Raw genomic sequence first — 115,343 nt, 5'->3', positions numbered from 1 at the left:
TAACAGCAAAATGCACATGCCTCCCATAAACAGGCTCTGATAGTCATACTTAAACAACAGACTGGTGCCAATCAAGGGACCGATGGATATGGCGACGGTCTCGCCTACTCCGAAATACCCCATGCCTTCTCCCCGGCGATCTCTTGGAATGTTTTCTGTAGCAATCGTCGCAAAATAGGTCGTTGCCAAACCAAATCCGAATCCATGGATCACTCGAAATACGAGAATCATCCCAATACCTGACGAGAGGTAGTATGCACCTGTCATTAATGCACAGATGGTTATGCCGATAATCAACAGAACCTTTTTATCTATTCGGGTCGCTAAAACGGACGTGAAGGGTCGAATCAAAATGGCAGAAAACATAAATATGCCGGTAACAAGACCGATCTGTGAAGCTTCTCCACCCAAACTGGAAACGAACAATGGCAAGGTGGGAAGTAACATCTCAAAGGCCATAAACAATAGCGCGTTGGCTAACATGATGAAAATAAATGATCTTCCCCAGAGTTGCTGAGGTGTAGGGCTGGTAGTAGAAGTGCTCATAGGATCCTCCGTGTATATTGATCTCTGTCGGCCGACATGTTGAAATGATCTTACCTGACGATAGTCAGATTGTAAAGTGCGTTTCAATACGAAATCATGATTTTTTTGGTGCAGGGGAGAAGTATTTATTAATTTTTAACCCCTATCCCAACATTTTCCGATATAATAATCTGATAAAATGATTCAAGTGAATACTACCTCGGAGAGGTGATATGAAATGACGGTTAATGTACTTGTAAGAAATAATGTGAAAGTGCTTGGCTCGGGTAGCCAAACGATTGTATTTGCTCATGGTTTTGGATGCGATCAGGATATGTGGCGTTACATTGTTCCAGGTTTTATGGACAACTACCGTGTAGTTTTGTTCGATTATGTTGGATCGGGCGAATCGCAAATTAACTATTATGATGCTGGCAAATATAACAACCTCCAAGGATACGCCCAGGATGTGCTAGAAATTATGGAAGCGCTTGAGCTAAGGGACACCATATTTGTCGGGCATTCCGTCAGCAGTATGATTGGTATGCTGGCATCAATTCAGAACCCCCAATATTTCAAACAAATCATTATGTTGGGGCCTTCCCCACGTTACGTGAATGATCTGCCGAATTATTATGGAGGTTTTGATCGGAATGATATCGATGAATTGCTTGAAATGATGCAGATGAATTTTATTGGATGGGCGAGTTATCTGGCACCCATTGTGATGAACAATCCGGAACGGAAAGAACTGACGGAAGAGTTGGAGAAAAGCTTCTGCTCCAGAGATCCGCATATTGCGAGACAATTTGCCGAGGTGACGTTTTTATCGGACTGTCGTATTGATCTGGAGCAGGCAAGTGTGCCAACATTAATTCTTCAGTGTTCCGAGGACAGTATTGCCCCGGTTGAAGTAGGGGATTATTTACATGCTCATCTGAAAAATAGTAGGTTACAACAGATGACGGCCAAGGGACATTATCCGCATCTAAGTCAACCGGAAGAAACGATCCGAATGATTAAGAATTATTTGACTGGCGCATAAAATTCCGGAGAAAGGCTGTTATTAATGGATACTCAACTAGATTCAGCGCCCTGTGGATACTTCTCTATCTCTGATTCGGGCATTGTACAATCGATTAATCAAACTTTTCTGACGATGCTTGGATATGAACGCGATGAGCTTATAGGGCATCATATTGAGTCCACCATGTCGGTGAGCAATAAGGTATTTTTCCATACGTACTTCTATCCTTACATCCAGTTATATGGACATGTGGACGAGATGTATTTCACGTTTCGTACTCGTGATCAGCAGGCTGTTCCCGTGCTGCTTAACGGTGTTCGTCAGACGCGTAACGGGGAGAGCGTGGTAGATTGTGTTGTGGTTGTCATGCGTAAGCGAATCGAACATGAGAAGGATATTTTGCATACCAAAACCAAGCTGCAAGAGCTGTATCAAGCGACGCAAGAAGCGAACAAGGAGCTTGAACGGTTACACGAGGAATATAAGATCAAAGAGCAGGCGTTAATCAAAGTGAATGATCAGTTGGAGACACTGGCTTCCACCGACTTGCTGACAGGATTGAAGAACCGCAGGTTTTTCCAGGAAAGAATGCTTGAAAGCTTGGTATTGTTCCGTGAGAAACAACGTTATTTCTCCCTTCTGGTTGTGGACATTGATCATTTCAAAAGCATTAATGATACGTATGGGCATCCTATTGGAGATCTGGTACTCGGCAATCTGGCGGGGCTGCTGCAATCGTTGTCGCGAAGTACCGATGTGGTTGCACGTTATGGCGGAGAGGAATTTGTTATCATTCTTCCAGATTGTGAAGAGGAGCAAGCCATGGGTACTGCAGAAAGATATCGTTCACAGGTTGCTTCAGCCGACTGGGGTGAATATAACATTACCGTGAGTATCGGTGCGGCCACTGTCGTAGAGGAAGATACGGAACAGTCCTTGTTCCAAAAAGCGGACAACGCCCTGTATGCCTCCAAAACCGGAGGACGAAACCGGGTGACACATTCAGCCCAAATGGTAAAAAGTTAAGGATGGCTGAATTGCATCAAAAGAAACGAGAAGGAGCCTGTGCACAATGGGGGAAATGATCCCACATAACACAGGCTCCTTTTATTTGTGTGATAATAGGCGGGGCTAATTCCACCTGAGTAGCATCAGAATAACTTTACCGCGGAGCAAGGTAGCCATACGACTTCACGGGAGAATTCGCCTGAAGACGGAAATCTTCGCTCGGTTCATTCATAAATGCCGGATTCACATATATGGAGTGAGCATCGTTGCCAGATCCCTTCATGTAGGCGGCGATGCCGGAGTAGGCTTTATTTTTCCAAACCCACAGGGCATCTTCTTGTTCTCCCGGTGAATAATAGACATTATGGTCAAACACATTACCGCTATTGCTGGTATATTCATTGTATATCAGTACTTCCGAGCTGGCGGATACGAGAATGTTACGCATGAACGTATTGTTCTTCGTCCGTGACTGTATGAATAACTGTCCATTGCCTGCATTCAGGGTATCATTCCCTACAAGCGTATTGTACATAATCTTGCTATCCTCGGTAGCTCCTCGTTCCTCGTCATAACCTCCCATGGCAATGCCCGTCAATCGGTTGGAATAAATCAGGTTATCACGCAAGGTAATGTTGCTGGTTGACCGCCCGGCATGCTCTGAGGCTATCTCAATTCCGATGTCGCTCCGGTATACCCGGTTCTGGTCGATGATATGATCTTTCCCGCCATCAACATAGATGCCACCAGCCGAGTTGCTATCATTGGGAAGGTCTGTTCCATAGGAAGGATTGTTATTGGACGTAATATCATATACTTCGTTGCCTCGTACAATGCCGTTCCGAGCCTGATCGTATGTGTCGTCCTCGGACGTACCCTCGTACCCGATCAGATCAATACCAATATTGTCGGAATCATGGATGATATTGTTCTGTATGGCAAAGGTATCGACATTGCCGTTGACTGCAAGCGACTCGCTGGAACCAAGGGTAAGATCATACAAATTATTATCCTTGATGATGATATCGCGTAATGCTTGAGGGTGCTCTGTGCCATATATGGCAATACCGTGGGCATCCCTGCCCATCAAATCGGGACCCTCAGGAGGTGCATAACTAGCGATCGCGTGTATGGTGTTACCCAACAGTTGAATATGCTCACCTGCCCCTTGGACATAGATCCCGGTTGGAACCTGGCCCCCCAGTGTGGTCGTGAAGTTACGAATTTCGAGATTTTGAATGGTGATATAACTGGCATTATCAATTTCAATCAGTCCTTCGATGCCTCGGACAGCGAGGCCTTCACCATCAATGACGACATTCTCTTGCGGATAGCTTGAAAATAAGGTCGGATTACCGGAGGAATGGCCACTCCGGGTGATTTTGACTTTCTGATGATAGACGCCTTCACGCAAATAGATCGTGCTTCCTGGCGAAGCATGGTCGGCTGCGTGCTGCAACGTTTTCCACGGAGATTGAAGGGTTCCTTTATTCGCGTCGTTTCCTTGGGGGGATATGTAATGGATGACCTGAGGATCAGACTTTTGAACAGAAACGGGTGTCTTCATGGACTGGGTACGGTCCTGACAACCAGATGCGAATAACATTAGAATCGGAATAATCAGCAGAACTGTACGAATCAAAGTTGTTCCTCCTTTATATTTACCTACGAAGCTAGGTCGTGTCTCAAAACTCTCTGAAGTGCATCTTTTTCCGCCTTTTCGCCCCCTGCTGCGTCACTTTCCCTTGACGTGCCCCGGCACGCCTGCGGAAAACTTCCTTGCTTGGAACGAAAATTCGGCAAAATCTGCTTCCTTTTGAGTTTTCAGACACGCCCTAGATTATAGCAGATTTGAACGGGTTAATAAGCCATGATATGCTCTTATAAAATCAGCGAGGAGACTGCTCATGAATACATTAACGATAGCTGAATTAGTAGATCGGGAGAATCACGCATGGGAAGAACTCAAGGAACTCCTGGATAGCGGGCAAAATACATATGTGTATGTTCCAGCAAAACAAGAGGCTGGAGAGGATACCCTCTATCGTCTGCAAATAAGCACCAAATCCTATTTGGGGGCTGTTGCTTATGAGACAGAAGGTATTGTACTGGACCATGGCTGGATCACGCTGCTTGGTGCGGGTGGTGACAGTACATCGGGGAGTCTCACCAGTTGGAATGGTGTGAGTGAGCAACCTTGGATAGATGTACTGGAAGGTATGATGGTCGTCGCATATGATGTGGCAGGTGGTTTCTTCGGACTGGATACAGGCAAATATGGCCGCACAGGAGAGGTCTATTATTTTGCACCGGATACATTGGAATGGGAATCGACAGAACTGACATATTCAGGTTTCGTCAACTGGCTGGCGGATGGCGATCTGGGGCAGTTCTATCAGACGTTTCGCTGGAAAGGTTGGCAGGAGGATATGGCACAGCTCCAGACGGGACAAGTATTCGCGTATTATCCACCACTTTGGACGAAGGAAGGTGGCGGGGAGAGCAGTAGCAAAGCCCCAATTAGCATCATGGAGGCCTGGAAGTCAGCACTGGACGGGAAATAGTTGGCATGCTGCTTGAGCAGGATAAGGAGCGGTGGCGATTTCACGGAATGCATACTCATTTTTGAAACTGAAACCTCCTGTACCAATTCGAAAAAAGGCTTGCGCTAAGGCGCGAGCCTTTTACCTGTGGAACAATTTAACTACCGGATGCAAGATGTTCAATGCCTGAGCGTGAAGCTCTGCTATGCCAGACGGTCAGAACCAGTGAAACAATGCAGACGAGCAACAGACAAGCGTATACCACATGATAAGCTTCCTCTACTGATACTCCCGGAATGCTGTGCAACAGCAACCCGCACACGGCTACAGATACCGATCCACCGAAGAATTGAATCAGTTGTAACATGCCCATACCGGAACCGATTTGCGCTTTGGGCAGCACTCGTGACGCTTCATTATTCAGTGAAGCCATGGATGCCGAGAGTGCCGGCGAGAAAAAGAGATAACCGCTGGTAATGATCAGGGCGGATTGATCCAGTCCGAGCATGAATAGGGCAAGTACCGCTGCAAGCAGGATGTGTCCGATGATCATAAATCGCATATTGCCATAACGGTCGATCCAGCGTCCGACGAAGCGGGTGCAAAATGCTGCAACAATAGCTCCGGGAGCAATCAGCAAACCAATGGCGAGCGATGAGCGTCCATATAGATCTGCGAGCACAAGCGGCATCAAAAACAGATTACCCAGATTTACCACCAGCACGCAGAATCCGATAAGGATTAACCGGGTGTATCCTGGCGTTCGGAACACTTGTGGATTCACAAAAGGAAGACTCGCTTTCCGAATATACAGGAGGTGTGCAACAAGTGAAATAACGCCCACGGCAAACCATAACCAGGATTGCTGGGTGATCGCGACGAGAAGTGTAATGGCATTAATGACGGTTAATATGGCACCAATAATATCGAACGGCTGATCTGTTTTGACGGATTCACGGGGGAGAAAATAGAGCAATACAGGCAGAGCGAGCAGGACAAGCACGGTTATGGCAAAAAGTCCGTTCCAGCCCCAGTACTCGCTAATGAGTCCACCGACAATGGGGCCAAGTCCAAAAGCCATAGCGCTACCTGATGAGATCAGCGCGATGGCAGCTCCGCGTCGTTCCACCGGGATGTAACGACTTGCAATGACGAGACCCAGCCCGGCCATAACTCCTGCACCCGCAGATTGCAGAATGCGGGTGAGCAACAGGATCGTGAAGTTATGTGCGAACAACCCCAGCAATGAAGATAACCCCAGGATCAGGAGCCCGACCGTGAGCAGTTTGCGTACCGGGATACGGTCTGACAATCGACTGTAAATCACCGTCGACAGGGCGTAACCAATGGAATAACTTGAGATGACCCAAGACCCCAGGTCCGAGGTAATCTGCAGATCATGAATAATGACTGGCAAAGAAACATTGAACATGGTGGTGTTCATCACAACGATGAACAAGCAGCACGTCCAGAGTGGCATGACAATTTTATCTTTCACGTGACCATTCCTGTCTTATCTATGAATGTGAATTCGGATTGAGCTCTGATGAAAATGTGATGAAAAGCAATATATCATTTTACACTTCATTTTATTATATGGCAATAATGTCATACAGTATATTTCTCAGTATAAGTAAACTTTAAGTGATGTAGAGTTTTAATTTATAGACTAGTTCCCTGAAATTGGGTAAGATGATGGTTGGAATACATAACTAGATTTGATTATTTTATAAGGAGTTTACAGGATGAATCACTTATTATTGATGTCCCACAGCGTATTTCCGACGCTGGATATGAAGCGAACCGCGCAGTTTTATGAAGAAAAGATAGGCTTTCGGGTCGTTGAATATCTCGATGCCGCGGAACCTCATATCTGCCTGTATCGTGATCTTACCGAGATTATTTTAACCCAAAGTAATGGACAGAAGGTCATTCCCAACAGAGAATTATATGGTTATGGATATGATGCATATTTTATTACCAAGAATCAGGAAGAGCTTCAACAGGAATTGATCAACGCAGATGTGAAGATTGTACGTGCCCTCAATCATACAGATTATAATAACAAGGAGTTTGTGATCGAGGATATTGATGGACGATGGATCGCTTTTGGCATCAAACAGGGGTAATTAGATACAGTACAGAAAACGGACTTATTAAATGCTATTAATGCTCAAATTGATAGCTGAGTATGTGAGGGAGTTATCTACATGGTAGAAGGAATTTTGTTGTTGTTTGCCCAGATCGGTTTAATTATTGGAGTGGCGTTAATAGCATCCGGATTAACAAATGGTTCAAAAGGGAAAGAAAAGTTCAATTGGTCGGCGACCTTCCCCACGGTATCCTGGGGAATATGTATCCTGATCCTGTCCATCTGTTGGTTGGTATATAGATATCAACTTAATGCTTAGCAATTTCGAGGATTGCCTTAGAAAACATAAGCATCAGTATGGATGAGAAGTATATTCTTTGACTGTGAAAAAAAATACGGTAAACAAACAGGCGCTCCGATAACGGGCGCCTGTTTGTGCATACGTACGATATCTGCAGATCTTATGCCGCAGTAACTTGTTTGCCGCGATTGCGAACCCACTTGATAACATCCATCAGAATGACGGCAGTTAGTGCGAGTCCACCTGCAATCAAGAACTCATTCCAACCGAATGTATTCGGGATGGCGAAGACGCCGCGAACACCTGGAATCAGTGTGATTGCATAGAGACAGAGACATACCAGAATGGAACCAAGCACGAATTTATTGGTCATGAAGCCCACCTGGAAGATGGTTTGTGTATTGGAACGTGCTGCAAAAGTTTGCAGACTGCGTGCCAGAATCAAGGTTGTGAATGCCATAGCTACGCTGATTTCCTCCGAGATGCCAAGCCCGATATATTGGGATACGATAACAGCCGCACCTATAAGGACACCACGTGTAATCACAGCCTGCAGGGTTCCGCCTGCGAAGATGCCTTCGTTAATATCACGCGGTTTACGCCGCATGACATCTGGCTCGGGCTTCTCTGTGCCCAAAGCGATGGCAGGCAGGGAGTCGTTCACCAGATTAATGAACAGCAGTTGAAGGGCCGTGAACGGATTCACCCAGCCGACCACCAGAGCAAACAAAATCGCGATAATGGCACCGAGATTACCCGCGAACAGGTAAGCGATAGCTTTTTTGATATTATCAAATACCATCCGCCCAACACTGACTGCATTCACAATGGAGACAAAGTTATCATCCGTCAGAATCATGGCAGCTGCATCCTTGGCGACATCCGTTCCGCTACCCATCGCTACGCCGATGTCGGCCTGTTTCAGCGCAGGTGCGTCATTGACTCCGTCTCCGGTCATCGCTGCAACCTTGCCTTTGCGTTGCCACGCACGCACGATCCGGATTTTATTCTCAGGTGATACTCTGGCGTATACCGAGATGTGTTCAAGTTGTCGATCCAGCTCTTCATCAGACATTTTGTCCAGTTCGGCGCCGGTAATGGCGAGATCATCCGGTTCGGCAAGGCCGATATCCACACCGATGGCCTGAGCCGTCGTTTTGTGATCTCCGGTGATCATGATGGTGCGAATGCCCGCTTTTTTGGACTCTTCAATCGACCCGTATACCGCTTCACGCGGTGGGTCAATCATCGCTGTCAGGCCAACTAGTGTCAGATCATGCTCGTCATCAATAGTGACCTGGTTTTTGTCATCGAATTTTTTGTACGCATAGGCCAGCACACGGAAGGCACGTTTGGAGAATGCCTCATTTTTCTCTTCAAACTGTGTGCGAATCTCGGGTGTGAGGGGCTGAACTTCGCCATTGATAAACACATGACTACAGCGGCTGAACAGCACATCCGGTCCACCTTTAGTTAGCAAAGCCGTCTGTCCCTCAAATGTATGGACCGTACTCATGAGCTTTCGATCCGAGTCAAAAGGAAGCTCGGCTTCACGCGGGAACTGGTCACGGATTTCATTGTAATCCTTGTTCACCCGGTTGCTGAAGGCAATGAGGGCCACTTCGGTGGGGTCACCTAGTTCCTTGCCTTCCTGATTAATATTTGAATCATTGCAGAGTACTGCAATATGTAACAAACGCCGTTCCTCTTCCGACCACTGATCGGGATCATCGGGGAATTCGTCCTTGGTACCATGGGGAATGTAATAATCGACAACAGTCATCTTATTCTGAGTTAGTGTTCCTGTTTTATCCGTACAGATGATACTGGCAGAACCGAGCGCCTCCACGGCAGGCAGTCTGCGAATGATCGCATGTTGTTTGGCCATCTTATTCGTACCAAGTGACAATACGATCGTCACAATGGAGGAAAGTGCCTCAGGAATGGCAGCAACCGCAACAGCTACAGCAAACATCAGTGCATTTACGATGGATGGCCCGATATTCTCCGTACCTTCGGTCAACCATACACGACCGGCTTCAATGCCAAAGATGAGAATCGACAACCCCAAGATGAAAAAGCCTAGTTTTTTGCTGAATGATTCCAACTTGCGCTGTAACGGCGTGTTCTTGGCTTCGGCATTTTCAATCAGTTCGGCAATTTTGCCGATTTCGGTTTTGAGAGCCGTACCTGTAATGACTAGCATGCCCCGTCCATATACGACGAGTGAGCCACTGAAGGCCATATTGCGACGATCTCCAATAGGCGCTTCATCCGGAATGGTATCGGCGTGTTTCTCCGCAGCTTCGGATTCTCCGGTCAGCATACCTTCGTTGATTTTCAGACTTCCTGATTCCAGGATACGCCCGTCTGCCGGGACATAATCACCTGCATCCAGCATAACAATATCACCGGGAACGAGTTCCCTCGCTGGGATGGTTTTTTTCTGCCCGTCCCGAATAACCTTGGCTTCGGGTGCAGACATTTGTTTCAGCGCGTCAAGCGAACTCTCGGCTTTTTTGGTCTGAACTACGCTGATTATCGCGTTGAGCAATATAACCAGGAATATGATCAACGATTCAATCAGGTGTCCAAGTACCACCTGTACCGCAGCTGCAATCAGCAGCACGATGACCATCGGATCTTTGAAATTTTCGAGGAACAATTTCCAGACAGGTGTTGCGTCTTTCCCTTTTAACTCGTTATATCCTTCCGTTTCAAGTCTCTTGGCAGCCTCGGAAGTCGTGAGTCCCTTGGAGGAACTCTGTACATCCTGAAGGGTTTCCTCCGCACTGTGTCTATAATGTTGCAATTGACCAGCTCCTTGAATATTAGATTTCTCTCTGTGTATTACCCTTACGAGCAAAATCTAGAATCGTTTCATTTCCGTATTTTTTAAGATTATGGAATGAATACGTTTTTAGCTGTACACAGTATTTTTCATAATGAACCGAGATATGCCTTTTTTCGAATATTATTATTTCCAATTTGCATGATGGTCTAGAAAACCAAAATAGATTTAGATCAAAAACTGTGTGCACCATCACACTAGCGCATATCAGGGTCTGTTACGCTATTACATAACGAACGGCGTTTAATCTAAGTTTGGAGGGGAATCATATGTTTTGTTATCAATGCGAACAGACGCCGAGTGGCGGGTGTACCGTGGTAGGGGTTTGCGGCAAAAACGAAACAATCGCAAGCTTGCAGGATACGATGATCTTTGCGTTAAAAGGCATCGCTGCTTATGCGACACACGCACGCCAGTTGGGATATTCTGATCCTGAGGTGGATCGAATTACACATGAGGCATTATATATGACATTAACGAACTCGAATTTTAATGTACAGGAACATCTGGAGATGGCAATGAAAGTAGGTAATGCAGCCATCCGCATTATGGACGTGCTAGATCGTGCGCATACGGATCGCTTTGGTGTACCGCAACCGATTACGGTCAGCCAGAATCAGATCGAAGGACAGTGCATTGTGGTGACGGGACATAATCTGTATGCATTGGAGGAGCTGCTGCGTCAAACTGAAGGTAAAGGAATCAATATCTATACCCACTCGGAAATGTTACCTGCGCACGGTTATCCGGCACTGAAGAAATATACCCATCTCAAGGGCAATATCGGTAAAGCCTGGTACGATCAAAGAAGACTCTTTGAACAATTCCCGGGTGCTATTCTGGCAACGACCAACTGTGTCATGCCGATCAAAGGTACATATGCAGATCGCTTTTTCTCGTATGAAGTGGCGGGTCTGGAGGGTGTGGCCAAGATTATGGATGATGACTTCTCACCTCTGATTGAACGCGCATTGTCCCTGCCTGCGGCCGATATACAGTCCGAGCAAGTCTTGACGACAGGATACCATCATGAGACCGTGATTGGACTGGCGCCCGAAATTATTCAAGCGGTGAAAGACGGTCATATCCGTCGATTCTTCGTTATTGCAGGCTGTGATGCACCAGGCAAAGGCGGCAACTACTATCGTGAACTCGCGACATCATTGCCAAATGATACCGTAATTCTGACAACATCCTGTGGCAAGTTCCGCTTCAACGATGTGGATTATGGTACGGTTGGAGACACGGGTATACCGCGTTACATTGATCTGGGTCAATGCAATAATTCCGGTTCTACGGTGAAAATTGCCATGGCTTTGGCGGATGCTTTTGGCTGTACCGTCAACGAGTTACCTGTCAGCATTGTGCTGTCCTGGTTTGAGCAAAAAGCAGTTGCGATCCTGCTCGGCCTGTTCAGCCTCGGCATTCAGGACATCCGAATTGGACCTAAACCGCCTGAGTTCATATCGGAAGGGGTCTTGGATGTACTCGTGGATATGTTTGGCCTGAAGTTAATTACAACGGCAGAAGAAGATATGAACGCGATGTTGGCACTGTCATAAGTGGATAAACTGGAACATATGGAAGACGTGTTAGAGCCTGCGCTTGTGCAGGCTTTTTTGCTACGTAAACAATGTTATAGGTCAATATACCTTGTATAAATAAACATGCAATGTCAGGGAAATTAGTTTTTTTATCCTATTGAAGTTTTTTCGTGGAAATGTGTATATAGATAAAGGCAGATTAGATTATAACACATCACAAAACACGGGTTTACCGTAACATGAGGAGATTGTACATAATGAATGACACACAGATTGACGATTGGTTGGAACTCGCAGGTGGTAAGGAGAACATCAAGCTTGTAGAACATGATAATGGCACAACGACGCTGGTAATAAAGGACAGTACCCAATTGAACATGTCTATTCTTGCTTCCTCAGATGTTGTGGCAGATATTCGGATAACGGGTGAGCGGTGCCATCTGGCAATAAGAGACGAATCTTCACTTATTTACAATACGTTACTGGGTATGGGTGTTGCGGAATCGACAGGGGTAGTGTTGCAGGAAGCAGGACACGCGAAGAAGAACAGATTCTCGATCTTACATTTTGTATCCGATGTATTCATGCCCTTGATGCCTGCAATTCTCGGAGCCGCTGTTATTAAAATTATAGTCGCCATTATTACGTTAATGGATACGTACAGTTCTGCGGATTCTTCTGCATTGATGGACAACCAGACCTTTACGATATTCAGGATCATTGGAGACAGTGTATTTTATGTACTGCCTATATTGGTAGCAATCAGCACAGCGTATCGGCTGAAGAGCAACATCTATGTTGCTGCATCGATTGGCGGACTCATGTTTTATCCGGAGATGACCATGCTGATGTCAGGGGAAAAAGAGGTTCATTTCCTGGGTGTGCCACTGGTGTCTCAGCCTGCTTTTTACTCTACGGCCATCTGGATCATTCTCACGATCTGTGCAGCGGCCTACCTGGAAAGAATCGTTGAACGGTGGAGTCCAAAATTCGCCAAAGGCATGCTTGCCCCATTCCTGACGTTACTGATTCTTGTTCCGCTAGTATTGATGATATTTGGTCCAGTTGGAACCTGGATTGATGAATATCTGCCGGAAGCATTGGATTCACTAGTAGCTAATGCTCCAGTGATATCGGTGATGTTACTGGGGGCATTCTTCTCCTTGATGATCATTCTGGGATTGCACTACTGGATGCTTGCCATCATCATGAATGATATGCTCATGAATGGTTCTTCCATGGTGATTCCTGCGATGTTAGTGGCGATTGTTGGGCAAACGGGGGCCGCGCTCGCAACCGCTTTGCGTTCGAAAGAGTCAGCTTCCAGAAGAGTTGCTTTCTGGGCAACGGGAACAGCCCTCCTTGGAGTGGTAGAGCCTGCATTGTATGCAGTCAACATGAGAAAGAGATCCTCCTTCTATGCGGCACTGCTGGGTGGAGCTGCGGGTGGAATGTATTTTGGATTGTTATCTGTCAAGGCATTCGCTATCGTTGGGAATCCGAGCTTGCTCAGCCTCCCGCTCTTCAGCGAAGAGGGCAGCCTGAATCTGTTACACACTTGTATTGGTGTAGTTATTGCTTTCGGTGTGGCAGGTGGACTGACCGTATTGGGTGGCAGGAAGAAAACTGAAACAGGGGTAGACCTCGCCAAAAGTTAATTTTGAGTAAGACTTAGAAACGTAGTATTGAAGGAGTAGAAAGAGTAGTGTTGCCGTTGTAAGAAAGAGCTTGTACCTGATGGTACGGGCTTTTTTTGTTTTTTATCCCAATGATATATGTATAAATATATAATAGCTGTTTCATCATTTTATCATGCCATAAGTTGTTGGATATGTAGATGTCATGTATTTTGATATAGTGAAACGTAATAAATCAGGATGATTCATCCCTTAGAAAGGATAACGATATGTCTGACAACATGGAATGGATCGCTCAGTGGAAGTCAACAAAGGCATTAACCAATGCATGGATAACGAAAGGAGAACTGCATCACTTCCCCAGTCACACCTTGATATTTATTATTGATGGAAAAGCGATCTGGAATATGAATGGACACCGAGTTCACGTTTCCTTTGGAGAATTAATTGCGCTTGAAGAGAACTCCGTAATGGAGGTCATTGAAGGTGGTAACCTGGATCTGGCAGGCTGGCATGTTCAGTTCGATACATATTCGGTGCTGCATGATCGACGGGAAGCTGAAAAATTCCAATGGCGGTTACCGTCCGGAGAGGCGTATCAGAAAGTGCAGCTGTCGGGTGGAGCTCTGGCAAGTATCATTCAGCATTGGAGTGAAGTGCATACAGAGGATCAGATTGCAGGAAGGGTTGGTCATCAGCATTTGTTATATGAGTTGTTAAGTAATCTATATCGGACACAGCCGGATAACGAGTTGAAGCCAGAACACGGTATACTTCGCTCCATTGACTACATGCAGCAGCATTATGATCAGGTGATTACACGTACGCAGTTAGCTCAGATTGCAGGTATTAGTCCCTGGCATTATTCCCGCAAATTTAGTGAACGATATGGTAAGCCACCTCTGGATTATCTGGCACACTACCGGATCTATCGCGCGCAGGAAGAACTGTTATTAACTACAGCAACCTCTCAGGATATTGCCAAGAAGTCTGGATTTGATGATGCTCATTATTTCAGCCGGCGCTTCAAACAATTGACTGGCGTATCACCTAAAAATTATAGGCAGACGATGACGCAGCGAAAGATCGTGTCACTGTCTCCCATCTGTGGCGAAATCATGATTCATCTGGGTGTCATTCCCCATGCCGTTGTGGTCACACCGATCCTGTTGTCTCCACATCACCGTGAACAATTTACTGCGCATGGAGTAGAGATGCTGGAGGTAACACAGTATGAGGTGGAGATAGATCTTGTCCGACAAATTCAACCGGAGATGTTGATTGGAAACGTATTGACGGAAGAGGTCAAAAAAGAGCTGCGCACAATTGCACCGATTCTAACCGGCCTTCATCAAGATGTGGAACCCATGCTCGATCAGTTGGCAGGCTGGTTTCTCAAAGAAGAAGAGGCCCACAGACTGCATCAGCAGATGAAACACGAGGTTATTGTAGCGAAGCGACAGTTGCAACCCATCATTCAATCCGCATCCACAGTTATGCTGCTAAGGGTAGAAGCATTTGGTTATCGATATCTGGGTGGGCATTCCCACGGGGTATCACACTTGTTATATGAACAGCTTGGATTGGCACTGCCGCAAGCACTGGATTCAGGTGCAGCCTGGTTTAATCCTTGTTCGCTTGAACTGCTCACACAAGCCAATCCCGACTACCTCTTTGTGGAGAAGCGGATTATGCAACACTTCAGTGCTGAAGAGAATATGAGGAAACTATGGGATAGTCCGCAATGGAATGACCTGAAGGCTGTGAAAAATAATCGGGTATTATACGTGGATACTAACCTGTGGGTGGACGGTCACGGAATTACGGGACATACGTTGATTCTAAATCAGATCATTAGCCATCTTACGGAGTCTCATCATGAGAGAGCACAATAATCCAAATGAATACGCACGATATGCTATGGAAGCGACACTTCTTATTTGATACCATTTGATAATAATTATCATTATCAATATACATAAGGGGCGAAGTATATCATGTCACGAAGATTGAAAGGGTTAGCCATCCTGCTGTTGATGGTCTGTATGATGCTGGCCGCATGTTCCGGTGGAACTACTGAAGAGAACGCTACAGCTGGAACAGCTGGTGCTACAACTGAAGGAGCAGCAAGTACAACAGAGGATGCAGAGGATGCGAGCGGAACTAAAGTGGTTCAGGATCAGTTTGGAGAAGTTACGATTCCTGCCAATCCTCAAAATTTAATTGTGTTTGATTCGATCTATGCCGAGTATCTGATTGAGATGGGGGTTACACCCCAAATGGTTTTGTTAACTCCCGAAGTTGAAGCGGAATACCGTCCTGCTTATTTTAAAGAACATGGCGTTCAGGTCATCGAAGTGGAGCAATACCAATATAACTATGAGCAGTTGCTGGCGTTGTCACCGGATATGATTCTTACAGCTGGTGAAGGTATGGAACAGGGCGTATATGACGAGTTATCCAAAATTGCTCCAACGGTGGCACTGGATGCCAACAGTGAAATGAAACGTGCCATGCCGAAGTTGGCTGCCATATTCGATAAAACCGAAGAATCTGCCAAAATACTGGCTGAATTCGACGAGAAAGCCTCACAAGCGAAAGAGAAAATTGCGGCAGCCCTGGGAGACAAGACCGTATTGGTTCTCCGGGTGGAGCACAATCGTTACCGTTTCATGGGTCCTAAAGGAGGAAGCAGCAGTGTTTTCTTCTATGACATCCTGGGTCTGAATAGTCCTGAAGCTATTAAAGATTCTACAGATTGGTTTAGCCAGTTCTCACTGGAATTCTTGCCTGAGATGAATCCGGATTATATTTTTCTTGAAGACAGAACCCTCGTAGGTTATGACACGAAGAAATCTATGGAAGATCTAAAAGCAAGCCAGGTGTGGTCGAATCTGGAGGCTGTGAAGAATGATCATGTCTTTCCATTGAAGACAAGTCAATTCGTATCCGGTGTGGGTCCGATAGGCTCTGTAAAACTGATGGACTATGTTGTTGAAAAGTTGGTGCCATAGATGAGTACAGCAAAAATGACTACAGCGAATCAACTGGATATTTATGATATTACCATCGTTGGCGGGGGACCTGCTGGAATGTATGCCTCCTTTTATAGTGGCATGAGAGCCATGCGTACCAAGATCATTGAAGCCAAGCAGGAGCTGGGTGGATTCATGCGTACGTACCCGGAGAAGCTGATCTGGGATGTGGGCGGGGTCGATCCGATACGCTGCGAGAAGCTGATTGATTCACTGGAAAGACAAGCGAGAACGTTCGATCCAACGATTGTGTTTGGGCAGGAAATAGCCGAGCTTGAACGACATGAGGATGGTGTATTTGTACTCATTTCCAAAACAGGCGAGCGTCATTACACACGTACCATCCTGTTATGTGCGGGCAGAGGCATGACTCAGGTGCAAAAGCTGGATGTCGAGGGTGCCAATCGGTATGAGCTGACGAATCTGCACTATACCGTAACTGATCTATCCCGATTTGCCGGGAAGCGTGTTCTGATCTCGGGTGGCGGCGATTCCGCAGTCGACTGGGCGAATGAAATGGGCAAGATCGCAAGTGAAGTTACGGTAGTACACAGGCGCCATGAATTTACCGGACACGAGTCACCTGTTGCCCAGATGAAAGCTCAATCCACAGTCATGACACCATATAACATCTCTCGCTTATACGGTACAGGTGACCAAATCGAACGTGTCGAGTTGGTCCATGTCGAAACCGGTGAGATCATACCTGTTGAGGTGGATGAAGTTGTTGTAAGCCATGGGTATGATCGTGATTTTGGTAACCTCGTGCAATGGGGACTGGCAAGGGAAGACTATGGCGTATCTGTTGATCAGCGTATGCGTACCAACATTCCAGGCATATTCGGAGCAGGTGATTTCATCACCTATGGAAGCAAAGTCAGGCTAATTGCTGGTGCATTTAACGATGCGGTACTCGCGGTTAACAGTGCCAAGATGTATCTGGAGCCTGCTGCTTCCGATATGGCAGGTGTATCTTCTCACAATGCCCGGTTCTATGAAAAAAACAAAGCACTATTGTAAAATAAGAAGAACCTGTGTGAAAGGGATAAGCATAGCAAAAGCCAGTCAAACATCGAGAATATCTCGTGTTCGACTGGCTTTTTTATCTGCATTTTATATTGAAAATGGGTCTATACATTCATGTTATAGACTGGATTCATAGACCAATTTTCTCTTTATGGGCACTAAAATTTTCTAATTTATAGTTCATAGTCTATGCCCCTCGTGATGGATACACATAGTATGGGGAGAAATATCACGGAGGTGAGTTCATTGTTAAATCGTCATGGAAAACGCATTTGTAGACGTAAATTTAAACAAAGCATGCATTGTCGTGTTAAGGTTAAGGTGGTAAAGGTTAGACCTAAGGTTGTCGTTAATGCACCGCAAGGCGCTCAAGGAACTCCTGGACCAATAGGACCGATAGGTCCAAAAGGGGCAACTGGCGCTCAAGGGATACCGGGACCACAAGGACCGATAGGTCTCAGAGGAGCGACCGGTGCTCAAGGGATACCGGGACCACAAGGACTGCAAGGGATTCCAGGTATACAAGGGCCAGTCGGGCCAGCCGGCGCGCTCGGAGCAGTGGGTCCAGTAGGCCCAGTAGGTCCAGCAGGAGCAACAGGAGCAACAGGTCCGGCCGGTCCAGTTGGGGCTGGAATATCCGATTTCCTAAGTGTTTTCCGAGCAGATCCTGGCACAGGTACAGACACAGTACCTGGCAACTCACCCATAACTTTAACCGGGGTTTTGGCTAATGTTGGAGGTGCATTCACATTCGTGCCGCCGTCCTCCACGATAACAATCAATGAAACAGGAAGTTACTTGATCTCTTTTAGCATTCATAATCAGGGCGATGCAGATTTCAACCTCACAGTAAATGGAACGCCCATAACACCTGTGCCTTTCACAGGTAATGGAGGAGGACCTATATCTGCTGAAGTTATTGTTACGGTAACAACGGTTCCGACGACGATCCAGCTGGTAAATGCGAATGCAACTCCTGCACAGTTGCATAACAATCTAAATACCACTATGACCATTCTAAAACTGACTCCTTAATTCCGATTCTCAATATAGTGTATGTCAGCATAAAAATAAAAGTTTATGTGTTTTATCCAGTCAATAAGTCTATTTATTCAAAAAGATAGTCTGAACTAGTAGGCACTGGAGAGTGGCGGAACGATGAAGTGCATAGACTTCACCGCTGCTCTCTGCGTTTCCAGAGTCTTGCCTACCATTCGAACCAATCAACTATGATGCGAAAAGATCTGTACCAATAATGTGATAATCTGGTGAATTGTTTGTTGTATCAGTCCATATTGCTTTGTTCTCCATTATACTTAATAAAAACGGACGAGGAGATGGACTCCAGATGAAAAAACAAATGTGGATCATTGCAAGTGTTGCAATTGTCATTGTAATCGGAACCTACCTGTTTGCAAATAATACGGGCAAGGAAGAGGCAGGTACAGCCAATGCGCCCAATATCAGAAAATTGGTGGAAGATATCAGTACAGGAAAAAAGACACCGGAATCTGCCTCCATTAATGCCAAACAGTTAATCGTCACCGATCAAGATAAACATACGACTACATATGATTTGCCTGAAAAAGAATTTTTCCTGTCCATTGCACCCTACGTGGACCAGACCCATCCCTGTGCAATTCATAGCTTGACTGGTTGTCAGGGGGAAATGAGCAATAAGGAATTCAGCGTTACCATTCACGATTCTCAAGGCAACACGTTTATGAAAGATGAAGTGATTAAATCTGGTGCGAACGGATTTATGGACTTTTGGGTGCCACGAGACAGAACCTATCTGATTCGGATTGTTCGAGATGGAAAGGTTGCAGAAACGCAATTGTCTACATACGAAAATGATAATACGTGCATCACTACGATGCAGTTGAGTTAATGCAGACAGACAAGCAATAGAAGGGGAAGGATGGCCGTTGAGCTATCCTTTTCCTTTTTTTATTTCATAAAAGAGTTGAAATAAGGTACTTTTCATTGACAAAAATTCATTCCTACGGCATAATCCAATAGTGATAATGATAATTGTTATCATATAAATACATACAAACAGGGGAGATCAAGATATGAAAAAAGGGTTAAACGCACTGTTGATCATGCTGGCATTTGTGCTGGTTTTGGCGGGTTGTGGTAAAACCACGACTACAACAGACACAAGTCAAGGTACTAATTCGGGCAGTGCTCCCGCTGAAGAAACAGCAGGTCCTGTTACCGTGAAGCATAAACGTGGAGAGCTTAAGCTGGACAAGCCAGCAGAACGTGTCGTTACACTTGAATGGACATATACGGAAGATGTTGTTGCCCTGGGGGTTCAGCCAGTAGGTAATGCAGATAACGCTAACTATAAAGTGTGGGTAACATCCGAAGCAGCACTGGATGACAGTGTAACGGATATCGGAACACGTGGTGAGCCGAATCTGGAAGCTATTGCTGCATTGAAGCCGGATCTGATCATTGCTAACGCAGATAATAATAATGCGGTCTACGATCAGCTTAATGCTATTGCACCAACCATTGAATTCGATCCGTATGATGGCGATGGCTATAATTATGACAAAATGACAGAGATCTTTAATACCATTGCAACAGCTCTTGGTAAAGAAGACAAGGCTAAGCAAGTTCTTAGTGATCTCGATCAGCACTATGTGGAAGCCAAAGAAAAACTGGCTGCTGCGGGTAAAGAGAACTTCAACTTTGCACTGACACAAGCATTCACGTATCAAAATGCAGTCAGCCTGCGTATGTTTACGGATAATTCGGTTGTTATCGGTACATTGGACAAAATTGGTCTGGTGAACGATTGGAAGCCGGACAAACTGGAAAACTACGGCTTCTCGACAGTAGGAATTGAGTCGTTGACGGCTGTTAAGGACAGTAACTTCATTTATATCACTCAACCAGACGATGACGTTTTTGGCACAGCCATGAAAGATAACTCGGTTTGGAACGGACTGAACTTCGTGAAGGACAAACGCACCTATCAACTGGCCAGCACCACATGGACTTTTGGTGGACCGATCTCCTCCAAAGTATTGGTTGACGGTGTTGTTGAGGCGATTACCAAATGAGTTCGGTTCAAAGATCCAAGCCAACGATGAATTGGCGCACAATAAGCATATATGGGGGCGGTTTAACCGCTCTCATCGTGCTTTTTTTTGTAAGTCTAATTTATGGAGAGGCATCCATTCCTTTGCATGTCGTTTGGGACTCGCTCACAGGCAGACAGGATTCATTAGAGCATAATATGGTCTGGGATTTGCGGATGCCGCGTACGGTGATTGGTATTCTTGCAGGCGGTGCACTGGCTGTTGCAGGTGCTTTGCTTCAGACGATTACTCGTAATCCACTGGCTGCTTCGGATACGCTGGGCATTAATGCAGGAGCGTACTTTGTGGTGGTGTTGGGAGCTATCGCTTTTCCGGGTTTGTTAAGTCAGTCTCCGTTTCTTTTCGCAGCTCTTGGTGGTTTACTGGCAGCGTTTGCAGCTTATTTCATGGGCGGCGGACGAACATCAAGCCCGGTTCGACTGGCATTGTCAGGTATGATTGTATCGATGGTGCTCGGTTCATTTACAAGTGCATTACATATATTTTTCTCCATGGAGACACAAGGGTTATTTCTCTGGGGCTCTGGAACACTTGTCCAGAATGACTGGAGTGGTGTGTCTTATGCGTGGCCTTGGGTAATTGGCATCCTCCTCCTAGCGTTACTCTTGTCCAGACAGTGGGATATGCTGGAGCTGGATGAATCAACGGCTTCTTCTTTGGGGCAAAAGGTTGGTTTGGCTCGTACGGGTGGTTTAATTCTCGCCGTATTGCTGGCTGCAGTCATCGTCAGTGTGATTGGACCGATTGGCTTCGTGGGATTGGTAGCACCCCATCTGGTACGATTGAGTGGTGTACGTTCTAACCGATTACTGTTACCCGGTGTGTTTATATGGGGAGCAGCGCTCCTTGTTGGGGCAGACGTCCTTGCCAAGATGGTGCATAACTCCAGTATGGAGTTGCCAACAGGTGCTGTTATGGCGATCATTGGTGCACCATGGCTCATCTGGCTTGTGCTCGAACGAATGAAGGCTGCGAATGGATCAGGCATGTCCACATCAATGAGCACGGGAGCAACTTCACGTCGCTTTGCATTCGGCCCCGTGGCCGTCTTATTTTCGATCATTACCGTCGGACTTATCTTGCTCAGTACAATGTTTGGCGGGATGCGGATTCCACTGGCTGACCTGTTGCCGAGTCTGTTCCAGTCGGATGGACTGTTCTCCGCCTTGGTTCAGCTTCGGATTCCGCGTACCCTTGTTGCCGCTGGAGCGGGTGCAGCACTGGCCATTAGCGGTGTGCTGATTCAAATGGCGGTTCGTAACCCGCTGGCGGATGCTTCAATTGTGGGTGTCTCCTCTGGTGCAGGTCTCGGAGCGATGATGGTCATTATTTTATGGCCGGGTCTTCCGAGTTACTTGCTGCCGATTGCAGCAATCATCGGTGCCGCCATTGCCGCAGTGGTTGTGTTCTCACTTGCCTGGAAGAAAGGGCTGAACCCGTCTGCAGTGGTGTTGCTGGGGATCGCGATGTCTGCCATTGCCGGAGCAGGTATTCAAATCCTGATTGTACGAGGTGCGGTATACGGTAGCAGTGGATATATCTGGCTGACAGGCAGTACCTATGCTCGTACCTGGGATCAGGTGAAGGTTATCGGATTATTTTTGGTGATTCTGGTACCGGTAGCTTGGTGGCTGGCACGCAGATTCGAACTGCTGGTATTTGACGATAACAGTGCATCCGGACTTGGTCTGGGTGTACGCCGTACACGATTATTAGCCATGGCAGTTGGTGTTTTGCTTGCAGCAGGTGCAGTTGCTTGTGTAGGAACCGTCGGTTTTATTGGTTTGATTGCACCCCATATGGTTCGGTTACTGACAGGAAATAAGTTAAGACGATCCATGTTCCTATCCGCATTAGCGGGTGCAGTCATGCTGGTGCTCGCCGATACTATCGGCAGAACCGTCATGGCACCGACAGAGATTCCATCAGGCATACTCATTGCGATCATTGGAACACCGTATTTCCTGTATCTCATGTATCGTTCTAACTGGCGCAAGTCTGTATAAATGTTGAAACCGGAAGCCTGCTCCCCCGAGCAGGCTTTTGGCTATCACTTGGCAACATTTAGCTACCAGCTTAGAATTCCGTTGAACTGATAACTGATGTTCATCGATAATGGTTTTTCGGACCCTGGAAGGCAAGGCACAACACAAATAGCATCATCCAATGAATATCTGGTCCCGCACCAAATGACAAAATCCCCTCAGGTCTACAAGAAGCAGAGATCACGTTATCAAACGTGAAGCTCATACTCCTTGTAGACCTCGAGGGGATTGATGGTTGAGCGCATGCTAACGATGTTCCTGTTAGCTGGTTTTCAGTATCCCGCTGTGATTAACGGATTCCACAGCTTGCTGCAGTACTTCAACATCCTGAACAAGCGCGAATCGAACGTAACCTTCGCCTGAAGGACCAAAGGCACTGCCTGGGGTTGCAATGACACCCGCATGTGTGACCAGATCCATGGCAAATTGCTCCGAGCTGTCGTAGTGAGCCGGAATGCGACTCCAGACAAACATGGTTGCTTCCGGTTTGGCAATAGGCCAACCGAGTTGGCTGAAGCCATCACAGAGGATGTCTCTGCGATGTTCATATATAGCTCTGACCCGTTCAACCTCGGATTGATCTCCGGTAATGGCAGCAATTGCTGCTTTTTGGATGGGCAGAAACATCCCGTAATCCATATTGGATTTTAGCTTTTTCAGCATGGAAACCATGGTTGTATTGCCCACACAGAATCCGATTCGAGCTCCGGCCAGGCCATAGGTCTTGGATAAGGAATTGAATTCCACACCGACATCCATGGCGCCAGGGAACGCGAGGAAGCTTCCGCATGACTTTCCGTCAAATACGAGTTCACTGTACGCATTATCGTGAAGCACGATAATATCATACTTCTTGGCAAAGGCAATCAGGTCAAGATAGAACTGATCCGGTGCCATCGCGGTTGTTGGATTGTTAGGATAGGAGACCAGCATGAATTTCGCTCGATGGGCGATATCTTCCGGTATATCCTGAAGTTGAATAACATACCCGTTTTCTTCTTTTTGCGGCATATAATACAGTTCAGCACCTGCCAGTAGCGGTCCATCCGCGAAGACGGGATAGCAGGGGTCAGGGACCAGCACGAGATCACCTTCATCTACAATGGAGAGGGATATATGTGCCAACCCTTCCTGTGAACCGAGCAAGGAGCAGATCTGTGATGCCGGGTCCAGCTCGACCTGATAGCGCTGTTTGTACCAATCGCTAGCAGCTTGCAGCAACTCACTCTGATCATTCACTGCATATATATAATTAGCCGGATCGGCTGCGGCCTCGCATAGTGCGGTTATAATATGCTGTGCAGGTGGGATATTTGGCGTACCCACACTGAGATCAATAACCGGTTGTCCGTTCTCCAGTCTGCGGCGCTTGATCTCCAGCAACCGGGTAAAAATTCCTTCGTTGAAATGATCCATTCGTTTGGCAAAGTTCATGATGATGATTCAGCCTCCAATCCTCTTCGTACACATATTCATTAATAATAAATGGACAGCGACGAAAAGAGAAGAGCAGGGTAAAGCTTGTGGATCATGACTTCACTTTAAACTGGCTCAATTCGTCTTGCAGTTTGCCAGATAGCAGGTTCAACTGTTTCGACAGATCAGCTACCTGTTCAATACTATCCAGCTGCTCCTGTGTGCTGGCGCTTACTTCTTCCGTCGATGCCGAGTTCTCCTCTGTGGTGGAAGAAATAATCTCCAGTGCCTGGAATATCTCATCTTTGTGTTTGTGTACATTGGAGGTATTGTTGGTAATCTGCATCATACGCTGCTGCAGATCTTTCAGGTCTCTGTTAATGCTGAAGAATACATGCTTGGTATCTTCCACGGATTTGGCATTTTCCTCCGCAATCTTCATACCGCGCATGGTATGTTCAACCGACAGGGTTGTTTTCTCTTCAATCACATTCACTTTTTTGTTGATTTCCTCTGTTGCCTGAGCGGTCTGTTCTGCAAGTTTGCGGACCTCTTCGGCAACAACGGCAAATCCTCTTCCATGTTCGCCAGCACGTGCGGCCTCAATGGAGGCATTCAAGGCGAGCAGGTTCGTCTGAGAGGCAATCTGTTTGACCGTATCCACAAAACTGGATATTTCATTCCGGCTCAGATCAATCTCCTGAATAATAGAGGACACTGCTTGGGTGGACTGATGATTTTCCTCCGACCATTTCGATAATTGTTCCACGACCGCAAGCCCTTGGCTGCTTTGATCGGCAGATGTCTGTACGACTGATTCCATAGCCTGTGCATCGGTAGCAATTTCATCGATCTGGCTGGACAACGAGCCTGTTTTGCGTAAGATATTTTCCGTTTCGATGGACTGATAATTCGTTGCATTGGCAATCTCGTTAATCGCTGTTGATGTGTCATTCATGGTCACAGCCGTTCGTGAGGAGATGGCTTGCAGATCATTCGACGACTGGTTCAGGATTTGCGCCGAACTGCCAACCATTTGCAGCATGACCTGAATTTTCTGCACCATGGAATTCAAACCTGTGGCGATCTGTCCAATTTCATTATTGGATTTGATATCCAGTATGACGGTGAGGTCACCTTGTTCAATCTGTTTGATCTTGGCCAGCAGTTGTGGTATGGAACGTAACAGACGGCGAAGGGTAATATAACAGATAATCACTAGCAGAAGAGTGGCTGCAGCAAAACCGCCAAGCGTAATCCACGTGAACGTTTTTAATTCACCCAGTACTTCTTTCTCTGTTATCGTCAGACCAACGGACCATCCCGTATCCTTGCTGGTAGCGTAGCCGATATAACGACGTTCCCCATTGTCATTCATAAGCTGTATGCCGTTTTCACCGGCAAGCATTTTCTTGCCGATCTCCCCCATGTCCCCCGTACTGTCCAGGATGTTCTCCTTCAGCACCTTCTCTTGATCAGGATGGTACAGAATTTCCCCGCTCTTGGAGAGCAACATGGAATAGCCCGTGCTACCAAGCGAATAACTCTCCATGATGGCTGGAATATCCTTGAACGCAATATCCGCTGCAGCGAAGCCGATCATGTTATTGTTGTCGTCTTTAATGGGATAAAAGATCCCCATAAGTACGTCGCCTGCTGCAACGTCAATGTACGGATCGGAGAAATAAAGCCCGTCTGCACCGGTAACAGGCTTGTAGTATGGACGTGACTGGATATCAAAATCCGGAGCAGAGACGACACCATCATTTTGAATCCAAAAACCTTTTCCATCCAGACCCGCGACCCAAGCATCGGCAAATGAAGGCTCTGCCTTAACAATTTCAGCCAGTGTCGCCTGTGTTTCAGCAGCGTAGGTTGAACTTGCCGCATCTGCTGCAGATGCTGTTGTTTCTATGTATTGCTTAAATAATGTGTTGGTGGACATTTGTTTGACCAGCGCGCCCTTTTCTTTGAATAGCGCATCAAATTCACTAACAATAGCCTGTGTCTTGGTCTGGAGCATGGATTCCTGCTGTTTCACCAGAATGTTTCGTGTGCTTGCGAACATAAAAGTTCCCAGCACGGAAAAGACGACTACGATGATGACGAGCAGCACAATGGACAACGTATTTGCCATACTGGATGTCCGTGCTCCCTTTTTACCCCACTTATTCAACATGTTCGACATATTCCATCTCCCCAGATGAGTAATAAAAAGCTCAAAACGCCTAAGTTATATGTCGGCATATCCTATAGTTTTATGTAGATTTCTGTCGATTAATATTGAAAGCAACGGGAAGGAAAGGGACTAGAAGATGAGGAAAATGAAAGGAAGGGTTGAAAAGAGGATAGGAATAAAAAAACTGGGTTCAGTGGTGGTTCATCCAGGTCATGTTGTTTATAATGGAATGAATTGGAACTATAGAGGTATAAAAAGGGGGATTATCTGTGAGTGAAGTATGGCACGCTTCGATACAAGGGGCTCCATGGAATGCCGAAAAGATGCACCAGGCGGTGCATCTGTTGCGCCGCAGAGCAACGGTTCATTTTCGTGTTGGCGCGGATACATACGAGGACCTTGCCGAGCTAGATGCTAAAGTGTTCTTTGCCCGCCCGGATCTAATTCTACACATATCGCATGTGGACCCTAAAGGGGGATATTCATCGGGATTTTTGGGGCGACTTGCCCAATTGAAGCATGTGTCTGCCTTGCAGCTTGATCTTTTGCAGGCACAGGATTTGACGATTTTGGGTGCGATGGAGCAACTGCAGTTTCTAAGATTGAATTCACCTGCAAAGGCAACCCGGCTCAATTTTATTGAACATTACAGACAATTGACCTTTCTTGAACTGCGTGGCAAATTCAAAGATTTTGCTTCCATTGCAACATGCCTAAGTCTCAACACCATCATTCTGAACTGCTCTATTGAATCACTCGATGTGTTGGCGGAACTGCCCATGCTTCAATATCTGTCCCTGGATCAAGGTGAGTTAAAAGGGGGATTGAATGCTTTGACAGAGTCGACTATCTCGATGTTGAAGCTAAGCTCTGTTCGCAAGCTGACGAGTGTTCAGGGACTCGAACAGATGCATGGGCTGGAGTATCTGCACCTGTCCTTGCCCAGGCTGGAGCAGTTATGCGACTTTTCCCATATGTCCTCTCTCAGACAGCTCGAACTGGACTATATGAAATCGTTGAGGGATATCGAATATCTATGGACAGCCCGCATGTTGGAGGCCATTGAGCTGAAAGAGATTAATACGGCGCTCAAGGCGGATTCTTTTGCTGGACTGACCGGGCTGGAGCACTTGCGCCAAATCGATTTTCGTTTTATTGATGTTAATAAAGGACGGATTGCAGCAATGCGTGATTTGCTGAACAAGGCTGGAAAGTCTCATTTATTATATGAAAATATCCCTGAGCATGAACGCACGAATTCCATAGGTATTGCGCACTTGTCGCATGTATTAATGTAGACGGTCTTCAGTCCAGCTTATGTATACATAGCGAACCCGCACTGAACGAACCGGTTGTGCGGGCAGATGTCATCGCTATCTAAGTGTTCATATCCGTTAATGCGGGTATGTTGATCTCTTTCACACAGGCCGCTTTGGACAAGCTGATAATACATCGAACGATGGCGACCATATCCTGCAAGGGAATACGGGTCCCGTCATACTCGGCGAGTGCACGTTCCATTCCGTCTTCATAAGGAATTTCTGCCGCCAGTTCTCCCGGGTTAATACATGTCACCGCGATGCGGTCCTCTCTCGTATGCTCTCTTAGAGCTTCCGTAACACCCCGTATGGCAAATTTGGAGGCGACAAATGAAACCTGGCTGCTGCCTGCATTGCTCAGACCGGCTGTTGAACCGATCAGGATGATCTTGCCTGCCTCTGACTGGCGAAGATGAGGCAGTAAAGCCTGTATACATACAATCGTTGAGGTCACATTCACATGAATTAGCTGACTGATATCTGCGGGTTCATCCCGATCAAACGTATAGTGCGCTTCAAATCCTTCCTTCTCCCAGATCCCCACGTTATAAATAAGCACATCCAACGTCTCGCCTTGAAGCTGGCTGGCAATATGCTCCGCGGCTTGAAGCTCGGAAAGATCGGCCTGAATCCATATTCGCTGGACGCCATCCGCCACGGTCAGATTCTCCGGTTTGCTGCGGGAGACCACCCAGACTTTATCACCAGACTGTGGCACACCTCGGACGAATGCATCGCCCAATCCTTTACTTGCACCGAAGACAATTATATTTTTCACATGAAACCCTCCTTACAGATTAGAAATTAATAATATTTACATTAATCTATATCTTACTATAGAGGTGATATATGAAACATGAAGTTTACATGAGGTATGTTTCATCCTTGTCAAGATTCAGGATTTTTGAAGTTAAAAAGTGAATATTCTCATAAGAAATGTACTGAAAAGGACCTGGCTCCACACATGGTGAAGTCCAGGTCCTGATCAATAAGCGAAAAATGAATAACCGATTAAAACTACATTTATTCTACGCGGAAATAATCAAAATCTGCATATCCTCCGGTAGACTTCGTTGCATAATTGAATAGTGCAAACCGGTATCCCATAAAGTGTGGCAGGGTGTAAGACATTTGAAGTGTATTGCCAATGGTTGTCCAGTTGCTGCCATTCAGGCTATAAGCAAAGTAGGCTTTGTCGGTCTGGTTCGTAAAATCACAGATGACGCGTAGATAGATTCTGTTCTGGTTTAATGGCACAGTTGCTACTTCGGTCATGGTGCCGGAACTGGCATTAGCCATAATGATGGATTTGGTGCTGCCTGTCATTTTAACGCCGACAAAACCATATCTGGCCTGAAAAGCAGCGAGTCCGGCATAATCACCGTCCTTCATGCCTGCTGTCTCCATAGCCGTAATCCCCGTACTTTTTGGACCAAAGGTTCGTTGTGTCAGCGTGTTGCGGGCTTCTAACAGGTTTTTGCTGATTTTGCCTGCAGTTATCCGCATGAAACCCGGCCGCTGGAGCAGGGACCAGTTGGCAGCATCGGGGTTATGATTCCACTGCCAGAAAGTAGTGAGACTGGATGTACCGGAAGATGAATTGCTCGTCAGGGAGACGTCATCCACATAAAACGCCATCAGATCATTGGTCGGGTCCGGATTCGAGTTATACGGTGTTTCCACAAAAATAAAGCTTTGAGACAAGTCTGCATTCGACGGAACGGTATACGTACCTTGAATGGTACCCCACTGTCCGCGGGTTAACGTCGCACTGCCCATAATGGTAATTCCGGTATAACTTGCACCGTTCTGGATGCTAAGATTGAACGTTTTGGTTGCAGGACCAGTAGTGTATTTGATCTTTGCCGAAAAAGAATATGTTCCTCCCGGTACCAGCTTCCCTGTAACCATCTGTTTGGCACCGCCTGCTGTCTGCTGTCTGCCGCTGACGAGCAGACTTTTTGTACCGCTGAATGCTTCGGCATTTGTTACGGTGATGTTCGCCGTATTGTTGCTGCTCCACGGCTGAATGCTACTTTCCTCAAAGCCGCCGTTCACTAACAGTTGCGTTACTGAGGGTGTACCTGATGTGGTTGCATTGAACTCATCGGACCCGTAGATTTTGGCAGCAGGCTGACCTTCAACGGGCATATTCATGGTAAGGGGAACCTTGCCGTTCACTCCAAACACAGGCCAGTTATCCGACCACGTCACAGGAACGAGATAGGGGATGCGTCCAATGGCCCCGCTATCACGAAACAGCAAGCCGTACCAAGCGCCGGATGCGGTATCCACGATACCTCCTTGGGCAATGCCCGAGTCTCGTAGTACAACTTTACCTGTGTATGGCCCTGTCAATGTGTTTGCACGATAGGCAAGCTGAATGCGACCATCACCCGAAGGCCAGGCAATCAGGAATACATAGTACATGCCATTGATCTTCTGAATGTGTGCTCCTTCTGCCTTTACAATCATGTTAGAGCCAGCTATACTGCTCGCATTCGGAATCAGGACCTGATTGAGGCCGCCGGACTTGACGGACTTGGCATCAGGTGTCAGCTCAACGATACTGATGTTGTCACTGCCATGAACAAGAAAGGTTCGATTTCCGTCAAACAAAAGGGAGGGGTCATGGTAATAACTGTTCAATGTGTAAGGTGTCCATGGCCCTGTTTCAATATTGCTGGTCTGATAAATATACGTCTTGCCCGTGGAAAGTGAGCCAAAGGTCACATAATATATCCCGTTGTTGTACCGCAAGCTGCTTGCCCAGGAACCGCGTCCATACTCGTTTTGTCCGTTGTTCAGATTTTGTATATCCCCGTTTCCAAGCGTATCATACACATAGTTTACGATGCTCCAGTTGACCAGATCATAAGACTTCATCACAGGTACACCCGGATTCATATGCATCGTTGTGCTGGTCATATAGAAGGCATTGCCCACCCGGATGACATCACTGTCAGGAACATCCGCATAAATGACAGGATTGCTGAACGTTGATGCGGTAGCGGTAGGACTTGTCGTTGAAAACGATGCCACAAGTAACGGAAGAGAGAGCAGAAGTGTACAGATTTTTTTCCACATAACTTGTCCTCCCAAGTCTATCTTGACCTTTGTGTTATTGCGAGTGTTCAAGATAATCAATATAAGCATCCCACGTGCCATTATCCGTTGTTACGACTAGCTTGACTTCCTGATTGCCTGTAGCATGTGTGATGTTCGACAGGGTCTGTACGGTCGGTTGTGTACCGGTAAAGTAGAATGAACCCGCCGTTACACCCCCGATGACAAGATCGACACGGGCCGTCTCATTGTTGTTGGAAGCACCGCGGACAGAGAAATGATGGGTTGGGAAAGCATAATATTGATTGTATGCTGCATAATCGTTGTTGGCGTAGAGTGCTACTCCATTAAAAGGGGAGCTGATCACACCGGCATATTGACCGCCAAGTGTCATGCTTTCCGTTTCAATGCGAGTAACGGACGGGTTAGGATTGGGGTTGGGGTTGCCGCCCGAACCGGATGTAAACTGCCAGTAATCCAGTTTGAACAGGTTTCCATTACCTGAGCCTGTAAACACCAGATACAAACGATGTACGCCCGTAGCGTTGGTTACATTGGTCTCGATCTCGCGCCAAGTTTGCGAACCGCCGGTTGAGCTTACATTAAGTGTTCCCACCAGAGGACCTGTCGGACTGTCCAGTCGTACCTCGATGTTGCCATTTCCGGTAGAAGCGACATTAGCCTTGAATTTGGAGGCTCCGGCTGAGCCGAAATCAACATTGCCGACCGCGATCCAATCTCCATTATGAATATTAGTGACATTCTGATTGGCTACAGGTCCACCGCTCGCTTGACTCGGCTCGGTGTTAATGCCTGCTTGCCAGCCAATGGTTTCCGCTTCCACCCGGACATACGGGTTGAGGTTGGTCGTTTGGGATACACCAGTCATGTTACCCTGCACTTCCTGGATGGAGCCATCCGCGTTGTGGGTCAGCTTGTTGATGTGGGTGGAACGGTACCCTTTGCCATCCCCGAGGAATGCCTTACTTACCGTTTGTGCATGGTATGCCACATACCATTCGTTGTTGAACTGAAACACGGCATGGTGGTTATTGCCGCCTACCCCGAAGAACGTACCAGGATTTTTCAGAAAGTGTCCTTTATACGTGAAAGGGCCCATTGGGCTGTCGCTGACCATGTATCCGATCTCACCTTTTGGATATGCAGCGGGATGTGTTCCCGCGAAGTTGATACAGTAGGAGTAGTAATATTTGCCGTTATACTTATGAATACCGGAATCTTCGAACATATAAGGAGAATCTATCGTAACGGCACTGCCCACCACGCTGATCATGTCGGCACCGAGACGAATCACCCGAGCTGTTTTGGGATTGGCAATGGAAGCAGCATTGGTATCGTTCGGAATACCCCCTCCAGCATAAAGGTAGGCAGAGCCATCATCATCGACAAGTACAGCCGGATCAAAGAGCCAGGTTACACCTGACATACCTGGTGTTCCGTGCGTCAAGAGGGCACGTCCGATTGGGTCGGACCAAGGACCAATGGGGGAATCCGCTGTGAGTACCCCGATACCTCCGCCCGAGTTGGCAAAATACAGGAAAAACTTTTCTTTGCCAGCAATAGTTTTCTTCGCCATGGCAGGAGCCCAGGATTGGGTAGCCCATTTGGCAATACCTTGTCCATTATTGGCATTATTCGCACCCGCTACAGGGATGGAACCATGGTCTGTCCAGTTCACCATGTCAGCTGAAGAGATGACGTTAATTTTCCCGATGGTGCTGTACTGGTTCTCTCTGACAGAGCCGTCACTGTTGTACAGATATGCATCACCTGTCATGTAGACATAGACCCTATTGTTATGGACGAGCACATAAGGGTCGGCTCCAAGTTTGTGATCGATGAGAGGATTAGAATTTCCAGGGAGTTTGGCTACGGCTGCATTGGCTGCATGGCTCGATTCTACGGGTAGGGTGACAAAGATTAGCAGACATGCCAACAACAAAACTAGCGGTTTACGGATCATACGTTTCGCCTCCATGAGATTGGATTAGTGGTGAATCGAAATTCAGAATAGCTGAGATGATGAAATGCCGAAAAAATGAAGAGATGTCCCTCATGTCACCCCCTTTTTGAATAGTTGTTAGGTTGGATGTTAGGTTAAGTCTTCATGCTGTTATATATGGTTTAAGCCAGGCGACCTCCACACCGTGTACGTGGTCACGGTGACAAGGGAGTGGCTATAACCCGAAGTAAGCCTGCATCTGTGTGTGGGATTAGAAAAGCTATAATCCGTCAGGTTTCTTTTTGTAATCGCTTTCAATAAAATGAATTAGAACACTGGAAGTTAGCGTAGACAGAGGTTTGGTTGCATTTAAATGTAATTATTTTTCATATTTTCTTTTAAATGTTTATTAACTTGACGATATCATATCACAATTTTAAGATAATACAATCTTTTTATATTTGGTGGATGATGAAGAAGATTACTATTTAATCGCTAATCATTCAAACGGTTGGTTCAGCATCAACTGTACTATTATGGGGGATATGGAGATAAAGCTTCTTTCCAGAGCCAGAAGGAGTGAAGGGCTTAGAACGGTTCACTATTTGGAGTTGGGGTAGATGAGTTCCTGGAACTACGCCCGTCATTCTGTTCATAACTTCATGAAATAAACACGAATATAAACACGTCTTAAGCAGCGGCCGTTTCCCTGGGATCGAATGGGAGATCGGTCGTTTTTTTGCTGGAATCGAATTGGCTTTAAACGAAATACTCGCCTACTTGATGCTCAACTTTCACTAGCATAATTTCTTCTCCCTGTTGTACATATTTCATTCATTGTATAGATAAGCACGGGGCGTACAAGGTTGTTGTTTATTGATAATGGTGAAATTGCCCCCTGTGTTTTGTCCACACCGTCGGTTGAGTTTTTGAATATTACTATCAAGTGAGCTTATGCCAAATATTGCTAGAGTATGAGGTTCATAAAAAGGTGGGATGGGGAAAAATGTCTATTTTATCAACAGGACCGATAGAAAACAATCCGGTTTCCGGGGTTAGACCGACCCAACAGGTAACGATTAGATTGGTAAGTCGGGCTGAGTTGGATTCTGTAACAGTATCCATTCAGGGGTATGTGCTAAGCACAACAAGAACGTTATATGTGAGTGAAGTGATCAGTATTGCTCCTAATGAAGCAGTGACCAGAAATTATTTTGCAGATTTAGATGCTTTTGAGTTTGTTTTTGGAACAGACGTGGAAGGTGTGGAGGAAGTAGGGATATCAGTGTGGGGCAAACAAGCCTCTGGACAATTGGTTGATGCACACCGGGTGGTGGAGCACGAAAAAACAGTTAATGACATCTAGGAGATCAGAAATCCCCAAAAGAGGAGATGTAGCGATGAGCTTTTTATCAACAGGGCCGATCGAAAATAATGCTGTTAGCGGTGTAAGACCGACTCAGACAGTTACTGTCAGAATGGATAACCGCAGTGATGTGACTACCTCAACCATACAAATACAAGGGTATTACATGGAAAGTGGAATAAGAGTACTGTACGTCAGTGAGTCTTTTGACATCGTACCCAATCAAGTAATAACCAACAACTATTATGCTAATTTTGATGCCTTCGAGTTTACTTTTTCAACACCAGCGGTGGTTAATGATCCTGTTCAAGTATCCGTATGGGGTAAGAGCAGCACAGGCACTTTGGTAACAGCCCATCGTTTGGTTTCTTCCGAATTGCTGGGTGAAATCCCAAGCATCACAGGGGCCACAGGGGCCACAGGTGCAACGGGAGCAACAGGCACCGCGGGTACAACCGGAGCTACCGGAGCAACAGGCAACGCAGGTACAACCGGAGCAACAGGCAACGCAGGTACAACCGGAGCAACAGGCAACGCAGGTGTAACCGGAGTAACGGGAACGACAGGAACAGCAGGTGTAACCGGAGCTACCGGAGCAACAGGTACAGCAGGTGTAACCGGAGCTACCGGAGCAACAGGTACAGCAGGTGTAACCGGAGCTACCGGAGCAACAGGTACAGCAGGTGTAACCGGAGCTACCGGAGCAACAGGCACCGCAGGTACAACCGGAGTAACAGGAGCAACAGGTACAGCAGGTGTAACCGGAGCTACCGGAGCAACAGGTACAGCAGGTGTAACCGGAGCTACCGGAGCAACAGGTACAGCAGGTGTAACCGGAGCTACCGGAGCAACAGGAACAGCGGGTGTAACCGGAGTAACGGGAGCAACAGGTACAGCAGGTGTAACCGGAGTAACGGGAGCAACAGGAACAGCAGGTGTAACCGGAGTAACGGGAGCAACAGGCACAGCAGGTGTAACCGGAGTAACGGGAGCAACAGGAACAGCAGGTGTAACCGGGGTAACGGGAGCAACAGGTACAGCAGGTGTAACCGGAGCTACAGGAGCTACAGGTACCGCAGGTACAACCGGGGCTACGGGAACGGCAGGAGCTGGAGCAATCATACCTTACGCATCAGGACTTCCAGTTGCGTTGACTACGGTATTAGGTGGCCTTCTGAATACCTCCAGTTTAGTTGGTTTTGGCAACAGTGCTACAGGGGTAAGTGTTAATGGAGGAATTATTGATCTCACAGGCGCTGCTGGCACTTTGCTTAACTTTGCTTTCTCCGCATCGCGTACAGGAACGATTACTTCACTGGCTGCTTATTTCAGTACGACAGCAGGACTTAGTTTGATTGGTTCTACAGTAACCATAACTGCTCAATTATTCCGCTCCACTACACCGAATAACTCCTTTACAGTTGTACCCGGTGCAGTGGTAACCTTGACTCCTTCACTGACTGGCAGTTTGGCACTGGGCACAATATCCAGTGGATTGACTACAGGACTGAGCATTCCGGTAGCCGCAGGTGACCGCTTGCTTATGGTCTTCTCGGCATCAGTAACAGCCGGTCTTGATGTAGCTACAACCGTGGCCGGATATGCAAGCGGCGGTCTGACCATCACTTAACGGAAAATGAGCTGTATATCAAGTTAATATACAGGGACCCCTTACCATCATGGTGAGAGGTTCCTGTTTACTTGTGAGCACAATTCGTAGAACATAGCGCTATTGGATGAGATCGCAGGCTTCGCCGGCAAATAGGTGTGTATTCTGTCAGGACCTCTCAATGATCTAAATAAAATCGCCGAATTCTCCATGTGCAAATAATAGGGATGTCCGTTATTCTATTCTAAGTGATATTGATTCTCATTATCGAAAAATGCAAAGCGAGGAGATTCATTCAATGAAACGAAGAGGTACGTATAGTATTATCTCAGCAGCAATGATATTGCTGTTGGTCCTTATTATGGCGGGATGTGGCACACAGGCCGATAGCGGTTCTTCCACCGGAAGCCAGACAGCTTCATCATCAACGGATGCAGGAACTGCGAGTCAGGAAGAGACGGCATCCGCCAACGCTTCACCAACGAAATCTTTCACGGATCCTACCGGAACAAAAGAGATTCCCGTGAACCCGCAGCGCATTTTTTCTATCAGTGCAACAACGCAACTGTTGGCTCTGGGTATTACGCCGGTAGGCGGACTTCAATATGAAATCGATCAGGATTATTATTTGAAAAATGCTGCCAGCGAGGTTGAAATCGCCGGAGACTACCCACCAAATATGGAAGCAGTGACCGCACTTCAGCCTGATCTGATCATTGCATCCTCCTTTGTTGAATCGGATGTGATCGAACAATTGGAGAAAATCGCTCCAACGGTGATTTATCCATGGGAAGACAATCTATACGATCAACTAAGATATATTGGCGATATCGTTGGCAAAAAAGCGGAAGCGGAAGAATGGATAACGAAACACGAAGCCAAAGCAACAGAACGCAAAGCCGAGATGAGTAACCTTGTTGGAGAAGACCAGACAGTGGCGGCTGTTGAAATCTTCAAGGATTCATTCCAGGTCGCAGGCACCCGAAATATGGGGTTTGTATTGCACGATCTGCTTGGATTAAAGCGTATGCCATGGGTTCAGGAAGAGGTTGACAAAAGCGATGGATTTGTCGTGTACACGGAGCCGCAGTCACTGGAGAAATTGCCTGTGATTACCGCGGATTATTTGATCATCAAGGTCAATGATACCCAACCGGGTTCAACGGAATTTTATGAGAAAATGCAGGAATCGAGCCTATGGAAAAACCTCCCAGCGGTCAAAAACGGCAACGTCTTCATTGTGCCACATGACAAATGGTGGTCTTACACATTATTCTCCACGGATGCTTTGCTGGATGAAGCAGTGGAGTTGTTCAAACAACATAATCAATAATGAGGAACTGGCGTAAAAGCTCCCTGTACATTAGGGGGCTTTTCTGCATATCTGAATTGTCGTACAATAAGTTGTAGATGAGAATTATTTTCATTTAGAAAAGGTGAACATACGGTGGATTGGCAGACCTTCGATGTGCCCATGGATAACGTGCGATTGCGTTGGATTGGGATTGATGTATATACGTTTCATTCAGGTATAGAACAAAAGATGTTCACGACGAGCAGTTATGCACTGTGGGTCATTGATGAGGGAGAAGGTATTGCCGTTGTGGACGGACAACGCCTTCTGATTGTTCCTGGCAGTTGTATTCTTGTTCTCCCTGGAACGATCTTGGAGTGGGAACATCAACCTGGACATATCGTGCATGCCCATAAGCTGGAATTGGATGCAGACTGGGAAGGAAATTCAGAGGAACATCCCTTAATATTAATTGGGAACCGAGTGGTTGCTATTCAGCCTTTGAGTAATCTGATGGTACTACTGGATCAAATTGCTGAATTACGGACGACCGAGATGGGGATGGGCCGCTTTAGGCTGGGAATTTTACTACAGGAAGCAATCTTTCAATTTGTGGTCAAAGCCTGTGCGAATCAGCCCACGAATACCAAGGAGGCTGTATTACGGACCATTACTCAAATGGAGGGAAATTACCAGCATAATTGGAAGTTGGGGGAGTTGGCTGCTATCGCCTGCGTTGGCACGAGGCAGTATAGCCATATTTTTAGGCAGGTAACAGGTACAAGCCCCATGGATTATTTGCATCGTGTGCGAGTGGATCATGCCAAACGTATGCTACGCTCATCAAGCCGGGACATGCACTCTATTGCGACACAGGTTGGATTCAAAGATGAGTTTTATTTCAGCCGCAGGTTCAAACAGCAAGAAGGCGTGTCTCCCAGCGTCTATATTAAGAAACATGAGCCGCGTGTTATCGGTCTGCTGTTCACCTCCCATTTGCTTGCACTTGGCATGACGCCAATTGGAGCACCGGATTATCATTTGTTCCGCAACGAGTATGTTCGCCCGTATTTGCCTGAGATGAGACCGTTTGTCTGGGAGCCATTTGATCTTGAGGCCATACGCGAAATGGAGCCCGATCTCATTTTGGGATATGAACATATGACAACTGGGGAGTACGAGCAATTTTCCACGATTGCCGAAGTGGTACGCATCCCCTGGCAATCTCAGGACGTATACCAACAGTTAGACAGCGTATCAGCCATTGTTAACAAACGCGCGAGAAGCAGAGAGTGGATGGAACAACATCAGCTTAAAGTGGCCCAGACAAAGGAGCGCCTCTGTTCCATTATCGGACTGCAAGATACGTATGCGGCACTTGTGATCGATGAAACAGGTTTTCGTGTGGCAGGTGACCGGAACATGGGGCATGTGTTGTACCGCTCCCTCCAGTTGAAGCCTCATCCGCTCGTACAGCAATTCATTCATGACTATAATGGTCATAATGCCTTCTCGGAAAAGTTACCATTCGAAGAACTCCGACATTATGATGCGGATCGATTGTTCATCATGGTCAATGGGCAGAACCCGCGTGCCGAAGCTGCCTTTCGCAAGTTGTGTCGTTCGGAAGTATGGAAGAGCTTGAATGTTGTTCGTAATGGAAATGTACATAAGGTATCCTACGACAAATGGTGGATGTACACACCGCTCGCGGTTGATGGACAGTTGGACGAGATGAGCAAGTTAGTGGAGAATGGCTAATCGAAGCCAACGCACCCGACCTTCGGAAAATCGATTCAATCCAATAAACGTCCTGGTATGAAGCGCATGTTAAAAAAGCCCGCAAAGATCACGGGCTTTTCCTTTACAGTCATTCATCTACCTGTGGATCTCGCCAGCAGATTTGGCACCTTGATTCTCAAGCCACGGGATCAGTTCAACCCATCTATGTCGTTTGGCTGTGTCCAGTGGAGTCATTCCATCCCAGCTGGCTATCCAGTTCAGTTCGGCGCCTTGGTCAAGAAGGCATTCGGCTGTTTCTCTTTGACCTCCATGGCAAGCACACCAGAAGGCAACGGTTACTGCATCGGGAGGAGAAGGGGAGGTGCTTGTTCCCCAAGGATAACGTTCCGGGAGTTTGGCTCCTTTAAAATGTTCTTGTAGGGCGTGAATATCTCCAAGGGCGGCAGCATGCCAAAGGGCAAAGATTGCACCGCGTTCAACTAAGCGCCGTGCTGTATCCCATTGTGCAAAAGCAATAGCATCGTCCAGCGGCGTGCCACAGGCGATCACCGCGCCAGGCGTTTCAATGTCTGCGCCAGCATCAAGAAGGGCATCGAGCACTTGAACGTCATTGGAGCTTGCAGCCCAATGCAAAGGTGTTTCAATATTTGGACCGACAAAAGGAGCGTTCACTTCCGCACCGAACTTAGTCAATACTCGCACGGCATCCGCTCCATTAGGGAAGTGTCCCGGCCAATCCGTCACCACGTGCAGCAGCGTTCGAGAGATACTGGAGTCTGCATCTACGTTGTCAGGCTTTCTTTCCAATATTCTTATGTTTGCCAATCCCGGATTCTCTGCCAGCAGTTGCTCTAACGTTGGAATATCTCCAGTGTGAATGGCTTGAATAACGCTCACTGCAAGTTTTTCTTCTTCGTGAATAAACTCCATGCTCAAATCTCCTTCCAGGCTTATATCCATATTCAGGAAAGCATCTGAACTGCACATCTGGCATGATACTCCGCGAGACCCCTAGCGAATTGCTGATCGGGGAATTGCCTGTGAAGCAGTTTCAATCCTCCTGATATCAGGGACAAATGATGGCAAAATCGATAAAATGTCATCCGATCCGGGTCGAGATCCTTATTTTTTAAATAGTGATAAAAGTCTCCAAATCGAAACTCCAGAAAGCTATGCTCATGTTCGAGATCGAAGAATCCTGCGCCATCAATATCAATAAGGCATGGTTGCATCGCATGATCTATCCATATATGATCCGGACCTAGCTCTCCATGAATGAAACTATAGAGATCTCTGGGTTGAATGGCTGCTTCCAATTCGTAAAGTTTTTCAAGCAGCCTTTCGTCATTTTTCCTTATATCTGTCATGTGCTTGGATGCATAGGATAAGGCTGATTCGGCATCTAACCGCTGAACTTGGTAGCAAGGCCCAGCCTTTTTGCTGATATCGTTGGTGTTTCCATAAACGTTTCTTTGGATGTTATGCATATTAGACAACATATCCCTGATCCGTTGAAACAACTCATCCCTATCTTTGTGATTTTCATGCTTGAAATAGGTTTCGGCTTTCTGTCCATTCACATACTCAACAAGAGCAAAATCATAAGAGTGCTGGTCTCTATCGTTATTTAGATCATATAAGGTCGGCGTTCGGATTCCATGTTGAGCGAGAAAGCGAGTATTCAAAGAGAAAAGTTCGCTGCCATAGGAACTGTGGAAAGTGGGTTCATTCAAGATCTCTTCCTGAAAATAGTTGCTGGAAATATCCCAAACGTACAGCATACAAGTGAAACCATTCGTGCAGTCAATTTTGTAAATGACTTTTTGTGCGCCTCCATGAATTCTTGCGCTTTGCGTTATGTGGTAACCAGCACCAAATACATTGTACACATAATCCTGTAATTCTTCACGAGTAAGATGGTTGTTGGACATCATTGATATATGCTCCGTTTCATCTGTAGTTTGCCGGCCAGCAATCGAAATATATAGAACATTTTTCCAAAAATACAGACTGTTTCTTCTCGATCTGTTAAAGTGTTGATTAAGGTCTGTATATTCATATGTATATCAAAGCAAGGGGCCGGGTACTCATGTTCATGAGTAACCCGGCCCCTATTTCGCATGCAAATTGACTCTCAATCTACATCGATTAAGACACTTCGATTATGTTGTATTCCCTACTAATCGAACTTAAACCTCTTAAAATGTACAATGGATGAAAAGCACTTCATTTGGAAAGGAGACATCATTCTTTGAACTATTATTTTCTGGAATCTCAATATCCACGTAGAGGGTTTATTAGTGGCGGAACAACCTTCACTCCCCAATTAGATATGAATTATGTAGCGATAGAGAATCCGTTGCCCGAGGGAACAACGGCAGAGGTTGAGTTACTGCCTACAGTGCGGAACCTGAACGTGGATTATTTTGAGACGATCACAGGAACGAGACATGTATCAGATCGTTTTAAAACGCTGTTGGAGGAAACGAAAACAAATACACAGTTTATTCCGACAATGGTGTGTTACCACGACGGTCGTGCGGTTGAAAAAAACTATTGGACTGCACATCATCTTAATCGTTTGGATGTTTTCGATTATGAACGTTCGGAATATGGGCGCAAAGCAGTCATTGCTACATCTGTAGAACAGCCTCCACGTAAGATCGTCAAAGTTGTATCTCGAATCTCCCTTCATGAAGAGCGAATTGGCGAGCATGAATTTTTCATGCTGGATTATATCAATATCTTCAAACCCATTGTTTCAAAAGATTTTTACGAAGTATGCCGAAAACATAAGCTGAATCTAAACGTTACAGAAGTCGGAGAGGTAAGCTCCTAAAATGCATGGATATGGTTACAAAGAAAGCACAAAGAAGCCCGCGTCAGACGCGGGTTCTTAATCTTTATTTTTCCCCGGTAGCCACCGGATTCTCCTCATAACTTATTCAGCCGCTCCTGCTGCAGATTGGATTCTGCTACGCTTCGGCAAGCTAACTTAACTCCCCGATCTGTGTATCATGCTTTCCTTCAACGTATAATCCAATTGATATAGTCTTGTATCATTTCTTTGCTTCGTGTTCGATTTATCTTATGCGGCTCGAGATACAAATTGAGAGCCATCCCATTCATAAAGGCATACAATTTTTCTTGTTCCTTCTCTTCATCGGTAGTGCGCAGAAGACCTTCATTTTTTAAGTACATAATGCAGTTTCTGATTGCGTTTTGCAGGTCCTCATAATTGGCATCGAACCCTTTTTGCGTTTTTCCATAGCTTACAAATGCAAACCAAACCTCCATTTCCAATAATGTTTGTTCATCAGTCGGCACTAGCTCGAGCAAGTATTCAACAATTCTTTCTTGAGGCGCCAGTTCTCTTGCATTCAGATTGCTCAGCCGAGTAAGTACCTTTTCTTTAACTAACTCCATTGCAAATGCTAGCAGGCTCTCTTGTTTTGAAAAGTAATGTCTTAAGGCTCCTTGTGATAGTCCGGCTTCCTTCGCAATCGTTCTTGACGTTGCATGATGAATGCCTTGCTCACTAATGATTTTCCAAGTTGCTTCAGCAATAATATTCTTCATTTTCTCATGGTCCACGATTTTTGGCATACACACAGAATATCATATTATTTAACTCAACTGAAATAAATAGACGTTGAAGATGGGATGTGCTAGAGTTTATTTAACTCAACTGAATTAAAAAAGGTAAAGGAAACATATCACTCAAAGGAGGGTAATTGGAATGAATCAGCAATTCAAAGTAATGTTTCCAGGATGGGGAAAGGCAATCGGCCTATTGTGCATGATAATTATATTTGCTGCTGTATTATGGTTGGTATGGACCGGAAACTTGAATATAAGGTACACAGCCGACCGTGAGGAAGTGATTCCAATATGGCATAGTATATTGCCGGCATTCTTTGGCATTTTTCTAATCCGTATGATTCCTTATGAAAGTCAAAGTCAAGATCCCTCGTCTTATCAACAAATGGAGAAAAATCACTTGGTCGTTCAATCGATTGTATTATTGCTGTCAGGCGTTTTATTTACGGCTGCTCTTATCATGTTGGACCAGCATGGGTTACATTTCGAGCTATATTATTTGACGTTCAAGTTGACGACATTATTGTTCATCCCATTGATTTTATTGCTGATTTATCGAAAAATGACTGGCGGGCAGCAAGACATGATCTCGAAAAATCCTCGCTCTCGCGGACACGTCATTACACCACTGATCGTTATTGTGGTCTGGTGTTATCTAAAGTTCTATTCCCCAATTGCACACCCAGAAGGAGTAATCGAAGCAACCAATATGACAGAATTACTTCTCTTGGTGCTGATTGGTTTTGTGATCAATAGCGTATTGGAGGAAGTTTTTTATCGGGTGTGGCTGCAAACCCGATTGGAGAAGTTGCTTGGAAGATGGCCCGCCATACTACTAGTTTCAATACTATGGTCCATTTGGCATGTCGCCATTCAAGGAAATGGTCAGTGGGATATTGATGTGGCAACAGTGATTGCAAATCATGGGGTTACAGGTCTCTTTCTTGGTTATCTATGGTCCCGCTATCGTAGAGTATGGGTGATTATCCTGATTCATGCACTCCTAAATGCATCCCCTTATTTTCTGGTGCAGATCTTGTTTCATTGAGCGGAAAGGATCTGGTTGGATCAGTGTTCCCGTGCAACGATGCCTTTATCTCTCTCTCGTATCCCCGGGTGACGCTCAGGCACTGCAAATACACTGCGCCCAAGCATCAGCTTGCATGGCGGTGTATTGTCTTTGAGATATTGTAGAAGAAATTGTAGACTTGTGCTCCGAACATACTCTTCCCCGGTAGCCACCGGATTTTCCTCATAACTAATCCAGTCGGCTCCAACTTCCGGAATACAACTTCAGATTCGAGAATTCCGCTTCTTCCAGTGCAATCACGTGCGGACAGGTGATTATGCCTGAACCGGAGTGTAGTAGTATTCCTGTGGCGGTATCGGATACACGAAATACATACATAATTTTCCTGTAACTTAATTTCGTTTGTTCCAATCTCTGAAGGAGGGTCCTCAGTTTACTAGAAGTATTTTAGTTTTACACGCCTTTCATATGATAGATATATTTACGTTTTTGTTTATGTTTATAAGATTATTCTTGAATTTAAGCTCTACTATGTTACTTTTGTTGACAAAAAAATATTGTTGTAAATGTATTTATATGTTAATGTGTATTTATGTTAGGTAATATTACATAGTATAGAGGGGGAACGTTATGTTTATTAACCGAACCATTAGAAAATTTGGGGTTTCACTAGGGATTATAGGTATGTTTACATTTGCTCTACCTTCAGTGGGTTTTAGTATGCCGCTGCAACCAACAACCCTTGAAAAGGTAGAAGGTGATTATTATGTAACGTCTGCAATTGAGAACATTCGCTGGGGATCACTTCCTAATCGAGACAGCTCTCCGATTCTCACTGTACCATCAGGAAGTGCGGTAACATTTGATACGGTATCGCATGAGGGACTGATCGAGGATCAAGGGAGAAATCCAGTGGAGTACTTCGGCAAATTCGGTATCTCATCCGATGGCGTGTTGGATGATGCGAAAGCAATTGCGGCTTCTGAGATGAAGCATGATTATGTTAAAGACGGACCTCATATTATCACTGGACCAGTAGCAGTTGAGGGAGCGGAGCCAGGAGATGTTCTTAAAGTAGAAGTCCTTTCGTTGCAAACTCGAGTTCCATATGGTGTCATTTCTAACCGCCATGGTAAAGGTGCCCTTCCTAACGAATTTCCAGAAAATACAGGCCCACAAGAGGGAGCAAGCGCAACAAAACCGGAATTATATAATAATGTATCTATATTTACACCTATTGAAGAAATCAACGGCAATTGGTATGGTTTATTACCAACAAAAGCTGGCAAGGATGTACGTTTCCCAATTAACCCGTTTCTAGGTGTTATGGGGGTTGCACCAAATACCAGCGAAGTTGTGAGTTCTATCCCACCTATTGAAACAGGAGGCAATATGGATATTAATGAGTTGGGTGTTGGTGCAACTATTTATTATCCGATCCAAGTTAAAGGCGGGCTATTCTATACTGGAGATCCGCACTTTGCTCAAGGGGATGGCGAAGTAGCGTTAACTGCGTTGGAAGCTTCCTTGAGGGGAACAGTTCGGTTAACGGTGTTGAAGAAAGGTGATCCATCACTACCACATCGTGGAGAATTCACGCAACCCTTTGCTGAAACAGAGGATTATTGGATTCCAATTGGACTGGACCCTGATTTGGATGAAGCGATGAAAGAATCAGTACGTGAATCGATTCAATTCTTATCCGATAAGCTTGATATGGATAGAAGTGTAGCTTATGCGTACCTATCCGCCGCAACGGATTACGAAGTATCTCAGGTCGTGGATCGAACGAAAGGGGTTCATGGACTCATTCGTAAGACAGATTTCCTTGAATATGTTGACGTTGCCATGAATGTAGGGGGTACGACAATCAAACCGGTTGTTCATAACGATGAGTTCTACGTACCGATTCGAACCATTTCGGAACTATTGGGCGGTACAGTAGGATGGGATCATAAGACGCGTACCACGCAAATCAAATTAGGTACGAAAAATATAAGTGCGCAAATTGGTTCAGATGTGTATTCAATTAACGATAAACTAGTGTTCAATAGTAACGTACCAAAGCTTTTAAATGGCGAAACCGTAGTTCCGGTTTCTGTTATTAATGAAATACTAGGTGCTTATGTCAACTGGACGACGATCGACAAGACGTTAACAGCTAATGTATCGTTAAGTAAAAAGCAATAATAGATTTCATTATTCAACCGTGGTGGACAGATGTCCATCACGTTTTTTTTGTTATCATGAATCCCAAAAAGCTGCTACTTTATATCTACTTCGTACAGAAAGGCGCTTGCTGGAAACAAATAAGGAGAGAGTCTTTAATTCGAACAGGATATTTTCTCAAAGGGCCAAACGAAGTTTATAGCCGGGTTTATTAGGTTATGACCAGAAGCCCGCGAAAAAACGCGGGCTTTTGTTATAACTAAATATGTTGTACGGTTAGCAATTCAATATCAGTCCGGTTTCACCGTATTTATAGGCTGCTTAGTTTTCGATGATAATTCTGTCCAACTTGAGATTAACCGGATGTGCCAACGTATCTCCAACCGGGCACTTGCTCTCCAGGAATTGTACAAATGCTTCAACCTGCTCTTGGGGAGAATCTGTTTTGATACGGAATGTATACCGAATATCGGAATAGCCCGGACGCACCTCTGATTTGTCGAAAAAGCCATCCAGGTCAATATCGCCTTCTACATCCACAAAGAAATCCTTGAGATTCACCCCGAATTTAGGTGCATATACCCTAGCTACGATCGACTGACATGCCCCCAGCGAGGCGAGTAAAGCTTCCACCGGATTCATGCCGGTATCGGTTCCACCCAAGTTTTTGGGCTCGTCGATAATAAACTCGAAGTTTCGAGATGCTACTTTCACTTTAACTCCGTTTTGCAGATGAGCAGATGCTTTAAACGTTTGGAGGGCAGCCATTTTGTAGTCTCCTTTAGTGGGTTTATTGATACTGATTTTATTCATAGTTTACCGCTATGATTATATTAAATTGAATGACTCGCTCTGTCAATCCTCAATTTTCCAATATTTTGATCTTGGGAACAGCGCAAAGAAGCATATGCTGGTCTCTAAAGTTGCTTAGGCGGATATTCAGTGTGTTTTGCCGCCGTTCGTATTCGTGATTGGAAAATACGTATTTAATTCGAGATAACTGCTTATTACATTTAGAAGCGGGTGATTACCAAAAAACCACCCCTGTCCCGCAAAATTGAGGGAGAGAGGTGGCTGGACGAACGATATTTAATTCCTTAGATTAATGATTTTTTAATGCTGCGTAAAATTGATGGTTTTTTAATTCAGCGTATCAATGGTACAGCTTCAATTCAGCAATAGACCACCACCACTCAGCATTGTCCGTAGTCAAAGCAATTTTGACATATCGTGCCTTCTGGTTCGTGAATGTCGCTGAGATTAAAGAATCTGTACCCACAGCTTCTGAAACCGAATTCCAATGCTCGCCATCCGTTGAAGTGACGATTGTAAAACTGCGGGCATAGTCATTGGTACTGCTGCCTGAGTCCATAGTTAACCGGCTGAAATTCTGGATGCTTCCCAGATCGATCTGAATCCACTGGTCTGCTTGTTGTCCGGATGCAGAGGTCCAGCGTGAGTTCAGATCATCATCCAGCAGTGCACCAACGTCTTCAGACGTGGAGGCTGTGGCTGTCCAAGATGTCCGATCCAGTTCGGTAGGCAGCAGATCATCCTGTTCCCCGGGTGCCCATGGTGTCTGATCGGCAGTATAAACTGCGATTTCAGCTACAGACCACCAGTGAGAATCCGTTCCGGTCTGAACGATTTTGATATAGCGGGCCTCATGAGCAGGGAATGCAATGAAGAGCAAGGCATTTTTCCCTTCACCCGTAGCCACAGCTTTACCCCAATCCATGCCATCCAGAGAGGTGTATACTTCATAACCGCGAGCATAATCCTCACTGTTGTGTGCACTATCCAGTACAATCCGGTTCACTGTCTCTGAATTGCCCAGATCCAGCTGAAGCCACTCACCGCCTGTTTGTGCTTGACCGGAAGTCCAGCGTGTTTGGTTCGAGCCATCCAGTATCGCCGTTGCAGCTTCCTCATCGTAAGAAGCTGTGACGGACCATGCATCTGAAAGCAGACGTTGTTGTTTTCCTGTTCCATAGTGATTAACAAATAGCTCAGAGACCGACCACCATTGATCGGATTCACCCATCTGCACGATCTTCACATAACGAGCCTGCTGCTCAGGGAAGGTGATGGAGAGACGTCCTGACGCTCCTTCGCCTCCAGCAATAGAGGTTCCCCAGTTTTGCCCGTCATCGGAAACGAAAATGCGATATTGCCGCGGATAGTCATCCTTGGCGTTCCCCGGGTCCAGCTCTACTGCGTCAAAAGCACTCGTTTCCCCAAGATCAATCGTAATCCACTGTCCGCTCTTTTGCTTTCGCCCGTTCGTCCATAATGTGTCTTGTTTTCCATCAAGCATGTGAGCCGTGACATCCGTTCCTTGCGTGGAGGAAGCGGTTACGATCCAGTTTGACCGATCGGACAACGGAGCTGGATTTGGATACTCAGGGGTCTGAGGCAATTTTCCAAATCGGGCGAGCTTGAGTTCCGAGATGGACCACCAACTGTCTGCGGGAGCAGTCAATACAATTTTGATATAACGCGCCGTCTGCATACCCAAATCGACGGACAGGCTTGGAGATGAGCCTATTCCCTGTGCAATTGGCTTGCTCCAGTTTTCATCATCCTTCGAAACGTAAACTTCATACCCGAGGGCATAATCACCTCCGCTGTTGCCGGAGTTCATGAAAAGTGTGTCCATCATCTGCTCGTTGCCCAGATCAATATGGAGCCAGTCTCCAGGCTGTTGCGTTTGTCCAGATGACCAGCGGGTAGTCAAATCTCCGTCAACCATGCGTTCGACTGCTTCCGAACTGGAAGAGGCGGTAATCGTCCATTCGCTGCGATCCAGATAGGTGACGCCTTGTGAAGCATCTGGCTGCTTGACTACTGTATGCTCCAATGGATTTACTTTCACTTGAGCTTTCGCATAGACGGTAGCTGAACCCAAAGCTCCTCTTGCATTATAAAAACGAACCGTTTTGGCGGTGTCTGACGGATTCCAGATTTGCGCCGTGTAGACACCGTCCTTTTCGTATACGGTTGCTGCGGGAGAATCTGCCCAAATATCCATCGTACGTGTTCCTGTGGATGCCATGCTATGCATGAACCAGTAGGCGTTAAAGACTTCGTTTTGCTGCATATCTTTTGTATCCCACTTTGCAAGAGCAGTCTCCGGGTCCCCGATGGATTGGAATGGCCAGATGATGTGTTGCCATGTGTGCTCCTGCTGACCACCAAGATCCTTGATCAGACCGTTGTATAGTGCCGCGGTATTCTTCGGATCACGACCATAATAGGTCATCCACTCTGCGGGCGGCAGCCAGTGAATGCCATAAATATGCTCAGCCTCGTTGGAGAAGTATGTGCCATACAGGTAAGCACTGCCGTATACATGCCCTACGGTAGCGTGTTTGTATCCTTCCAGCCAGTTGTCCCCATCGTAGTTGAACCAATATTGCTCGGCCGCTTTTTCCTCGGTGACGAAGCCCCAGATGCCCGCATCGCGATAGGCTTTGTTCCCCGTTACTTCGCCCCACATATATTGTCCGACCCAACTGAACAGAGCTTCGCCTGCAGCTTCCTGATTGTTTCCGCTGCGATTGTCGGCATAACCGCCCGCCCAGGAATGACCAGAATAAGGATCAAAATTACGCATCCATGGGAATTGATCGTCTGTGTGTGAAGGATTGGCATAATCCCGGATCAGCAGTTCAACCATATCGCCATAATCCTGTACAAAAGTTGGATCATACATAGCCAGCACCGCAGATGCAAAGACGTAATAGCCATACGTAAAATGATGATCCGTCAGCCCGGTATTGACCCCGAACCCGCTTCCATAAGGGAAAATCGTTCCCCATTGCTCCGAATAATAAAAATAATAGGAGTGCAGACGTTCATCCGGTGAATAAGTGTACCAGTCGGTCAAAATGCTTCTTAACAGGGACAGGTAATGGTCCCGTCGTTCGTGATCACCAAGCTGATCGCTAATGAGCACACCGAGCGCAAGCGGATGAAGCTTTTTCCCCTGCCAGTAAGGATCTTCACTCATTAAATTGCCTGACGTATCTGCATCAAGCTGATCCAGATAACTGATTAATTGCGCGCGTGAGTATGTCGGATCATCCGGCTCCACAAATTGCGGAATAATGCCGTAGAAACGATCTTGTGTCGTAAAGCTGTTGCCTTCGCTCACTTTCATCATTCCACGAATAGAAGGGTAAGCGAGCTCCGTGAGTGGAGTTGTTGCAAGTTTCCACTGGTGCGGGAACAAAGCCATTAATGTGTCGGCGGAAAAGTTGGCACGCTTCGTTTGTGTAACGGAGTTAAAGGTTGTTGTAACTTGTGAAGTGCTCTCGTTATAGTCGTAATCGACCTTCGTATCCGTTACAAAAGCATAGGCATGCTGGTAATAGTATGCTAATTCTGATGCAGATGGCAGGGTAGCAAGCGATAAATAATTTTCGCTTGATCCCAGCTTAATCTTAAGTGTATTGCCCAGCTTTATAAATGTGGTTCCTTCAGGTGCATAAAGACCATAGTTTCTTGTAAAAGTTTGCGGCGAAGGCGCTCTGTCCTGATTGGTGACTTCTACACCGATATGATCTCCTGTCCATGATTCCCCATCCTGCAACACAATCTCACGGTTTTGATCATCAAAGAGACGTGTAATGTTCGGTGATCGAATCAGGATGGTGTCCGGGTTCTCAAACGTGTTGAACAGGAAAGGGGAGCCTTTTACAAAGGTTGTATTGACCTTTGCCGTGTCATCATCACTCATGATGATGTTAGCGGAGTAATCCCCGTATCCTGCAATCTTGGTATTGACCTTGGCTGGGTTCATATCGCTTGTTGTCAGGATGAGGTCTGCTTCACCGTCTGCATCCATCGAGTTGCCATCAGCAGAAACGTATCCAGCACCAGGATTCAAAATATGAAGCCCCTGTTTGGTGTATCGATTTTTGAATGGGAGCGTGACCAGACTGTTCCCATCTCCTAAATCCGAAACGAGAATCGATTGCCACCAGTCATTGGATGGAATTGGGGCGGTGATGTCAGCTGTGCGATTTTTTGGGTTTTTCGGTTGTAGCATCGTGATGTCATTAATGGCATAACTGCCAGCTCCGACTTGTACCGAGCTCATCTCTGGGATAGACGGAATGGTGTAGACCGGTTTTTCATCTCCTTGAATATACTCATATACATCAAAGGCATAGAGTGAATAACCGTTGGTTGTACCTCGGCCAAGACCTGCGAGTTTGACATATCTGGCTTCTGAATATACAGGAATGTCATCCCGTCCTCCATTGCTGTGTAACTCCCGATACAGCGTAGTCCATTGCTTTGCGTCGTCGGATACCTGAATGTCGTAAGCACGTCCAAACGCATTTTCCCATTGCAGAGAAATTTCTCCGATTTCCTGACGTTGACCAAGGTCCACAACAATCCATTCCTGATCCTTGTATATGGAAGACCAGCGTGTACCTGGATCACCATCCGTCACATTGCGCGCTTCATAATCGCGCTTCTCCATTTTGGCCTTGTCTTCGGCGGAGCGGCTAGGTTCGTCAATCTCTTCTGACGACGCTATCACCGATTTACCAAGGGCAAGGTTTGCGGCAGTTGGTTTTGGAGGTGGATTTGCTCCACCCGTTCCATACACATCGAACGCGTACAGAGAAATACCATAGGCTTGCTGCGCCCGTTCATGACTAAACAAACGCACATATCGTGCATCGGCGGAAACCTCCACTTCCGTCAAACCGCCTTGACCCTTCGTTGTGGAGTAAACTTGCTCCCAGTTAACTTCGTCATCCGACACTTCAAGGTCGAAGGCGGAAGCATAGGCATTTTCCCACTCAATCGAGATGTTGGAGATGGAGGCATCTGCACCCAGATCAACATAGATCCACTGAGGGTCCTGTTGCCACACACTTTCCCATCGGGTATTTTTGTTGCCATCCACGGCATGATCGGCTGTATTCCCACCAAGGGATGAGGAGCTATACACCGGTCTGTTCAGGGATAAGAGATATGACCCTTCTGCTGCGGCGTTTGCTGCCTTGCTAGGCCATAGCGGCAAGCTGCTGACCAACAATAGCATGGATAACAGCAAGTTCACGCAGATGCTGCGTGTGTTTCGTTTGTGACTCGTTCGTCCCTTCATATCTTCTTCTCCTTTGTTAGTTCCTGCCTTTCCACCAGACAGAACTTTCTCTGTTTCCTAACAACCTGTTATATGTATTATTCTGTTCTCCCGTGCCGCATTTCTGAGATAGATTTCAGGATGTAAACATGGGATATGCGGATGTTCATTTGTTGTATATCGAACATTTTGTGTGGATTATAAAGATTTTTTAATCGTTTTCGTAGAAAAGGAGACATATGTCCTACAGGAGGTAAGCGTGGGGTGCAACTATGAAATGCTGAATTGGGATTACGGTCCGATAGCAATAAAATGTTTTCTTTTCGTTAGGAACAAACAACACAGGAATCAACTTGCGAAGAACTTCACTCGATTTTTGGGGGAGAAACGCGACCAAATGACATTATAAATTACGTGTAATAATGTAATGTCGATATGAGGGAGTGTGAAAAAATGGATATTCAAAAAGCTACGGAAGAAAAGCTTGAACGTAAAATGCAAATGGGAGTTCCGATTGATGAAACTATTCTTGAAGGTCTTATACAAAAAATGTCGTTTCAGTTCCTGTTTCAGATGATGTTATGAATATTATCGATGATTTAATTATAAGTGAACATGTAAACAGCCGATCTGAAGGTTTCGTATATTCGGCTTCTCCAGCCCTTTATGAAAATGGGCTGGAAAAACCGAAGTCAATTCAGCCCAGCTCGCGGAAATCAGACAGGTTCTACACATCTTCCTCAAACTGCAACTAACATAACTACAAAAGATATTAATATCTTGGTACCTTTTGCTGAAGATTAAATTGCAGTACGAGTGCAGCCGGAGCAAATGTGGCGATATTGAAGTATAAAGCGATATTCCTCAGCAAGCCAAACAAGGCTTGACGATTCCAGTAGCTCCGTATATTGAATAAAAATTAGTCTTCTTCCCCCGTCGCCACCGGATTCTCCTCATAACTAATCCAGTCGCTCCAGCTCCCGGAATACAGCTTCACATTCGAGAAACCCGCTTCTTCCAACGCAATCACATTCGGGCAAGCCGATACGCCAGAACCGCAGTACACAATAATCGCACCATCCTTCTCCAGCTTACTGAAACGCTCTTCTAACACCTCAGTACCTGTCCAACGTCCATCCCAATCCAACACATCTTTCCAAAAGTAGTTCAACGCACCCGGAATATGTCCGGCCTTGGCATCAATCGGTTCCTCCAGACCCGCATAGCGGCGAGCATCACGAGAGTCGATTAACACGGAGCTGCCACTTGCCGAAGCCTGCTGAACATCCTCAACACTTGCCAGCATGGCTGGCTGCACATTCACCTCAAAGGAAGACGGGATCTGAACCGGCACATCCTGAGTCACCGGGAACTTGGCGTTTTGCCAAGCGGAGAAACCTTCGTCCATGATATACACCTGCTCATGACCGATATAGCGAAGCAGCCACCATAGCCGAGATGCATTCATCCCGCCTTGATCGTCATAAGCAACAATACGACTATTGGAGCCGATGCCAGCTTTGGAGAGACGACTTGCGAGCACAGCCGGATCAGGAAGCGGGTGACGTCCTCCGTGCGCAGACACAGGAGAAGACAGGTCTTTTTCCAAATCGAGATAGACAGCTCCTGGAATATGTCCAGCTTCATAGGCTTGTCTTCCAGCCTCCGGCTGACCGAGCAAGAATCGGCAATCTGCAATGACGACATCCGGTTCATACATTCTGGCGAGCAGCCAGCGCATGGATACAATATTTTTCATCAAAATACACCGCCTTATGAGAGTGGTAGAGTCGTTTATAACTATGCATTACGAAAAAATACGTTATACCGTAGTAGGTTCAACAGGCCCTTTGCCAGCGATAGGAGCATCGGCAGGAATGGGTTGAGGTTTGGTTTTGCCATATCGAATGAATATCCATACCCCGAATATGATGATGACCCCGGCAGACATCTGTAACGCATTGAGGGATTCGCCGAGCAGCATCCAGGCCAGCAATGAAGAGAATACGGGTTCCCCAAGTACGCCCATGGATACCGTCGTGGCATTCATATATTGAAGTAGCCAGTTGAAGAGATAATGTCCAAAGATCGTTGGCACAATGGCGAGCAATAGGAAGATTCCCCACTCTGACGCAGCGTAACCTCCGAACGGATGGCCCATGATTAGATTATATACCGCCAGCGTGCAAGCAGCCACGAAGAACACCCAGAAGTTATACGAGAATGCACTAAGTCCCGCTCGCAAAAATTGACCCAGCAGCATATGGACAGCGACTGCAATTGTGCCAAGCAAAGACAGGATATCACCTTGCAGAGCAGTACCTGCCAACTGGAAATCTCCTGCGCCAATGACGATTGATCCAAACAAGGCGATGCCCATGCCGATGATCATCATGCGATTAATTTTGGCTTTGAACAGCCATACCGAACCTGCAAGAATCAGGATAGGCTCCAGCGCGAGAATCACTGTGGAACTGGCGACACTGGTGAGCCGCAGTGAACCCATCCAGAGCAGAAAATGAAGCGCCAGCATCACACCGGATGCAAGCAGCAAGCCCCATTGGCGTAAGCTCAGACGCATCATCTCGTGTCTGTATTTCCAGACAAAAGGCAGCATCAGCAGATTGGTCAGAAATAGACGGTACATGGCGATGACCGCAACATCTGCGTTAGACCAACGTACAAATATCGAAGAAAAAGAAATGGCGATAATGCCGACAAAGAATAACAGATAGATGGATCTGCCGGCACGGTTCAAGCTTGTCATGGGTGTAGCTCCTTCTTGAAGTCTGATAGCGTAAATCACTTCATTATACAGGAGAAGGTAACCGCAGGAAAGATATATAGAACAAAGAGATAAGTAGATTGTAACCGGGCTTGTAACTATTCTGTCATTCTCCCGAATCATTTTTCTATTAATCTTCTATATAGAGACATGAAACGAGATAATATACCAATAATCGGGAAAAAATGAAAGTAAGGAAGTGGCATTACAGTGAGAGTCCAACAAGAGAGAGCGGGAGAACGTGGCAGTATTCCGCACAACACAAGCCGCAAGAAAACACATAAACGAAGAAAAATTCGGTATGGAAGGATCAGCATAGCTCTAATGCTCCTGGTACTGTTCGTTACCGGTGTAACATATATATTCCTTGGCATGACGCATTGGATCAAAAGTGTTGTGGCGCCGCCTCCGATGACTGCAATCGAACAGCCCGCCAAGCTCGGCATGATACAAATTACTCCGGATGCGAAAGAGGAGCCGGTACGGTTCCAGGGTCAGGTTCGCAAATTGGCATACATAACGTTTGATGATGGCCCAACTGAGTATACGGAACAACTGTTGGATATTTTGAAGCAGCATGAGGCGAAGGCTACCTTTTTCATGATCGGACGACAATTGAACCAGCACCCGGCAGCAGTAAAACGGCTGTTGAAAGAAGGCAGTTACCCTGGACTCCACAGCATAACGCATAACTATAAAAAGCTGTATAAGAGTGGGGACTCTGCAAACTTTGTGAAAGAGTTCAAAAAAGAGCAGAAGATGGTGCAGGATCTGATTGGTTTTACACCTCATCTTATTCGCGCACCTTATGGCAGCAGTCCACAAATCGGTGAAAAGTTCAGAGGTGACATTGCGGCGGCCGGTTTCAAAATGTGGGACTGGACGACAGATTCACTGGATTGGAATCTTCCCGGTCAGCCGGATAAGATTGTGGCCCGCGTGAGCAAAAGTGTACATCGGGATAAGGAAGTGATTCTGATGCATGAGCGAGAGCAGACGGTTCAGGCTTTGCCACGTATTCTGAAGTTGCTCGAAGATCGAGGTTACGAGTTCGAAGTATACGATCCGGATGCACATTGGATAGCGAATTTTAGCGGAGATACCCGCTTGTAGTATAACAACAAGATGATGCAAGAGAGGAAGGACTTGGGTGCTAACGAGTAAAAAAGTGGCGCTCGCAGCAGTTAGTGTATTGTTAATTCTGCTGGCGAGTGGTTGTGGAGATCCGCAGGAGCCTGCGGCAAATCAGGTAAACCAATTGGTGCTCAGCGGTCAGAAGATCGATCAGAGTTTGAACAATCTGACCAGTCATGAGCAGGAAGATATGAAGTTATACAAGTCTATTTTAGACAAAGGCAAGAACAAAAACAGTGATCTCGAAGCGCTGCTGGATCAGGCGGCAGATCATATTCATGAACGAAGAACGTTGTTGGAACAGGCGGAAGAGGCCATGCAACAGACCAACGAGAAGACTTTGGCCCTGCGTAGCTCCCTTAAAGAACTATCATTTGAAAACAAAGAAACGTTGGCACAGGCTGAGAAGGTCCTGGATCAATATGAAGCAAGAGCACGCGCATTGGAGAATTTTGTTGCTTCGTATCAGCTGAGTCTGAGTGCTGATGAGCAGTTGTATGATCTGATGAGAGAAAGTGCAGAACCTAATCTGGTTAAGATCAAACGAGCCATTCGGGTACGGAATAGCGAATATGCGAAGCTTGCTGAATTCCGCAAGCAATTTAACCTTCAGACCAAAGCATTTAACGTAGCCAATGCTAAACTGGTACAGATGGATCAAGCCAGTTAGGTAGGGGACCCCAATAATCGTTCGGACATTTTGCATGATTGAGCTGTCTTTCTCCCGTGTAAGTACTAGTATACAGCCAAGCCAATGGATGAGAAGCAACATGGACAAGCATCATTGCGTATAAGCTAACGGAGGTGTTCATATGCGAAAAGGAAATACAATGAAAGTCAGTACATCATTCCTGGTTTTACTTATGGGGTTCGCGCTTGTGGCATGTGGGAACAGTAATCCTGCTGCACAGCCACCGGTGAATAATACGGAAGAACAGTCACCAGCACCGGAGCAAAAACCGAATGAAAGTGCTGCAATAGAAGCAGAAGGTATTCTGACCGGCTGGGCTGATCCGCACACCGTTGAGATTAGAGTGAATGAAAAGCCGATGTCATTCCAGGTGAGCGAAGACCTGCAGAAGTCTCTGGATGATATCGATGACGAAGATTCCGTTCGTTTTAAATATGTAGAGAAAACGATTGATACAACAACAAAACAGTTGGTACTTACAGAGATTGCTAAGATGGAATCGAGTGATGACAATAACGGTTCCAATACAGGCGGTACAGTAACGTCCGATCGTCCAAAGACAGCAGAGCTGGAAGTGACGGTAGAAGGTATGACCGAGAAGCGACCAGTGACACTGGCACAAGCGAAAGGTTATTCACTTTATGTGTTTGAACCGATGGCTTTTGACGCGGAAGACCATGAATTAACCATGAAGATTGATCCGGATTATGAGGTAGAGATTGAGAAGCTGCCGGCGGATTACAATCTGGATGTGCTGAAGATGGATGCCAAGGAAGAGTTGTCCGAGACCGGAGAAGTGAAGCAATTGACGGCTGAACAACTCAGTAATGGTCCGATGAAGGATGCAAAATTGTACATGATGTCCCAGAATGATAAGAAAACAGAGTATTTTATTGTCAAAGAACTGGACGGTAATGGTTTCGTTTTCCATATTCATGCGCCGATTGGTGAACCGTCTGAAGGTTTCCTGCCCATGGCATATGCATCCCTTAATTCCATCATGAATGAGTAGAGAATGGATGAGTTCCACAGTTTAGCCGAACGGCTATGTATATTAAAAAGATTCCCTAAACAGCGTATTTCCTTGAGAGAGGAGATACGCTGTTTTTATTGAGGGTTCCTACATTATAAAGTGTACCGTGCCATGCAAAGACAAAGAGCCGGAAGAAACGATGCCCATGCATAGGTTCCTTCCGGCTTCTTCACCGTGTCTATATTCATTTAGCGGAATCGAACCAATAGCCTGGATAGGAATGATTGGCATAATCAGGTTAGTATAGTCGATTCCTTACGCCCTTTGAGTTCCTGATAGCTGGCGATTACATTCTGATGAACGGGATGTTCGTTGGGAATTCCCATGCGTTCACGGATGAAGGCGGACACCCCATCTTTGCGAATCATGTGTTGTAGCTGCATGGCTTCCTCGTCGCGTTTGTCATTGAACAGCATTGCGGCCGCCATAGCAGAAGTTAAATGAGGAATTTCGATTCCGAATTCACTGGCCTGCATCGCTGGGCGAACAAGCCGATCATGAGGCGAGAGCTTGCGAAGGGGGGAACGTCCGACCCGGGTGACCTGATCCGTCAGGTTGGGATTGGCGAAGCGCTCCAGTATGGTGTCAATATATTTGTTATGCTTCTGTGTGTCAAATCCGTGCTTCTGGATGAGCATCTCACCGGTCTCTTCCATAACATGGCGTACCTTAGATCGCAGGGTGGAGTTGCTCATAACCTGCCGGATTGTCTTGAATCCTTCAAGATATCCGAAGTATGCGGCGACACAGTGGCCTGTATTCACCGTAAACATTTTACGCTCGATATAAGGTTCAAGTGAATCAACATAGTGAACACCATCAATTTCTTTAAAACCATCCAGAAGTGCTGGACGATGAACGACCCATTCGTAAAAAGGTTCAACAGTGACCTGCAGCGGGTCTTTGTGGTTTTGAGCCGGAACAATCCGGTCCACAGCTGCATTGGGGAAAGAAACATAACGTTCGGCTTTTTTGCGAGTTTGTTCATCCAGAAATGGATAGATGCGTTTCTTCAACCTGGTGCTACCACCGATGGCATTCTCGCAAGCGATAATATGCAGTGGAGCCTGAATATTGTTTTTCATGCGAAGTTGAATGCCTTTGGCGATAGGCTCTGCGATATCTCCGAGTGCAGATACACCCACCGCGGTTGTGATCACATCGGCTGAAGCGATCTCTTCAGCAACCAGATTCTGCTCACTTACGTTGATAGCCGTCACGTTGTTGACAATTGTAGTGTCCTGATCTCTATTGGCAAGTGTAATCGGGTATTCCTGTCTTTGTTGAAGCATGGAGATTTTCTTCGGGTTACGTGCGACAAAGCAGACTTCGTAGTCGGAAGCGGACAACATATGACCGATAAAACCGCGGCCTATATTGCCCGCACCAAAATGTACAGCTTTCATGTGTGAACTCCCCCTTTAAGGATTAATCGCGAAATTCGTGCAGACCTTAGACGGTAGTGACGAGTGGCTTCGAAATCAAATCGTTAAATGCAAGGTCAGTCAAGCAAGATAGCCGTTGGTGAGGCATATCGAATTCCAGTGTTCCGGTGATGGTATTCGAGATGACTACGCAGTGCATACCAGCCGCAGCAGCTGCACGCGCGCCGTTAGGTGAATCCTCAATCGCTACGGCTTCGTCTGCAGTTACTCCAAGGGCTTCAAGCGCTTGATTGTAGAGTTCCGGGTCAGGCTTAACATTCGCTACATCATCTGCCGTACGAATGACTTCAAAATAATCTTTCAGTTTCAATTGTTCCAGATGCTGTTCAACCCACTCACGTTTGGAGCTGGATGCTACAGCGAGTTTCAGTCCGGCTTCACGTGCTTGTTCAAGATATTCCTGAATACCAGGACGTACCTTTTCTTTGTTCATCAATGCAGCGTGCTGCAACTGCACGGACTCCCTGAACGCTTCCCGATCGATCGGAAGATTCAAATCTGTGATGAGGTACTCATACGGATTAAATGTTTTCAGACTGGTACCGATGCATTGTGAGTACATCTCCAGGGTTAGATCTACGCCGTGTTCCTTGTAAGCATCACGAAAAGCAATATACCATGCTGTCTCTGTATCAATAATCGTTCCGTCGAAATCAAACACCAGTGCCTTAATCATAAATTTGTTCCTCCTGTTTCAGAATTAGTTTGGGATAAAATAAAATGAAAATTTTCTGCAAATTCATTTCCGTATATTCATTAAACCGCGGAATGTTATCTGACGCAGTTTATCGTTAATGAATATTAATTTGGGAAAAAATATGCGTTAAAAGCTAATAAAACCGTAACATAGGACAAACTTGGGGGTCAAGTGTGTTATGAATGTTTACATTGAAAATTTTCACGTGAATGACGTATTTTCAGAAAGTAATGAACCTTGCAAACCGTTAAGCCCTTTACATGTAAGCGGTGTACTGAATAAACTGTTTTTTCAGCATAATAAAATAAAAGAATTTTTATGAAAATGTGAGGATCTGGCCGTTCAACACCTTTCGACACTTTTATAATAGAAGAAATGGAGCTTCATTGATTGGATTTTATTAGCTTTACGCCAGATCAGGCCCTGTGGGAAAATAGAAGAAAGATTCTGAAAGTATATGGAGTAAGGGAGGAAGACAAGCATGCTGCAAAGAGACCGTTTCAATGGATGCTTCATCGGGCTTGCCGCGGGTGATGCGCTCGGAACTACCGTGGAATTCAGCAGTCCGGGCACATTTGAACCTGTGACAGATATGGTGGGAGGCGGCGTATTCGGGCTAGAGGCAGGGCAGTGGACAGATGATACATCCATGGCTCTATGTCTGGCAGAAAGTCTGGTACGTAATGAAAACTTCGATCCTGCGGATCAGATGCGCAGATATACGAATTGGTACAGGGTCGGGTACATGAGCAGTACAGGCGATTGCTTTGATATCGGCGGGGCCACGCGAAGTGCCTTGGAGAGATTTGAGATAACTGAGGAAGCTTACAGCGGATCAACGGACCCGATGACGGCGGGCAATGGCTCTATTATGAGGCTTGCACCTGTCGCAATGGCTTATGCCAATCAACCAACCGAGGCGGTCCGCTATGCCGGGCTGAGCTCCCGGACAACACATGCTGCAATGGAAAGCGTGGAAGCATGTGAAGTGCTAGCCGCCATAATTGTTGCTGGCCTACGTGGAGCGGACAAAAACGTCATGTTAATGCCGGAGACATGCAGACAATGGAGGGAAGAACCTACTTTTTCGCCCGCTATTGAAGAGATTGTTAGGGGTTCCTATCAGAGCAAAGAACCGCCGGAAATTAAGGGCAGCGGTTATGTGGTTCGTTCACTCGAAGCAGCATTATGGGCGTTCCATAAATCGGCGAGCTTTGAAGAAGGCGCGTTGTTAGCTGTTAATCTGGGTGATGATGCGGACACTACAGGTGCTGTGTATGGGCAGATTGCAGGTGCTTATTATGGATTGAGTGGTATTCCGGTACACTGGCGGGACAAGCTGGCTATGCGTGAAACGTTCGAACAACTAACAGATGCCTTATGGTTGAAGGCGATAGAAAATCGTTGATTAAGAGACAGGAGAAGAGTACATCTATGAGCACGACTGGACACAAAACAGGATTAGAGGCTTCGCAGTCCGGTAAACGAGGGGCATTTCCATTGTCCCTGTTATGCCTGACTATAGGCGCTTTTGCAATTGGTATGACTGAGTTTATCATTATGGGCTTGCTGCCCAATGTGGCAACAGACTTGAATGTAAGCATTCCACAGGCAGGACAACTCATTACGGGCTATGCGCTTGGTGTAGCGGTAGGTGCGCCGATCTTAACCGTGTTTACGCATAAAATTCCACAGAAGAAACTGCTGGTGCTGCTCATGTGCATTTTCATTATCGGGAACGCATTGTCTGTCATTGCCCCGACATACGGGTTGTTAATCTCAGCACGGATATTAACGGCATTTGCCCATGGTACGTTCCTCGGTGTAGGTTCAATCATGGCGACGCGGCTCGTTGCACCCGAGAGGAGGGCAGGAGCGGTATCCGTTGTTCTCGCGGGGCTAACGATTGCCAACATCATTGGCGTTCCGTTTGGTACATTTATCGGGCAACAGCTCGGGTGGCGGTCATCTTTCGGGGCAATTACGATATTGGGTATCATTTCCTTGATTGGTATCATTCGGTTCATTCCCGTCCTCCCGCAAGGCGCACCAGCAAACCTCGGACAGCAATTTCGGAATCTGGTCCGTCCCCAAGTATTATTGGTTTTGCTCGTGGGAGCAATGGGCTGCGGAAGTCTGTTTGCCGTGTTTACTTACATCACGCCGATGCTTGTGGACATTAGTGGTTTTGCCGAGCAAAATGTGACCTGGATTCTGGTGCTCTTCGGATTCGGTGTTACGTTGGGCAACATGGTTGGCGGTCGCCTGGCGGACTGGAGGCTAATGCCCTCCCTGATCGTCAACTTTGGCATCCTGGCTGTTCTTCTGGCTGCACTTACGCTTACCCTGGAGAATCCATATCTCGCGGTGATTACGATATTCTTCTGGGGTGTTGCGGCCTTTGGTATTATGCCAGGATTGCAGATTCGAATCATGAATATGACCCGTGAAGCGCCGCTGCTCGCGACAACATCAAGTCACTCCGCATTTAACCTGGGGAATGCAGGGGGTGCCTATCTGGGTGGGTATGCAATTACCCACACGGGTCTTATATCGGTACCTTTGTATGCAGCAGTTATTGCCGGATTGGGTTTGCTAGGACTGCTCTTCAGTCTGTTCATGGAGCGTAAACATCATGGGCCAGAGGTGGCTCAGGTTGCAGACGCAGCGCCGGCAAGCTAAACATAAAATACTTTTGCCTTAATTCTTCCGCTGAACACGGAGAGTTGAGGCTTTTTTATATCATGAGGAGTACCGGAGCTTGGGAGTGAATAGAGGGTCTGGTGGTGTGTAAAAGTATACTTTTTAAACGATAAGATATAGTTATTTAAGTTTTTTGATGATGTACAGGCCTTGTGAGGTGATATAATAAAGATGTAATTGGAATTCATTGTAAATTATGGATCATGGATGTGTACTTCCGTATTGAGGAAGGGAAGTATAATGGTCCGTGTTCTTGCGTGGAAGGGAGGAATTTCGCATTAAAATGTAAGGGCTTTCAATTGGGGTTTTTGTATATCTGAAAGACCTGTTATGAGGTTCGTACACGGTTTAAAATCATATTCCAAAGGAGATTGATACTGATGAAAAAAGGCCTGTCCAAGATTCTGAGTCTCTCCATCACAGCAGCACTCCTTGTACCTACAATGGCGTCTGCAGCCGATATGCAGGAAAACGTAGCTCCAAGCCCCATTCAGGCGGTGGTAGATCAGGGAACGACCGGCACCATGGATAATTCCGGGCAAAATGCGCTGGCTAACACTCCAGTTGTGCCTGCACCGCCGGGTTATGATGCCTATCGCAACAATATTCCGCACGGCAATACCAATCTGATCTCCTATTATTCCACAACGGTAGGCAATGCACGGAAAGCTACGGTGTATACACCTCCAGGATATTCACAGAATAAAAAGTATAACGTTCTGTATCTCTTGCACGGTATCGGTGGAGATGAACATGAGTGGGTAAACGCCATGAAACCGAAGAACATTCTGGACAACCTGTATTCCGAAGGCAAGCTGTCAGATATGATCGTTGTCATGCCGAATGGCCGTGCCATGAAGGATGACCGTCCAGTGGGTGACATCTTTGCTCCGGACAAAGTGGCTGCGTTTGAACGATTCGAGCAAGACCTGCTCAAGGATCTGATTCCTCATATCGAGGCCAATTATCCGGTGTACAAAGACAAGAATAGTCGTGCGTTGGCCGGTCTGTCCATGGGTGGTGGGCAGTCGCTTAACTTTGGATTGAAAAATCTGAATACCTTCGCCTGGGTAGGGGCCTTCTCGGCTGCACCGAATACGCAATCTGTATCGCAGCTGGTTTCCAACCCGGGACAAGTCGCTAGCCAACTCAAATTGTTGTGGATCTCCTGTGGATCAAGTGATGGTTTGTTATGGGTCAGCCAGAATTTTAAAAATGGCTTGAGCAGCATGAACATTCCGCATACCTTTTATCTGGATGTAGGTGGACACGAACCATCTGTCTGGAACAGCGGCCTGTATCAGTTCTCACAACGAATCTTCAAGTAATTAACCGGTATTCCTAGGGATTCTCAGATATTTACTGGGATTTATATTGGATGAGCCGCAGCCTCAGTTCTGTTTTGTACAGAGCTGGGGTTTTTGTTATGGGATCAAGTCATCTGAACGGAGCATATAGGGTATTATTAATTTTGTAGTTGGGGTTAATGAGAGTGTAAAGATTGGTTTAATTTATTATTACATAGGTATAGGTACTGTGCTGAAGGAGAGGAATAGGATGTTTTATTACAAAGGTGCGTTCCGTGAAACGGACAATGTGATCTATTTTAAAAGCGATGTTTCATTAGCCCAGAATGATGTTGTCCTATTTGGTGAAAAGAAGTATTTTATCGAAAGTGTGGAAAAAGAATTTCTCCTGCTTCAGCGGGTTGGCTCCATCGTTTCTGTGAGTCTGTGAAATCTTCGAAAGATCATCCCCTTTTTCGAGTGTACGTGCACTTCTGGGCCTCTGCCTACATACAATAGATCGACCCTGTTCCCACATGTGCTCAGGCCAGATCGTTGTAAAACTGCAGGAGGTGTCATCTGTGCCCGGATTGTTTACCGCAATTGCTCTATTCATTAAAGAGTTAACGTTACTCGTCTCGTATGTCAAAAATAATGCGTTCCCCCAGCCACTGGCTGAGGATGATGAAGCCAAACATTTACGCCTTATGGCTGAAGGCAATGCTCACTCCCGCAATCTGCTCATTGAACACAATCTGCGCCTCGTCGCGCATATCGTCAAGAAGTTCGACAATACGGGTGAAGATCAAGAGGACTTGATTTCCATCGGAACCATTGGTTTGATCAAAGCCATCGAAAGTTTTCAACAAGGCAAAGGTACAAAGCTTGCCACGTTTGCAGCAAGGTGTATTGAAAACGAGATACTTATGCACCTTCGTTCCCTAAAGAAAACACGCAAAGACGTATCCTTGCACGACCCTATTGGTACAGACAAAGAAGGCAATGAAATTACATTGATCGATATCCTTGGCACAGAAGCTGATGATGTCGTAGATCGGGTACAGCTCAAGATTGAAAAAAGCAAAATTTATCGCAATCTAGACATCCTGGATGACCGGGAGAAGGAAGTTGTCATCGGTCGATTTGGTCTGGAAGCAGGCGGGGAGGAACGAACTCAACGCGAAATTGCGAAGGAACTGGGCATCTCACGTTCTTATGTTTCACGGATTGAGAAGCGGGCGTTAATGAAGCTGTATCATGAGTTTTATAAGCAAAAATAGTTGCTGGTTAGATAGCGCTGTTCGTTAAAACGATGGTGCTTTCCGAACCCATTAATTGTAGCTGGATGCATGAAGATCGAAAATTTGATACACTTGGCTCTCTGAAATTGGTACGGACAAAGAGGGCAATGAAATTACACCGATCGATATCCTCAGAGCAGATTGAATAAGCAAAAGGAATACCTTAACAGACCAGAGGGCGCCTTTATCGGGAGCCCTTTTTACTGTGAAGATACTTAAAATTGGGTCTAGATAATATTAATTATTTGGGATTATGACCTAAATAAAGGAATTTTACTTCCTGTTGAAGAATATCTTGTACACAGACTAATTTAATATATAAGGAGTACATCTTAATGAAGCAGCTTTTTCTGAAAATTCCACTTTGGTTTTGGTTCATCTGGATCGTAGGATGTATGATGATCGTGTTCAACTCATTTTATTTGTATTCGAGTGTTATGAATTTGATTGCGCTCGTGATGATTAGTGTTGCTAATGCGATTCGAGTTTGGAAAACCGAACGTTCATTGGCGATTGCCTTTTTAGTCGTTTCTGTTCTATGTTTGGTTTATATTTTAATATATTTCATTAGGTATGTATGATAAAACGTGTGTAAAATCAGGGACTGTCTCAAAAGGGATTCCGCCTTGTCCAATGGCTAACGAACCTACCGCACCTTAAATGGCAGATCATCAACGGTTGCGAGATGTAACGAGCCTCAGTAACGCTATATCGTCATAAGAGGGCTCCCAAACCTAAAAAATCCAGTGAATCGACGAAATAGCGTCTCTCTGATTCGTTAGATCTCAGATCTGGGCAAATGGGAGCGAATAGCGTGTGTCAGGTTCATTAAAACAAAATAACACAGCAAAGAGGATGTCCCCCGTCATATCAATGACTTATGGGACGTCCTCTTTGTTGTGCAAAAAAAATATATAAAGAGGCATATGTATTCTGGGCAGATTATTATATGATGATTAATATTATTTTTCATCGTAGAGAGCATGTGCAGAAAGAGAGTGGTGGTTGATCATGCAGCAAGAAACGTTAACAAGGGGATTAAAGAACAGGCACGTACAGTTGATGGCGATTGGAGGTGCGATCGGGACAGGTCTGTTTCTGGGAGCAGGCAAAACGATCCAACTGACAGGGCCATCCATCTTGCTGGCCTATATTATTACTGGTGTTGTGTTGTTCCTGATCATGCGTGCATTGGGGGAGCTGCTGTTAAGCAATTTGCAGTATCATTCCTTTGTCGATTTTGTGCGTGATTACCTGGGAAATATGGCGGCATTTATTACAGGCTGGACTTATTGGTTCTGCTGGATTTCCATTGCCATGGCTGATATTACGGCCGTTGGATTGTACACGCAGTTTTGGTTTCCCAATGTACCTCAGTGGATACCAGGGTTAATTGCGCTGGTCATTTTGCTAATCATGAACTTGGCGACGGTCAAGCTGTTTGGTGAGATGGAATTCTGGTTTGCCCTGATTAAAGTGGTGGCCATCTTGGCACTTATTGTTGTAGGTTTATATATGATTTTCAAAGGTTTTACAACGGATCAGGGTCCTGCGAGCTTCACTAATCTGTGGAGTCATGGGGGATGGTTCCCGAATGGACTGCATGGCTTCATCATATCGTTCCAGATGGTGGTGTTCGCCTTTGTAGGCATGGAACTGGTGGGGCTCACAGCGGGGGAAACGGAGAACCCGGAGAAGGTGATTCCGAAAGCAATTAACCAGATTCCGATTCGGGTATTGCTTTTCTACGTTGGAGCATTGCTAATTATCATGAGTATCTACCCGTGGAACGCCATTGTGCCTACTGAAAGTCCGTTTGTACAGGTGTTTGCCGCTGTAGGTATTGCGGCAGCCGCAGGCATTGTGAACTTCGTGGTACTGACTTCCGCAGCTTCGGCTTGTAACAGTGCCATTTTCAGTACAAGCCGTATGGTGTTCTCCATGGCAAAGGATCGCAATGCACCCGAGTCATTTGCACGTCTGAATAACAGGAAGGTTCCTTCCAACGCGCTGTTTTTCTCAACGATTGTTATTTTGATCGCGATTGTTCTGAACTATATCATGCCTGAGGGCGTATTTACGCTGATCACAAGTGTGTCGACGGTGTGCTTCATCTTTGTATGGGGCATCATGGTGATCTGTCATCTTAGATATCGTCGTTCTCAGCCGGAACTGGCGAGTCGCAGCCGCTTCAAACTGCCACTATATCCGTTTTCGAACTATTTAATTCTGGCTTTTCTGGTATTTGTGCTGGTAGTACTGGCATTGGCCGAGGATACGCGAGTAGCGTTATTTGTCACTCCGGTGTGGTTTATCCTGGTTGCAGGGATTTACCTTTTTAAAAAGAGAAGCTAAAACCGTAACAGATCATAGAACTTGGCTTTTTTAATAAGCAGACCCGCCCAATCCAATTGGGCGGGTCTTTATGTTTTTTTAAATTCTTGCAGCCTCTTTGCCTTCACGAATGCTCGCATAGATGGCATCACAGATATCGGTAGTATACTGGCCCGACATTCCTTCAAGTGCCGTATTGGTGAATGCTGCAACACTAAGTTCTTCTTTTGGATCGACAAACCAGGAATGACCGTAGGTTCCACCCATCCGCCACGTTCCCGGGGATTCCGGTGTACCAGCTGCAACAGGGTCTTTAAGTAGGGTGAAACCAAGGCCGAACCCTCTTCCTGGCCAATACGGCATGTCGAGTTCACCGATTTGATTCGTGGCCATCTCGGTGGCAACAGCTTCCGTAAGAATAGGCTGTCCCCCTTGCCGCAATGTCTCAAGTAAAGTGAGAAAATCTCCGGTACTCCCAACCATACCCGCTCCGCCTGATGCATAAGCCGAAGGTTGATTTGCACGATTGGGGGCAAGCCGGAAACCGGCAGTCCCTTCAATAAAAGGAACCTGCTCCAATTGATTATGGAGAAGACGCGGTTCTTCAGATCCATCAGCGTATGCAGCAGTCAATCGATCCGAATCCACTGCAACAAAGTCAGTGTCCGTCATGTGAAGTGGATGAGTAACCAGTAATTGAACAGATTCTCTTAAGGACATTCCGGTTACCTTTTCAATAACGGCTCCGAGTACATCTGTCGCGATGGAATATCTCCACATGTCTCCTGGCTCATATATAAGAGGAACAGAAGCAAGCCTTTGGAGATTCTCCTCCAGACTTAATTCAGATAAATCCATTCCATCCGAGACCCCTGAACGCTCATAGGTTCCTTGCTCTTCTTGGAAGAATCGATAGGTCAAGCCAGCGGTGTGCGTCATCAGCTGATGAATTGTTATTTGGGCGTCCTGACCATTGGCGAGCTTGGGCCGGAATGCAGGTAGCCAGCGAGTTACCGGATCATGCAGACTCAGCTTTCCTTGTGAGATTAATGCCAGAGCTGCTGTCGAGACAATAGGTTTGGTTACGGAAGCAAGTCGAAACAGAGCGTTTTCCGCCATGGTACGTTTTTGCTCCCTGTCTGCGAAACCAGCAGCCCGGCTATATACCAGTTCCCCTCCTAATGCAACCTGTACAACCGTTCCTACGATTCTTTTTTCGCTTATCGCGCGGTCAATTGCTTGATCCACATAAGTATGCAATGTTGTCATATTTTCTTTTTCCATTCCAATCTTCCTCTCTTCAGGTGAAGTGCTTGATTAATGATTGTGACTGTGTATATTATATAAATGATTTATCTTGTATCACATAAGGTGTTAAAGGTATTGTGATTAATTAGCGAATATATTTAAGGTAATATTTAATTCTATCTTATAGTTTTAAAGGGGTGCATTATATGGACGAAATTGATCAGCATATTCTATTTCACTTGGAGAATCAGGCGAGATTATCTATGACCGAGTTAGGGAAATTAGTAGGATTATCTCAACCAGCTGTGACTGAACGAGTCAAACGAATGGAAGAAAAGGGGGTTATCGAGGAATATCGAACGGTGATCTCCCCATCCAAATTGGGCAAGCAGAGCACGGCATATGTTCTTTTTCGTACACGGGATTGTTATCCCTTCCTGGATTTCTGCCGTGCGTCACCTGAAGTCGTGGAATGTTATCGGATAAGCGGGGAGTATAATTACTTGCTGAAAATTCTTACAGACACGATCCAGGGACTTGAAGAGTTCGAGAACAAGTGTGATCCGTACGGTACTTACATGACCTTGATTACGATGTCTTCTCCGATTGCACATAAAAATCTCATGCAAGGACCGAATTTGCTGGCACAGACAGAATAAGACCACAGTCTATATAACTTTAAAATGAAATGCAGAAGAGGAGTTCACATCAAGTGAACTCCTCTTTGGTTCTACGTGTAACTCATGGTGTAACACATGCAAAAAATGCCTTCCTGTTATTTAGCTTTGGGAAATCCATATTTATAAGCCCTCATAGCTACGAGCAATGCAGGAATGAGCAGGATAAACAGCGACCCGGCAAGGTATCCTGATCCCAATACTTCAAGAAGGATGCCTCCGATGATGCCTCCTCCACCAATTGCCAGATTCCATGCTGTAACCAGCATCGATTGGGCGACATCTGTACTTTTGCCTCCGGCTTGAGCAATGGCAGTTTGCAGTAGTGTGGCAGCCCCGCCAAACGTAATTCCCCAGATCATGATGCCAAGGATAATCATCACAGGTTGATGAGTACCGATTCCCATCACGACAGACCCCAGAGCGAATGCTGCCAGACTGATGATCACTAGTCTTCTCAAAAATCGGTCAATGAGCAATCCGGTTAACCAGATTCCCACAATGGAAGTGATACCGAAAATGAGCAAAATCAAATCTACTCTGTTAGCAAATACGGTCTGGGCAAGGTAGGGAGAAATATAGGTATATAGGATATTATGGGCAAGCATCCAGGCCAGAACAACAAACAGAATGGGCCTAACTCCGGGAATTACAAATACTTTATGCAGGGGAAGACGTTCCCCGGCTGGCTCTCCTGCAAAATCCGGCATTTTCCAGAGAATCCACACGATTAAAGCTGCGGTCAGAAGAGATACAATCCCGAAGATGAGGCGCCAGCCGATATAAGAACTGAGAAAACTACCAATTGGGACACCAAGGGCTAACGCCACCGGTGTGCCGACCATAGCTACGGCCATGGCCTTGCCTTTTAACGAATCAGGGACCATACGCCGAGCATAACCTGCTGTCATTCCCCATAACACACCCGCAGAGACCCCGGCCATAAAACGAGCAGCAAGTGTCAGGATATAATCCGAGGATAAGGCGGTAACCGTATTAAAGACAAGAAAGCCGCTAATGCATGCCAGTAGTAGAGGTCGTCGTCTCCATCCACGTGTAGCAGCAGTCAAGGGAATGGCAGCAATAAGTGATCCAATGGCATATAGAGTCACTAACTGTCCGGTGAGGGCTTCTGTTACCCCTAAGTCTTTTGCAATTTGCGGCAGCAGTCCCGCAGGCAGGCTTTCAGTGAGGATGCAAATGAAGCCAGCCATGGCTAAAGCAAGTAGTCCCGCCCACGGAAGGCGTCTAGAAGATATGGAAGGCAGCTCCCTTTGCTTGGGGAGGGATGTGTTAATGGCCATGAATAAAAAACCTCTTTTCTTATCATTTAATCCTATCCAGAACTATGCATATAAGCTTATCTAAAAAAATCAAACTTTTGCATACAGGATTAAAGGTAAGAAGGAGGTTTTAACATGGTATTTATTTTATTTTGTGAGTTTTTCCGTTAATTCAAAAGGGTGCTGTCTGTTCAACCATTCCAGAATGAGTTTGACAGGTTCCAAGTACCGTTGGCCTACCAGTAAACCCGTATGGGTTGTATCCCAAAGTCCGGCATATGCAGCGCCCAGTTGCTTGGCAGTTAATTGGCCTCTCTGATCTTCGTCTTCACAGGAAACAGCCTTGATCACCAAGCTGGGACAAAGGATCAGATCGCCATTAATAGATACGCCATCGGCTCCTCGCAGGGCTGAAAAGGTAGCAAATGCCTTCGCAGACTCCGTTTGCAGATATTTACGCTGAAAAGCAATGTCTTCTGCCGTCTCATCGATGCTTGCAAATTCCTGCCGCACAGGTGCAGGCATGATGATGTCCGATACGGTTTCACGATCTTTTTCAGGATAAGGCACGGCGTCATGGACTTCCTTGCTTATACTGGCATCAATGACAACCAGGCCTGCGAGAGTAACGGTTTCGGCAATCTTTTGACTGAGAATCCCACCCATGCTGAAGCCAATAAGAACGGGAGGTTTGTTGATCCCGGCTAACACTTCACGAATATCCTCCAAATAATCGTCAAACGTAATCTTTGTCATGTCCATGACCCGACTCATGTAATGACTTCTCAAGTTCATGACATAACAGGTCCAACCATGCTGGACAAAGTGGGGGATGTATTTGCTCCACATCCAGCTGCCTGTGTAGGCACCGTGAAGGAACAGCAGAGGGGGCTTCTTGGTCACTGTTTCGGCATCATAAATCGGGGGTCCTTTGAAAATCTCCAAGTGCAAATCATGTTCTCCGATTTTCTTGACCTCATGTTTTGGTAATAATTTTGTGTAATCTGTCATGCTAAAAACCTCCTCCAAGATATTGGTTTGATATCAAACTATTTCTCCAAAAAAAATTAGAAGTTACCATGAATTTTCATTAAAATTCGAAGCAGTTCTTTTTTCTCCGCTTCCGTTACGTCCGCATAGAACGCGTCCAGCATGCGCTGCGATATCTCTTCAAAGACAGGTTTTAATTCTTCGCCTTTTGCAGTCAAAGCCACATGAACAACGCGTGAATCTGTTGCATCACGCTCTTTGACGACGTATCCTGTCCGTACCAATTTGTCCACAAGTGCAGTCACCGTGGATTTATCCTTGCCAATTTTTTTGGCGATTTCAGCCATGGTCATCTTGTGATTGTTGTACAGGGCATAGATAATATCCCCATGGGACGTGGCGAGATCCTGGATTCCTTGCTCAGCCATCTCCGCCAGGATGAAGCGGTTGACCTTCTCTTTAATTTTGGATATGAGTGAAATAGCGTCTCTTGTTTTCATACGTGTAATATAGTTTGTTATCAAACTAATGTCAAGCTTTGATCCAGGATTTATTGCATGCGAAGTATAGTAAAAGAGCAGTGAGAACTTCTTCTCCTGCTCCTTTGCTCCAGCGATTACTTGATTGGATTAGCTTTCATTTCCTGTCCCATTTTCTCTATACCATCCAGAATTTGATATCCGTAACCCCAGAATTGGCTGAAATCTGTGACATAGATCTGTTTGTTCTTGATTGCGTTCATACTTTGCAGGGCAGGATTGGCATACAGATTTTGTATCAGCTTGTCGATATCCGGTGAACCGGCATACGCAGACAAGAGTAGATAGTCCGGGTTCGCTGTGATCAATTGTTCAACACTTACCTCACCTTGCACACCATCAAACGTATTTTTCAGCTTCAACAGACTCAGTGCATCAAGCTGATACGTATCGTTCTGCATGCTGCTTACCGTAATGGTGTCTTCCGTAGCAGGTACGATGTAGGCAAAAGTATGCTCAGGCTGATCGGCTACACTTGCCTTAATGGCTTCAACACGAGTCTTCAGACTTTCTGTGAATGTTGCGGCATTTTCTTGAACGTCGAAGATCTGCCCAAGTTGTGCGATATCGCTATACAGGCTATCGAGTGTGCCTTTGTGATTCGTCGTTTGCAGGAAGGTGCGGATATTCATTTCATTCAATCCATCGACGGTACCCACACCCCAGTCTGCATCAGCGAACAGGTCACCCCGTCCGAGTACCAGATCCGGGCTTGCACCTACAACCAGTTCTTTACCTACGTAATCCTTGGACAATACCGGAATTTTGGCGAAATCATCAGCCACATCCGGTGTAACGGAACCGTATAGAGCAGCAACACCGACCATTTTATCGGTCAGACCCAACTTGATGAGCATCTCTGCCGCAGATTGGGTATTCGCAACCACACGTTCAGGCGCTTTATCGAATACTTGCACTTTCGGTTTCCATTCGCCGCCCTCACCCGAGATTGTGAAATTCTCAATGGTGAGTGGGTACGTCGTTTTATTTGTATTCTCAGCAGAAGCTGAAGTTTCTGTCGTGTTAGTTGATGAAGTTGTTTCTTCGGCAGGGGAAGAAGTTGAAGCATTCGAACAGGCTGCAAGCAGCAGTAACAGGAGACTCAGAGCAGCGAAGCCAATGGTTCTGGATGTGAATTTCATGAAATGATGAACTCCTTTTCGATGTGTTTTGAATTGACAAAGATAATCATTCTCAATTATAATCCGAGAAAATGCTTTGTAAATAGCTAAATTTGATATGTTCTACATTTTACATGAATTGATGGGGGAAGAGATGGCACAGACGGTTAAGCTTCAGACGCAGCGTATGGGGAAAAGAGAGTCTCTGATTCATAGTAAATCCGGGTTTGTTTTACTGATTGCAGTTTTAATCATGATTACGCTTATTTCTGTAGGGATCGCGGTTTCCATTGGACAGGTTCGTATTCCGCTGGCGGAGTCATATCGTATTCTTTTGTACAAATTAACGGGATTACAGTGGGGAACAACACCCATTGAGGCAGGTTCCTTTACCGATATCATCTGGCAGATTCGTTTCCCGCGTGTGCTGATGGCGATGTTTATCGGTGCAGGTTTGGCCTTGTGTGGTGCTGTTATGCAGGCTGCTGTGCAGAATCCGCTGGCTGATCCTTACATACTGGGTATATCCTCAGGCGCTTCACTTGGAGCAACCTTTGCAATTCTCATTGGATTCGGTGCGATTGGGTGGCTTGGTCAGACCGGAGTCGCTTTCTGGGCCTTTGCCGGAGCGATGGGTGCGTCCTTACTGGTCCTGACTTTGGCAGGGATTCGGGGGAAAATGACATCGGTCAAGCTGGTGCTTGCCGGAATGGTGATTAACGCGCTGTGCAGCGCTTTTTCGAACTTTATTATTTATTTTGCCAACAATGCTGAAGGTATCAAAACGGTGACATTCTGGACCATGGGCAGTCTGGCGTCTTCCGGATGGAACAAGCTTCCACTTGTAGGTATCGTCGTGCTGGTGGCGATTCTATTTTTCCTTTTACAGTCCAGAGTTCTCAATACGATGTTATTGGGGGATGAAGCAGCCGTTACACTGGGTATTAATCTGAGTGTGTACCGCAGGGTGTATATGCTGTTAACGGCTTTGGTGACAGGCGTCATGGTGGCGAGTTGTGGCATGATTGGTTTCGTGGGACTCATTATTCCGCATATCGTCAGAGGTCTGGTGGGTTCCGACCATCGTAAAGTGATGCCTATATCCGTGCTGTTTGGAGCTATTTTCCTGATTTGGACGGATGTGATCGCAAGATCCCTCATATCCAGCGTGGAGTTGCCAATCGGTATTATTACAGCCATGATTGGTGCACCCATGTTTATGTATATGCTGGTCAAAAAAGGCTACGGTTTTGGAGGAAATTAAACATGAAGCTGAACGTAGAAAATGTATCCATCTCTGTGCTGAACACGGACATCATCAAGGATATTTCATTACAGGTGAACGGTAAACAGTTCGTTGGACTGATCGGACCGAATGGCTGTGGCAAGTCAACGCTGCTTAAGAGCATCTATAAAGTGATCAAACCGCAGCAAGGCAAGGTTTTTCTGGATCATACTGATATTCTCAAATCCAGCCCGAAGGTTGTATCCAGACATATGGGCGTTGTCGGCCAGTTTAATGAATTGAGTTTTGATTTTACGGTGCGCGAGATGGTCATGATGGGGCGGACCCCACACAAAAAAATGCTGGAGACGGATAATGAACGTGACCACGAAATTGTGGAACAGGCTTTAGAAAAAGTACATCTGACTGGACATGCAGACCGCAATTACGTGTCTTTGTCTGGGGGAGAGAAACAGCGTGTCGTATTGGCGCGTGTCTTGGCACAGCAACCTCAATTCCTGATCCTGGACGAGCCGACGAACCATCTGGACATCAAATACCAACTTCAGATTCTAAATATTGTCCGTGGACTCGGCATTGGCATATTGGCGGCGCTGCATGATCTCGAACTCGCCGCAGAATATTGCGATTATCTCTATGTGGTGAAGAAGGGCCAGATTGTGGTTCATGGCAAACCGGCTGATATTCTGACTCGCGAGATGATTGGTGAGGTATTCGATGTAGACTGTGAAATCTATAAGAATCCGGTTACGGGTGGCTTGGGTATTGCTTACCTGAGTACACGGTGATATGTCTAGTGTTCCAGTGAACTGTCTTTCGAGCTGATTTTCAGCTTGAAGGCAGTTTTTTTGCGTTTAGCTTTCTCAGAGGAGGTTGGTCAAGTTAGCCCTGGCTCCAGAACAGACAGGTCAGGAGTGAGGGGAGCGTGTATCCTGAGACTGCGCGCCCATGGCCGTGTAGACACCTAGTCGGGCAAGACGGGTAAGCTGCAAAGCCATATGATGGGGAGAGTATACTTTGTTGTTTTCAAGCCATTTATGAATAATTCCGCTGGTGGAGAAGCTGAGATGATCGAGTAAAATGTCCAGCGGTACCTGAACCTTCTGATCCATTCCGAGTTGGGTGATCCGTTGAAAAAAATAAGCTTTAATCACTTCGTTCAGCCGGGTACTGAAGTTGCCGACAGGATTGATCAGTAGCATGACCCGGTAGAACTCATCATGCTCAAAGATGTGCTCAAACAGGACCGCAAAGATCGGGTCAGGCTCGGTAAAAGAAAGGGCCACATCCATGGCAGCGGAACGTTCACTGAGTACATGTTCCAGCAACTCCAATTTCTCGTTGACCATCTTGTCCAGTAAATCCTCTTTGTCTATAAAGTGGGCGTAGAAGGTTGAACGGTTGATGTTCGCTTGTTCAGCAATGTCCACGATGCTGATTTCCACGTAATCCTGTTTCTTCATCATTTTTAAAAAAGCTTCAGAGATCATGACACGGGTTCTGTAAATTCTTCGGTCGACACCTCGAGTTTCCTTCATTCCATATCACCTCAAAAACAACAGATTAGGATTCTTTGTTGGTTAAGCAACATCGTCTGGATCCGTATTTCATTCATCCATCGGAATGTGCTTAAGATGCAGGCACCTTCAAATCAAGCCGGATTGTAGTTTATTTTGGCGTTGCCCGACAGATCAAGCATTTGTGTTTGGTAACCGTCAAATTTGGAATCATTGATTGTTGCGATCCAATGGATATTAGCTATGATAAACAATAAAACATAGCAAATCAATCGGAAAAATAAAATTTAACTAAGGGGTGACATTTTGAGGGGAGATACTTTCATATCCAGTCTGGAGGATGGGCGACGTGTCTGGTTGGAGGGGCAGCAGGTGAAGAATATTTCCGAACATGAGGCTTTTAAAGGCACACTATCCACCATCAGGCAGTTGTTTAATATGCTCGATGATCCTCTTCAACAGGAGCAAGTGGGCTATGTTCCCGAGGGACAGGAGCGATATGCACACAGCTCATTTCTCATCCCGCATACAGCAGCCGAATTGAACAAACGCAGTCAGTCCTTTGCAGTCTGGTCTTCCAGCACCAATGGCATGATGAGTCGGTTATCCGACTACGCTCGTTCCATGGTCACCGGATGGTATGCTGCCCGGCACGAATTATCCGATTTGGACCCCCAATTTGCGGATAAAATCAGCACCTATTACTACGAGGCGAGAGACCGCGACCTCTTTCTGACGACAGCCATTATTGATCCCCAGATTGATCGTTCCAGCGGTTTGGATGATCAGCGGATCGCAGAGCGATTTCTGCATGTGGTGAAGGAAACTTCGGAAGGGATTGTGGTTAGGGGAGCCAAAATGATTGCTACAGGTGCACCGTATACGCATGACTTTCTGATCTTTTCGTTCCTGCAATTTCAGACCCGACATCAGAAACATGCGCATGTCCTGATCGTACCCGCCAATTCACCAGGACTGCATATTGTGTGCAGGGAGTCGTTTGCTGATGGAAGAGAACGTAATCATCCGCTCAGTGCAAGGTACGATGAGATGGATGCCGTCCTTTTTTTCGATGATGTCCTGATTCCTTGGGAAAGGGTGCTTCTCTACGGCGATTCTGACAAGGTACTTAAGCTTCGCGGGAACCGTACAGCCAATGGACTGGCCTTCCACCAAAATGTCGTGCGCTTTGTAGCCAAGCTGGAATTTGTCACGGGTGTGGCGTTTGCGGTGGCTGAATCGATTGGCGTAACCGGATTTCTGCATATTCAGGAGAAACTGGGGGAGTTGCTGACACAGATTGACGTAATCAAGGCGCTGATCATTGCAGCGGAGGCCAAAGCCGTGCCTGATGCGGCAGGCGTGCTCGTTCCTGATCTGACGTATGTAGAGACCGCGCGAAGTTTGGGAACCAAATATTATCCACGGGCTGTTGAGATACTTCAACAAGTCGGCGCAGGTGGTTTTGTTCAGACCCCTTCTGGAATCGAGGACTTCTACGGTCCGATTTCCGAATTTATGCATTTGTATTTTGAAGGCGCTGCGGTAAGTGCAGAGAAAAAAGTGGAGCTGTTCAAGCTGGCTTGGGATCTCATCGGCAGTCCGCTTGGTGCAAGACATCTGTTATATGAAAAATTTTATGCAGGTGATCCGATCCGAGGGCTTGCATCCCACTACAGTCGACATGACAAATTGTCGTTAACAGGTCCTGTCTGGAAGCTGATTCAGGAGAACAGCAAGGGCAGAGTCGCCACCATTTGAGCAGGAGGAGAGAGAAAAATGGAATTGTTTTGGTTTATTCCGACACATGGGGATGGAAGATTTCTGGGCACCCGAGAAGGTGCCAGGGCAGTGACCTATCATTATTGCAAGCAGGTTGCGCAAGCTGCAGATGAGCTTGGCTTTGCAGGGGCGCTGCTACCTACGGGAAAATCATGTGAAGACGCCTGGGTCGTTGCTTCCTCGCTGGTGTCGGTAACGGACAAGCTGAAGTTTCTGGTCGCTGCACGTCCGGGCCTGATGCTTCCGACCACGGCGGCACGAATGGCGAGTACACTAGATCGCTTCTCCAAAGGAAGACTTTTGATCAATGTCGTAGCCGGAGGGGACCCGATCGAGCTTGAGGGAGACGGGGTGTTCCTGAATCACGATGAACGTTACGCATTGACGGATGAATTTCTAACCATATGGCGCAAGGAGCTGGCGGGCGAAGAAGTCGATTTTGAGGGCAAATATTTAAAGGTCAAGGGTGGATCGGTTCTGTATCCGACCATTCAGAAGCCTTATCCTCCGCTTTATTTTGGAGGCTCCTCTGATGCTGCCATGGAGGTGGCTGCCGAGCATGTAGACGTATACCTGACTTGGGGTGAGCCACCTGACCAGGTAGAGGCTAAGATCAACCGAATGCGAGAGCTTGCTGCCAAAAAGGGAAGAAGTCTGCGCTTCGGCATCCGGCTTCATGTGATCGTTCGTCCAACCGCAGAGGAGGCCTGGCAGGCCGCGAATGACCTGATCGCTCATCTGGATGAAGAGACGATTGCTTCTGCCCAGAAGATCTATGCTCGCATGGATTCCATCGGTCAACAGCGAATGGCCAGACTGCATAATGGGGATCGTTCCAATCTGGAGATCAGCCCAAATCTGTGGGCAGGCATTGGACTGGTCAGAGGCGGTGCTGGGACAGCGCTTGTAGGTGATCCTGACCAGGTTGCAGCGAGAATGAGGGAGTACGAGGCACTGGGGATTGAGACCTTCATTATGTCAGGGTACCCGCATTTGGAAGAAGCCTATCGCACTGCTGAGCTGTTGTTTCCGAAGCTCAATTATGCGCAATATGGCGACAACGGCGATCGCTCGTTTATTAGCCCATTTGGCGAGATCATCGCCAATAATAACATTCCTGATCATGTGGTAAAAGCGCCTGCGGCTTCCAAATGATGCTGTCTGCTTTTTACGATATCTCCATTGAAAACATCATACGTTCTTGCCGATTAGACGAACTAAAGGCACCTCAAACTTATAGGTTGTAGGTGTCTTTTTTGTTGCATTCCACTCCGGTAGAGAGGGCCTTGGCCCTTGCCTATACATCATTCCATTGAAGAGGTGGTTCAATATGTCCATGCAATTCGCTTATTGGGTTCCTAATGTAAGTGGGGGGCTGGTGATCTCCAACATCCCGCAAAAAACAGGCTGGTCATTTGAGGATAACGCGAGGTATGCCAAGATCGCAGAAGATGTTGGCTTTGATTATGCGTTATTGCAAACCAGATTTATGGCCAGCTATGGGGCTGAAAATCAACTGGAAGCCATTGCTCTTGCCTCCGCACTGGCTGTGGTTACAGACCGCTTGAAACTGATCGCAGCCATATTGCCTGGATTATGGCACCCCGGTCCTGTAGCGAAAGCGATCACGACGATTGATCATATCAGCAAGGGACGAGCTGCCGTAAATATTGTCAGCGGCTGGTTCAAGGGAGAGTTTCAGGGATTTGGAGAACCGTGGCTGGATCATAATGAGCGTTATCGCCGCTCGGAAGAATTTATCCGTGTGCTGAAGGAGCTGTGGACGCAAGAAAAAGCCAATCACCAGGGAGACTTTTATCGTATTCGTGAAGCCCCACACAAACCCAAACCGGTTTCCCTCCCCCCTGTGTTCCAGGGAGGAAATTCGGCGGCTGCACGCGACATGGCTGCACGAGTCTCGGATTGGTATTTCATGAACGGGAATAACATTGAAGGCTTCCGTACCCAGATTGAGGATGTGACCGGGCGGGCTACGTCCTACAACCGCAAGCTGCAATTCGGAGTCAATGCTTTTGTCATCGTGAGGGATACGGAAGAAGAAGCATTGGAAGTACTGCGTCAGATTATTCTGCATGCTGACCCCGAGGCCGTGGAGGGCTTCCGCAGTCAGGTTCAATTTGCAGGCAAAGCTTCACCTGAACAGGAGGGCATGTGGGCGAATTCCAATTTCGACGACCTGGTGCAATATAATGACGGGTTCAAAACCGGCTTGATTGGTACTCCGGAGCAGGTGGCAGACCGCATCATTGCGTTGAAAAAGGTTGGAGTAAATCTCATTCTTACTGGCTTTCTTCATTACGATGAGGATATTCGGGCTTTCGGTGAGAAGGTAATCCCGCTGGTTAGAGAGAAGGAGGCTGCGCTAAGCCGGGTAGCGGCTACCTGATCAAACGATCGATCATCAATACACGGAATGGATTGGCATATCTGTATCACTGTTATTGAGGGATGTATCCCTATTCGAATCAGAGGAGAGATGACGCAATGAGTATTCAAGCAAACACCATTCACACCCAGCCAGACTATGAGCAATTGAGAGTTGAAATTCGGGGGATTGTCGACGAAGTCATTAAACCACATGCTGAGCTGATCGACCGTGAGGGCCGTTTCCCGCGTGAGAATCTGTCCGCCCTTGCTGAGGCTGGATGGAATGGGGTGCTGATTCCCGAGCGCTTCGGTGGACGCGGACTGGATCATGTCGCCTTTGCGATTGCCGCAGAAGAAATTGCCAAGGGATGCCCTTCGACTTCACTGGTGTATGTCATGCATGTTGGAGCGGTTCAGACGATAGCTCTTTACGGAGATGAGGATCAGAAGGAGCGCTGGCTGAAGCCGGTACGTCATGGCGCTATAGGTACGTATTCCACAAGTGAGCGTGCTTCGGGAGGTCACTGGTGGTTTAATTTTAGCGAGGCTTCCCGAGACGGCGAGGATTATATTTTGAATGCCGAAAAGTCGTTCACGACAAGCTCGGGACAGGCTGATTTTTATGTGACCCAGACTCGCACGCCAGGCGCGCAAACCCCGACAGATGTGAGCTTCTTCCTTGTCGATGGACAACTGGAAGGCATTACTTCCGGCGTATGGGATGCGCTCGGCGTTCGTGGTAACCACAGCGGACCCATTAAATATGAAGGTGTCCGAATTGCAGCTCAGGATAAGCTCGGAACCGAAGGGCAGGGTCGCGAAATTCTGGAGAGTGGTGTATCGCCCGTATATCTGATCGGCCTGGGCTCAACTTGGCTTGGAGTTGCCGAGGCGGCGCTTGAGGCTGCATCTGAATATGTGAAGGGCATGGTTCATCGGGATTTTAACAAGCGCTTAGCCGATTACCAGATCATCCGCCAGCAGTTGGCTGAAGTGAAGGTGCTAATCTCCAGCCTGAAGCCTTGGCAGTTATCACTTGCGCGGCAGCTGGACGAACTTCAGGCACAGGGGATACCGCAAGTTGAGCTATTCCTGCCGCTGGTTGAATTCAAAATTCATGCTGCGGAAGTCGCGAACAAAGCGACCAAAGCAGCGCTGGATGTTACCGGAGGTTATGGTTATAAAAAAGGCGTGTTTGAACGTCTCTTCCGTGACGCGCGTGCAGGCATCGCCATGGGTCCGTCCAACAACATCGCCAGAGAGTGGATTGGCAAGTCTCTTGTCGGTCTGCCACTGGAGCTGTGGTACGAGGGAGGCGATTAATTCACACATAAGCTGAAAAAGGAAGAGGATGTCCCATAAGTCATGAATATGACGGGGGACATCCTCTTTCCTGTGTTATTTTGTTTTAATGAACCTGACACACGCTATTCGCTCCCATTCCTTTATATGCCGAAATAGAGTTACTGAGGTTCGTGAGCCATTGGAGCGAGGCGGAATTCCTTTTGAGACAGCCTTTTCTTTTTCTTTTGTCACGAGGGACAGTCCATAGTTATTCAAGTGTGGAGTCCAGCGGACGAGAGTGTCCATCTTGGATGACCTCCTGGAACAGTCCTTTGGATTCCGTGGGCCACGTACCTTGCTTTAGGAGTGCTTCCAAATCGCCTATGGTTACTGGACGTGCGTGCCGTTTGAGCACATAACCGAGTTGCCCGTTTGGTTCCATCGTGGCTGTTTCCAGATCGGTAATACTTGTAATTCCTTTTTCCCGCAACTGCATCTCCAATTGGTCCACGGAAAAGCGCATATGTTTCAAATTCGATAGATTCAACTTCCCATCTTCCACGACAACCTTGGATTTTCCGCTCATCAATGTTTCAAACCAATTAAACTTCAACTGTAATTGTTCAACGATCAGAAGCATGAGGATAAATACCGCCGCTGACCCGATCGCTTTGCCTAACTCATGATTCGCAATTGGCTGCACGATCGTTGTTCCGATCGAGATAATAATGACCGTCGTGGCTACACTCATTTGCGAGATGGATTTACGTCCGGCTATCCGTAGCAGAATCATGCCAATCAGTACAAGCAAGATGGATTTCCATATCCAGTCCATTGGTTGTATTCCTTTCTGTACCAGTTCATGTATCGTATTGCTTAGCTTGGACGAACAACTTAACTTTCATTCACCCCTCCCGATCGTTTACAATAGGGTATTGACGAAGTAAACAAAGGAGCTGGTTAACGTGGCAAAACAGAAATACTATGTTGTCTGGGAAGGCAAGAAGCCAGGCGTGTACGGTACATGGGCAGAATGCAAAGCGCAGACGGATCAGTATACCGGAGCTAAATATAAATCGTATGAATCGAAAACGGCCGCAGAAGAAGCGTATCGTGCCGGATGGAAAGGGAACTGGGGTTCAAGTGCCGGCGGAGCGTCGAAGAAGAAGTCCACGGGGAGTGGAAGAAGCGCAGGCATGGAAACGTCGGAAGAAGTGGATTATGACAGTATCTCTGTTGATGTGGGTACACGCGGTAACCCTGGACCTGTAGAATACAAAGGGGTAGACACCCGCACCGGTGAGATTATTTTCTCTGTTGGACCGATCTCCAAAGGCACGAACAATCTGGGCGAATTCCTGGCCATTGTACATGCCCTTGCCCATCTGAAAAAAGAAGGCAGTACCAAAACGGTATATACCGACTCGGTCAATGCCATGAAATGGCTGAAGCAGAAAAAAGTAGCCACAACGTTACCAAGAGACAACTCCACGGAAGAGATCTGGCTGATGATTGACCGTGCGGAGCACTGGTTACAGACGAATACGTACAGCAATAAAGTATTGAAATGGCAGACGAAGCAGTGGGGCGAAATCAAGGCCGATTACGGCCGGAAGTAAGTATTTATACAAAGGATGCCTCCTTTATTTCTGGTCTATTAGAATCGTTATTTACAATTTCCAGTTTCCGCTCTATAATCATCTGAATATGATTAGTTAAACATATGGAGGAGCCTGTCATCTGCAGGCCCTCTTTATCTTTTTGGTCCATTGGTTAGCAAGTCCATTTGCTAGAATCAGTTATTTTGAGTATATATTGCAGGAGGCAGACATGAGTTCCATTTATAGAAGTGAAGAAGGCAAGAGCAGCATACTTGAAGAGTATGAGATTTATTTGAACGAGTTGGGTGAGGAATTTACTCGGGAGTATGTAGAGACACGTTTTGGAAAGACGCATGTTCTACTGACCGGTCCTCTGGATGGCAAGCCGTTATTTATTCTCCAGGGCGGTAATTGTGTGAATCCGATGACATTGTCATGGTTCTCTTCTTTATTTAAGGAATACCGGATTATTGCTCCTGATACGATTGGTCATCCCGGTTATAGTGAAGAAGCCAGCATCTCGACACGGTTTGATAGTTTGGCATTATGGGTATCGGATCTGCTGGATCACTATGATATCGAAAAGAGTGCATTTATCGGACCATCGTTTGGAGGGGGTATCATTCTCAGACTGGCTACCTATATTCCGGAACGCATCTCGTGCGCCGTATTGGTTGCACCTGCGGGTCTTGCGGTCAACTCCAAAATTAAAACAGCTCAGGATATCACGCTGCCGCTCGTCAAGTATCGTATGACGTCTTCACCATCTTCTTTGCAAAAAATTACGGACACCATGTCGTGCAACTGCATGAAAGAAATGGATAAAAACATTATCGGCAAACTTTTCAAATATGTCAGTATCGATCAGGATCTGCCCAAACTCGCAGAGCGGGAAGAACTGGTGAACTATACGTCTCCAACCCTGTTATTGGTGGGGGAGAAGGATGTCTTTTTCCCTGCGGATAAGTGCATTGAACGTGCTCAAAAGATTATTGCGAATGTGCAAGCCATCAAATATGATACAGGACATTTTCCTTCACAGGACGTATTGGTGCAGATGAACGAGGAAATCGGGCGTTTTTTACAGAAGAATTATTAAATAAAGCTGCAATAGAAGGATGAGAAATGTTTTTCTCTAGTTTAATAAAGTAATTACAACCATTTGTCGATACTGTATATACGAGAATCTTTATCTTCTATAGAATAGTGTAGATAAGGAATAGCAGTAGATCGTAGAAGGCTTGATATCATTTATATTTAAAAATTTCGCGTTAGGTGTTTCAAATTGCATCATTTGGTTTATATATATAGTTGGCGATGAATGGCTGACTGGTTGAACCAAATGATGCATTTACGCGGAAAGTCCTTCCGATCGACAAGGTTGAAAAGAGGTCTGTTATGAGAAAAGACAATTGCAAAATGGCATTGCAACGCAATGTGATTATAAATGATACATATCAGGTAAGACAGGTATTAGCCAGCAGTGAGTTGGCTATTGTATATGCAGGGCGGGATCGTAACACGGGGGCCAAGGTAGCCATTAAGGAATTTTTCCCGCAGAGGCTGGCTGAACGTCAGGCAGACAAGCGTAAGGTGTTCTGCTCTTCACGAGGATACGGTGGGCAATATCAGGAGTTACTGGCTGCATTTCTGCTCGAAGGTGAATTGTTATCGAAACTGGATCATCCTCATATTGTGTCGTATTTGGATCATTTTGAAGCGAATGATACAGGGTATCTGGTTATGGAATATTGCACGGGTATCACATTGACCGAATATTTGAATGAACACAATCATGCGCTTGATGCTACCTTCATAACGGAGACGCTGCTTCCACTGGTGGATACATTGGATTACATACATAAGCAAGGCATTCTTCACCGGGATGTGAAACCTTCCAACATTATGGTCATGGAGGACGGTACACCCAAGCTTCTGGACTTCGGCTCAGCTACCCGTTGGCCTATGCAATCCGGAGAGAAACAGGTGATATTTACATCGGCAGGTTATTCTCCGCTGGAGTTCTATTCGGAGAAATCCAGTCAGGGACCAATGTCGGACATCTATAGTTTGGCGGCTCTGCTCCATTATTGGACATGCGGGCAACCCCCTATGGACGTGAAGCAGCGGTTGTTCCAGGATGAATTGCCATCTGTTCGCTCACATAATGAGTATGTGAATCCTTGGCTCGCTCGTGTTATTCATTGGGGGCTGACGGTTCGTTCTGAGAAACGCTGTGCTTCCCTGGCCTGGGTCAGAAGCTCGTTGCGAGTTCAAGCCTGGGTGTGGAAAGTGCGCAAGCCAGGTACAGTGGAATGGTCTTTAGCCGAGAATGAACATACGCAGGTCTATGAAGTGGAGTCGAAGAAGCAACATGAGACGGCGTAAGCATTCATTACCTACGTTCATAAAGTAGAGACGCATCAATGAGAGCATAGCCGTTAAATAGGTGTAACATAAACAAGCCAGTGCTTACCCTCTTATATGGGGCGAACCGGCTTGTTTTCTTTTATATTTTCAAAACAATGAATCCTATAGAATGGATAACATATCATGTACCAATGACATCATTCAAGCGTGACGTTAAAAAAGCTCACATATCTCGTTCTATTTAGAACCATGGTGTGAGCTTTTTTGCGTTTTTTTCTAAAAGTTTTAAAGTGAATTTAATAAAAAATAACAAAAAAAGGTATTTTCTTTTGAAAAAACGCTTCATTTTCGAAAGTGATCTTAGGTCTAAAGATACTTGTTTATCAAATCCAGTACTGAATAAAAGGATGGGATCTTAAATTCGGAAAATGAATTCAAGAAATTAGATAATTCGTTCTATTTATATGTAAATTCTTCCGAAGGGTAACAGCGTAATTTAATCTATTAACATACTAATTACCCCAATTTACATCCCTTACGCCGCGGAATACGATAAGCCTAATCTGATCGTAAATCGCAGGAGGTATGAAATGAAACGAAAATCAACCCGATGGTTATCCGGTTTAGTAGCAGCAGGAGTCATGCTGTCTTCCATGTTCTCTTTACCAGTTTACGCAGCACCCTCTTATGGTCCTCTACAACAGAGTGAAAGCGCCAAGTCCATTTTACAGTCCCTCACACCAGAAGAAAGACAAGCTTTGAATCAGCTTCAAGTCATGGACGGTGAAGTGATCGACCCCAAGGTAAATACCAAAAGTAACGATTTGGTCAACGTGATCGTGCAATTCAAAAGCGAACCTGCTGCCGTTGCCTTGAAAAGGGCTGCATTAAACCAGGAGAAGTTATCAGAGCTTACGGCGACAAGCAAAGTGAAACAAAACCATCAGCAATTCAAACAGCATATTAAGTCTTTGCAGCAGAAGAGAGGGCTATCTTATAATGCTGCTTCAATTCAGATTACTCAGGAGTATGATACCGCACTAAATGGTGTTGCGTTAAAGATCCCTGGTGTAGCCGTAGAAGATCTGATGAAATCCGGAGTTGTGAAAAAAATATGGGCTGACCAGGAAGTCGCTCTTGATCTGCCAGAGACAGACACAGCAAGTGAATTTGCATCTACATCTGGCATGCAACCTCGAATGGCGGATAGTGTGCCATATCTCGGCATAGACAAGCTTCATGAAGAGGGCATCACGGGTAAGGGAATCAAAGTGGGTGTACTGGACACCGGAATTGATTATAATCATCCGGATTTAACAGGGGCGTATAAAGGATATCGCGCTCATGCGGGTGAAGATCCCAAACAAGTGGACCCAGCTACGGTAAAAGGATGGGACTTTGTTGATAACGATGCTGACCCGATGGAGACGACCTATGAAGATTGGGAAAATTCGGGCTATAAGGAGCAAGGTGTATTAGCAGAAGCTTATTATACTTCCCATGGAACACACGTATCGGGAACCATCGCTGGGCAGGCCAAAAATGACGTGGGGTATGCAGTAAAAGGTGTTGCTCCAGATGTAGATTTATATGTGTATCGTGTACTTGGCCCTGGTGGAAGTGGTGAGATGAGTGGCATTATTGCCGGGATTGACAAGGCCATTGAAGATGAACTTGATGTGATCAATCTATCTCTTGGAGCTGCCACGAATGATCCGCTGGATCCTTCATCGATTGCGCTGAATAATGCGATGCTGCAAGGCGTGGTGAGTATGGTTGCGGCAGGTAATGATGGACCCAATGAAGGTACGTTAGGTACACCAGGAGCGAGCGCACTGGCCATTACGATTGGTGCTTCAGATGTTCCGTTAACTATTCCTACGGCAACTGTGACTCTGGATGTGTATAACAATCCAGGTGCGGGAGAAACAGAGGAAACACCTGAAATGGAAGAAGAAGCACCCTCTGAGGGTGAAGAAACATCTGTAGTGGAGCAAGAAGAAACACTTGAAGTAGAAGAAGAGGCATTAGATGAGGAAGAAACTCCTGTAGTGGAAGAGGCAGCTCCACCAACAGCAGAAGAACCATCTGTAGCAGATGAAGAAGCATCAGCAACAGAAGAAGAGACACCAGCAACAGATGTAGAAGCTCCACCAGCAGCAGAAGAAACACCTGCATTAGAAGAAGTTCCAGCAGCAGAAGAAGAAGCGCCAACGGAAGAAGCACCTGCGGCAACGTATACTGAGGCGTTACCTCTGTTTGGTAAAGATTTTACTGACGATTTGACTGTGCTTGAAGGCAAAACCTACGAACTTGTTTATGCAGGGCTTGGTAATGCTTTTGATTTTGAAGGTATTGATGTACAGGGCAAAGTTGCCCTAATCGCTCGGGGAGATATTGCACTCGATGCCAAGATCGTCAACGCAAGAAAAGCAGGGGCGGCAGCAGCAATCATTTATAATAATGTTGAAGGAACCATCCCCAATTATTTGGGTGAAATGAACGGGTATATTCCCACGTTCCAGATGATGAGAGATCTTGGGGAAAAACTAAAAGAGTTGAACGGCGTGACAGTCACCTTTGGCGCAGCAGGCCAAACCGTTACGGAAGGAAATAAACTGGCCGATTCCAGTTCCCGAGGTCCAGCCGCCGTGAATGATGATATTAAACCCGATATCGTAGCCCCGGGCGTAGCTGTTTTTTCAACCTATCCTGTATTTGTGAATGATCATACGGGTGAGAATTATAATATTGCCTATGCACGGATTTCGGGTACTTCCATGGCAACCCCGCATATGGCGGGTATTGCTGCACTTATGCTTCAGGCACATGAAGAATATACACCTTTTGATGTGAAGACAGCTCTTATGAATACGGCTGTTGATCTGAACGGGAATTATTCCGTATATGAAGTAGGCGCAGGCCGAGTAGATCCTTACCGGGCAGTCCACACATCCGTATTGGCCAAAGTTCAGGATAAAACCATTCACTTCTCGAATGACGAATCGATCCTTATTGATGAAATTACAGGTTCCATCGTATTTGATAGTGCCTATTTGGAAGAAGACGGCCAGGGAATCGTATCTGACAGCCGGACCGTTAAAATAGAGAATAAAGGGGACCTTGTCAAAACGTATAACACTTCCATCAAGCTGTTAAATGATATGAATCTAAATGTAGATCTTCCGGAATCGATTACTATAAATGGCGGAAGCACGGAAGAGATGACTGTTACAGTGGATATACCACAGAGCACGCCAAGCGGCCGATATGAAGGATATGTATATCTGGATACGGAAAATGTGGGGGATCATATTCAGATCCCATTTTCTATCCGTATTAGCGAAAAGGGCATTGCTTCGGTGGAGCTAATTCCACCATCCGTCACAAACGATACTCCATTTCATCAGTTCCTGAACCGGATGACACTGAGTACCATTCTTTTGGGCAGTCCTATGGATTCTGTGGATGTGTTGCTGAAGGATCGCGCAACTGGTGAGGAGATCGGCTTTGTAGGTACAATGAATTCGCAGTCCATGCTTCCGGGAATAGAATATATGATCCTGAATTTGTTTAAAGGTTACGCATTTCCGATTGAAAATGGGGAGATCTCCAACGTTGCACGATTTGTCCCTGAGGGCAATTACACACTTGAAATCATTGGGACGGATTCTGAATCCCGGCAGTATTCATACGAAACATTGGTGGTTGTGGACAATACAGCCCCCGAGATTGATTTGGGTATAGAGCCTGGTGTATATGAGCTCAACGATAGTATGTTGACGGAAAGGGAAGGTGGACAGGGCGTCTGGTATGATGGCACAGCTATCGATTCAACCATCCAAACGTTTGTTGATAATGGAATTACGGCTTATGATCAATCGTCCAATCGTGTCATCTTCTACGAGAATGGCAGTCCCTTCTATTCCGGTGATTTGCCTGTTTCCAAAGAAGGAAACATATCATTTGGTATTACCAAAGAAGAATATGATCATGGTTACGAACTTCGACTCTTTGGAATGGATGTGGGTACAGCCGCCAATCCCGTCAAGGACCACCGCTATGGCTTTATTTCCGAAGGCAAACCTTATGCGACTAGTAAATATGACAAAGAACAAGTGCGTAAAGGAGATACCATTACCCAGACCATTCAATTGAACAATGTAGAGAAGTTGAACCGTATTTCGGTTACCCTGGAATCAATGTATGACTATAAACAATTGGATCGGATTGAGCCAACACCTGAGCTGCAGGCATTACTGGATGCCACAGGTGCTGAAGTGAAATTCAGTGATCCTGTAGTGACCCCAAGAGAACTCAGCTTTGAGGCATCCATCTCAGGTGGATCCTTTGAAGGAATCACAGGGGATCTTGATTTGTTCCAAGTTATCTTTGATGTACCGAAGGATGAATTCTATTTTAAGAAAAGCGACGTACCATTTCTTGAAGTGAAATACACTACGGTTGGCATGAAAGAGAACGAAGAGAAATTGACATTAGCCGCGTTTAACACAGACAGCTATGAAGTGATTTCCAAATCTTCAAGAACATATGGTTATCTACGTCCCGAAGCTTTTATGGTCGATGGAGAGTATCTGGATTTTGCAAATGACTATTCCGCAATGGGCATTCAAGTTTATGCGGAGACGGCTTCCGGAGAGAAATACGAAGGGACTTTGCAAAAACACGGTGAGTTCCTCATCGATGGAATTCCGGCTACTGGAGAAATGACGACTATCTACACACGAGTTCCCGGTCATTTACCTTCCAAGCTGGCAGTGGTTCTGAGCAAAACGATTAATGGCGAATATTATGGCATCAATCAACTGAATTCGTCTGATTTTACGTATGCAGGAGATATTAATGGGGATGGAGCCATCGATATCTATGACATGGAACTTGTAACGAAACATTATCATACTTCAGATGAGATCGCCGATATTGACCAAGATGGTTATGTAGGAGACGCGGAAGTGAATTATATTACGAATAACTTTGGAATGACCGCTAACTATTCTACCAAGGAGCCTGTCTTGCAAATGGGTGACAAAGACCTGGGTTACTTCCTCAATAAAATTCAGGAAATGAACAGTGGTGGTTCTGGGAATAATGGTGGCGGTTCGGGAAATAGTGGCGGCGGATCTTCTGCGACCCCTGCGCCTGTCCCGACACCTGCGCCAACCACAGAACCAGATTCAGGCCAAAATCAGGTCATTACAGAAAAAGAGTTAAAAAATGCGACTAACGGTACAGCGAATGTGGATATTACGGTCGGTAAAAAAGTCGAGTTACCTGTCAATACGGGGGATTTGCTGGGTGCGAACTCACTCACACTTTCTCAGCAAGGTGTACTATCACTCACTATTCCATCTAGCGTATTGAAAGAACTGCAAACCAAAGGAGGTCCTGGTTCTGCTGGTGGCAAGATCATTTTGGATATAATGAAACAAGATGTGAAAGCACCAGAAACGAAACTAGGTCTTACGTGGGCAACCGCAAGTGCCGCTTACGAAGTTGAACTTTACCTTCAGGTTTCAAATGAGAAATTATCGTTATCCTCACTTCCTGAAGATGTTACCCTGACACTCCATTACAGCAGAGAGTTAAACAGTGATCTGATTGGAATGTATCATGAACATCTATCTGCGGATCAATGGGATTACGTAGGTGGGATCGTAGATGAAGAGAAGGGTACCGTGACTTCCCAATTGTCTGATTTGGGCACGTATGCTCTGTTTGCTTACGATAAATCCTTCGAAGACGTGGCACCAACGCATTGGGCAAGTGAAGCAATCAAGTCTCTATCGGCGAAACATATGCTGACAGGCAAAACAGAGACTGCGTTTGATCCCCAAGGTGAAACGACTCGTGCCGAATTCGCCGCTTTAATCGTGAGAACCCTTGGTTTAGAGGTGAAAGGTAACGATGTGCCATTTGGTGATGTGAGTAAGGATGCCTGGTATGCAGACAGCGTGGCTGCGGCGTATCAAGCAGGTCTGGTTCAGGGAATGACGAATGATAAGTTTGCTCCGACCCAAACCATATCACGTGAAGAAATGGCCGTGCTCATGATGCGAGCATACGAATATCAATCCCAATCAAACGATACCAAGTCAGCGGTTGCCGATTATACGGATGAAGCAAACATTGCATCTTGGGCAAAAGAAGCTGTGGCTAAAGCTTCCGATCTTGGTGTAATGAAAGGTTCTAGTGACGGGAAATTCAAACCCCAAAATAGTGCTACTCGTGCCGAAACGGCCCAAACGGTTCATAATTTACTTACGCTGCTCAAATAAGAAGTACAAGGATAAGAGGTTCCTCTAACATTAGAGGGGTCTCTTATTTTTTTGTTATTTTACTTCGTTGAGTTCCTAAAACTCTCTTCCCAAGTATGTCAGACTCCAATATATAACTGGCAGTGTCCATATTCGAACCCTATAATTAGGAATAAAATGATGGGTAAAAAGAGGTGTAGTGATGATTGAAGGGAAGATTATTAAATTTTATCGGGAGAAGAATAGACGAACTCAAGGTGAATTGGTAAAGGGAATCTGTTCGGTCACACATCTGAGCAAAATTGAACGGGGAATGACAGAGTATTCACAGGAGATTATGGACATGCTCTGTGATCGACTACATATTGATATGGCAAGGGAAGTGGCCAGATATCATCAAATGATCGATCTTCTGGATTCATGGCAAGAGGCCATTATTATGCAGAGAACAGCTGAAGCTATTCGCCTAAAAGACAAGTTGGAAGAAGAACCGTTAAAAGGTATACCTGATTTGCGTTTATCCTATGACTTGCTGCAGATCCGATTTTACTTGTTTATGAACAATATCAATGAAGCCGAGAGACTTATAGCCGAAGTCGAAATTCCGGATGAATCGGAGCATTCATATGAACATTATTTTTATCACCATGTGATGGGGATTTACTATTTCCTTACAGGACATTATCGCAAATCCATCCAGACGTTAACTTCAATCAATCAGTCCAAATATACGAATCATGAGTACTTTTATCATTTGTCTCTGGCATATCACTCGATATATTCGAATATTACGTCTTACTATTACGCTGAGAAAGCTATCCAGCATTTTCGGAAAACGCTCAATATGGTGCGGATCATTGACACCGAAACCATTATGCTGGTCCAGCTCAACTCCCGCGAATATCATGATTTTCCTGAGACGAAACGCAGATATGAAAATCTGATTCGGATTAGTGATGATTGTGGGCTTCCTGATCGAAAAGCAAAGCTGCTGAACAATCTGGGTTATGAATATAACCGGCGAAAGCAATATGAGGATGCTGCTTACTGGTACAGACAAGCGCTTGATATCATTCCGGAGAAACAACCGTTATACCTGATGGTACTCAATAATTACATAGAATCGAACAGACTGGGGAATCTCATTCCTGCAAACAAACTATTGGACATGTCTCTGAAAGCCTTGCATAACTCTAAACTTGTTTCAGATGCAAGTTATATGGAATTAGAACTTCAGTCTGTCATTTTACAAGGGCAGGAGCAAGCATATTATGAAATGATAGAAGAGCGAATTCTTCCTTATTATCGTGAACTGGGTTCCCAGTATCTCGCCGAACGTTATGAAGAGATATTGTTTCAGTACTATATGAATCATGGTGAAAAGGATAAGGCACTCAGGCTCGCAAAAAATCGTTTTGAATCACAAGCGGCTTCACTTATATAGGGTAATATACGAGTAAGAGAAGCTTCGACAACATAGGGGTGATTTGAAAGGAATACCCCAACTCCGATACAATGTTTTCATAGAGTCTGAGGAAATAGATTAAATACGGTGCAGAAATGGAGAAAACCAATATGACTGAATTTATTAACGCTGATGATACTAATGATGTAATTCTGGGTGCGGCGGCAAACGAACTGGAGCAGATGGTGGACAAAATGTGTGAGCTGATTGGCACCCCTTTGGGACAAACGAGTGAACTGGAGCGTCAGGTCATGGCTGCTTTTGGTTTTGGCGCGGTATATGGCATCACTCATCGGGATCAGCTGGCGGAGCCACAGGCCCATGCCTTGAGCATTCGGATGCTGATCAAACCGTTTAATTACAGTGAGCAGCAGGCGGTTGATTTTGCCGATGATCTGATCCGGGTGGCTTCCGATCGTGAGGTTCATCCGGTGATGAATACCATTATCCAACGTGGGATTGATGGACACCGTCAGTTCAATCAGGAAGACGATGAAGGATTGGAACGTAACATTCAGGAGATTTTAACTGCGGTTCAATCGCAGTAATAGAAGGTTTTATTAGATGTGGGAGATGATCACAATGGATCTGATGAAATTAAGCAAGGAACTCTCATACGCTCTGCGACATGCACCATGGGAGTATGAGCTGGAGCTGGACGAAGAGGGTTGGGTGGAAATCTCGCAATTGCTGGTGGCTTTACATGAAAGTCCGCAGTGGAAGGAAGTCACGCAAGCCGATCTGGAGCAGATGATTCAAGCCTCGGAGAAAAAGAGACATGAAATCCATTCTGGCCGCATCCGGGCATTGTATGGACATTCGACGCCACATAAGATATCCAAGATCGCTGCTGAGCCACCGGAAACCCTTTATCATGGGACACCCGCACGTGCTGTGAATTCGATTATGGAACATGGCTTACAGCCGCGGCAAAGGCAATATGTACATCTGTCTGCAGATATGGATACGGCCAATCAGGTGGGTCGAAGACGTGATGATAAGCCTGTCATCTTGAAAATCAATGCTGCTCAAGCGTCCATAGATGGAATTCTCTTTTATCATGGAAACGAAAATATTTGGCTGGCCGATCATGTTCCCGCACGTTATATTCTTAAGCCATGATAAACACCCACATCGCATTGCTGCAGTCGCAGTGAATCGGTTGAGTGTGCAGTCATCCGTTCAATGGGTATATCGTTGTATTGATCGTTAGCTACACCAAAAAGGGACGCATCCAACATTCGTTGGTGCGTCCCTTTCTCATATCCAAAACTTATTTGCCTACAATCGCTTTAATACCTTCGCTAAGTGGCTGAGCAGGACGGCCAAGCAATTTCTCTAATGTATCACTCTCTACCGCCAATGCGCCTTCACGAATAGCACTTTGCATATCAACGAGCATCGATACGACAAAGTCCGGTAGACCTGCACCTTTCATGATGTCAGAGTAAGCGGCATCGTCCACGTTTTGCACGTTGATTTCCTGTCCAAGCACTTCACCCACAATGGCAGCCAGTTCAGCTTGCGTGCGCAGTTTGCCGGACAATTCATACACGGTGTTCTCATGTCCTTCGCCTGCGAGTACAGATGCCGCGGCATGGGCATAGTCACTGCGGGTAGCCCAGCCGACTTGGCTGTTATTTGTGGCATGAACCCAAGGTGCGCCTTGCGTAGCGGCTTGCATACTGCCTGCTTCATTTTCCAGGTACCAGTTGTTGCGCAGGAAGGAATACGGAATGCCGGATTCACGAATCGCTTTTTCTGTAGCACGGTGAACTTCCGCCAAGGAAAGGGTATTTTGGTCTGCATTCACAACGCTTGTATAAGCGATGAAGCCCACGCCCGCTTTTTTGGCAGCGTCCACGGCAGCCTGATGTTGGCGAATACGCGTTTCATTGTCACCATCAGTGGAGATGAGCAACAGACGGTCTACACCGGCAAAAGCTTTCTCCAACGTCTCGGGTTGATCGAAATCACCTTGACGCACTTCAACGCCTTGAGCGCGGAGTGCTTCCGCTTTCTCCGGATTACGTACACTTACAGCCAAATCCTTGGCGGAATCGTTTTTTAACAATGCCTCTACAACCAGTGAACCCAATTGACCTGTTGCGCCAGTAACCAAAATTTTCATCTTCTTTTCCTCCTATGATATGTGTTGTTGATTGGATACAACTTGCTTAACTCAACCCGGATAAGTCGTATACGGTTATTGCTTGCATATAGATGTAATCAAAAATGTTATAACAGGTGTGATTACAACAAGAGGATTAAAAAAAGCTCACAATGAGCTTTTTATTCAGAGACATGAATCTGATCCATCATCTGCTGTATGGTTACACGATTCAAGCGCTGTTCCATGGCTGTCTGAGCCTCAATGAGTTCGGCACGCAAGGTGTGTTCAATCATGTTGCCGACCGGACATTTCGGATTCGGATGTTTGTGAAAGTTAAACAATTCCCCATCCTCCACCACCTCAAGCGCTCGATATACATCGAGCAGGGTAATGTCCGCCGGATCTTTCAACAAGGAAGCACCGCCCACACCAGGTCTGACATCGATCAGACCAGCCTGTTTCAGCTTAGACATGATCCGCCGAATAATCACGGGATTGGTATTCACACTCTGGGCGATCACATCTCCGGTGCATTCATTGGGCATAACAGCGATCAGGGACAGCGTATGAACCGCAATGGAAAAGCGACTGCTGATTTGTCTCATGGATGATCACCACCGTTGTAACTATAATAGTTACAAAATGATCAGATGTCAAATTCTATTTTTTATATTTCTTCTTAAGTGAAATCTGGCATGCTTTAAATATTTTTATAGCTGTCTTCTCTAACTGAATCTAGCAATAAAAATAGAAAATTATGTTTTAATTGACAAATAAAAATATAATTATATAATCTGGCTAGATATCTCGTAGTGAAATGAATTGCATTGGTTAGGGATAACATTATATGAAGGGAGCTGAGCATGATTTTTTGCCGGATAAACAGGAACAACTTGTAGATGAGAGGAGCCATGCTCGTTTATGCTGCTACGAATGCTGAGAAACGATGTAACGAGAAAGAAAGGGATTACGGCTGCGTTATTTATTTTTGTATTGCTGGCTGCCTTGCTGGTATCTTCGGGGTCACGGATGATTATGGAACTGACGAGTTCCATCCAATATCTATTTTCTGAATCCAAAACACCACACTTTGTGCAAATGCATGCCGGAGAACTCGATCAGGCCAAAGTGAACACGTGGGCTGAAGAAAATGCCATGGTCCAGCAGCATCAGATTGTGGAAATGGTCAACATTGACGGCTCTAATCTGTTTCTCGGAGCAGAGTCCGAGAAGAACAGCGTTATGGACATTGACTTTGTTACACAGAATCAGGGTTTCGATTATTTGTTGAATCTGGACAGTGAGATTATTCAGGTTAACGATGGCGAGATAGCGGTTCCGGTATATTACATGCAGCAAAATAAATTGAGCGTGGGCGACCAGGTTCGGATCGATAATGGTCAGTTTGAGCGTTCTTACACCATCGTTGATTTTGTCCGTGATGCTCAGATGAATCCATCGGTTGTGCACTCCAAACGTTTTATTGTGAGTGCAGGGAATTTGCAGGAACTGAAGCAGAACATCGGAGAGATGGAGTATCTCATTGAATTCCGGTTGACGGATCCCGGACTGACGAGTGAATTTACCCAGGCTTACCAAAATGCCGGACTTCCAAACGTGGGTCCAGTCGTAACCTATGGGCTGTTCCAGGTACTGAATGCCATGACCGACGGAGTTATCGCAGCCGTTATTATTCTGGTCAGTCTTGTGCTGATTCTAATCGCGATGCTTTGCATCCGATTCACGATGCTTGCGACCATCGAAGAGGATTATCGTGAGATTAGTGTCATGAAAGCGATAGGGATCGCAGAGAAGGATATTAAGAGACTGTATCTGATGAAGTATGTATTTATGGCCGGATTCGCATCCGTGCTTGGTTACATTGCATCACTTGGCGTTAACAGACTATTTGTTTCCAACATCATGTTGTATATGGGCAAAGCACCTGCAACCCTGTTGCATTTCGCAATTCCGTTAATAGCCGCTGGAATCATATTTGCAATGGTTGTTCTGTTCTGTCGAACGGTACTGCGGCGTTTTCGTTCCATCTCCGCGGTGGATGCTCTCCGTACCGGGAGCCTGGGAGATACACAGATCATTCGAAAACGGCTCAGTTTGTCCCGTAATCGCTGGTCTTCCGTACCTGTCTTCCTTGGTCTGAAGGAAGTCATACAGCGAATCAAGATGTTCCGATTGTTATTATTCGTCTTTATAGTCAGTTCATTTATCATGATTGTGCCGGTCAATTTTCTGAACACTTTGCAGGCGCCAAGCTTTATTTCTTATATGGGTGTTGGACAAAGTGATATTCGCATTGACCTTAAGCATACAGACGATGTAGAAAAGCGCTATGCCAGTCTGGTTGCCCAAATCCAAAATGATAAAGATATTAGATCGTATTCCCCACTGGTAACAAGCCAGTTCAAGATTAAAAATGCGGAAGGAAGTTACGACAATCTGAGTGTAGAAACTGGGGATTTCAGTATTTTCCCATTGTCTTATGTTAGCGGTAATGCGCCAACAACCGAGTATGAAATTGCGCTGTCTGATGCAAACAGTAGCGAGCTGGGCCTGAAGACAGGTGAACAGCTTACCCTGTTGGTTAATGGCAAAGACCAGATGATGACGGTCAGCGGTATATACCAGGACGTTACGAATGGTGGGAAAACAGCGAAGGCTTTGTTGTCCTACAACAAGGATAGTGTGTTGTGGTACGTGGTCAGTTTGGATCTGAATAATCGTGGAGACATGGCTACCAAAATTGCTGAATATGAGACGGCTTTCTCGCCAGCCAAAGTAACCGATCTTCAAGGTTATCTGGATCAGACGTTAGGCGGAACCATCCAACAATTGAAATTGGTGACGATGCTGGCCTTGGTCATCGGTGTCTTCGTATCCATTTTAATTACATCTTTGTTCCTTCAGATGTTAGTAGCCAAGGACAACAACGACATTGCTATACTACGTAGTCTCGGTTTTGCCTTATCCAAGATCAAGTTGAAGTATGTCGTGATGTCACTTGTCATATTGATCTTTGGAGTTACTGTCGGAACGATATTGTCCAATATGTTGGGTCCGTTGCTGGTTAGTGCCATTATGTCGACGTTCGGTGCTTCCAATATTGTTTTTGTTGTTAACCCGTTACAGGCATATATTTTGTGTCCTTTGTTACTTGCGGGAACGATTGTACTGACAGCATGGATTAGCATCCAATCGATCAAGGAAAAGAGCATATCCAACATGATTGTGGAATAGGGAGGATCAACGATGACAATTATACTTGAGGCTAAAGACGTGAATAAATCCGTAGCGATCGGCGAGAATGAAGAACATAATATCTTGAAAGATATCAACCTTCAATTAAAAAAGGGAGAGTTTGTTTCCATCATGGGACCATCTGGCTCAGGCAAGTCTACCTTACTGTACAACATAAGTGGCATGGATCAGATTAGTGCTGGAAGTGTCTATTTTAATGGCAAAAAAATATCGGCATTTCAGGAGAAGGACCTGGCAAGTCTGCATCTGACCCAAATGGGGTTCATTTTTCAAAATATTCATCTGCTCAAGAATCTGAATCTGTTAGACAATATCGTACTTTCCGCGTATTTGGCCAAAAATAGCAGCAGAGAAACGATTAATACACGGGCGATGTCATTAATGAAAAAAATGGGGGTTGATGAGCTGGCTGAGCATAACATCACCCAAGCCTCAGGCGGACAGCTACAGCGGATTGCGATCTGCCGTGCGCTAATTAATAATCCAGATATTTTATTCGGCGATGAACCAACGGGGGCGCTGAATTCTAAATCGACGTATGAGATCATGGATATTCTGGGCGATATTAATGGAGCGGGTACAACCATTCTGCTCGTAACCCATGATGTGAAAGTTGCTGCCAGATCGGAACGTGTGCTGTTTATGATGGACGGTAAGCTGGTTGCAGACAAAAATATCGGAAAATATGCAAGGGAACGTCAGGATCTGAAAACAAGGGAAAGCCATCTTGCGCAATGGTTGAATGAAATGGGGTTCTAAAAAGAGAACTTTGTGACTATTATAGACCGACAGTCGGTCGAACGCATCGGAGGCCAAAATATGAGAGTGATAAAAAAACCGGAAGAACGCAGAAACGAGATTTTGAATGCGGCCGAAATCCTGTTTGTGACAAAGGGATATACCAATGCAACGGTCATTGATATCCTTCAGGCGTGCAAAATTGCCAAGGGCACATTTTATTATTATTTTCAGTCCAAAGAAGAGGTCATGAACGCCATCGTCATGCGTTTTATTTTGAGCGGGGAGGCATCAGCCAAGTCCATAGTGTCGGATCCCAAATTGAACGCCCATGACAAAATTTTTCGTATCATGATGGCGCAGAATCAGCCTGACGAGAGAAAGCATGATCTCATCGAGCAATTGCACAGCGTCCATAATGTGGAGATGCACCAAAAGAGTCTTGTGGAGACGGTCCTTCGATTAAGTCCTATCTTGGCCGAGGTGGTGGAGCAGGGCGTTCAGGAGGGCGTGTTTCATACGCCTAATCCCAAGGAATCCATCGAATTTCTGCTCGTATCGTCCCAGTTTTTGCTGGATCGAGGCATCTTTCAATGGGAGGAGGACGAACTCCAACAAAAGGTTGAAGCATTCACGCATATTATTGAACGAGTTCTGGGAGCAGAGAAAGGAAGCTTTGCCTACGTCACCCGTCTTTATTTTCCGCATAAAGCTTAGCCAAGAAAGGAGTACCACCCATGGAACATCCCATTCAAAAATCATTCGGAAAATTTCTGGTTGTATGGTTCGGTCAGCTCATCTCCATGATTGGGATTGGTCTTACAGCCTTCTCCCTGGGGGTGTATGCCTTCGAGAAAACGAATGCGGCAACAAGTGTTGCATTGATTACCTTGTTCACGTTTCTGCCGAACATCCTGCTTCGACCCATCGGAGGTGTGCTGGCCGACCGATACGACCGTCGAACGATGATGATCATTGGTGACCTGGGGTCTGCAGCCGGTTTGATTTTCATTCTGTCCATTATGCTCACAGGTGATATCCAATTATGGCATATCTATGTGGGGGTAGCCTTTAGTTCTGTGTTTTCCGCGCTGCATAGCCCGGCATATAAGGCCTCTGCTACGGACTTGCTGGATAAGGATCAATTCTCCAAAGGAAGCGGTCTTGTACAATTGGCTGAATCCTCTAAGTTTCTGTTTTCACCCTTCATTGCGGGTATTTTGCTTAGTATAACAACCATTGAAGTCATCCTGGTCATTAATATTCTGACATTCCTGCTTGCTATTCTGGCTGTGCTGGTTATTCGGAAGAGCATGAAGGTGGAGCGAGAGGATCATAAAGACAAACAATGGATTACTGATATTCACGAGGGCTGGAGGGAAGTTGTAACCAACAAGGGAGTACTGTTGCTGGTGGTAATTATTTCGCTGGTCACCTTTTATTTGGGATTCCTGGAGACACTCATTGGTCCCATGCTCCTGTCCTTTACGGATGCGAAGACTCTTGGTACGTTTCAGTCTGTCAGTGCCATCGGTATGCTGATCAGCAGCTTGTGCATAGGCATATTTACCATGACGAAGAAATATACAAGTGTGCTTGTAATGGGATTGATTTTGTGCGGTTTGTCCTTCTCGCTTCTGGGGATATCCACCAACATTTATTTTATTATCTTCGCAGGTTTTCTGTTTCTGTCATCGCTGCCGTTTGTCAACATGAGCGCAGATGTGCTGGTGCGAAACAATATCGCCAACGAAAAGCAGGGCAGGGTATGGGGAATCATTGGTATTCTGTCACAACTCGGATTTATTATTGCGTACAGTTTGGCTGGATTTCTGGCCGACCATGTGTTTAATCCGCTGCTGATGGAGGATGGAGTGCTTGCGTCCTCAGTGGGTCAAATGATTGGAACTGGGCCGGGCAGAGGTATTGCCTTCCTGTTCATTATTGCTGGTCTATTTGTTATTCTGATCGCAATAATCACATCCCGTATGAAAATGATCAAATCTCTGGAGCAGAGCCCAGATATAACGACTCCATCCGATGTTGGCGGGTTGGCGCACGATTGATTTGAATCCCACAGCGTAAGCCCTTGTCCGTCGCAGCGTGCGATACTTCTTCTGTACGAAGAAGCTATTCACACGATGAGCAAACAAAGGCTTTTTGTGCTGAGGAGTCAGCAGATTTACTTATACAAGTTGCGTTTGTGAATTTGGATTGTCGGTAGAGCCTACCCCTTCACCGCCCCTGAAGTTAGTCCTCCTACAATATACTTTTGCCCAATGAGGAACACAATCAACACAGGCAATGACGTGAGCACAATATCGGCGCTGACCAGATTCCACTGGGCACTGAATTGTCCGAAGAAGTTATATACAGCAAGCGTCATCGGCCACATCTCGACCGTATTCAGCATATAGAGTGGGGCGGTGAACTCGTTCCAGACACTCAGAAAATTAAGAACAAATACCGTCACCAGCACGGACATGAGCAGGGGTACAATAATTCTCAGAAACAGCTTGATTCCGTTACATCCATCCATGATCGCGGCTTCATCCAGCTCCTTCGGGATATTGGACACAAACGCATACGTAATGAACAGCGAGATTGGAATGCCCATGGCCGTATACAGTAGAATCATGCCGAGATGTGAATTGATCATGCCCATCGACTTCATGACTTCCATCAGCGGAATGTAGTTGAGCGGAAGTGTGATACCAAGAATCAGGAAGAAATATAGGAACTTGCTGAGCCTCGAATGATTGCGGGATAACGTGAAGGCCGAGAAGGCCACAACAAACACCAACAGCAGGGAAGAGGCACCGGAGTGCAGCAGACTGTTGAAAAAAGAACCGCCCAAATGTCCCTGTTCATAGACAATTTTGTAATTTTCAAAGATAAACTTCTCGGGCAACGTCAGTTTAAGCACCTTGGCCTCGGCGTCCGACTTGAATGAATTCAGTACAATGACGACAAAAGGAATCAAGACCACGAGGCTAAGCAGCCACGCGAGTACATTTAATCCGATGGAAGCGAGTCTTTTTCTCAATCGCATGTTAGTATTCCACCTTTCGATTCATCAAACGAATGATGAAGAAGGAGATGATCGCCATGATGACAAACAGAATGGTAGATAGCGCACTTCCCAGTCCCCAATACCCTTTGGCAAAAGAGGAATAGACCGCCGTGTTAATAACATCTGTCGCGTTACCGGGGCCACCATTGGTCAGCACGTATACGGCATCGAATACTCTCAGCCCATACGTAATATTAAGCACCGTGGCGATGGTAATCGTAGGCATCAGCATCGGAATGGTAATTCGGAACAGCTTCTGCCCAAAGCCGGCGCCATCAATGGAAGCTGCCTCGTAATAATCGCGGGGAATCGCGAGCAGTCCGGCGATGAACAGCACCATGATGTACCCCATGCCTTTCCACGTATCCACTGCCATGATGGATGGCATGGCCCAGGTCAGGGAGCCCAGCCAATTCTGGGCGAGAACGTCCAGTCCCATAGAACGTAGGGTTACGTTGACGAACCCGTTGTTGGGGTCGAGCAGACTTTTGAACACAAGCCCAACAATCAGAAACGACAGTACCTGCGGGGAGAAAATGATCATCCGGTGCAGATTGGCGGCCTTTACACCGCTGACCAACAGTAGAGCCAGAAACAAGCCCAGAACGGTCTTGGCGATGGACGTAACGAGGGTGAACAGAACGGTATTTTTGATAAAAAGCAGATAGGTTGGATCACCCGCCAATATGGTACGGAAGTGCTCCAGACCGATAAAGTTCTTCTCCGAACTATAACTGTTCCAGTCAGTGAAGGAGTAATAGATGCCCAGCAGGGCGGGAGCGACGATAAACAGCAGATATAACACAATCGCTCCAGATGAGAAATACCAGGGATAGATTTTGTTCGCATTCATAATCCGTAACACCTTTCCTTCCTGCCAAAATACATGAGCGGGCAAATGCCCGCTGCATGTAACGCTGTTCAGCATTTATGTTTATCTGCAATATGCGCTATTACTGCCACTTCTCATCTTTCAGCACTTTGGCTTGTTCAGCACGGCGTTTATCAATGTTTTGCAGAATCTGATCCGGTGTCATGGCTCCGGCGAACATGCCCGACAAGTCTTTGCCAATATCCATCCATTGTGGATCAATATATTTCACAGCGGCCTGCATGACCGTACCTTTTTCATGATTTTTCTCATAATCAATATAATCCTGTGTCAGCTTTGGTTCGATTTCCGGCCAGCAAATGGTCAGGTTACCTTCACCTTCATCAAACACACGTTGCAGATGATCATGCTCAGTAATCCAGCGGAAGAATTTCAGCACTTCTTCGGGATGTTTACTGTTTTTGTTACCGAACATCGCAGCTGAACCGCCCGGATTCACACCAATCGTCTGATTATCTCCCCACGGCATCACGAAGAACCCCATATTATCTTTCATTGCTGGATAGGCTTCAGAGACTTCTTTTTCCGTCCCTGGAACCCGCAGCAACATCGCTGCTTTCTCCTGACCAAACGCTTCAATTCCCGCTTCTACCGTATTGGACAAGAAGTCTTTGCCGAAATAGCCGAGATCCGCAAATTCTTTCAACTGTTCAATGACCGTCTTGAGTTGTGTCATATCTGCGATTTTCATCTCATTGTTGTTTAGTTTCTCGTAGGTTCCCGCTGCCGTTTGCTCATAGTTAGGCCCTGTTTCGAACAAAGGCAGCACCTGATACCACCCGCTGGCGGGTGCTTGATAGAATGGAATAATATCTTTATCCTTAATTTTCTGGCTGATCGCCTTGAATTCGGCATAGGATGTAGGAGGCTCTATACCAAGCTCTTGGAAGATACGTTTGTTATAGTACACATACCAGATTTTCGTTGGCGCAAAAGAAACCCCGTACACCTTGTCATTGTGACTGACAGTTGGCAAAATCTCTTCGGACATCCGACCTGTAAATTCTTCATTGGTCAGGTCAATGGCATTTTCCTCCGGTCTTACGTTAGCCGGCATACTCAGTGGGTCCACATCGACATTGAAAATGTCAGGTGCTTCGCCAGAGGCCAGCTTCACCTTGATCAGGTCACGCCACTGTGCGTCAGGTACGACCTGAAAGTCAATTTTGACACCGGTCTCCTGCTCATATTCCTTGGCCATCGTCTGCATGATGCCTGTACGTGGAATACCGGATTGGCTAGTTCCAAATGTAAGTGTAACCTTACCCGAACCTTCCGTACTTTTCCCAGAGTTGCACCCGGCAAGCAACAGAGTGGAGAGTAGGAGCACACTTGCAAGCGAAAATATAAATCGTTTTCTCATCATTGAACCTCCCTGAATATAAAGAAAATTGTCACTTGCCGAAACGCTTTATGTAAGCGTATTCTTATGTGGATAACTTTACTGTGAACAGCGAATACGCTCAATAGACAAAAACGTTTTGTTGGGTGGACATTTTCGAATGGTGTGACAGATATCATCATAGGACGAGGTGTGTGGGAATTGCGGTATCGATTTGGAACGCTTCAGCAAAGTCTGTTTGCCTATTACTCTGCGGTATTTATTGTCTTTTCGCTCATTGTGGCAGGACTGCTGTACGTTTTTCTGGCGAGTGACATCCGTCATCGAAGTGAAGAACAGCAGAGACAACTGGGGGTATCAATCGTCAGTAATCTGGATCAGGAAGTCGTAAAAATGAACAACTTTTCCATGAATATTGTGTACTCCAATCTGGTCAAAGAACACTTTAGTCACTACTTGGCACCAGCGGAAGAGAGTGAGCAGACACTTACGAGTGATCCGGCATTGTATAAGGATACAACCACACTAATTGATGTCATTCTGGCGATTATCAGCAGCTCCAATACAGCCAAGCAGGCCAATATCTATGATGTGAACGGCAAGATGCTTGGAGCCGGTGCATTCAATGGTCAGCTGTCGGTGGACCTGACTCAGCGACCGTGGTACAAGGAAACCTGGGAGCGGAGTGGCTGGCGGGTGATCCAATTGTTACAGGGGGGAGCATTGCCCATGCCAACAGGTCAGGGGAAGTCAGATCAACCCTACATTTCCCTTACCCGGGTATACAAAGATGGTAATTATGTTAGTCAGGGCGTCGTTGAAATTTTGCAGGATGCCGGAACCCTGTTCCAGCATTTGAATGATTTGCAGGCGAGTAACGAGAATCTTCGCATCTATGTGATGGATGAGCAAAATACACGGCTGTATCCACTTTCACCGGATGGTGAAGATTCTCAGGCAGCCCACTTCGATGATGTGGACTTGATTCAGAATCTTTCATTTCCACCGGATACGATGCAGGAGATCACCGACCCTTTGAATCATTCCAAACAAATGATGACGTACATGACGTCACAGGAGACAGGATGGACCGTTGTTGTCATGCAGTCCAAACAGTCCCTTTTCGCGAGTCTCAACCGGATGGCTGTGATGTTTATCGGTGCTACGTTAGCTACGTTAATGCTGATTCTGGTTCTCTCGTATCTGATTTCCAAAAGGGTCACTTTGCCGCTGCATCGGTTGCAGCGCATTATTCAGAAAACGGGTGAGAACGATCTGGTATCAGGCCAGGATTCGGCGCATTTGTTCAAGCTGGAGCATCCGGGTTCCATCCGGGAGATGGATGAACTGAATGATACATTTATTCGGTTGAATCAGCAGCTCGTGCAATCTTTTCAGGATAGACTGGCGATGAAATCCCAGGAGACAGAGGCGAGATTACTCGCGCTTCAGTCCCAGATGAACCCGCATTTTCTCTACAACAACATCACGAACATTAGCATCATGGCGGAGGAAGGCATGAATGAGCAGATTGTTGCGTTCTGTGGTCATATCGCGTCCATGCTTCGTTATATCTCTACTCCCGGCAAAAACGGGGTTCCACTGTCTCAAGAACTGGATTATTGTGAGCGATATCTGGAGTGTATGAAGATTCGGTTTGAAGATGATCTGCACTACGAGTTTCATATTCCGGAAGAGATGCAGCATATCCAGGTTCCGATGCTGATGGTACAACCACTACTTGAAAATGCCATGAAATATGGACTGGGTGATACCCCTCCGTGGAAACTGAATATTACTGGAGATATGGATGCGGTACAGCAGACCTGGCAGATCCATGTGGAAGACAACGGGCCTGGCATGGAACCCGAGGCACTTGCCAAGATCATGCATTACATCGAACAATCGCAGGAGTGGGAGCGTATGCCTGACCTCGAAATTAACGGGATGGGTCTCAAAAATATATGGGTCCGATTGAAATTATGGTATGGCCCGGCAGCCCGCATGCAGATTACGAACAAGCCTTCCGGCGGTGTCCAGATTACCATAGGTGGTTCCATTGGAAAGGAGCATGACTAACCCATGACAATCAAATATAGGACGATTATTGTGGAAGATGAGGCCCTAATTCGCCGGAATGTCTCGCGCAAATTCAGAGAGCTGGACACCCGGTTCGAGGTGATTGGTGAAGCGAGGAATGGTCAGGAAGCGTTACAGCTCATTGAACATTCCGTACCTGATCTGGTTATAACGGATATACAGATGCCAGTAATGAATGGATTGGAACTTGCCAAACATCTGTACTTTGCCTATCCGCATGTGAAAATTGTCATACTAAGCGGTTATCATGAATTTGAATATGCACGGCAGGCGATCAGTTACAAGGTGGAGGATTATCTGCTCAAACCATTATCGGAAGAACAGCTTCGCACACTGCTGGATGCGATGGAATTAAAGCTTGGGAGTGCTGTGGATTCGCTTGCCCATGTTAGTGCCGTGCTGGATGAGCAGGTGAAGCCAGAGGACATTGCAGAGGCCGTTAAGCTGTATTTGAAGCAGAATTACATGCATGAGATTACACTCCAGGACATGGCGGGACAGATGCATTTTAGTGTGGACTATCTAGGAAAGTGTTTTAAGAAAGTAACGGGGGAGACTCCGCTGAAATATATGACAGGTCTGCGGATTAATGAAGCGAAGCGCATGCTCGTCACCCATGAGAATATGGATATCAAGACGATTGGTGGAGCTGTGGGGTATAGCGACTCCCACTATTTCAGCCGGATCTTCAAAAACAAAACGGGCATGTACCCTAGCGAGTACCGACTGCAATTGCAGGAACGAAAAAAAGCCCTGTCCATGGATGATGAGAACCATGTTGACTTGAGCTGATTACTGGGCAAGAGCTTCTTCGGTTATTTTGCGAATATCAAACGGGGAGCGAATACCTTCATCGATCATGTCGGGGAGAATCTGTTCCAGGAAATACTGCACACAGTGGAGGTCGATATTTTTGATTTTGACCAAGGCATAACGGTACATGACGATAAATTCTTTTTCCGTATTTCCACGTTGGAGTTCGGCAAAGGCTTCGTATACCTGATCCATCTTGTCTGCGACTTCCAGAATCAGTCCTTCGACCGATTGGTCTTTGCCCTCACGCAACTGTCTGCGGAAAATAGGCTGGAACTCTTCAGGAATATTTTCATTGATAAAATGCTCAACCATGCCTTCTTCTACCTTTTGCAGCATCGAACGCAGTTCCAGTGAATAGTGTTTGACCGGCGTTTTGATATCTCCAATGAAGATTTCGCCATAATCATGGCTGCTGGTGATCTCGTATAACTTCTTCCAATCCACGGTGACTCCATGCTGCTCCTCAATATCTGCAAGTGTTTTGGCGTACTGTACCACTTTCCAAGAATGAGCGGAGACGCTGTGTTCTTCGAATTTGAATTTGCCAGGTGTACGAATAATACGTTCAAGATCATTCAATGACCTGAAGTACGTATGGATTCCCATATAAGCGATCATCCTTTGCTGATTGAGTATAGGTGTGAGTATCCATCGACTATACACCAGTTATGTCAACTGTGGATTAACGCGGATAGCGACGAAGGTAAAATGAATTTTAATTCTCTATAGAAGGATGAGAGGATGAAAGGGAACCATTCGAGAGAGTACGCAGCTTATCGATAAACCATAAAAAGCCACGATGTGTGTGACTGAACGTAAGTTCGGCATCCATCGTGGCTTTAATGTGTAGATGTTGTGTTACCTGGCGCTACATAGTTGCTGTTGAATGAAGAATTATGATTTTTTACGTACCGGTGAAGTATACCAGTAAGCCATTCCGACAAAGAGGGCACCACCGATGATATTACCAAGCGTTACCGGAACCATGTTGTGGAACCAGCCTGCCAGTGTAATGGTATCCGGGTGGTTTGGCAACAGCCAAGACAAGGACAGCAAAGTCATATTGGCAACACTGTGCTCATACCCACTTGCAATAAAGGCGTACAGACACCACCAGATGAGCGCAATTTTGGCGATATCCTCTTTCGTGCGAGCAGCCATCCAGATCGCCAGACAGACGAGCCAGTTACAGAGAATGCCGCGGAAGAACAACTCCGATACGGGGGCGGCCATCTTTTTGGCTGAAGCGACGAATAACAGATGTTCAGGCGCAGCCGTTTTGAACAGGCCGCTGCCTACAATAAGCAGGCTGAGCAGGATCGCTCCTAACAAGTTGCCGAGAAAGACGAGTCCCCAGTTTTTCAGTGTATCTTTAACTGTGGTCCGGCCTGCGAGCGTGCTCATGGTGAAAAACATGTTGTTGCCTGTAAATAGTTCCGATCCTGCAAAGATGACCAGCGTGAGGGCGAGTCCGAAGGACATGCCCATCAACATGGTTTGCAGTGGTGACTGCGCCGCAAGGAGCGGAGCACCAATACTGAAGATCAATACGATGCCAAGTCCTACATAGGCACCCGCCATTAAGGCGGCAACCATGTAGCGTGAAAGATTGGAGTTCATCTGATCCCGTTTTTTAACCGCAGCTTCAATAATTCCCTCAACACTTGGTGTATACATCACGGTTCCCCCATTATTTGCATCAATCTATGAACGTTTCAATGGAGCTATATTTCGATCCAGACCTGGCCGTTCTCTACCTTCACCGGATACATCTGCACTTGCCCATTGTCCGGTGCTTGCACAACACCGGTAGTGAGGTCAATTTTCCAATCATACAGCGGATCGTACAGATAATGTCCTGACACGATGCCTTCTGCAAGCGGCCCACCCTTGGGGTGGGGATTGTGATTATCCACAGCGAAGATGGTGCCATCCGATGCACGAAAGACAGCAAGCTGACGGTCCTGAATCTCAACTACTCTTCCGATTCGAGGCAGGAATTCTTCAACTACTCCGGCAGGGAAGTAGGTGGCTGATTGTTTTGTCGTCATCTTAAACCACTCCTTATCTATTTAACATTCTCCAGTATTATTCTTGCAAGCTTGCTTATGGACGAGCCGACACTTCGATACCATGGAACATTTTACTTTGGCCTTCCTCATTGCGAATCGCTTTTTGCCAAGGTTCTTCCACATGCTCAAGTGCGAATTCAATCCGCTGCATCAATGCTTTGCGTTCCTCAAGGTTATCCACGACAACCGAACGAATATGCTCCAGACCCATGCGTTCCACCCACTCCGAAGTCCGTTCCAGGTAGTTACCTGTCTCGCGGTAATATTGCATGATCGCTCCACACAATTCAATCAACTCTTCATCCGTTTTCACTTTGCATAGGGAATCAGCCAGTCTTGCTTTAATACCGCCGTTACCACCGATGAAGATTTCCCAGCCTCCGTCGTTACCAACAATACCGATATCTTTGGTACATGCCTCTGCACAGTTCCGTGGACAACCGTTGACGGCATATTTAAACTTGGCTGGCAGATCGAGGCGTTCAAATTTACGTTCGATGCGAGCGCCCATTGCCATGGAATCCTGTGTACCGAATCGGCAGAATTGGGAGCCGACACATGTTTTGACCGTACGCAGCGATTTGGCGTATGCATAACCTGAAGGCATATCCAGTTCAGCCCACACTTTAGTCAGATCTTCTTTTTTGACACCAATCAAGTCGAGGCGCTGACCGCCGGTAACTTTAACTGCTTTAACATCATATTTGACTGAAACGTCAGCAATGCGTTTGAGATCCGCTGGTGTAGTCACCCCGCCATACATCCGAGGTACAACCGTATAGGTCCCATCTTTTTGAATATTTGCGTTCATGCGTTCGTTAACAAAACGGGATTCCTTCTCATCTTCATGTGTGTCTGGTGCAATCATGCCAAGATAATAGTTGATTGCCGGGCGACACTTCGAACAACCCTCAGGCTGACTCCAACCCAGTACATTCATGACTTCTTTGGTCGTTTGCAATCCCTTTGCACGAATCTCGGCTACAATCTCATCCCGTCCCATGGAAGTACATCCGCATATGCCCTGTTTGGCTCCACTGCTGAAGTTATCACCAAGTACATATTGCAGAATCTGTTCCACAACAGGTTTACATCCCCCGCAAGAGCGGGTTGCACCCGTACAGGCTTTGATTTCATCTACGCTGGTAAGTCCTTGGTTCGTGATGACATCGACAATTGTGCCTTTAGTTACACCGTTACATCCACAGACAATCTCGTCTTCCGCCATCGTTTCTACAGAGGTGGTTTTCTTATGACCGCCGCAGCCTGTCCCCATGAGTGAGCTATACAATTCTTCGGTCATTTTAGTCTGTTGTTTGATCAGTTTCTGCAATTCGGCAGAATCCGTAATGTCACCGAAGAGAACGGCACCGACCATTTTATTATCGCGGAGCAGAATTTTTTTGTAGGTCCGTTTCCAGTCGTCTTTGTGTGAAATGACGGTGTGTTCCGGACTGTCGATGAATTCACCAGTTGAAAAGACGTCCACACCCGAAATTTTCAATTTCGTGGATACTACTGAACCTTCATAAGGAGCCGTCTCTACACCACAGATATGTTTCGCGAGAATCATGCCCTGCTCGAACAATGGGGCAACGAGGCCGTAACATACCCCGCGGTGCTCTGTACATTCCCCAACCGAATACACATTGTCAAGTGAAGTCTGCATATAGTCATTTACGACAATACCCCGGTTCACTTCCATACCGCTTTCGCGAGCTACAGCCGTATTGGGTTTAATGCCGACAGCCATGACAACAAAATCAACATTCAGTACGGAATCATCGGCAAAACGAATTCCTTCAACCCGTTCGCCGCCTAATAATTCGGCAGTCTGAGCACCCATTTTGAAACGGATACCCTGACGTTCAAGTTCCGCCTTCAACATGGCTGAAGCTTGCGGATCAAGCTGACGCTCCATCAGATCTTCCATCAGATGCACTACGGTAACTTCCATGCCGAGTTGTACCAAACCTTTGGCAGCTTCAAGACCCAGCAGTCCGCCCCCGATAACGGCTGCTCTTTTGTACTGTTTAGCAGCGTAGAGCATCACATTACAATCGGCGATATCGCGGAAACCGACTACGCCTTGCTTGTCATGTCCCGGTACGGGGAGAATGAAGGAGCTGGAGCCTGTTGCAATGATAATTTTGTCGTAAGGAACACGAGTGCCATCTTCAGTCAAAACTTCGTGTGTCTCGGCATCGATTCGTGTGACTGTTGTGCCTGTGTGCAGCGTAATACCGTAATCTTCATACCAGTGTAGGTCGTTCAGGACGATGTCGTCGAGCGTTTTGCTTCCTTCCAGTACGTAAGACAACATAATGCGGTTGTAGTTGGGATAGGGCTCTTTGCCAAAAACGGTAATATCAAATCGCGTAGTTAATTTTAGAATTTGTTCAACGGTACTGATTCCTGCCATACCGTTACCAATGATAATGAGGTTCTCTTTTTTTCCGTTCATGTGTGTATGCCTCCTTGAATAGACGCTGTACAGTACCCAAAATTTTAATGGTTTATATTTGAAATTATACAAGGTGTTAACGATAGTTTATGTGATTTAATTCACTAATAAAGATAGTTCAGTCATAAATTCTTTGGTGTGAGCCCCATCACAGAATTTTATTTTTATTTTCAAACAAATAAGAAATACGAACTATTGTTCTTGTTTTGGTTTCGTTGTACTATCAAAAGTGGGCTATGTATGTTCCCTATCTCTTCGAAAGGACGTTTTTGCATCATGATGGGAAGATCCCACCTTATTATCGGGACAGGCGTATCGCTATCTGTGCTGCAGTTGGCTGGTATGCCGGTGACTGCACCGGCAGTTACGGTTGCTCTGATTGGTTCATTATTGCCTGACATCGATGAGCCGAATTCGCTGCTGGTATCGAAAGCCTTGCCTAACAGTCTGATCAGGTTGTTACAGACGATTCTGTTGCCTACAGCTGTCTTCGTGTATTTCTATGTTCATGCCAAACCATGGAACCTGTTGCTTGCGATCCTCATTGCGCTCGTGTCATTCCTGCCTTCGCGTTCGCTTCGCAAAGTGTTGATGTTCGCCATTGGACTCGGTCTGGTGTTCTACGGTCACGCATTTGCCCCCTGGAATCTGATTGCAGGCAGCCTGCTTATGCTGTGCACTACGCTAACGCATAGGGGATTAACGCATACCCTATACGGCACTGCGATATGGGCTGGTTTACTCTACAGTACGACCCAGCAGCAGGGACCGGAGATCTGGGTAGCGGGAGGCACAGCGTATGCGATGCACCTGTTGGCCGATTCATTAACCAATCGTGGCATTCGTCCGTTACCACCGCTCAAATGGCGTATACGGGTGAATCTGATGAGTACAGGAACCAAGCGTGGGGCCGTTGTAGAGAATGTCTGCATTGTGCTTACCCTTATTTTGGCCTGGATTGCATTCTCACCGTTATTTCTTTAATTAAAGCGACAAACGCCAGCCAATTTTTATGGGCTGGCGTTCTTAAATTGAAGATTTTTACATGAACAGAGTGTCTGGTGGTCTCTGACCGGAAATCATTGATGACTAAGCTAAGCACAATTTCAGGAGAGGAGTAAGTTCAGACTTTTGTAGGTGTACCGCTAAGTGTATCGATGTCAGTAGAACCAAATACAAATAAAACAACAAGAATAAGCACAATTAACAGTTCCGCAAACCCGGTTCCGTCAAACTCGGACATGATGTCCACCCCATTTCTTGGCTATTAGGAATTGATCCTCTGTTGAAATGCCTGTATAACATCATTCAGCGTCATATCGCCGCCAGTTTCATCCAGGAATTGTACCAGTTTGTCTGAATTGGAGGGTGTGACCTTTTGAAGTGTTTTATATTGACCAACCAATTCTACAATCAATGTAGCCTCACGAAACAACGTGACAGCATCCACTCTCAACTTTCCGCTCACCAATAACGCTGCTACAATCAGTTCGAGATTTTTCCCTTTGAGGCTTCCGTTAAGGAGGGTATTAGCAGCGTTTGGTTTTTTGTTAGAACCTTTATTTGATTTTCCGTTCCTTCCCACTGCCATAACAGATCCCCCACTGGTTGGTGTTTGGTTATTGATCTTTCATTATCTTATATCTTATGTGGCAGTCTCCATAATGTTCGACCTATTAATCTAGTTGATTAAACCAAAAAAAGAGACATCCCGGTCTGACGGGACATCTCTTTCAGGCATAAATATTTAAGGATTTTCCATTTAACCAAACTACGCATTATCAATAATGGTATTCATCGTTGTCCGATCAAGACCTTTAACCAGTTTAACAATCAGTTCTTTGGCTGCATCGTAGTCATCCGTATGAATGATGGAAGAAGAGGTATGGATATAACGTGCACAAATACCAATAACTGTTGATGGTACACCAATACCGCTCAGGTGAACTTGACCTGCATCAGTACCACCTGGTGAGATGAAATACTGCATTTTAATCTGATTGGATGAAGCCGTATCTTGAACATATTCCACCATTCCGCGATGAGTGAACATACCCGGGTCAAAAATACGAAGTAATGCTCCTTCTCCGATATGTCCAAATGACTGTTTGTCACCTGTCATATCATTCGCTGCGCTACAGTCAAGTGCGAAGAAGATATCAGGCTGAATCAGATTGGCCGCCGTGCGTGCACCGCGAAGCCCCAGTTCTTCCTGAACTGTTGCACCAGCATAAAGTGTGTTAGGCAGTTTTTCCTTATGCAGTGCTTCAACCAATTCAAGTGCAAGACCTACGCCGTAACGATTATCCCACGCTTTGGCCATAATTTTTTTCGGGTTCGCCATCGGCGTGAACTCACAGACTGGCACAATCTGCATCCCTGGATGAATGCCCCAGGATTCTGCTTCGGCACGGTTGTCTGCTCCAATATCGAGATACATGGAATTCAGATCAACAGGTTTGTTCCGCTGAGACTCGTCCAGCAAGTGTGTAGGTGTAGAACCTACAACTCCGGTAATCCGACGATCAGGTGTGATGATTTCCAATCGTTGAGAAAGTACAGCCTGACTCCACCATCCACCCAGTGGACGGAATTTGATCATACCTGTTTCGGTAATGCCCGTAGTCATAAAACCAACTTCGTCAAAGTGTCCGGCTACCATAACTTTAGGACCGGATTCCTCTCCCCGTAATACACCAAATAGACTCCCCAGGCGATCCTGGACGAACTCATCCGTATAAGCGGAAAGCTGCTCTTTCATCCAGCCGCGAAGCTCACGTTCAAAACCGGATGCGGAGGGAAACTCCGTCAAAGTGCGAAACATTTCCATCGTTTTTTCATTCATGTGTCAACAACTCCTCTGTTGGTATGTATTTCAGGTCACAGTAGAACGGCTACCTGCCTGTTGTCCTTTTAGATGTAGTTCAAAAAGTCGACTATCTTCATCTCAACTTCTTGGTACTGAAAACCAGACTTTTTGAACACGTACATTAATATGTTGAGGACTTGTTATTTAACCACTGGTCACATTACAGTATGAACCTTGCGCAAGTGATTGTCCATGTTTATGTCACGTATTTAAGGCATATTTTGGACGCTTGCCTTATCCATGTTTCATGACTTTATCCGCTGTAGCCGCAGTCCCGATGCTAGTTCAATGAATATGAATATACAGAGGAGATGTCATCATTTTATGAAGTTTTTTGTACTCCATATTTCCTTGTCTTCACACAGGAAGGAGCTAAATATCAAATGAAGCCTCCAGAAGAGGGCACGGAAAAAGTACTGTTCATCGTTCTTTTTATCTTGCTCGTGATTGTTCTTCTTTATTTATAGAACGTATCTATGAGCCCGCAGATCCGGCGTATTCCTAACCTGTTTCCACCGTATGACGTTGTTGGAAACATATGCTGTTCGTCGCCGGATACATAACCTTCCGAGGATTAACAAACAATGAATATAGGATTACACTCATTGGCATTCAGCCGTAGCTTTGAACCATTTTGACATAGAGGAGGTCTTGTATCTTGCCAGCTCAATCTGCATCCGGAAGCGAAAAGAAATCGTCGTCCCTGTCCATGGATGAAAAGGAATACAAAAAAGTTGCAAAAAAACATGAGCCGCCTCGTCCAATCCTGAAGAACTGCCTCAA

Annotated in this window: 91 protein-coding genes and 1 pseudogene (2 of these 92 cut by a window edge); 54 read left to right on the top strand and 38 right to left on the bottom strand. The window is 46.0% G+C overall.

Annotated elements, in window-relative coordinates:
• Positions 1–546 carry the beginning of an MFS transporter gene (locus NKT06_RS23095; RefSeq protein ID WP_253439625.1) on the bottom strand. 669 nt of this gene lie to the left of the window's left edge, so the window shows 546 of its 1,215 coding nt (coding positions 1–546); the start codon lies at positions 544–546; its stop codon lies beyond the left edge, outside the window.
• A gap of 217 nt (positions 547–763) precedes the next feature.
• On the opposite strand from NKT06_RS23095, the gene NKT06_RS23090 reads away from it, so the two are divergent.
• Both NKT06_RS23090 and NKT06_RS23085 read left to right on the top strand, forming a co-directional pair.
• Positions 764–1,570: an alpha/beta fold hydrolase gene (locus NKT06_RS23090; protein WP_253439623.1), complete on the top strand. Its 807-nt coding sequence runs from the start codon at positions 764–766 to the stop codon at positions 1,568–1,570.
• 24 nt (positions 1,571–1,594) lie between these two features.
• The gene (locus NKT06_RS23085) at positions 1,595–2,578 is read left to right on the top strand and encodes a sensor domain-containing diguanylate cyclase (protein ID WP_253439621.1); all 984 of its coding nucleotides are present in this window, start codon (positions 1,595–1,597) and stop codon (positions 2,576–2,578) included.
• A gap of 136 nt (positions 2,579–2,714) precedes the next feature.
• Here the strand turns inward: NKT06_RS23085 and NKT06_RS23080 are convergent, their stop codons facing one another.
• Positions 2,715–4,202: a right-handed parallel beta-helix repeat-containing protein gene (locus tag NKT06_RS23080; RefSeq protein WP_253439620.1), complete on the bottom strand. Its 1,488-nt coding sequence runs from the start codon at positions 4,200–4,202 to the stop codon at positions 2,715–2,717.
• A gap of 265 nt (positions 4,203–4,467) precedes the next feature.
• Between NKT06_RS23080 and NKT06_RS23075 the strand changes: the two genes are divergently transcribed.
• Complete coding sequence (locus tag NKT06_RS23075) at positions 4,468–5,124, top strand: DUF2625 family protein (RefSeq protein ID WP_253439618.1); 657 nt, start codon at positions 4,468–4,470, stop codon at positions 5,122–5,124.
• Between the two features lie 136 nt (positions 5,125–5,260).
• Here NKT06_RS23075 and NKT06_RS23070 read toward each other — a convergent pair whose 3' ends face one another.
• Positions 5,261–6,601 carry an MFS transporter gene (locus NKT06_RS23070; protein ID WP_253439617.1) on the bottom strand — a complete coding sequence of 447 codons (1,341 nt, stop codon included), beginning with the start codon at positions 6,599–6,601 and terminating at the stop codon, positions 5,261–5,263.
• A 247-nt stretch (positions 6,602–6,848) separates the two neighbouring features.
• Here NKT06_RS23070 and NKT06_RS23065 point away from each other — a divergent pair, with 247 nt between their 5' ends.
• Both NKT06_RS23065 and NKT06_RS23060 read left to right on the top strand, forming a co-directional pair.
• The gene (locus NKT06_RS23065; RefSeq protein WP_253439615.1) at positions 6,849–7,232 is read left to right on the top strand and encodes a VOC family protein; all 384 of its coding nucleotides are present in this window, start codon (positions 6,849–6,851) and stop codon (positions 7,230–7,232) included.
• 81 nt (positions 7,233–7,313) lie between these two features.
• Complete coding sequence (locus NKT06_RS23060) at positions 7,314–7,514, top strand: hypothetical protein (protein WP_105599858.1); 201 nt, start codon at positions 7,314–7,316, stop codon at positions 7,512–7,514.
• A gap of 142 nt (positions 7,515–7,656) precedes the next feature.
• Here the strand turns inward: NKT06_RS23060 and NKT06_RS23055 are convergent, their stop codons facing one another.
• Complete coding sequence (locus tag NKT06_RS23055; RefSeq protein ID WP_253439613.1) at positions 7,657–10,308, bottom strand: cation-translocating P-type ATPase; 2,652 nt, start codon at positions 10,306–10,308, stop codon at positions 7,657–7,659.
• A gap of 308 nt (positions 10,309–10,616) precedes the next feature.
• On the opposite strand from NKT06_RS23055, the gene hcp reads away from it, so the two are divergent.
• The 9 genes from hcp (at position 10,617) to NKT06_RS23010 (ending at position 22,711) form a co-directional block, all read left to right on the top strand.
• Positions 10,617–11,909, top strand: a complete 1,293-nt coding sequence (hcp, locus tag NKT06_RS23050) for a hydroxylamine reductase (RefSeq protein ID WP_253439611.1) — start codon at positions 10,617–10,619, stop codon at positions 11,907–11,909.
• A 239-nt stretch (positions 11,910–12,148) separates the two neighbouring features.
• Positions 12,149–13,549, top strand: a complete 1,401-nt coding sequence (locus NKT06_RS23045) for a PTS sugar transporter subunit IIC (protein ID WP_253439609.1) — start codon at positions 12,149–12,151, stop codon at positions 13,547–13,549.
• Positions 13,550–13,797: 248 nt separating this feature from the next.
• Positions 13,798–15,423: a helix-turn-helix domain-containing protein gene (locus tag NKT06_RS23040; protein WP_253439607.1), complete on the top strand. Its 1,626-nt coding sequence runs from the start codon at positions 13,798–13,800 to the stop codon at positions 15,421–15,423.
• A gap of 102 nt (positions 15,424–15,525) precedes the next feature.
• Entirely contained in the window at positions 15,526–16,542 is a 1,017-nt protein-coding gene (locus NKT06_RS23035; protein ID WP_253439606.1) for an ABC transporter substrate-binding protein, read from the top strand.
• Positions 16,543–17,583, top strand: a complete 1,041-nt coding sequence (locus tag NKT06_RS23030) for an NAD(P)/FAD-dependent oxidoreductase (RefSeq protein WP_253439604.1) — start codon at positions 16,543–16,545, stop codon at positions 17,581–17,583.
• Between the two features lie 252 nt (positions 17,584–17,835).
• Positions 17,836–18,624 carry a collagen-like protein gene (locus NKT06_RS23025; RefSeq protein ID WP_483311587.1) on the top strand — a complete coding sequence of 263 codons (789 nt, stop codon included), beginning with the start codon at positions 17,836–17,838 and terminating at the stop codon, positions 18,622–18,624.
• A 313-nt stretch (positions 18,625–18,937) separates the two neighbouring features.
• The gene (locus tag NKT06_RS23020) at positions 18,938–19,480 is read left to right on the top strand and encodes a CueP family metal-binding protein (RefSeq protein ID WP_253439602.1); all 543 of its coding nucleotides are present in this window, start codon (positions 18,938–18,940) and stop codon (positions 19,478–19,480) included.
• Positions 19,481–19,664: 184 nt separating this feature from the next.
• A complete protein-coding gene (locus NKT06_RS23015) occupies positions 19,665–20,666 on the top strand; it encodes an ABC transporter substrate-binding protein (RefSeq protein WP_124115888.1) in 1,002 nt (333 codons plus the stop codon).
• A complete protein-coding gene (locus NKT06_RS23010; RefSeq protein ID WP_253439600.1) occupies positions 20,663–22,711 on the top strand; it encodes an iron ABC transporter permease in 2,049 nt (682 codons plus the stop codon). Before NKT06_RS23015 ends, NKT06_RS23010 begins: the two co-directional genes overlap by 4 nt.
• Before the next feature lie 300 nt (positions 22,712–23,011).
• Here the strand turns inward: NKT06_RS23010 and NKT06_RS23005 are convergent, their stop codons facing one another.
• Both NKT06_RS23005 and NKT06_RS23000 read right to left on the bottom strand, forming a co-directional pair.
• Positions 23,012–24,184, bottom strand: coding sequence for an aminotransferase class I/II-fold pyridoxal phosphate-dependent enzyme (locus NKT06_RS23005; protein ID WP_253439598.1), 1,173 nt, complete (start codon positions 24,182–24,184; stop codon positions 23,012–23,014).
• Between the two features lie 94 nt (positions 24,185–24,278).
• Positions 24,279–26,354 carry a methyl-accepting chemotaxis protein gene (locus NKT06_RS23000; RefSeq protein ID WP_253439596.1) on the bottom strand — a complete coding sequence of 692 codons (2,076 nt, stop codon included), beginning with the start codon at positions 26,352–26,354 and terminating at the stop codon, positions 24,279–24,281.
• 260 nt (positions 26,355–26,614) lie between these two features.
• Here NKT06_RS23000 and NKT06_RS22995 point away from each other — a divergent pair, with 260 nt between their 5' ends.
• The gene (locus NKT06_RS22995; protein ID WP_253439594.1) at positions 26,615–27,643 is read left to right on the top strand and encodes a leucine-rich repeat domain-containing protein; all 1,029 of its coding nucleotides are present in this window, start codon (positions 26,615–26,617) and stop codon (positions 27,641–27,643) included.
• Positions 27,644–27,722: 79 nt separating this feature from the next.
• On the opposite strand, the gene NKT06_RS22990 is transcribed toward NKT06_RS22995, so the two are convergent.
• The 3 genes from NKT06_RS22990 to NKT06_RS22980 all read right to left on the bottom strand — a co-directional run bounded on the left by NKT06_RS22990 (position 27,723) and on the right by NKT06_RS22980 (position 32,714).
• Positions 27,723–28,442 (bottom strand): SDR family NAD(P)-dependent oxidoreductase, encoded by a 720-nt coding sequence (locus tag NKT06_RS22990; RefSeq protein ID WP_253439592.1) that lies wholly within the window; start codon positions 28,440–28,442, stop codon positions 27,723–27,725.
• A 245-nt stretch (positions 28,443–28,687) separates the two neighbouring features.
• A complete protein-coding gene (locus NKT06_RS22985) occupies positions 28,688–30,751 on the bottom strand; it encodes a beta-xylosidase family glycoside hydrolase (protein WP_253439590.1) in 2,064 nt (687 codons plus the stop codon).
• Positions 30,752–30,785: 34 nt separating this feature from the next.
• Entirely contained in the window at positions 30,786–32,714 is a 1,929-nt protein-coding gene (locus NKT06_RS22980; RefSeq protein WP_253439588.1) for a carbohydrate-binding protein, read from the bottom strand.
• Between the two features lie 985 nt (positions 32,715–33,699).
• On the opposite strand from NKT06_RS22980, the gene NKT06_RS22975 reads away from it, so the two are divergent.
• The 4 genes from NKT06_RS22975 (at position 33,700) to NKT06_RS22960 (ending at position 38,723) form a co-directional block, all read left to right on the top strand.
• Complete coding sequence (locus NKT06_RS22975; protein WP_253439586.1) at positions 33,700–34,059, top strand: hypothetical protein; 360 nt, start codon at positions 33,700–33,702, stop codon at positions 34,057–34,059.
• Positions 34,060–34,093: 34 nt separating this feature from the next.
• Positions 34,094–35,689, top strand: coding sequence for an exosporium glycoprotein BclB-related protein (locus NKT06_RS22970; protein ID WP_301290104.1), 1,596 nt, complete (start codon positions 34,094–34,096; stop codon positions 35,687–35,689).
• 277 nt (positions 35,690–35,966) lie between these two features.
• Entirely contained in the window at positions 35,967–37,001 is a 1,035-nt protein-coding gene (locus NKT06_RS22965) for an ABC transporter substrate-binding protein (protein ID WP_253439584.1), read from the top strand.
• Positions 37,002–37,115: 114 nt separating this feature from the next.
• Positions 37,116–38,723 (top strand): helix-turn-helix domain-containing protein, encoded by a 1,608-nt coding sequence (locus tag NKT06_RS22960; protein ID WP_253439582.1) that lies wholly within the window; start codon positions 37,116–37,118, stop codon positions 38,721–38,723.
• Between the two features lie 117 nt (positions 38,724–38,840).
• Here NKT06_RS22960 and NKT06_RS22955 read toward each other — a convergent pair whose 3' ends face one another.
• The gene (locus NKT06_RS22955; RefSeq protein ID WP_253439580.1) at positions 38,841–39,692 is read right to left on the bottom strand and encodes an ankyrin repeat domain-containing protein; all 852 of its coding nucleotides are present in this window, start codon (positions 39,690–39,692) and stop codon (positions 38,841–38,843) included.
• On the bottom strand, positions 39,668–40,639 hold the full coding sequence (locus tag NKT06_RS22950) for a phosphotransferase (protein ID WP_253439578.1): 972 nt from the start codon (positions 40,637–40,639) through the stop codon (positions 39,668–39,670). The genes NKT06_RS22955 and NKT06_RS22950 overlap by 25 nt, the downstream gene beginning before the upstream one ends.
• Positions 40,640–40,956: 317 nt before the next feature.
• On the opposite strand from NKT06_RS22950, the gene NKT06_RS22945 reads away from it, so the two are divergent.
• Positions 40,957–41,544: an imm11 family protein gene (locus NKT06_RS22945; protein WP_253439576.1), complete on the top strand. Its 588-nt coding sequence runs from the start codon at positions 40,957–40,959 to the stop codon at positions 41,542–41,544.
• Between the two features lie 188 nt (positions 41,545–41,732).
• Here NKT06_RS22945 and NKT06_RS22940 read toward each other — a convergent pair whose 3' ends face one another.
• A complete protein-coding gene (locus tag NKT06_RS22940) occupies positions 41,733–42,311 on the bottom strand; it encodes a TetR/AcrR family transcriptional regulator (protein WP_253439575.1) in 579 nt (192 codons plus the stop codon).
• A gap of 133 nt (positions 42,312–42,444) precedes the next feature.
• Here NKT06_RS22940 and NKT06_RS22935 point away from each other — a divergent pair, with 133 nt between their 5' ends.
• Positions 42,445–43,353 carry a CPBP family intramembrane glutamic endopeptidase gene (locus NKT06_RS22935; protein WP_253439572.1) on the top strand — a complete coding sequence of 303 codons (909 nt, stop codon included), beginning with the start codon at positions 42,445–42,447 and terminating at the stop codon, positions 43,351–43,353.
• A 20-nt stretch (positions 43,354–43,373) separates the two neighbouring features.
• Here the strand turns inward: NKT06_RS22935 and NKT06_RS22930 are convergent, their stop codons facing one another.
• The gene (locus NKT06_RS22930; protein WP_253442956.1) at positions 43,374–43,547 is read right to left on the bottom strand and encodes a hypothetical protein; all 174 of its coding nucleotides are present in this window, start codon (positions 43,545–43,547) and stop codon (positions 43,374–43,376) included.
• A pseudogene (locus NKT06_RS22925) lies at positions 43,530–43,668 on the bottom strand (sulfurtransferase); the annotation flags it as partial. The pseudogene NKT06_RS22925 and the gene NKT06_RS22930, both read right to left, overlap by 18 nt.
• A gap of 297 nt (positions 43,669–43,965) precedes the next feature.
• Between NKT06_RS22925 and NKT06_RS22920 the strand changes: the two are divergent.
• Positions 43,966–45,525, top strand: coding sequence for an acetamidase/formamidase family protein (locus NKT06_RS22920; RefSeq protein ID WP_253439570.1), 1,560 nt, complete (start codon positions 43,966–43,968; stop codon positions 45,523–45,525).
• Positions 45,526–45,825: 300 nt separating this feature from the next.
• Here NKT06_RS22920 and NKT06_RS22915 read toward each other — a convergent pair whose 3' ends face one another.
• Together NKT06_RS22915 and NKT06_RS22910 are read right to left on the bottom strand one after the other, a co-directional pair.
• Positions 45,826–46,272, bottom strand: a complete 447-nt coding sequence (locus NKT06_RS22915; RefSeq protein WP_253439568.1) for an OsmC family protein — start codon at positions 46,270–46,272, stop codon at positions 45,826–45,828.
• A gap of 385 nt (positions 46,273–46,657) precedes the next feature.
• Positions 46,658–51,631, bottom strand: coding sequence for a discoidin domain-containing protein (locus tag NKT06_RS22910; RefSeq protein ID WP_253439566.1), 4,974 nt, complete (start codon positions 51,629–51,631; stop codon positions 46,658–46,660).
• A 432-nt stretch (positions 51,632–52,063) separates the two neighbouring features.
• Here NKT06_RS22910 and NKT06_RS31725 point away from each other — a divergent pair, with 432 nt between their 5' ends.
• Positions 52,064–52,195 (top strand): hypothetical protein, encoded by a 132-nt coding sequence (locus NKT06_RS31725; protein ID WP_301290103.1) that lies wholly within the window; start codon positions 52,064–52,066, stop codon positions 52,193–52,195.
• A 334-nt stretch (positions 52,196–52,529) separates the two neighbouring features.
• Here the strand turns inward: NKT06_RS31725 and NKT06_RS22905 are convergent, their stop codons facing one another.
• The gene (locus tag NKT06_RS22905; protein WP_253439564.1) at positions 52,530–53,369 is read right to left on the bottom strand and encodes a sulfurtransferase; all 840 of its coding nucleotides are present in this window, start codon (positions 53,367–53,369) and stop codon (positions 52,530–52,532) included.
• Positions 53,370–53,432: 63 nt separating this feature from the next.
• A complete protein-coding gene (locus NKT06_RS22900; protein ID WP_253439562.1) occupies positions 53,433–54,377 on the bottom strand; it encodes a DMT family transporter in 945 nt (314 codons plus the stop codon).
• A gap of 228 nt (positions 54,378–54,605) precedes the next feature.
• Here NKT06_RS22900 and NKT06_RS22895 point away from each other — a divergent pair, with 228 nt between their 5' ends.
• The 3 genes from NKT06_RS22895 to NKT06_RS22885 all read left to right on the top strand — a co-directional run bounded on the left by NKT06_RS22895 (position 54,606) and on the right by NKT06_RS22885 (position 57,232).
• Positions 54,606–55,508: a polysaccharide deacetylase family protein gene (locus NKT06_RS22895; RefSeq protein WP_253439560.1), complete on the top strand. Its 903-nt coding sequence runs from the start codon at positions 54,606–54,608 to the stop codon at positions 55,506–55,508.
• Positions 55,509–55,545: 37 nt separating this feature from the next.
• On the top strand, positions 55,546–56,199 hold the full coding sequence (locus tag NKT06_RS22890) for a YkyA family protein (RefSeq protein WP_253439558.1): 654 nt from the start codon (positions 55,546–55,548) through the stop codon (positions 56,197–56,199).
• 142 nt (positions 56,200–56,341) lie between these two features.
• Entirely contained in the window at positions 56,342–57,232 is an 891-nt protein-coding gene (locus tag NKT06_RS22885) for a hypothetical protein (protein WP_253439556.1), read from the top strand.
• A 254-nt stretch (positions 57,233–57,486) separates the two neighbouring features.
• Here NKT06_RS22885 and NKT06_RS22880 read toward each other — a convergent pair whose 3' ends face one another.
• On the bottom strand, positions 57,487–58,659 hold the full coding sequence (locus tag NKT06_RS22880) for a mannitol-1-phosphate 5-dehydrogenase (RefSeq protein WP_253439554.1): 1,173 nt from the start codon (positions 58,657–58,659) through the stop codon (positions 57,487–57,489).
• Between the two features lie 46 nt (positions 58,660–58,705).
• Positions 58,706–59,374 carry an HAD family hydrolase gene (locus NKT06_RS22875; RefSeq protein ID WP_253439552.1) on the bottom strand — a complete coding sequence of 223 codons (669 nt, stop codon included), beginning with the start codon at positions 59,372–59,374 and terminating at the stop codon, positions 58,706–58,708.
• 502 nt (positions 59,375–59,876) lie between these two features.
• Here NKT06_RS22875 and NKT06_RS22870 point away from each other — a divergent pair.
• The 6 genes from NKT06_RS22870 to NKT06_RS22845 all read left to right on the top strand — a co-directional run bounded on the left by NKT06_RS22870 (position 59,877) and on the right by NKT06_RS22845 (position 67,040).
• On the top strand, positions 59,877–60,803 hold the full coding sequence (locus NKT06_RS22870; RefSeq protein WP_253439550.1) for an ADP-ribosylglycohydrolase family protein: 927 nt from the start codon (positions 59,877–59,879) through the stop codon (positions 60,801–60,803).
• Between the two features lie 26 nt (positions 60,804–60,829).
• Complete coding sequence (locus tag NKT06_RS22865) at positions 60,830–62,077, top strand: MFS transporter (protein WP_253439549.1); 1,248 nt, start codon at positions 60,830–60,832, stop codon at positions 62,075–62,077.
• 401 nt (positions 62,078–62,478) lie between these two features.
• Positions 62,479–63,426: an alpha/beta hydrolase gene (locus NKT06_RS22860; RefSeq protein WP_253439547.1), complete on the top strand. Its 948-nt coding sequence runs from the start codon at positions 62,479–62,481 to the stop codon at positions 63,424–63,426.
• Between the two features lie 229 nt (positions 63,427–63,655).
• Positions 63,656–63,835 carry a hypothetical protein gene (locus NKT06_RS22855; RefSeq protein WP_036615241.1) on the top strand — a complete coding sequence of 60 codons (180 nt, stop codon included), beginning with the start codon at positions 63,656–63,658 and terminating at the stop codon, positions 63,833–63,835.
• 130 nt (positions 63,836–63,965) lie between these two features.
• Complete coding sequence (gene sigK, locus NKT06_RS22850) at positions 63,966–64,664, top strand: RNA polymerase sporulation sigma factor SigK (RefSeq protein WP_090915017.1); 699 nt, start codon at positions 63,966–63,968, stop codon at positions 64,662–64,664.
• A 1,032-nt stretch (positions 64,665–65,696) separates the two neighbouring features.
• A complete protein-coding gene (locus NKT06_RS22845; RefSeq protein WP_253439545.1) occupies positions 65,697–67,040 on the top strand; it encodes an amino acid permease in 1,344 nt (447 codons plus the stop codon).
• Between the two features lie 78 nt (positions 67,041–67,118).
• Here the strand turns inward: NKT06_RS22845 and NKT06_RS22840 are convergent, their stop codons facing one another.
• On the bottom strand, positions 67,119–68,303 hold the full coding sequence (locus tag NKT06_RS22840) for a serine hydrolase domain-containing protein (RefSeq protein ID WP_253439543.1): 1,185 nt from the start codon (positions 68,301–68,303) through the stop codon (positions 67,119–67,121).
• Positions 68,304–68,473: 170 nt separating this feature from the next.
• On the opposite strand from NKT06_RS22840, the gene NKT06_RS22835 reads away from it, so the two are divergent.
• Entirely contained in the window at positions 68,474–68,926 is a 453-nt protein-coding gene (locus NKT06_RS22835; protein ID WP_253439541.1) for an Lrp/AsnC family transcriptional regulator, read from the top strand.
• A gap of 116 nt (positions 68,927–69,042) precedes the next feature.
• Here the strand turns inward: NKT06_RS22835 and NKT06_RS22830 are convergent, their stop codons facing one another.
• From NKT06_RS22830 to NKT06_RS22815, 4 genes are all read right to left on the bottom strand, one after another.
• Positions 69,043–70,248 carry an MFS transporter gene (locus NKT06_RS22830; RefSeq protein WP_253439539.1) on the bottom strand — a complete coding sequence of 402 codons (1,206 nt, stop codon included), beginning with the start codon at positions 70,246–70,248 and terminating at the stop codon, positions 69,043–69,045.
• Positions 70,249–70,374: 126 nt separating this feature from the next.
• A complete protein-coding gene (locus tag NKT06_RS22825) occupies positions 70,375–71,238 on the bottom strand; it encodes an alpha/beta fold hydrolase (RefSeq protein ID WP_253439537.1) in 864 nt (287 codons plus the stop codon).
• A gap of 56 nt (positions 71,239–71,294) precedes the next feature.
• Positions 71,295–71,741, bottom strand: coding sequence for a MarR family winged helix-turn-helix transcriptional regulator (locus NKT06_RS22820; protein WP_253439535.1), 447 nt, complete (start codon positions 71,739–71,741; stop codon positions 71,295–71,297).
• A 92-nt stretch (positions 71,742–71,833) separates the two neighbouring features.
• Positions 71,834–72,898, bottom strand: a complete 1,065-nt coding sequence (locus NKT06_RS22815) for an ABC transporter substrate-binding protein (RefSeq protein ID WP_253439533.1) — start codon at positions 72,896–72,898, stop codon at positions 71,834–71,836.
• A 166-nt stretch (positions 72,899–73,064) separates the two neighbouring features.
• On the opposite strand from NKT06_RS22815, the gene NKT06_RS22810 reads away from it, so the two are divergent.
• Positions 73,065–74,141, top strand: a complete 1,077-nt coding sequence (locus NKT06_RS22810) for a FecCD family ABC transporter permease (RefSeq protein ID WP_253442720.1) — start codon at positions 73,065–73,067, stop codon at positions 74,139–74,141.
• Between the two features lie 2 nt (positions 74,142–74,143).
• A complete protein-coding gene (locus NKT06_RS22805) occupies positions 74,144–74,911 on the top strand; it encodes an ABC transporter ATP-binding protein (RefSeq protein ID WP_150364421.1) in 768 nt (255 codons plus the stop codon).
• Between the two features lie 120 nt (positions 74,912–75,031).
• Here NKT06_RS22805 and NKT06_RS22800 read toward each other — a convergent pair whose 3' ends face one another.
• The gene (locus NKT06_RS22800; protein ID WP_253439531.1) at positions 75,032–75,661 is read right to left on the bottom strand and encodes a TetR/AcrR family transcriptional regulator; all 630 of its coding nucleotides are present in this window, start codon (positions 75,659–75,661) and stop codon (positions 75,032–75,034) included.
• 285 nt (positions 75,662–75,946) lie between these two features.
• Between NKT06_RS22800 and NKT06_RS22795 the strand changes: the two genes are divergently transcribed.
• The 4 genes from NKT06_RS22795 (at position 75,947) to NKT06_RS22780 (ending at position 81,133) form a co-directional block, all read left to right on the top strand.
• Positions 75,947–77,401, top strand: coding sequence for a 4-hydroxyphenylacetate 3-hydroxylase family protein (locus tag NKT06_RS22795; protein WP_253439529.1), 1,455 nt, complete (start codon positions 75,947–75,949; stop codon positions 77,399–77,401).
• An 18-nt stretch (positions 77,402–77,419) separates the two neighbouring features.
• A complete protein-coding gene (gene ssuD / locus NKT06_RS22790) occupies positions 77,420–78,577 on the top strand; it encodes an FMNH2-dependent alkanesulfonate monooxygenase (RefSeq protein WP_253439527.1) in 1,158 nt (385 codons plus the stop codon).
• Positions 78,578–78,752: 175 nt separating this feature from the next.
• A complete protein-coding gene (gene sfnG / locus NKT06_RS22785) occupies positions 78,753–79,829 on the top strand; it encodes a dimethylsulfone monooxygenase SfnG (protein WP_253439525.1) in 1,077 nt (358 codons plus the stop codon).
• A 98-nt stretch (positions 79,830–79,927) separates the two neighbouring features.
• Positions 79,928–81,133, top strand: a complete 1,206-nt coding sequence (locus NKT06_RS22780) for an acyl-CoA dehydrogenase family protein (RefSeq protein WP_253439523.1) — start codon at positions 79,928–79,930, stop codon at positions 81,131–81,133.
• 229 nt (positions 81,134–81,362) lie between these two features.
• Here the strand turns inward: NKT06_RS22780 and NKT06_RS22775 are convergent, their stop codons facing one another.
• A complete protein-coding gene (locus NKT06_RS22775) occupies positions 81,363–81,929 on the bottom strand; it encodes a DUF421 domain-containing protein (protein WP_253439521.1) in 567 nt (188 codons plus the stop codon).
• Positions 81,930–82,059: 130 nt separating this feature from the next.
• On the opposite strand from NKT06_RS22775, the gene rnhA reads away from it, so the two are divergent.
• From rnhA to NKT06_RS22740, 7 genes are all read left to right on the top strand, one after another.
• Positions 82,060–82,713 (top strand): ribonuclease H, encoded by a 654-nt coding sequence (rnhA, locus tag NKT06_RS22770; RefSeq protein WP_253439519.1) that lies wholly within the window; start codon positions 82,060–82,062, stop codon positions 82,711–82,713.
• A 211-nt stretch (positions 82,714–82,924) separates the two neighbouring features.
• Positions 82,925–83,794 (top strand): alpha/beta fold hydrolase, encoded by an 870-nt coding sequence (locus tag NKT06_RS22765; protein WP_253439517.1) that lies wholly within the window; start codon positions 82,925–82,927, stop codon positions 83,792–83,794.
• Between the two features lie 299 nt (positions 83,795–84,093).
• Positions 84,094–85,083: a serine/threonine protein kinase gene (locus NKT06_RS22760; RefSeq protein ID WP_253439515.1), complete on the top strand. Its 990-nt coding sequence runs from the start codon at positions 84,094–84,096 to the stop codon at positions 85,081–85,083.
• 572 nt (positions 85,084–85,655) lie between these two features.
• Complete coding sequence (locus NKT06_RS22755) at positions 85,656–91,361, top strand: S8 family serine peptidase (protein WP_253439513.1); 5,706 nt, start codon at positions 85,656–85,658, stop codon at positions 91,359–91,361.
• Between the two features lie 181 nt (positions 91,362–91,542).
• Complete coding sequence (locus tag NKT06_RS22750) at positions 91,543–92,784, top strand: transcriptional regulator (protein ID WP_253439511.1); 1,242 nt, start codon at positions 91,543–91,545, stop codon at positions 92,782–92,784.
• Between the two features lie 131 nt (positions 92,785–92,915).
• Entirely contained in the window at positions 92,916–93,353 is a 438-nt protein-coding gene (gene imm48, locus NKT06_RS22745; RefSeq protein WP_253439509.1) for an Imm48 family immunity protein, read from the top strand.
• 34 nt (positions 93,354–93,387) lie between these two features.
• Entirely contained in the window at positions 93,388–93,927 is a 540-nt protein-coding gene (locus tag NKT06_RS22740; RefSeq protein WP_253439507.1) for an RNA 2'-phosphotransferase, read from the top strand.
• Between the two features lie 151 nt (positions 93,928–94,078).
• Here the strand turns inward: NKT06_RS22740 and NKT06_RS22735 are convergent, their stop codons facing one another.
• Both NKT06_RS22735 and NKT06_RS22730 read right to left on the bottom strand, forming a co-directional pair.
• On the bottom strand, positions 94,079–94,936 hold the full coding sequence (locus NKT06_RS22735; protein ID WP_253439505.1) for an SDR family oxidoreductase: 858 nt from the start codon (positions 94,934–94,936) through the stop codon (positions 94,079–94,081).
• Between the two features lie 161 nt (positions 94,937–95,097).
• Positions 95,098–95,523 carry an Rrf2 family transcriptional regulator gene (locus tag NKT06_RS22730; protein WP_036668516.1) on the bottom strand — a complete coding sequence of 142 codons (426 nt, stop codon included), beginning with the start codon at positions 95,521–95,523 and terminating at the stop codon, positions 95,098–95,100.
• Between the two features lie 316 nt (positions 95,524–95,839).
• On the opposite strand from NKT06_RS22730, the gene NKT06_RS22725 reads away from it, so the two are divergent.
• Genes NKT06_RS22725 through NKT06_RS22710 form a run of 4 tightly spaced genes read left to right on the top strand, consistent with a single transcriptional unit; the run spans position 95,840 to position 100,998 of the window.
• The gene (locus tag NKT06_RS22725) at positions 95,840–98,173 is read left to right on the top strand and encodes an ABC transporter permease (RefSeq protein WP_253439503.1); all 2,334 of its coding nucleotides are present in this window, start codon (positions 95,840–95,842) and stop codon (positions 98,171–98,173) included.
• 12 nt (positions 98,174–98,185) lie between these two features.
• On the top strand, positions 98,186–98,953 hold the full coding sequence (locus tag NKT06_RS22720) for an ABC transporter ATP-binding protein (RefSeq protein ID WP_253439501.1): 768 nt from the start codon (positions 98,186–98,188) through the stop codon (positions 98,951–98,953).
• Positions 98,954–99,013: 60 nt separating this feature from the next.
• Positions 99,014–99,649, top strand: coding sequence for a TetR/AcrR family transcriptional regulator (locus NKT06_RS22715; protein ID WP_253439499.1), 636 nt, complete (start codon positions 99,014–99,016; stop codon positions 99,647–99,649).
• Between the two features lie 20 nt (positions 99,650–99,669).
• Positions 99,670–100,998, top strand: coding sequence for an MFS transporter (locus NKT06_RS22710; RefSeq protein WP_253439497.1), 1,329 nt, complete (start codon positions 99,670–99,672; stop codon positions 100,996–100,998).
• 161 nt (positions 100,999–101,159) lie between these two features.
• Here NKT06_RS22710 and NKT06_RS22705 read toward each other — a convergent pair whose 3' ends face one another.
• From NKT06_RS22705 to NKT06_RS22695, 3 genes are all read right to left on the bottom strand, one after another.
• Complete coding sequence (locus tag NKT06_RS22705; protein ID WP_253439495.1) at positions 101,160–101,984, bottom strand: carbohydrate ABC transporter permease; 825 nt, start codon at positions 101,982–101,984, stop codon at positions 101,160–101,162.
• Position 101,985: 1 nt separating this feature from the next.
• Positions 101,986–102,858, bottom strand: coding sequence for a carbohydrate ABC transporter permease (locus tag NKT06_RS22700; RefSeq protein ID WP_017687164.1), 873 nt, complete (start codon positions 102,856–102,858; stop codon positions 101,986–101,988).
• Between the two features lie 100 nt (positions 102,859–102,958).
• Positions 102,959–104,263, bottom strand: a complete 1,305-nt coding sequence (locus NKT06_RS22695) for an ABC transporter substrate-binding protein (protein ID WP_253439493.1) — start codon at positions 104,261–104,263, stop codon at positions 102,959–102,961.
• Positions 104,264–104,440: 177 nt separating this feature from the next.
• On the opposite strand from NKT06_RS22695, the gene NKT06_RS22690 reads away from it, so the two are divergent.
• Positions 104,441–106,318: a sensor histidine kinase gene (locus NKT06_RS22690; protein WP_253439491.1), complete on the top strand. Its 1,878-nt coding sequence runs from the start codon at positions 104,441–104,443 to the stop codon at positions 106,316–106,318.
• A 3-nt stretch (positions 106,319–106,321) separates the two neighbouring features.
• Positions 106,322–107,131: a response regulator transcription factor gene (locus tag NKT06_RS22685; RefSeq protein ID WP_253439489.1), complete on the top strand. Its 810-nt coding sequence runs from the start codon at positions 106,322–106,324 to the stop codon at positions 107,129–107,131.
• Here NKT06_RS22685 and NKT06_RS22680 read toward each other — a convergent pair whose 3' ends face one another.
• The 4 genes from NKT06_RS22680 to nirB all read right to left on the bottom strand — a co-directional run bounded on the left by NKT06_RS22680 (position 107,132) and on the right by nirB (position 111,691).
• A complete protein-coding gene (locus NKT06_RS22680) occupies positions 107,132–107,761 on the bottom strand; it encodes a YfbR-like 5'-deoxynucleotidase (protein WP_253439487.1) in 630 nt (209 codons plus the stop codon).
• Between the two features lie 288 nt (positions 107,762–108,049).
• Complete coding sequence (locus NKT06_RS22675) at positions 108,050–108,832, bottom strand: formate/nitrite transporter family protein (RefSeq protein ID WP_253439486.1); 783 nt, start codon at positions 108,830–108,832, stop codon at positions 108,050–108,052.
• 47 nt (positions 108,833–108,879) lie between these two features.
• Positions 108,880–109,206: a nitrite reductase small subunit NirD gene (nirD, locus tag NKT06_RS22670; protein WP_253439484.1), complete on the bottom strand. Its 327-nt coding sequence runs from the start codon at positions 109,204–109,206 to the stop codon at positions 108,880–108,882.
• Between the two features lie 55 nt (positions 109,207–109,261).
• Positions 109,262–111,691: a nitrite reductase large subunit NirB gene (gene nirB, locus NKT06_RS22665; RefSeq protein ID WP_253439482.1), complete on the bottom strand. Its 2,430-nt coding sequence runs from the start codon at positions 111,689–111,691 to the stop codon at positions 109,262–109,264.
• A 276-nt stretch (positions 111,692–111,967) separates the two neighbouring features.
• On the opposite strand from nirB, the gene NKT06_RS22660 reads away from it, so the two are divergent.
• Positions 111,968–112,675, top strand: a complete 708-nt coding sequence (locus NKT06_RS22660) for a metal-dependent hydrolase (protein ID WP_221821932.1) — start codon at positions 111,968–111,970, stop codon at positions 112,673–112,675.
• Between the two features lie 283 nt (positions 112,676–112,958).
• Here the strand turns inward: NKT06_RS22660 and NKT06_RS22655 are convergent, their stop codons facing one another.
• Both NKT06_RS22655 and NKT06_RS22650 read right to left on the bottom strand, forming a co-directional pair.
• Positions 112,959–113,282 carry a hypothetical protein gene (locus tag NKT06_RS22655; RefSeq protein ID WP_253439480.1) on the bottom strand — a complete coding sequence of 108 codons (324 nt, stop codon included), beginning with the start codon at positions 113,280–113,282 and terminating at the stop codon, positions 112,959–112,961.
• A gap of 180 nt (positions 113,283–113,462) precedes the next feature.
• Positions 113,463–114,536, bottom strand: a complete 1,074-nt coding sequence (locus NKT06_RS22650; RefSeq protein ID WP_253439478.1) for a M42 family metallopeptidase — start codon at positions 114,534–114,536, stop codon at positions 113,463–113,465.
• A 682-nt stretch (positions 114,537–115,218) separates the two neighbouring features.
• Here NKT06_RS22650 and spoVAC point away from each other — a divergent pair.
• Positions 115,219–115,343 carry the start of a stage V sporulation protein AC gene (gene spoVAC / locus NKT06_RS22645; protein WP_442032469.1) on the top strand. 379 nt of this gene lie beyond the right edge of the window, so only the first 125 of its 504 coding nucleotides appear in the window; its start codon is at positions 115,219–115,221; the stop codon falls past the right edge of the window.

The organism is Paenibacillus sp. 1781tsa1, from assembly GCF_024159265.1.
GTDB lineage: Bacteria > Bacillota > Bacilli > Paenibacillales > Paenibacillaceae > Paenibacillus.
Note: the sequence above shows the minus strand (reverse complement) of the source record. Positions and strands in the feature narration are given on the sequence as shown.

Bases quoted from the DNA above. Each gene is read 5' to 3' on its own strand.
- NKT06_RS23020 (WP_253439602.1), top strand. From the start codon at position 18,938: ATGAAAAAACAAATGTGGATCATTGCAAGTGTTGCAATTGTCATTGTA.
- NKT06_RS22655 (WP_253439480.1), bottom strand. From the start codon at position 113,282: ATGGCAGTGGGAAGGAACGGAAAATCAAATAAAGGTTCTAACAAAAAA.
- NKT06_RS22980 (WP_253439588.1), bottom strand. From the start codon at position 32,714: ATGATCCGTAAACCGCTAGTTTTGTTGTTGGCATGTCTGCTAATCTTT.
- NKT06_RS22735 (WP_253439505.1), bottom strand. From the start codon at position 94,936: ATGAAAATTTTGGTTACTGGCGCAACAGGTCAATTGGGTTCACTGGTT.
- sfnG (WP_253439525.1), top strand. From the start codon at position 78,753: ATGTCCATGCAATTCGCTTATTGGGTTCCTAATGTAAGTGGGGGGCTG.
- NKT06_RS22740 (WP_253439507.1), top strand. From the start codon at position 93,388: ATGGATCTGATGAAATTAAGCAAGGAACTCTCATACGCTCTGCGACAT.
- NKT06_RS22780 (WP_253439523.1), top strand. From the start codon at position 79,928: ATGAGTATTCAAGCAAACACCATTCACACCCAGCCAGACTATGAGCAA.
- NKT06_RS22830 (WP_253439539.1), bottom strand. From the start codon at position 70,248: ATGGCCATTAACACATCCCTCCCCAAGCAAAGGGAGCTGCCTTCCATA.
- NKT06_RS22815 (WP_253439533.1), bottom strand. From the start codon at position 72,898: ATGAAATTCACATCCAGAACCATTGGCTTCGCTGCTCTGAGTCTCCTG.
- NKT06_RS22810 (WP_253442720.1), top strand. From the start codon at position 73,065: ATGGGGAAAAGAGAGTCTCTGATTCATAGTAAATCCGGGTTTGTTTTA.
- hcp (WP_253439611.1), top strand. From the start codon at position 10,617: ATGTTTTGTTATCAATGCGAACAGACGCCGAGTGGCGGGTGTACCGTG.
- NKT06_RS22775 (WP_253439521.1), bottom strand. From the start codon at position 81,929: ATGGACTGGATATGGAAATCCATCTTGCTTGTACTGATTGGCATGATT.
- NKT06_RS22910 (WP_253439566.1), bottom strand. From the start codon at position 51,631: ATGAAGGGACGAACGAGTCACAAACGAAACACACGCAGCATCTGCGTG.
- NKT06_RS22955 (WP_253439580.1), bottom strand. From the start codon at position 39,692: ATGTGCAGTTCAGATGCTTTCCTGAATATGGATATAAGCCTGGAAGGA.
- NKT06_RS22865 (WP_253439549.1), top strand. From the start codon at position 60,830: ATGAGCACGACTGGACACAAAACAGGATTAGAGGCTTCGCAGTCCGGT.
- NKT06_RS23040 (WP_253439607.1), top strand. From the start codon at position 13,798: ATGTCTGACAACATGGAATGGATCGCTCAGTGGAAGTCAACAAAGGCA.
- NKT06_RS22880 (WP_253439554.1), bottom strand. From the start codon at position 58,659: ATGAAAGCTGTACATTTTGGTGCGGGCAATATAGGCCGCGGTTTTATC.
- NKT06_RS22695 (WP_253439493.1), bottom strand. From the start codon at position 104,263: ATGATGAGAAAACGATTTATATTTTCGCTTGCAAGTGTGCTCCTACTC.
- NKT06_RS23045 (WP_253439609.1), top strand. From the start codon at position 12,149: ATGAATGACACACAGATTGACGATTGGTTGGAACTCGCAGGTGGTAAG.
- ssuD (WP_253439527.1), top strand. From the start codon at position 77,420: ATGGAATTGTTTTGGTTTATTCCGACACATGGGGATGGAAGATTTCTG.
- NKT06_RS22720 (WP_253439501.1), top strand. From the start codon at position 98,186: ATGACAATTATACTTGAGGCTAAAGACGTGAATAAATCCGTAGCGATC.
- nirD (WP_253439484.1), bottom strand. From the start codon at position 109,206: ATGACGACAAAACAATCAGCCACCTACTTCCCTGCCGGAGTAGTTGAA.
- NKT06_RS23060 (WP_105599858.1), top strand. From the start codon at position 7,314: ATGGTAGAAGGAATTTTGTTGTTGTTTGCCCAGATCGGTTTAATTATT.
- NKT06_RS22905 (WP_253439564.1), bottom strand. From the start codon at position 53,369: ATGAAAAATATTGTATCCATGCGCTGGCTGCTCGCCAGAATGTATGAA.
- NKT06_RS23085 (WP_253439621.1), top strand. From the start codon at position 1,595: ATGGATACTCAACTAGATTCAGCGCCCTGTGGATACTTCTCTATCTCT.
- NKT06_RS22885 (WP_253439556.1), top strand. From the start codon at position 56,342: ATGCGAAAAGGAAATACAATGAAAGTCAGTACATCATTCCTGGTTTTA.
- NKT06_RS22680 (WP_253439487.1), bottom strand. From the start codon at position 107,761: ATGGGAATCCATACGTACTTCAGGTCATTGAATGATCTTGAACGTATT.
- NKT06_RS23075 (WP_253439618.1), top strand. From the start codon at position 4,468: ATGAATACATTAACGATAGCTGAATTAGTAGATCGGGAGAATCACGCA.
- NKT06_RS22965 (WP_253439584.1), top strand. From the start codon at position 35,967: ATGAAACGAAGAGGTACGTATAGTATTATCTCAGCAGCAATGATATTG.
- NKT06_RS22685 (WP_253439489.1), top strand. From the start codon at position 106,322: ATGACAATCAAATATAGGACGATTATTGTGGAAGATGAGGCCCTAATT.
- NKT06_RS22835 (WP_253439541.1), top strand. From the start codon at position 68,474: ATGGACGAAATTGATCAGCATATTCTATTTCACTTGGAGAATCAGGCG.
- NKT06_RS23065 (WP_253439615.1), top strand. From the start codon at position 6,849: ATGAATCACTTATTATTGATGTCCCACAGCGTATTTCCGACGCTGGAT.
- NKT06_RS23000 (WP_253439596.1), bottom strand. From the start codon at position 26,354: ATGTCGAACATGTTGAATAAGTGGGGTAAAAAGGGAGCACGGACATCC.
- NKT06_RS22860 (WP_253439547.1), top strand. From the start codon at position 62,479: ATGAAAAAAGGCCTGTCCAAGATTCTGAGTCTCTCCATCACAGCAGCA.
- NKT06_RS23010 (WP_253439600.1), top strand. From the start codon at position 20,663: ATGAGTTCGGTTCAAAGATCCAAGCCAACGATGAATTGGCGCACAATA.
- NKT06_RS22755 (WP_253439513.1), top strand. From the start codon at position 85,656: ATGAAACGAAAATCAACCCGATGGTTATCCGGTTTAGTAGCAGCAGGA.
- NKT06_RS22900 (WP_253439562.1), bottom strand. From the start codon at position 54,377: ATGACAAGCTTGAACCGTGCCGGCAGATCCATCTATCTGTTATTCTTT.
- NKT06_RS23090 (WP_253439623.1), top strand. From the start codon at position 764: ATGACGGTTAATGTACTTGTAAGAAATAATGTGAAAGTGCTTGGCTCG.
- NKT06_RS22805 (WP_150364421.1), top strand. From the start codon at position 74,144: ATGAAGCTGAACGTAGAAAATGTATCCATCTCTGTGCTGAACACGGAC.
- NKT06_RS23015 (WP_124115888.1), top strand. From the start codon at position 19,665: ATGAAAAAAGGGTTAAACGCACTGTTGATCATGCTGGCATTTGTGCTG.
- NKT06_RS22710 (WP_253439497.1), top strand. From the start codon at position 99,670: ATGGAACATCCCATTCAAAAATCATTCGGAAAATTTCTGGTTGTATGG.
- NKT06_RS22700 (WP_017687164.1), bottom strand. From the start codon at position 102,858: ATGAATGCGAACAAAATCTATCCCTGGTATTTCTCATCTGGAGCGATT.
- NKT06_RS22760 (WP_253439515.1), top strand. From the start codon at position 84,094: ATGAGAAAAGACAATTGCAAAATGGCATTGCAACGCAATGTGATTATA.
- NKT06_RS22935 (WP_253439572.1), top strand. From the start codon at position 42,445: ATGAATCAGCAATTCAAAGTAATGTTTCCAGGATGGGGAAAGGCAATC.
- NKT06_RS22840 (WP_253439543.1), bottom strand. From the start codon at position 68,303: ATGGAAAAAGAAAATATGACAACATTGCATACTTATGTGGATCAAGCA.
- NKT06_RS22715 (WP_253439499.1), top strand. From the start codon at position 99,014: ATGAGAGTGATAAAAAAACCGGAAGAACGCAGAAACGAGATTTTGAAT.
- NKT06_RS22940 (WP_253439575.1), bottom strand. From the start codon at position 42,311: ATGCCAAAAATCGTGGACCATGAGAAAATGAAGAATATTATTGCTGAA.
- NKT06_RS31725 (WP_301290103.1), top strand. From the start codon at position 52,064: ATGGATATTCAAAAAGCTACGGAAGAAAAGCTTGAACGTAAAATGCAA.
- NKT06_RS22950 (WP_253439578.1), bottom strand. From the start codon at position 40,639: ATGATGTCCAACAACCATCTTACTCGTGAAGAATTACAGGATTATGTG.
- NKT06_RS22920 (WP_253439570.1), top strand. From the start codon at position 43,966: ATGTTTATTAACCGAACCATTAGAAAATTTGGGGTTTCACTAGGGATT.
- NKT06_RS22675 (WP_253439486.1), bottom strand. From the start codon at position 108,832: ATGTATACACCAAGTGTTGAGGGAATTATTGAAGCTGCGGTTAAAAAA.
- NKT06_RS22660 (WP_221821932.1), top strand. From the start codon at position 111,968: ATGATGGGAAGATCCCACCTTATTATCGGGACAGGCGTATCGCTATCT.
- NKT06_RS23005 (WP_253439598.1), bottom strand. From the start codon at position 24,184: ATGAACTTTGCCAAACGAATGGATCATTTCAACGAAGGAATTTTTACC.
- NKT06_RS22765 (WP_253439517.1), top strand. From the start codon at position 82,925: ATGAGTTCCATTTATAGAAGTGAAGAAGGCAAGAGCAGCATACTTGAA.
- NKT06_RS22870 (WP_253439550.1), top strand. From the start codon at position 59,877: ATGCTGCAAAGAGACCGTTTCAATGGATGCTTCATCGGGCTTGCCGCG.
- NKT06_RS22855 (WP_036615241.1), top strand. From the start codon at position 63,656: ATGTTTTATTACAAAGGTGCGTTCCGTGAAACGGACAATGTGATCTAT.
- NKT06_RS22875 (WP_253439552.1), bottom strand. From the start codon at position 59,374: ATGATTAAGGCACTGGTGTTTGATTTCGACGGAACGATTATTGATACA.
- NKT06_RS22725 (WP_253439503.1), top strand. From the start codon at position 95,840: ATGCTGCTACGAATGCTGAGAAACGATGTAACGAGAAAGAAAGGGATT.
- NKT06_RS22800 (WP_253439531.1), bottom strand. From the start codon at position 75,661: ATGAAGGAAACTCGAGGTGTCGACCGAAGAATTTACAGAACCCGTGTC.
- NKT06_RS22650 (WP_253439478.1), bottom strand. From the start codon at position 114,536: ATGAATGAAAAAACGATGGAAATGTTTCGCACTTTGACGGAGTTTCCC.
- imm48 (WP_253439509.1), top strand. From the start codon at position 92,916: ATGACTGAATTTATTAACGCTGATGATACTAATGATGTAATTCTGGGT.
- NKT06_RS22750 (WP_253439511.1), top strand. From the start codon at position 91,543: ATGATTGAAGGGAAGATTATTAAATTTTATCGGGAGAAGAATAGACGA.
- NKT06_RS22915 (WP_253439568.1), bottom strand. From the start codon at position 46,272: ATGGCTGCCCTCCAAACGTTTAAAGCATCTGCTCATCTGCAAAACGGA.
- NKT06_RS22970 (WP_301290104.1), top strand. From the start codon at position 34,094: ATGAGCTTTTTATCAACAGGGCCGATCGAAAATAATGCTGTTAGCGGT.
- NKT06_RS23035 (WP_253439606.1), top strand. From the start codon at position 15,526: ATGTCACGAAGATTGAAAGGGTTAGCCATCCTGCTGTTGATGGTCTGT.
- NKT06_RS22730 (WP_036668516.1), bottom strand. From the start codon at position 95,523: ATGAGACAAATCAGCAGTCGCTTTTCCATTGCGGTTCATACGCTGTCC.
- NKT06_RS22975 (WP_253439586.1), top strand. From the start codon at position 33,700: ATGTCTATTTTATCAACAGGACCGATAGAAAACAATCCGGTTTCCGGG.
- NKT06_RS22985 (WP_253439590.1), bottom strand. From the start codon at position 30,751: ATGTGGAAAAAAATCTGTACACTTCTGCTCTCTCTTCCGTTACTTGTG.
- nirB (WP_253439482.1), bottom strand. From the start codon at position 111,691: ATGAACGGAAAAAAAGAGAACCTCATTATCATTGGTAACGGTATGGCA.
- NKT06_RS23030 (WP_253439604.1), top strand. From the start codon at position 16,543: ATGAGTACAGCAAAAATGACTACAGCGAATCAACTGGATATTTATGAT.
- NKT06_RS22705 (WP_253439495.1), bottom strand. From the start codon at position 101,984: ATGCGATTGAGAAAAAGACTCGCTTCCATCGGATTAAATGTACTCGCG.
- NKT06_RS22845 (WP_253439545.1), top strand. From the start codon at position 65,697: ATGCAGCAAGAAACGTTAACAAGGGGATTAAAGAACAGGCACGTACAG.
- NKT06_RS22825 (WP_253439537.1), bottom strand. From the start codon at position 71,238: ATGACAGATTACACAAAATTATTACCAAAACATGAGGTCAAGAAAATC.